We start from the raw sequence: 115,343 nt of genomic DNA, 5'->3' as shown, positions 1-115,343 counted from the left end.
GTCGACGGGGTGATGCCGCTCAGCACCAGGTGGTAGTCGTGGCGCAGCGGGGCCTCCGACACGAGCACGGACAGCAGCCTGCGGGCGGGCACCTCCACCGCCCCCTCCGCGACCCGCGCGTCGGGGAGGCGCTCCCGCAGTGCCCGCAGCGCGCGGGCGGGCAGCGGCCAGCCGGGCGCGCCGTCGACCAGGAGCGTCCCGGTCCGCGCGCCGTGCGAGGCTGGCACCTCCGGGAGGCCGAGGTCGGGGGCCGGTTCGGCGCCCCGCCATCCCCCGGCGAGCTGGAACCTGCGTTCGTCGGGATCGGCGGACAGGCCGGTGAAGACCCGTTCCCAGCCGAGCCGGGCGATCCGGCGGGAAAGGCGGGGGGCGCCGAGTTCGTCGGCCCGCACCTCCTCGACGTCGAGGCCGTCGGCCCCGCACTCCACGACCCTGACCAGGTCCAGGCCGCCGTCGACGAGTTCGGCGAGCATCCGGGTCAGCGGCTCGTCGGCGGTCACGGCCGCGCCCCGCCTGCCGGACAGCGTGCGGCGGGCCTCCTCACGCTCGGCGGCCGACGGGCTGTCGCGGACGAACCTCTCGAAGCGTTCGGGGCGGCCCGTCCCCTCCCCCGCCCTGAGCGCGGGCGCCAGGTCGAAGCGCACCCGCGCGGCGCGCAGGCCGGCCGCGTACTCCTCCCGGTCCCGCTCCCCGAGCCCGCCCAGACGCCACCCGCCGGACAGCTGCCGGCCGCAGCGGGCGCACGACGGATCCTCCCTCGCGGGGGCGCCGCAGACCGGGCAGGCCTGTTGCTCACCTGAACTCATCGGGCACGTCCTCGGGAAGCAGGGTGTCGAGATCGGCGTCCGGCAGGTCGACGACCCGGCCGGCGAGCCGGGTTTTCGTCTGTTCGAGCAGCTTGCGTACGGCCCTGCCGTTGGCGAAGTCGCCGGGCCCGGCCGCGCGCCGGTCCTCCAGGACGGCCACGGCCCGTCGCACCGTCTCCGGTGGCGCGGCGAACCCCTGGGCGCGGGCCATGGCCAGGAAGATCTCCCCGAGCTCGCCGGCGGTGTAGGAGGGGAAGGAGACGTGGTGGGTGAACCGGTCCCGAAGGCCCTGGTTCGCCTCCAGGAAGCGCTCCATGTCCTCGGGGTAGCCGGCGGCGATGACGGTCAGCCGCTCGCGGTACTGCTCCATCTCGCGGGTGAGGGTGTCGACGGCCTCGGCGCCGAAGTCCTGCGGGCCGCCGCGGACCAGGCTGTAGGCCTCGTCGATGAACAGGACGCCGTCCAGCGCCTCGGCGACGCGTTCCTTGGTCATGGGGGCGGTCTGCCCGATGTAGCCCGCGACGAGGTCGGGGCGGGTGACCTCGACGACATGCCCCTTGCGCAGGAGCCCGAGCGCCCGCAGCATCGCTCCGACGAGCCTGGCCACCGTGGTCTTGCCGGTCCCGGGCGGCCCGAGGAACAGCAGGTGGGGCGGGGTGACGGTGCCCCGTCCCCGGCCCCTGCGCTGCTCCAGGCGGAGCCTGCCGACCAGGCCCGCCACGGCCTCCTTCACCGAGGACAGGCCGATCATGCCGTTGAGGTCGGCCATGAGGGACGCCAGGTCGGGGATCTCGTCGTCCAGGTGCGCCCGGCACCGGGGAGGCAGGTCCGCCACCTCCAGCGGCATCCCGACGTCCGCCCGCGTGCGCAGCGCCCAGTTGGTCATGATCTCGTCGGCGAGTTCCCGCATCTCCCTGGCGTTACCGAAGTCCCGTTCACGGACCTCGAACAGCCCCGTGACCGCCCTGGCCAGGTTCTTCTCGAACTCCGGTCCCCAGTGCAGCCCCCGGTCACCGAGACCGGCCAGCGCGATGGCCTGGAGCGTCGCGGGCTCGTAGTCGGGGAAGAGCAGCACGTTCGCCTTGGGGAAACGGCTGCGCAGTCCCTGGTTGGCGTCGAGGAACTCGTTCATCTTCTCCTCGTAGCCCGCGACGATCACGACCAGGCGGTCGCGGTCGTTCTCCATCCTGGCCAGCAGGGTGTCGATGGCCTCCTGGCCGAAGCCGTTGCTCTGGTCGCTGAGCTGGTAGGCCTCGTCCAGGAACAGCACGCCGTCCAGGGCCGCGTCGATCGCGGCGTTCGTCCTGGGCCCCGTCTGGCCGACGTAGCCCGCCACGAGGTCGGCCGCCCCCACCTCGACCACGTGGCCTCTGCGCAGCACCCCGAGGTCGCGGTACATGTCGCCGACGAGCCTGGCGACCGTGGTCTTGCCGGTCCCGGGCTTTCCCGCGAAGACCAGGTGGTGCGCCGGGACCTCGGCCCGGGCCGCGCGTCCCTGCGCCCGCAGCCGCGCCTGCGCGCACACCCGCAGCCGCAGCGCGGCCAGGTGCTCCTTCACGGCCTCCAGGCCGGGCAGCTCGTTCAGCCGTTCCCAGGCGTCGCGTCCGTCGCCGACCGCCGTGGTGACCCACGCGCGGCGCCTCAGCTCCGCGCCCGTCAGGGGGACTCCGTCCCGGAGCAGCGCGCGCATCCGCTCCTGCCAGACGCGCAGACCGGCGGGCTCGGCGGCCATGGCCCGCACGACGGCGGGCAGGACGTTCCAGTCTCCCTGGTCCAGCCCCTCCGTCACCCGGAGCACGTGGATCATCCTGGTCAGCTCGGCCTCGCCGGGGAATCCCAGCCTGCCGGCGGCCCGCGGGGCGATCCGCTCGCGTTCGGGGCTGAGCGTGTTGCGCAGCATCGGCACCGCGCCGAGCTGTTCGGCGAAGGTCCGCACCTCCTGCAGGAGGTAGGCGCCGAACACCAGGACGCACAGGTTGCCCGATCCGTCGCGCGGCTCGGCCCAGCCGCGCAGGACCCGGGCCAGCGCCGGGCTGTCCCGGAAGTGGCGCAGGGTCTCCTCCGCGTGCGGGAACACCACGGCGGTGCGGACGTCCCGCTGCCGCATGAAGTGGTCGAGCAGCACGAGGGCGTGCGTGTCGGCCAGCGCGCGGCGCGGTCCCGCCGTCTCGTCCTGGCGGGGGGCGCCGATCTCGGTGATGACGCGCGTGCCCATCGGCCCCCTCAGGCCGGTGGTCATCGTCCGCCGGGCGCCCTGGGCCGCCGCCTGGCGGGGAGCCGCGGACGGCGGTTTCGAGGCGCGCCACGAGGCCCGGTCGAGGAAGTAGACCGGGTCCCGGGGCTTGCTGAAGACGATGCGCCCGAAGCCCGCCCCGCTCAGGATCTCCCAGAGGGCCTCCTGGACGTTGCGCGTCCTGTGGTCCTCTCCGACGAAGAGGTCGTCCACGCCGGGGCCGTACAGGATGGCGAAGGGGTGGGCACCGTCGAGGTCGACCCCGGCGAACCTGTCGGTGATCCGCGAGACGATCCGCGAGTCGCTCACCCTCTCGCTCACCCGCCCGCCCCCTGTGCCCGCGCGCCCGCGGCGGAGGGGCCGGACGCCTGCCCGGCCGTTCCGGGACCGCTCTGGGCGCGCAGGAGGTCGAAGTCGGCCTGCCGGGGGTCGGGCTCGTCGCGTTCGGCCACCGGGGTCTCCACCTTCAGTCCCCGCGACTTGAGGCTGTCGGCGATCACGTGGGCGCGTTCCGAGCGTTCGTCGTCGCTGGCGGTGTCCGTCTCGTACGACAGCAGCCGCAGCGCGCAGTCGGCGGAGTCGTCGGACTCGGGTGAGACGTCCACCACGATCTCACTGCCGTTGGGGTGCCTGAGCTTGGCGTAGAAGGCGTTGCGCTCGTCGCCGCCGCCGTAGGTGGAGTCCTCCAGGGAGTATCCGCTCTCCTCGTCGAGCGTGCGCACGACCAGGTCGGCGATGTTGACCCGCACCTGGGAGGAGCGCAGCGCCAGGTCCGCCCGCTCGACGATCCCGGTGAGGCGCTCGGCGAACGCGGGGGCGTGCTCACCGGCGATCTTCCTCAGCTCGGCCAGGTCGAGGGGGGTCGCGTCGTCGGCGACCCGGTTCAGCGCGGCGTCGAGCTCGTCTCCGAGCCGGGACAGGCCGCCCTTGGACCAGAAGTCGACGTCGAGCTCGATGTCGTCGAGCGCCGTCCCGTCCTCGGCGAACACCGGCAGCCGCACGCTGGCCCTGATCCGCTCGCGGACCGTGGTGAGGGAGTCGCGGGCGTCCAGGAGCGCCTCGCGCCACTCCCGGTCGCGCAGCTCGATCTCGACGCGCAGTTCGCGGAGCCGGTGGTATGCCTCCTGCGCGCCGGCCAGCGCGGGACCGCCCATTCCGGCGTCCAGGTGAGCCTGCGCGGCGGCCAGCCTGGCCTCGAGATCCGCGAGTCTGCCCGGGGCGAAACGCTCGTGCGGCAGGCGGTCGCGGATGACGTCGTGCATGAGCCGTCCGTCGGCCAGGGTCCGCCGCGCCGCCTCGGACTCCCGCGCCTTGTCGTCGCGGAGCGCGGCGAGCCCCTCGTCCACCCTGCGCAGTTCCGACCGCAGGGCACGCTCCTGCTCGGCGAGGAGTTCCCTGGTCTCCCTGCGGATCTCCTCGCGGGTCGTGCGGAGCGCCTCCCGCATGCGGGCGCTCTGCTCGCGCAGCCGCCGGTTGGTCGCGCGCTCGAACTCGCGCGCGCGGTCGCTCAGTCCTTCGAGCGCCTGCTCGACCTCCCGCTGGCGGCGGTCGACCTCGCCGAAGGCCCGCTCGATCTCCCGCTGGTTCTGCTGCCGGACCCGGGAGATCATCTCGGGCAGGTCGCGCCGGACGTCCCGGAACCTGGCCGCCTCGCGCTGCACCCGGGCCCATTCGCCCTGGTCGACCGAGATCCTCTTCACTCCGCTCACGCTGTGCCCCTTCGCTTCGCAGCTCACTGTGGCCCCTCGTCTGACGAGATCGTGGAAACATGCCGCCCGGGACGGCCGGTGAGCAGTCCGAGCGCCGGTAGCAGGCCCGCGGGGGGAATCCCGACGACCTGCACGGTCGTGCCGCTCAGCAGGACGTCCGCTCCCCTCGGCCCGTGTTCGAAGTCGTAACCGACGTGCTCCAGCCGCCCGGTCAGGTGGTGGACACGCTGGTTGTCGCTGCCGCGCAGGCCGACGCCGCGGTCGCGGGAGTCCACGTAGCGGCCGTCGATGAGCACGTCCACCTGTGCCAGCAGGGCGCCGACGCCCGGCGAGGGCGGGCGCGAGCGGAGCCGCTCGAGGGTGTACCCGGTGAAGCAGATCAGCGAGAGGTCCCTCGTCCGGCGGGCGATCGTCATCGTCTCGGCCAGTGCCGCCGCCTGGATCATGGGCTCGCCTCCGGAGAAGGTGAAGCCCATGACGTCGGGATCGGCCAGCAGTTCCCCGGCGAGGGCCTCGGGGGAAAGGTGCCTGGCCGGTCGCCGGGGGATCCACTCGGGCGCCACACATCCCCGGCAGCGGAAGGGACAGCCCTGGACCCATGCGGCCGACCGCCGTCCCGGGCCCAGCCTCGTGGTGCCGACGGCGGTGGCCGCGAGATTGACCAACGGGCGGGAGCCTGCGTCGATCACATGATCACCCCCTGAAAGAGAGGTATCGAAAACCCCTGAAATCGATCTTCGATATGCGGGGGTCGCGGATCTCTTTCATCCGCCAGAACCACATACTAATGGCACACACCCTATTTTTGAAAGGGCCAGAAAAACCGTCGGAAACGCCACTCCGAACCCCGGACATCGTAATTCCAGGAATTCCAGACTTTCATGGAAGCGGCGAAATCATGGAGCCCGGCCAGACGTTTCACAACAGCAGGAATGATTGACCGGAGAAGGTGTTATTTTGCAGGGGAAAACCATCATGGATGGTTTACCGCCCCCGCGAAAGGGTGTCGATCATGCGCAGATTCCTGATCTGGCTTTCGGGCGCCCGCCCGGAGATCCTGCGTCGCTCCCCGGGCGACCGAGGCATGTACGAGGGCATCGGCGGCGCGGTGCTGACCACCGCCGTCCTGGCCGGGGTGTCCTTCGCCTTCGCCCTGACCATGGCGCTTCACGCGCCGCTGCCGGCGAGCATCGGGCTCGGCCTGCTCTGGGCCCTGGCGATCATGAATCTGGACCGGTGGCTGGTGGCCTCGATCCACCGGTCGAGGGCCTGGTGGAGGAACCTGCTTTTCGCGATTCTGCCGCGCCTGGCGCTCGCGGCCCTGTTCGGAGTGGTGATCTCGACCCCGCTCGTCCTGCAGATCTTCGACAAGGAGATCCAGATCGGGCTGACCACGATGCAGCGGGAGCGGGACCAGGCGTTCCGGACCGCTCAGGACAGAAGCGAGCTGGCCGTCCAGATCAGGGAGCTGACCGGGCAGGAGACGGCCCTGGAGAAGGTCCTGGCCTCCGGCGGGGCGAGCGGTGACCCGGGAGCCGATCCCGAGGTCGTCCGGCTCCGCGCCCTCGTCGACGCCCGGCAGAGGCAGGTCGACGAAATCCGCGACGAGAAGATCTGCGAGATGGACGGGACGTGCGGCAGCAAGGAACGCGGTGAGGGCCCGATCGCCAGGGAGCACGACAGGAAACTGCGCGAGGCCGAAAGACGGCTGGCCATGGCACAGGACGAGCTCACCGCCAGGCAGCGCGAGGTCGGCAAGCTGGACAGGCAGAGCCGCGGCAGCACCCTCAGCGCCACGAAGACCAAGCTCTCGGCGGTCAGGGCGAACCTGAAGGAGCTGAGGGCGCAGCGGGACGGGGAACTGGCCGCCTTCACCGAGAGGAACGGCGAGGCGGGCCTGCTCGCGCGGATCGAGGCCCTGGGCAGGGTCTCGGCCGGCAACGGCGGGCTGGCCGCCACCCGGCTGCTGCTCTTCCTGCTGATCACGGCCCTGGAGTGCATGCCGGTGCTGGTCAAGGTCATGCAGACGCTCGGCGAGCCCAACAACTACGAGAAGATCCTGCGGATGGAGGAGGACAAGGTGCTCCGCGTCCAGCGGGAGAGGATCCGCAACGAACAGGTCGCCGCGCTCATCGAGAACGACCGGATCACGAGCACGGCCGACCAGCTGCGCTCCGAGCGCGACCGGGCCATGCCCTCGGTGGTGCAGGCCCAGGTGAGGGACGAGGTCGAGGTCCGGACCAGGATCCAGGAGATGCGGCGCCGGAGCACCCTGGACGACCTGCGCGCCAATCCCGGGCGCTACGCCGACGCCGACGGCTGGCCGTACCCCCACACCCCGCGGGGGCACTACGACGACCCGCGTGACGGCGCCACCCGTGACGGCGACCCGCGTGACGGCGACGGCGGGGACGACGGCTCCGGGCCGCGGCGCTGACCCGCGCCGGGCGGCGTCGCGGGCGGCGTCGCGGGCGGCGGGCGAGCGTCCGGGCGGGATCGGAATTCCCGGTGCGGGCGGACGGTTCCGACCCCATGAGAAAATCCGGCACGGCGTCCGTCCCTAGCACACGACAACGGCGCCGGTGAAGCGCGGCGCCCGCCAGAACAACGGAGCGGCCGTGAAAGGGATCGGGGCGGCCGCGGACGATCGTCGCGCTTTCATCGCAGGCTCGACCGACCGGAATGGCGGAGGGGTCTCCCGTCGCGACACGAAACGCGACCCGGGCGGTGACGGCCCCGCGGAGACGATCGAACATCGGTTTCCCTTTGACGGAATGGCGCGGAAACCATGGAGCCCTGTTTCAGGGAGAAAAACGCCCCCGACGGCGTGGACGCCGCCGTCGCGACCTGTACGGCGTCCCGCACCGGCTCCGCGCCGCGCTGCCGGACGATCCGCCGGGTGACGCACTCAGCCCCCGGTTCGGTCCTCAAGGGAGTCCAGCCGACATCGCGCCTCGGCCCGATACAGGCTGCCGACCGGGAACCAGCGGTTCCTCTCCCTGACGGCGCGCCCGGCGGCCAGGCGTGCGCCGCCGAGGTCCCCCCGCCCTGCCAGGGCCGCCGCCAGCGCCAGCCACGGGCCCCCGGGGGCGACACCGCCGGACCAGTCGCCGGGCCGTACGGCGGCCAGCGCCACCGCCTTGCGCCCCGCCCGTTCGCCCGCGGGGAACATCCCGGCCAGCAGTAGTGCCTCGGCGCGCAGCAGCCAGACTCCCATGAGGTGCGAGTCGGAGTGGGCACGGCGGCCGGTGACGAAGGAGAGTGTCATCTCGGCCACGTTCATGGCCTGGTCGTGGCGGATGGGCGAGTCGGCCCCGTGGGCGGCGAGGCCCACGAGCGCCGCCCCCCGCATCTCCCTGGCCCGCCAGGTGAACAGGTGGTCGTCGCCGTGCAGCCGGGCCCGCCGGGTGACCTCCTGGTCGGCCAGGCCGTACGCCTGCCCGAGGTCGGCCTCCGGCGGCGGGCCGCCGTCCCCCGCGACCCGCGTGAGGCGCGCGCGCTCGACCAGGGCGGCGGCCAGGTCGAGCCGCGCGACCCCGGTCCAGTGGTCGTCGGACCTCAGCCCGGTCTCCCGGTTTCGCAGTTCGGCGGCCTGCGAGCGCACCGCCTCGTCCGGGTCCCCCGGCTCCGCCCGCCGGCCGAGCCATCGGTTCCTGGCCGAGACGATCTCCATCAGCACCGGGTCGAGCGGCGCGAGGACGTTCCTCGCGCTCGCGAGCAGTTCGGTCCAGGCCTCCAGCGACCAGTGGGCGGGGCGGTGCCCGCTGTGCGCCCGCTCGCACTTGGCCGCGATGAGAAAGCAGGTCTGGTGGCGGTCGCCGAGTCTGGTCACGGCCGTCTCGCGCAGTTCGTCGAGTTCGGTGGGGCCGCCGTCGAGAATCGTGTAGAGCTCCGCCCTCAGCCGGGCGGCCAGGTCGGGAGAGACTTCTTCGGCCACGGTCGGCCTCCTGTGGTCACGGGGCAGGGGAACCCGGTGGTTCGCTCGGATCGCACAGCGCCTCGCCGGCCACCCGGAGAAGGTCGACGGCCGCCAGGAGTTCGTCCCCGTCGAGGTGGGGATCGGCCAGGACGCCGGCGACGGCCTCCGCCAGCGTCGGCAGCGGGCGGGGCGCCTCCTCCAGCGCGGCCACCCGTTCCGACAGCTCCCGCTGAATCTCGCCGAGCACGACCTCGGGCGAGACGTGCAGTCCCCCGGCGGCCGTGGCGACCACCCGGCGCAGGAGGGCGAACGCCTCCGGCGGGGTGATCCGTCCCTCCAGGAGGACGAGCAGGTCCTCGACCGCGCAGATCGGCGGGGTCAGCTCCGCGGCCCGCATCAGGCCGCCGTTCGTCCCGGCGAAGTCGGCGAGCACGAGGATCAGCCGTTCGGCCGCGGCCGTCCGATCACGCCGGGCGCCCTCCAGCCGCCGCAGCCAGGTCTCCCGGTGCGGCCAGAACCTCCACATGACCGTCTCGTGGGCGAGCCTGCTGGTGGCCCAGCTCTGCGGATAGCACCCGGCGAGCTGGGGATGCGACCGCTCGAACCTGGACAGCAGCGAATGCCGGGCACTGGGGCCCGCGACGGTGTAAAGGGTGCTCATCGCGCTGTCCGCCGCCTCGACCACGCTCTCCTTCGTGGTGACGTGGCCGGCCTCGGCCAGGCTGCGAAACGCCCGGTAGTGGTGAACCTTGGTCTGCCAGTGACCTCGCTCCTTGAGGGTGCCGAGCAGCAGCTCCTCACGCCAGCGGCTGGCTGTACTCCCCCGAAGTCTCGCAATCGTGCCCATAACGCCCCGCTCTAGGTTCAAGGGGATCCTCCTCAAAAAATATAGCCAACTTTCCTCAGAGAAACCGCTACAAGTTGATATAACTTCACTCCTCGGGTTCGTGACTGACGCTCCCCCGGGACGGGCATCCTCCGCATGTGACGGAACCGTCCGTGTCCCCCTCCCGGCCCTCCTCCCGGCCCCTCTCCCATGACGACCTCGTCGAGGACCTGCGCGTCCTGCGCGAACGCGGCCTGGTCCGGATCCGGGAGACGCCGCTGGCCGCCCTCACCGAGGCCGCCGGGATCCACTTGGCCACGGACGAGCCGTCCCGCTTCGCGGTCGAACGCCTGCTGGCCGACGCGGTCTCCGGCCTCGGCGGCGGCAGCCTGGAGACCGCGGCCGCCTACACCTTCGGGCTCGTGCAGGGCACCCGGGACTGGCAGGCGGCCGACCGCCGCCGCCAGGCCGCCCGGGTGTACGGCGTGAGCGTCGAGCGGTTCCGCAAACACCAGGAGCGCGTCGTTCTCGCCCAGGTCGCCGAGCAGATCCTCGGTCTCTGCGAGAGGCGGGAGCGGCCCGCGCCCACGCGCGCCAGATACGTCGCCCGCTCCCAGGTGCTGCTCGACGCCGCGGGCGACGTCCGGGTGACGGTCCACGCGCGGCCGATCGAGCAGCTCACCGGAATCGACGTGCTCGTCTCCCCGGAGAACGTCTACATGGAGATGTCGAAGACCTTCAGGTCGTCGGTGTCGGCCGCGCTGCGCAGGGCCGGGGCCAGCAGGGGGGCCGCGGGCGAGATGGTGGAGGACACCGTCCAGCTGGAGCTGCTGCGGTGGATGGGCCGCCACGCCAGGGCCGGCCTGCCGGTCGCCCCCGGCACCGTCGCCGCCACCGGCCCAGGGGGTCTGGCCGCCAACGGCGTGCGGCGGATCTACCACGTCGCGGTGGCGGTCCCCGCCGTCGGGCGCGACGCCTACGCGGTGGAGCCCGGGAGCGTGAGCGAGGCCGTCCACCGCGTCTTCCGGCTGGCCACCGCCGAACGCGAGGACTTCTCCCCTCCCCTGTCCTCGCTGTGCTTCCCGCTGATCGGCACGGGCCGGGGCGGGCTGTCCCTCGAAACCGGTCTCTACTGGCTGTGGACGGCGATCGCCGAGAGCCTCGGCCGCCATCCGCGCTGGGCGATCCACCTGTCGGTGCCGCGCCCGGACGTGACCGAGAGGGTGCTGGAAATCCTCTCCGGCCACGGCGCGCGGCGGTTGTAGTCCCCGGGGTGACGATCCCGGCCTCACGATCCCGGCCTCATGGGTGCGCGACGTCCTGCACCGATGCGATTCTCCTGCCGGTCGAGCAGCCCGGCGAGGTGCGCGCGCTGCTCCGCACGGACGCGCGCCGCGATCTCGGCGGCGCCGACGGCAGCGCCTATCTCAACGGCGTGCTCGCCGGCCGCCGGGCCGTGGCCGGCGCGCTCTCCCGGGCCCGCTCCGTCAGGCGGGCCGCGGCGGGCGAGGCCGCGCACGCCGTCCGCCAGCGTGCCAGCAGCGCCGCGCGCAGCGACGGCGGAAGCGCGGAGTCCGGGGCCGTCCCGGCGAGAAGCCCGAGCGGTCCGGTGACGTAGGCCGCCGCGAGACATGGCAGCACCTCCAGTTCGGGAGAGGAGAAGCCGAGGGCCTCCTCCAGCGCGGGACGGGCCCCGGCGAGGGGGGTGGCGGCGAATCCGGGAAGACGGCCGATCCGTTCCAGCAGTCCCCGCCTGAGCCAGCGCGCCGCGACGTGCTCGCCGTTCCCGGCGCACTCGACGAGCGCGAGGATCTCCACCGCCATCGCGTACGCCTCGGCGTCGAGCAGGCCCGCCCCGAACTCGACGGACGGGCCGTCGCCCACCGCGCCGAGATGGTCGAGGTGGGCTCCGTCGTGGATGCCCCGCCACACGCAGCGCTGCCCCTCCGGCGCCCTGCGCGGGATGTCGGCGAGGACGGCGACCGGCCCGTCCCGGCCCGGCAGCCGCATCCAGGTGCGCCAGGCCGTACCGGCGTGGCGGGAGGAGACGCGCAGCAGCAGATGGCCTTGCCGGGGGGAGGGCCGGTATCTCTCCCCCCAGCGCAGGTGCGCGGCGGCCGAGTCCCGTGTCCGGGAGCCGCCCCCTCCTCCGACGGCGACCGCGTCGCAGAACTCGGCCAGGTGCGCGCACAGCCGCCAGACGTCCGGGGACACGGCGTCCACCGGGCCGCGGGACGACCTGGGGTAGCCGCCGGGAACCGGGCCGTGGGTCGCGCGCAGCGCGCGCAGTCTGGCGGCGGCCGGCCCGCCGTACCGGATGCCCGCCCCCGTCACGATCTCGTCGAGGCCGTCGAAGGCCCGCGGGACACCGAGGATCGCGCATCCCAGGGCGACTTCGGCCCATCCCCGCACGGTCCACGCCTCGGCCTCGGCCCCGTGGGCCGGAACACGTGTGGCGGCGACGGCGGCCGCGAGGGCCCAGGCACGGGCCACGCCGGGGTCACGGGTGAGGAGTTCGCGCGTCACGACGCCCACAGCCTCACGCGCAGCAGCAGCCTGCGCGGGTCGCGGAAGGAGGTGCGGGCGTGCAGGACGTGGTGGTTGTCGACGACCAGCAGGTCACCCGGCCGTTGCGGGAGGAGGACGGCGTCGCGGCTCCCGGCCAGGCACGAGGCGAACAGCGCGGCCGCCCGGCGGCGGGCCCTGCCGACACCGGCGGCGACGTTGTCCGCCCGCCACCGGACGGTGCCGTCTCCCGGCAGCACGGCGACCCCGCCGTCGTCACCGTCGCCGTCACCGTCATCGTCACCGTCGCCGTCGAAGCCGCCGTCCGAACCGTCCGATGAGCCGTCCGATGAGCCGTCCGATGAGCCGTCCGGTGAAGTGTCGGGTGAGGTGTCGGCCCGGGCGCCCGACGGCGGCGGGCCGCCGAAGATCTCCGGGACCGTCCACGACCAGCCGGGCCGGCTCAGCACCTCCAGGGCCCGCCTGCCGCCGTCGTGGCGCAGGAGGGCGCCGACGGCCGAGCCCGCGCTGAGGAGCAGCGTCTCCCCGCCGTCCGCGGCCGGTCTCACCGTGGCCAGGCACACGATGTCCTCGGGCCTGCGGTGATACTGGGCGTCGGTGTGGAAGGACGCCGCCCCCGCCCGCTCGGAGAAGGTGCGCGGCCCCTCGCGCCGGGGCCGGGGCCTGATCTCCCAGACCTCGCGGCCTCCGTCCCTGGCCGAGGGGACGCCGAAACGGCGGGCGACCTCCAGCACGGCGGCACCGGCGTCCGCGCCCAGGTCAAGACCCCGTATCAACGCCCATCCGTGGCTGGTGAGATGCTCCTTCGCGTCGGCTACGACGACCTCGCGCATGTTCGTCTCCTTCGAGCGGTGACCCTCCTCCCAGCCAACCGGGCCGGGCGACCGGCGGCCCGGTCGTCCACCGGTTGCTCTCGGGGCGTTTCCCGGTCATCATGCACAAGAGTCAGATTGATCGTTTACCGGAAACTTATCCATAGTGAGGTACAGTTTCCCGATCAGACCGAAGGGATACCGCGATGTCCGCGCAAGAGCGCAGGCTGGTCGCCGTGGCGGCGGCCTCCGCTTCCGCGTTCAGGAACAGCGACTACCATCTCGTCCGCGCGGAAGACGTCGCCGAACGGGTGCGGCTGCCCCGGGGCGGCAGCGGCGGCGAGGAACAGGGACGCAGCGCCGTCTGGCTCTACAACGAGGTCAAAAGCCGCCGCGTGCTCGTCTCACTCGCGCTGAAGCACACCTTCGACGAGTTCGCGGGCGACGAGTCCCCGCCTTCCGTGCCCGATTCGGTGAGCGGGGCGTCGGCCCTCGTGACGGCCGCGCTGGACCGCATCGCCCGCTTCCACCAGGTGGAGCGCTTCCTCGTGACGCAGGTCAGGCTCGGCATCGGCGACATCTCCACCTCGGAGAAGCGCTCAAGCGCGGCCTCGCCCCTGCCGCTGTGGCCCGACGGCCCCTTCGGCCGCGTGGCCGCCGCCGGATGGGAGGGACGGATCTCCGCCTACACCGCCTTTCTCGCGCCGCGCCTGGCGGCGGCGGCACGGGCGGTCGCCCTCCCCCGGGAGGGGTGGGCCGAGGAGTGCGCCGCGCGCCTGTCCGACCTCGCCTTCAGGGCGCTCGCCGACGATCCGGAGGGGCCGGTCGGCGCCCAGGCGGCCGCGCTGGCCGCCCACTGGTTCAGCCGTGACCTGGTACCGCTGGCCGGCGGCTGGATCGACGCGCTGCGCGCGGCCGAGGGAGGCATCGGGATCGCCGGCCGCAACGGAGACCTCCGCGTCAGGGCGGGCGCCCTGACCCTCGCCACACGCGTGCTGCTGGACAACACGCCGCTGCTGGCCCGGGCCGCGAGCGTGAGCGGCGAGCTCGGCGCGACACTGGAGACGATCACCGAGACCGACCCGTCGACCGGTGACGCCCGCGCCCTGTGCGACGCCACCAGCAGGCACGGCCTGGCGCTGCTGCGGTACGGGGACCTCCGCGCGGCGACCGGCCGGTTCGAGCGCTCCCGGCGCGCCGCGGAGGTCCTCGCCGCGGACGCCGATTCCTACGTCGCGCGGGCCGAGCACAACATGGCCGAGGCCCTCGCCGAGGGCGGGCGGCCGGGCGAGGGACTGCGCCTTCTCGACCGCGTCCTCGAGGTCCGTTCCGCCGGGGCGGCCACCAGCGGCGACACCGCCCCGTGGCGCCGCCTGACCATCACCCAGCAGACCAGGGCGCGGACCGTGACCAGGGCAGGCCAGGTCGTCAGGGGGCTGCTGCTGGCCGAGGAGACCCTGCGGGACAGGCAGGACCGTCTCGGCCACGACAACGTCAACACCACCTCGGCCCAGGTGACGGTCGCCGAGGCGCTCATCGCGGCGGGGCAGCCGATCGAGGCCAGGCGGCACCTGCTCGAGGCCCACATGCGTCACCTCAGGCTGCTGGCGCCGCAGGGATACTGGCTGCAGCACGACATCGTACGGCTCGCGCAGGTCGAGCTGCTGGCGGGCTTCCCCGGCGAGGCCCTGCGGATCCTGTCCCCCGCCGTCGTGATGTCGGAGTGGTTCGCCGAGAACGTCTCCCCCCGGCTGCACGCCGAGGCCGTCGTCCTCCGGGCGGACGCGCTGTCGGCGAGCGGCTCCCCGGACGCCGCGCTCACCGCGCTCACCGCGCTCACCGCGCTCGACGCGCTCGACGGGCCGGTCCGGCCTCCCCTCGTGGACGACTTCGACGCCATACGGCGGGCGGCCGAGCGGGCCAGGGCCGGGGCGCTGCTGCGGGCCGGCGCGGCCGCGGAGGCGGCGGCCACGCTGGAGACGCTCGCGCTCCTGGAGGCGGGGGTCGACGACGACCTTCCCGGCCGGGCGGAGACCCTGCTGCTCTCCGCCCGCGCGGCACGCGCGCTGCACCGCCCCGAGGAGGCCGGGCGGGCGGTCGCCGCGCTGCCGGGGACGGCCGAGGCGGGCCTGGACGACCGCCATCCGGTCGTGCTGGCCGGGCGCATGGAGTCGGCCCTGCTCCTGCTGGAGGCGGGGCGGATCGACGAGGTCCACCGGGAACTGGCCCCCCTGCTCGACCGGGAGCCGCTGGCCCACGGCAGGCCCGCGCTGGGCGACGGCCACCCCCTGCTCGCGGAGGCCAGGGCGCTGGCCGACCGGCTGGGGACGCGACAGGCCCCCGGCGTCTCCGGCGAGCGGCTGTGGGACGACCCGCTCTGAGCGACGGCCCTCTCCGGAGCGGCGTCCGGAAAGGGCCAATACTCAGCTTAAGAAAAATACATCTGAATATATGAAGTCAGGTGGAGTAGCCTGGTACGTGCGACGGCGTCCGCGGGGCGCCGCGAGCACCTGACAACTCGGGAGCCACCGGATGACTCGCCTTCCCTCATCTTCTCCGGCGGACGTCACGGCACCGGCCTGCCCCCCGGACCGCGGATGAACGGCTTACGACGGATGCGGGCGGACATCAGGGCCCGCCGCAACATCGAGGTCTACGCGCTCACCCTGATCACGCTGGTCTTCTCGCTGCTGTCGATCGTGAGCGACGTGCTCCCGGAGAACATGCGGTGGGGTGCGCTGCTGGCCGCCGTCGGGCTGCTCGTCCACCAGATCACCTCGCCGGGCGGCACGGTGGAGATCGCCGACCAGCTGCTCCACGACCGCTCCGCCTTCGACGAGACCCCCCTGTCCCGAAGGCTCAGGACGGCCCGGGAGGTGTGGGTGTTCGCTCCGTCGGCGGCCAACGTCCTGTCCGGCCCGACGGTCCAGGCGCTCCGCGCGCACGTGCTGCGCCACGAGGACGCGATCGTGCGCGTCGTCGTGCTCGACCCCGCCGGCGAGCCCGCCGTCACGCTCGCCGCCAGGCAGCTGGGCGAGCACCTCGACTTCCCCGTCCACGACTTCCGTTCCTCGCTCGCCGACACCGTGGGCAGGCTGAGACTGATGGCGACCTGGCCGGTCAAGGGCGCCTTCGCCTACCGGCTGCTCGGCTACAACCCGGGATTCAGCATGGTCGTCCTGGATCCCGGCGCCAAGGGTGGCACGGCGATCGTGGAGTTCCACGGCTTCCACAACGACACCTCCTCCTCCCGGATGCACCTGGAGCTCACCAGGGAGCGCAGCAAGCGCTGGTACCGCTACTGGATCGACCAGTTCGAGCACATCTGGGAGGCCGGCGCCCCCGACCGGCCCCCCGCCGGGAGCCCGCGCGACCACGGAGCGAGCGACGGCCGGGAAACGGGCGACGGGCAGGGAGCGTGAGGCGCCGCCGGCCGAGCCGATCGAGACCGTACGGCGCCGCCCCGGCGACGACCGTGACCGAACCCACCGAACGAGAGCAGGAGACCACGCCCCCCATGTCACACATGTCCCCCACGTCGCCGACCTCCCCCGCGCGAGCCGCGGCCTCCCTGCGCGGACTCTCCCTGGGCGACGCGCTGGGGGCCCGGCTCTCCGTCCGCCCCTACGACCACTTCCTCGCCGGCCGTACCCCGCCTCCCGGCACCTGGCGGTGGACCGACGACACCGAGATGGCCTGTTCCGTGCACCGCGTCCTGGCCGGCCACGGCTCCATCGACCAGAGCGCCCTGGCCGCGAGCTTCGCCGAGCACCACGACCCGGACCGGGGCTACGGCGCGGCCACCGAACGGATGCTCCATCTCGTCCGCTGCGGCGCCGACTGGGAGCCGCTCGCCGCCTCGGCGTTCGGGGGCAGGGGGTCGTGGGGCAACGGGGCCGCCATGCGGGTCGCCCCGCTCGGCGCCTGGTTCGCCGGTGACCCCGAGCGGGCCGTACGGCAGGCCGCGCTGTCCGCACGGGTCACCCACACGCACCCGGAGGCCGTCGCGGGGGCCGCCGCCGTGGCCGCCGCGGCCGCGATCGCGGCATGCCCCGTTCAGGCCGCGTCCGACCTGCCGCCCGATCGCCGGTCCGACCGGCTGCTCGGCCAGGTGCTGGAACACCTGCCCGCGGGCCTGGTCAGGGACGGTGTCGCCGAGGCCCGCCGGTTGCTGACCGTCGACGACCCAGGCGTCGCTGCCTCCGTCCTCGGCAAGGGCGGCGAGGCGGGCGCGCACGACACGGTCCCGTTCAGTCTGTGGGCCGCCGCCAAGCACCTCGACGACTTCGAACAGGCATTCTGGACGAGCGTCCAGCCGGACGGGGACACCGACACGATCTGCGCGATCGTCTGCGGGATCGTCGCCGCGCGGGTCGGCCCCGGCCGCCTGCCGCGTGCCTGGACGGAGTCCTGCGAGCCGTTACCCTCCTGGGCCCTCCTCTGAGCCGCTCGCACGCGGTCGCTCCGCCTCGGGGTCGTCGTCGTCGACGTCGAGCGGAGCGTACTCCTCGGGCCAGTCGGCGGGGTCGAGGAGCTGTCGCACGGCGGCGTTGTCGAAGAACGCGTTGAAGGCACCGATCACCCCCTCCCCCAGTGGCCGGAAGACCTCGACCACGGCCTGGGTGTGCGTGCCGACCTCCTGTAACAGCTCCTCGACGAGATGCGGCAGGGGCGGTGTCGGCAGTGCGAGCCGCGGCCTGGGCGGAGGCTTCTCCGGTGGTGCCCAGCGCATGGAGTCCTCGCTCATGGCGAGCCATTCGTCGACGACTCCGTCGATGGCGTCGAGCACGTGATCGGGATCGCTCGGCATGGCGTCTCCCCCCGTGTCTCGGGATTCGATAACACGACGGTACCGCGCCCGGCCCCGGGCACGACAGAGCGCATACTCCCATCGAGGCCGCTTCCACCAGCGGATACGCCCTCTCCGGCGGGCCCCGTCCCCGGAATAAGCCTCCTCCAAGGGGGTAGGAGCCTCCCGCTGGGATCGGGTCAGGTCGTCCGCCGTAGTCGTCGTGCGAAGGGAAGCGCCATGGTCAGGCCACGGTCGGGCTCCGGCGTGCTTCGCCGCAAGCCCATCGAGCACATCGAGGAGCCGGAGGGCGGCGGGAGCGAGCAGCTCACCCGCGTGCTGGGGCTGTGGCAGCTGACCGCGATCGGGGTCGGCGGCATCATCGGCGCGGGCATCTTCACCCTCGCGGGCACCGTGGCCAACGGCGTGGCCGGTCCCGCCGTCGTGATCTCCTTCCTGATCGCCGGAGTCGCGAGCGCCGCGGCGGCGTTCTCCTACGCCGAGTTCGCCGGGCTCATCCCGAAGGCCGGATCGGCCTACACCTACGGCTACGCGGTCCTGGGCGAGATCGTGGGCTGGTTCATCGGCTGGGACCTGCTGCTGGAGTACACCGCGATCGTCGCGGTGGTGGCCATCGGCATCTCGGGCTACTTCTCGTTCCTGCTCGGCGACCTGGGCGTCCAGATACCCGCGTGGATGCTGGGGGCGCCGGGGACGGGCGAGGGGCACCGGGTCGACCTGTTCGCCGCGGTGCTGTGCCTGCTGATCGCCTACCTGCTGAACCTCGGCATGAAGAACGCGGCCAGGTTCGAGATGGCGATCGTCGGGCTGAAGGTCGCGGTGGTGCTGCTGGTCATCGTGGTCGGTTTCCTCCACATCAACACCGCCAACTACATCCCCTTCTTCCCCTACGGCATCGGCGGCGCGATCACCGGCGCGGCCACGGTGTTCTTCGCCGTCTTCGGCTACGACGCCATGAGCACCGCGGCCGAGGAGTCCAAGGACGCCCAGCGCCACATGCCCAAGGCGATCGTCTACTCCCTCGCCATCTCGATGGTGCTGTACGTGCTGGCCTGCCTGGTGCTGACGGGCATGCAGAAGTACACCGAGATCGACAAGGAGAGCGGGTTCTCCAGCGCCTTCAAGGCCGTCGGCCTGCAGGGCCTGGCGAACGTGATCGCGGTCGGGGCGATCATCGGCATCCTCACCGTCATGTTCACGTTCATGCTCGGCGTGAGCCGCGTGTGGTTCTCGATGAGCCGCGACGGGCTGCTGCCCCACTGGTTCGCCAAGACCCACCCGACACGGCACGTGCCGACCCGGGTGACGTGGATCGTCGGCATCGCCTCCGCGATCATCGCCGGGTTCCTGCCCATCGTGCAGGCGGCCGAGCTGACCAACATCGGCATCCTGCTCGCCTTCGTCGTCGTGTGCGCGGCGGTGATCGTGCTGCACTACCGGCGTCCCGACCTGCCGCGGACCTTCCGCTGCCCGGGGAAGCCCGTGGTGCCGACGGTCGGCATCGTCTTCTCGCTCTGGCTGATCACCTTCCTGCAGTGGGAGACCTGGGTGCGCTTCGCGGTGTGGTTCCTGATCGGCCTGATCGTGTACTTCGGCTACTCCTACCGCCACTCCGCCCTGGCCGGGGCCGAGCCCGCGGCGCACGGGGGCGGGACGGCCGCCGGCGACGGCTGACGGCCCGGAGGCGGCGGGGACGGCGCGGGTCAGCAGCTGTGGCGGCCGGAAACGGTGTCGCGCAGGCCCTGGACGGCGGAGTTCACCCGCTCCAGCGACTCCTCGCCGGTGAGGTCCGGCTCCCTCGGCGGGTGCCCGGCGCGGACGTCGGCGGCGATGTTCTCCAGGGACGTCACCACGGCCCGGACGGCCTCCCGCGACGGCGGCGGCGCGCCGTGCTCGGTGCGGGCGACGGTGGCGGCGGTCGCGTCCGCGACCCGCTCCAGCGCGGTCATCGCGGGCATCCACGTGGTGATGCGCCTGCTGACCACGGGAGGTTCGGTCACCGCCCGCTGGAAGACCGTCCGCAGGTCGGCCAAGGCGTCGTAGACCCGGTGGCGCAGCCGGGCCCTGCCGGTGTGCTCCCGGTCGAAGGCGTGCCTGAGGTAGTCGGCGGTGGCGGCGACCGCGTCGGCGAACCTCGGCCCGACCGGCGCCTCCCAGCTCGCGGGCCACGGCAGGTATCCCAGCAGCAGGACGATCAGGCACCCGGCCAGGGTGTCGACCAGCCGGATCTCGGCCAGCCTGGGGCCGCCGTGGGTCAGCAGGTCCACCAGCAGCAGGACCAGCGGAGCCTGGAAGGCCGACATGATGCCCCAGTTGCGCTGCATGCCGTACGGCAGCAGCGCCGCGAACACCGCGATCGGGGCGAGGATCGCCGGGCCGTACGGCACGGCGGCGAGGACCACGAGACCGATCAGCGTGCCCGCGAGGGTCCCGAGGGCGCGCTGCACGGCACGGGCGAACACCGATCCGAAGTCGGGTTTGAGCACCAGCGCGACGGTCAGCGTCGTCCAGTAGGACCGCTCCAGCCAGCCGAGTTCGCTCACCGCGCTGGCGGCTCCCATGCAGAGCGCCAGCCTGGCCGTGTAGACGCGGGTCAGGTGGCCCGACCACATGTTCTCCCAGATCTGGGCCGGCTTTCCCCGGCGCCCGATCCGCTCGTAGGGCAGTTGCTCGCCCCTGACGTCCCCGCCGGAGACCAGCTCCACGGCTCCCTCGACGGCGGAGCTCAGCGCCCGCGTCGCGGGCGAGTCGCCCTCGCAGCCCGGGGGCTCCGGCGGCGGCCGCCCCTCGGCGAGCGAGGCGGTGACCTCGGCGACGGTCGCGGCCGTCCCGCCGGGCGGCTCACGCCTCTCCTGGTCCAGCGAGATCAACGCGTTGCGGATCAGCGACGCCTGGTTCAGCAGCGCGACCAGGCGGGTCCGTTCGGGATCGGTTCCCGCCGCCGCGGACCGGGCGCCGAACACGGTGTCGTAGGCGTTCCTGAGCGCGGTGTCGAAGAGCGCCATGGCCTCGGCGCCGCGGTCGTCGAACAGCCGGCGGAGCACCCGGTAGGCGGTGATCACCGCGGCCTCCTCCGGCGCCCGGGGGTGCAGCGGCCAGTCGGCCAGCCCCAGCACGAGCGCCCACACCACGCCGAGCAGGAACATCAGCGTGTTGGTCCCCGGCGGCCCCGGCAGCGGGATGCCGGTGCCGAGCACGGTCATCACGAGGAGCTGGAGCCCGGCCGTGGACCCCGTGGCCCCGGCCGTACTGATCAGCGCCGAGACCACCGAGAGGGCGACCACGACCAGCACCACCCACCAGCCGTGGCCCCGGACGAGGGCTCCGGCGAGGTAGCCGAGCGCCCCGGCGAGCCCGGTGGCGCCCATCCTGATGATCCTGATCCGGTAGGACCCGCCCCGATCGGCCAGGGCGGTGCCCATGGCCCCCATGGACGGCAGTATCCCCAGCGAGATCCGCCCGGCGGCCAGCCCCGCCAGCAGCGGGGTCACCACCGCCAGGGCCATGCGCAGCATCGGCCACCACCGGGGGGCGGCGGGCGCGGGCCGTACGGTCTCCACCAGCCAGCCGGGCGCCGCGTCGGCGAGCCTGCCCGCTGCCCGCCGGAAGAGCCGCGCGGGAGACACGAGGCACGGCCCGCGCGCTCAGCGCACGAGCTTGTCGAGACGGATGGGCAGGTCGCGGACGCGGACGCCGGTGGCGTGGTGAACCGCGTTCGCGACGGCCGCCGCGGTGCCGACGATGCCGATCTCCCCGATGCCCTTGGCGCCCATCGGGTTGAGGTACGGGTCGTCCTCCTCGATCCAGACCGCCTCGACGTCCCGCACGTCGGCGCAGGCGGCGACGTGGTACTGGGCGAAGTCGTGGTTGAGGTAGTCACCGAACTCGCGGTCCATGACGCTCTCCTCCAGCAGGGCCATCGACATGCCCATGGTCATGCCGCCGATGAACTGCGAGCGGGCGGTCTTCGGGTTGACGATCCGGCCGGCGGCGAACACGCCGAGCAGCCGCAGCACCCGCGTCTCCCCCGTGTCGGGGTCCACGCCCACCTCGGCGAACTGCGCGCCGAAGGCGTGCTGCGCGAAGCCCGGCCGGGCGCGGACCTCCTCGGCGGTGTCGGCGGAGCCCTCCAGGCCGTCGGCGGGCGCCTCTCCGCCCGCGCGCTCCAGCTCCTCGGTCAGCGCCTCGCAGGCCCGGACCACGGCGGTGCCCCACGAGGCCGTGCCCATCGAACCGCCCGCCAGCGGCGCGGCGGGCAGCGCGCTGTCACCGATCTCCACCGTGACCCGCTCCGGCGAGACGCGCAGCGCGTCGGCGGCGATCTGGGTCAGGACGGTCCTGGCACCGGTGCCGATGTCGGCGGCGGCGATCCGCACGGTGAAGGTGCCGTCGGGCTCGCGGCGGGCGCTCGCCCGGGAGGGACGGCGGTAAGCCGGGTAGGTGGAGGCCGCGACGCCGGTCCCGACCAGCAGCCCGTCCCTGCGCCTGGTCCCCGGTTCGGGGTCGCGCCCGGCCCAGCCGAACCGCCGTGCCCCCTCGCGCAGGCAGGCGACCAGGTTGCGGGAGCTGAACGGCAGGCCGCTCTCCGGGTCGACGTCCGGCTCGTTGCGGATCCGCAGCTCGATCGGGTCGATCCCGCAGGCGGCGGCCAGCTCGTCCATCGCCGACTCCAGGGCGAACATGCCGGGTGTCTCGCCGGGGGCGCGCATCCAGGCGGGGGTGGGGACGTCGAGCCTGACCAGCCTGTGGGTGGTGCGCCGGTTGGGCGCGGCGTACATCATCCGGGTGGGCGTGGTGGTCTGCTCGGCGAACTCCCGGATCCTGGAGCTCTGCTCGAAGGCGTCGTGGACGATCGCGCTCAGCCGTCCGCCGACGTCGGCGCCGAGCCGTACCCGCTGGATCGTCGGGGTGCGGTAGCCGGTCACCGCGAACATCTGCTGCCGGGTGACCGCGAGCTTGACCGGGCGCCCCGAGTGCTTGGCGGCGAGCGCGGCGAGCACGACCGGCGACAGGGGCATGCCCTTCGACCCGAAGCCGCCGCCCACGTGCGGGGAGACCACCCGGACGTTCCCCGGCGGCAGGCCGAACAGCGGCGCGACGATGTCGCGGACCGAGGAGGCGCCCTGGGTGGAGTCGTAGAGGGTCAGCCCGTCGCCGTCCCACACGGCGACCGTGGCGTGCGGCTCCATCGGGTTGTTGTGCTCGGCGGGCGTGCTGTAGGTCTCGTCGACCACGACCTGGGCGGCGGCGAGCGCGGCATCCGGCTCGCCCTGCTCGGTGTCGGCGGGATAGAACGGGTTGACCCGCTCGGGGCGGTACATCTCCGGGTGGTCGGCGCGCAGCTCGACGTCGTGTTCCTCGGGCTCGTAGTCCACGCGCAGCAGCCGGGCCGCCTCCCTGGCGCTCTCCAGCGTCTCGGCCACCACGACCGCGACGTACTGTCCCCGGTAGGCCACCCTGCGCGACTGGAGCACCGACAGCTCGGCGTTCTCGGCGGGGGCCAGCCTGGGGGCGTTGCCGTACCAGATGGCGGCGATCACGCCGGGATACTTGACCGCGGTGTCGACGTCGACCGCGCGGATCTCCCCCCTGGCGATGGTCGCCTGCACCGGTACGGCGTAGGCCAGATCGTCCGGGGAGTACTCGAAGGCGTATCTGGCCCGTCCCGTCACCTTCTCCAGGCCCTCGACCCGGTCGAGCGCCGAGCCGACGGACGGCCGGGCCGCAGGAGGCGCCGTGGTGGTCGCCGTGCTGGTCACCGTGGTGGTCGCCGTGCTGGTCATGGTGTCTCCACGAGGTCGGTGAGGGTGCGGACCAGCACGTTGCGGGCCAGGGGGACCTTGAACGCGTTGTCGCGTAGCGGGCGCGCCCCGGCCAGCTCCGCGTCGGCCGCCCTGGCGAACTCGGCCTCGACGGCCGCGGAGCCGCGCAGCGCCGCCTCTGCGGCCTCGGCCCGCCACGGCACGTGGGCGACCCCGCCGAGCGCGATCCGGCAGTCGCGCACCACGCCGTCGGCGACGTCGAGCGCCACCGCGACCGAGACGACCGCGAAGGCGAACGACGCCCGGTCCCTGACCTTGCGGTAGCGCGAGCGGGCCGCGAACCGCAGCGCGGGCACCTCGACCGCGGTGATCAGGTCTCCGGGGTCCAGCACGGTGTCGCGCCAGGGCTCCTCGCCCGGCAGCCGGTGCAGGCCGGGCATCGGCACGGTGCGCGGGCCGTCCGCGCCCTCCACGTGGACGACCGCGCCGAGCGCGGCCAGCGCGACCGCCATGTCCGACGGGTGGGTGGCCACGCAGGCGTCGGAGTGGCCCAGGATCGCCAGGTTTCGGTGGTCGCCCTCGCGGGCCGGGCAGCCGGTGCCGGGCAGCCGCTTGTTGCAGGGTTTGGTCACGTCCTGGAAGTAGGGGCAGCGGGTGCGCTGCAGCAGGTTGCCTCCGACGGTGGCCGCGTTGCGGATCTGGCCCGAGGCTCCGGCCAGCACCGCCTGGGCGAGCATCGGGTGGCGGCGCCGTACCAGGGGGTCGGCGGCCAGGTCGCTGTTGCGCGCGCCCGCGCCGATCAGCAGGGCGCCGTCCGGCGTCTCCTCGATCGTGCCGGGCAGGAGTCTGCCGACGTCCACCAGGACGTCCGGGGAGGCCACTCCCAGGCGCATCAGGTCGACCAGGTTCGTGCCGCCCGCGAGGTACACGGTGTTGGGCCGTTCGGCGCAGGCGGCGACCGCGGAGGGCGCGTCGGTGGCCCGCAGGTAGGAGAAAGGCCTCATCGCGCCACCTCCCCGATGGCCGCGACGATGTTGACGTAGGCCCCGCAGCGGCACAGGTTGCCGCTCATCCGCTCGCGGATCTCGTCGTCGTCGAGCGTGACGCCGCCGTCCGGCGGGACCCCGGCGGCCAGGTCGCGGGTGACCGCGCTCGGCCATCCCGCCGCCGCCTCGGCCAGCATGCCGACCGCGGAGCAGAGCTGGCCGGGGGTGCAGTATCCGCACTGGAAGGCGTCGTGTTCGACGAACGCCGTCTGCAGCGGGTGCGGCCCGTCGTCGTCCGCCAGCCCCTCGACCGTGACGATCTCCCGGTCGTCCAGGGTCACGGTCAGCGCCAGGCAGGACTTCACCCTTCGCCCGTCGACCAGCACCGTGCACGCCCCGCACTGGCCGTGGTCGCAGCCCTTCTTCGCCCCGGTCAGGCCGAGCCGCTCGCGCAGCGTGTCCAGGAGCGTCTCCCGGGTGTCCACGGTGATCGGGTGACGGTCCCGGTTGACCGACAGCAGGAGATCCATCGTGATCGGAGCCGGTGCGTCCGATCCTGTGGTGTGCGCTTCACCTTTCACGGGCGCTCTCCTACCCACTCAGCCGCCCCCGTATCTCCGGGTTCACGGACGGGCCCTCTCCCCGTACCGTCATGAAAGTCCCAGGTCAGACGGCTCCCTCCGGCCGATGAGCCCGCCCAGGCCGGTCAGTCCGCCGCCTCGGCGAGCGTCCGCCCGGCCACGGCGAAGGCGGCGTTGGCCGCGGGCACCCCGCAGTAGATCGCGGTCTGGAGCAGCACCTCCTTGATCTCCTCCGGGGAGAGTCCGTTGCGCAGGGCCGCGCGCACGTGCATGGCCAGCTCCTCCAGGTGCCCCCCGGCGACGAGCGCGGTCAGCGTGACGCAGCTGCGGGTGCGGCGGTCCAGGCCGGGACGGTTCCAGATCTCGTCCCAGGCGTACCGGGTGATGAGGTCCTGGAAGTCGTGGGTGAAGGCGGTGGTCGCGGCCACCGCGCGGTCGACGTGCGCGTCGCCGAGCACCTCCCGCCTGGTGCGCGTGCCCGCCGCCCGCCGCTCGCCGCCCAGGTGGCGGACGATCGCGGCGGTGACCGTCTCGGCCCGTTCGACGTTCGCCAGGTGCGCGGCCCGCGGCACCACCGTGAGCAGGGCGCCGGGAATGCCGGTGGCCAGGGCGACGGAGTGGCCGACGGGCGTGGCGGGGTCGTCCGCGCCCGCGACGACCAGGGTCGGCGCCGTGATCGCGCCGAGGGCACCGGTCAGGTCGTAGGCCGCGAGGGCCTCGCAGCAGGCCGCGTACGACCCGGCGTCCGTCCCGTACGGCATCCGCAGCACCCCGGCGACCCTCCCCTGCTCGGCCTCCGGGGTGAACCAGCGCCCCGGCAGGACGGCGGCGAGCGGCTCCATCCCGTCCCGCCTGACGGCCGCGGCGCGCTCCAGCCACGGCCCGGGATCGCCGAACCGGGCCGAGGAGCAGCACAGCACCAGGTGGGTCACCCGTTCCGGGACCCGGGCCGCGACGGTGGCCGCGATCGCGCCCCCGAGGGAGATCCCGCCGATCGCGAACCGCTCCCCGCCCGGCTGCTCGCCGACCAGATCGAGTACGGCGCCGGCCAGCAGGTCGAGGGTCACCTCGGTCGCGGGCTCCGAGCCCCCGTGGCCGGGCAGGTCGTAACGGAGCACCCGCCAGGAGGCCGTCAGCGCCTCCATCTGCGGCTCCCACACCTCCAGGGTGGTGCCCAGCGAGGGCCCGAGCACGAGGAGCGGCGCTCCGGCCGGTCCGTCGAGGCGGTGGTCGAGTTTCAAGACAGCTCCCGGTGGTTCAGGGACCGCTCCCGATAGACGGTGAGAACGCGGTCGACGAGGGCCCGCGCGGCCCCCAGGTAGTCGTCGGGGTCGAACATCTCGGCGGGGACCTCGCCCGCCAGCACCTGCCGCAGCGGCCCCTCCTCGCCCGCGGCCCGGTCGAGCCTGTCCCGGCCGAGCCGGGCGGCCAGGCGCTCGGAGACGATCCGGTCGCCGGTGATGTCCACGTTGGCCCGCATCCGCTCCGGGAAGACCCGCAGCCCGCCGACCAGTTCGGCGGTGGTCTCCGCCGCGCCCGCGGTCAGTCTCAGGCACTCGCGCAGGGGCTGCCACTCCGCCTGCCAGGCGCCCGCGGCCCGCTCGTGCTCGGCCAGCTGCGCCGAGGTCAGCAGCTGGGCGTACACCGGCACCTGGAGGGCGGCCGAGCGCACGAGCACCGCCAGCGCGGGGTTTCGCTTGTGCGGCATCGCCGAGGACCGCCCGCCCGAGGACTCGGCGACCTCGCCGACCTCGGTCTGCGCCAGCAGGATCACGTCGAGGGCCACCTTGCCGAGCGCGCCCGCCGTCTGCGCCAGGGCCGCGCCGAGCTCGGCGACCGCGGACCGCTCGGCGTGCCAGGGCGTCAGGGGGGCGGCCAGGCCCAGTTCCTCGGCGAACAGGTCCGCGAGCCCGGGATCGCCGCCCAGCGCGGCCAGCGTCCCGGCCGCCCCGCCCAGCTGGGCGGGCAGGCGCAGTCCCCGCAGCCGGTCCCGGGCGTGCAGCAGGCCGGCCAGCCACCCGGCGGCCTTCAGCCCGAAGGTGGTCGGCACGGCGTGCTGCCCGAGGGTCCTGGCCGCCATCAGCGTGTCGCGGTGGGTCTCGGCCAGCCCGGCGAGCGTGCCCATGGCCCGGTCCAGCTCGGAAACGACGATCCCGACCGCGGCGCGGGAGACCAGCATGGCGGCGCTGTCGAGGATGTCCTGGCTGGTCGCCCCCCGGTGGACGTACCGCGCCGCCTCGGGGTCGGCGGCGCCGACGGCCCGCCGCAGCCCGGCGACCAGCGGCACCACGGGGGTGGCCGCCCGCCTGGCCTCGCGGGCCAGCTCCGCCGGGTCCACGACGGCCGCGCCCGCCACCCGGCCGATCACCGCGGCGGCGTCCCCGGGGACCGTGCCCGCCCTGGCCTGGGCGCGGGCCAGGGCGGCCTCCGCCTCCAGCATGGCCCGGACCCAGGCGTGGTCGGAGGTGACCGCCTCCGCCCGGGTGCCCGCGCGGACGGGGGCGAGCAGCCCGGTGTCGGCGCCCGCGAGGAGCCCCGCGCCGGGGCCGCCGCCGGAGCCTTCCGGGGTGCCGCCGGGGCCGCCGCCCGGATCGTCGGTGGGATTTCCGTCAGAACTCAAGGAAGACCGTCTCCCTCTCCCCCTGGAGCCTGACGTCGAACCGGTAGCCGTCACCGTCGGGCTCGGCGATCAGGGTGGCCCTGCGGCCGGGTTCCAGGCTGTCGAGCAGCGGGTCGGAGCCGTCCTCGAGGTAGACGCGGGTCGCCACGGACCGCAGCAGCCCGCGGGCGAAGACCAGCAGCGCCAGGTACGGCCCGGCGGGCCTGGCGGTGCGGAACCGGTAGGACCCGTCGGGCCCGGTCGCGCAGCGCCCGAACCCGGAGGCGCCGTGGCCGCGGCGGTCCAGCGCGCCCCGGGTGCCGGTGGCGCCGAGCCACAGTTCGAGCAGGGCGTCGGGCACGGGCTCCCCCGCGCCGTCCAGCACGCGCCCGGTGATCGTGATGGCCCCGGGGTGGCCGTCGGGGACCAGGTCGGGGCCGCCGCCGTACGGCAGGGCGTGGCCGAAGAACGGCCCGACGGTCTGGGAGGGGGTCGGCTCGGCGGGTGCGGGGACGGTCACGGCTCCTCCGTCGGGGTGTGGCCGAGCACCACGTCGAACCGGTAGCCCAGTGCCCACTCCGGTTCCGTGGTCTCCAGGTCGAAGCGGGACACCAGCCGTTCGCGGACCGCGGGGTCGGGGATGGACTGGAGGATGGGGTCGTAGGGGAAGAGCGGGTCCCCCGGGAAGTACATCTGGGTGACGAGCCGCTGGGTGAACGCGGTGCCGAAGACCGAGAAGTGGATGTGGGCCGGCCGCCAGGCGTTGTGGTGGTTGCGCCACGGGTAGGCCCCGGGCTTGATCGTGACGAACCGGTAGCGGCCCTCGTCGTCGGTCAGGCAGCGTCCGGCGCCGGTGAAGTTCGGGTCCAGCGGCGCGGGGTGCCGGTCGCCCTCGTGGGCGTAGCGCCCTGCCGCGTTGGCCTGCCAGATCTCCAGCAGCGTGCCGCGGACCGGACGGCCCGCGGAGTCCAGGATCCTGCCGCTGACGATGATCCGCTCACCGATCGGCTCGCCCGCGTGCCGGCGGGTGAGGTCGGCGTCGAGCTCGCCCAGCTCACCGTGCCCGAAGACCGGGCCGGTCAGCTCGACGGCGTCCGGATCGGCGGTGAACGCGACGGGCGGCCTGGACGGCGCCCGCAGGACGCTGCTGCGGTAGCCGGGGCTGAGGTAGGGAGGGTGGATCATGAGGTTCCTTCGTTGCGGTCGTCCTCCGCGGCCGCCGGGGCGGGGCCGGGGAGATCACGCTCGTACGGCAGGCCGACGTAGTTCTCCGCCAGCGTGGTCGCGGCGGCCGCGGAGGAGGTCACGTAGTCCAGGTGGGAGTGCTGGAGCCGCCGCCCGTAGGCGTCGTCGGAGTCGAAGGTGTGCAGCAGCGTGGTCATCCACCAGGAGAAGTGCTGCGCCCGCCACACCCTTCTCAGGCAGGTGTCGGAGTAGCCGTCGAGCAGGTCGGCCGAACCGGTCGCGTACCAGTGCGCCAGCGCCTCGGTCAGCACCCGGACGTCGGCGACCGCGAGGTTGAGCCCCTTCGCCCCGGTCGGCGGGACGATGTGGGCGGCGTCCCCGGCCAGGAACAGCCTGCCGTACCGCATGGGCTCGGCCACGAAGCTCCGCATGGGCGTGACGCCCTTCTCGACGATCTCCCCGGTGGCCAGTGTGAAGCCCGGCACCGTCTCCAGGCGGGCGCGCAGTTCCGCCCAGATCCGCTCGTCCGGCCAGTCGGCGACGTCCTCCCCTGCGGGCACCTGGAGGTAGAAGCGGCTGATCTCCGGCGAGCGCATGCTGTGCAGGGCGAAGCCGCGCTCGCTCCTGGCGTAGATCAGCTCCTCCGCCGACGGCCTGACCCGGGCCAGCACGCCGAGCCAGGCGAACGGGTAGTCGCGCTCGTAGGCGGTGAGCACGCCCTCGGGGACCGAGGCCCGGGAGACGCCGTGGAAGCCGTCGCAGCCCGCGATCACGTCGCAGTCCAGCCGCTCGCCGCCGAAGGTGAGGTGGGGCCGGTCGGTCCCGGCGTCGTGGACGGCCACGTCGCCGACCTCGAAACGGACGTCCCCGCCCGCGGCGAGACGGGCGGCGACGAGGTCCTTGACGACCTCCTGCTGGCCGTACACCGTGATGGCCCGCCCGGGGACCAGGCGTTCGAAGGCCACCCGGTGGCCCGCGCCGCCGTGGCGCAGCTCGATGCCCCGGTGGACGAGTCCCTCCCGCAGGAGACGCTCCCCCACCCCCGCCGCGACGAGGGTGTCGACCGTGCCCTGTTCCAGCACTCCCGCACGCACCCGCCGCTCCACGTGGGCGCGGCTGCGGCGCTCCAGCACCACCGAACCGATGCCGCGCAGGTGGAGCAGGTGGGAGAGCAGGAGACCGGCGGGCCCGGCTCCGATGATCCCGACCTGAGTTCGCATGGGGAGATCATGCTGGACCCCGGCCGGAAAACCGAGCCCCGCCTTCCACTGGGCGGAAGACGGAGGGCAGGATTCTTCTCCTGGGACACATCGGGGACACATCGGGGAGCCGGGCGGGGAGGTGCGCTGTGGCCGGTGGCTCGCGGGAGCCGGGACGGTCGGTGACGTCGAAGGCGCTGGCCATCCTGGGGGCCTTCGACGCCGGCCATCCCCAGCTCAGCCTCGCCGACATCGCCCGCCGCAGCGGGATCGCCATGACGACCGCGCACCGGCTGGTCGGCGAGCTGGAGGCCTGGCAGGCACTGAGCCGTACGGCCGACGGGCGCCTGCGGATCGGCCTGCGGCTGTGGGAGCTGGGCCAGCTGGCGCCGAGCGGGCTGCAGGACATCGCCCACCCGTGGTTGCAGGAGCTGTTCGGCGACACCGGGGAGAACGTCCACCTGGCCGTACGCGACGGCCTTGAGGTGCTCTACGTCGACAAGGTGCACGGCAGGCGGGCCGTGCCGATCGTCTCCCGGACCGGCGGGCGCCTGCCCATGCACCCCACCGGGGTGGGCAAGGCGCTGCTGGCGCACGAACCGGAGTGGTTCGTGAGCTCCTACCTGGCGCGCGAGCTGGAGCGGCCGACCCCGCACACGATCACCGAGCCGGGACGGCTGACCCGCGAGCTGGCCTCGGTGCGCGCCCAAGGCTACGCGCTCACCTTCGAGGAGATGACGCTGGGCTCCTGCTCGGCGGCCGCGCCGGTCGTCGTCGACGGCAGGGCGGTCGCCGCCGTCGGGGTGGTCATGTCGTCCCGGCGGGCCAGGGAGCTGCGGCGCCTGGTCGAGCCGCTGCTCACGGCGGCCGCCCAGATCGCCCACGCGTACACCGAGTCACGCCCCGCCTAGTCGTGCCGCTTCCGCGGCGCCCGCGGCGTCGCGGGCTCGGGCGCCTCCGGGCCGTCGTCCCCGCCGGCCAGGCGCAGCAGGAGCAGGGCGATGTCGTCGCTGCGGTGGCTGGTCTGCTGGGCGTGCCGGATCAGGCGGTCGGCCACCTCCTCCAGGGGCCGGTCGCCGGTGCGCGCCAGTTCGGCGCCGAGATCGTCCAGGGCGTCGTCGATGTCCACGCCGGGGGTCTCCACCAGGCCGTCGGTGTACAGGGCCAGGACGGCGCCGGGCGGCAGGGCGATCTCCGTGTGCGGGTAGTCGACCGAGTGGTCGATGCCCAGCAGCAGGCCGCCGGGGACCCCGACCACCTGCACGTCGCCGTTCGGAAGGCGCAACAGGGGCTGGGGGTGCCCGGCGCGGGCCAGGCACGCCTGGTTGCTGCGCAGGTCGAGACGGAGGTAGACGCAGCTGGCGAACAGGCCGGGGTCCAGGTCGACGAGGAGGTGGTTGGTGCGGGACAGGACCTCGCCGGGGTCCGCGCCCGCGGTGGCGTAGGCGCGGACCGCGGTGCGCACCTGTCCCATGAGCGCCGCGGCGGTGACGTTGTGCCCCTGCACGTCCCCGACGACGGCGGCGACGGTGTCCTCGTCGAGCCTGATGACGTCGTAGAAGTCGCCCCCGATGTCCATGCCCTCGGTACCGGGCAGGTAGCGGGCGGCGGCGGTCAGGCCGGGCAGGCGGGGCAGGGCGTGCGGCAGCAGGCTCTCCTGCAGGGCGTGCGCGAGCTCCAGCTTCGCGTCGTACAGGCGTGCCCGCTCCAGCGCCTGGGCGATCAGGCCGCCGAGCGAGGTCAGCAGGGCGCGTTCCTCGACGGTGAAGCGGTGCGGCCGGGCGAAGGCGAGCACGCAGGTGCCGACGGAGCGCCCCGAGGCGATCAGCGGCAGGAACGCCCAGGCGGCCATCCCGTCGTCCTGGGCGACGGCCGAGGGGTAGACCTGGTCCAGCTCCTCCTGGGAGCCGAAGAAGCTGGGCACCCCGGTGACCATCGTCCGCACGCTCGGGGTCGGCGAGGACATCGGGAGGCCCTCGTACTGCTCCTTGACGTGGGGCGGGTAACCGCGGGCGCCGACGACCCTCATCCGGTCGTCATCGGCGACCAGCAGGGCCATGCCGTCGCCGCCGAAGGCCGGCATCAGCCGGTCGGCGACCAGGTCGACCACGTCCTGCACGCTCGCGGCCTTGGTCAGCGTGCTGGCCAGGTGAAGGATGTGGTAGAGCGCCCCGACCCTGGTGGGAAGCGCCGGATCGGCCTCGGGGGCGGGAGACGGCAGGTCGGCCACGGAGGCGGGATCGGGCTCCGCGTCCTCGGCCTCCACCATGGCCGGGGTGATGCGTATGGTGATCCCGGTCGGCGCCGGGTACAGATCGAAGGAGAGCCAGCGGTCAGGCGGGCGTAACGCCACGAACGAGGTGGGCTGCTGGCTGATCATCGCCGCGCGGTAACGGTCCTCGTAGACCGGGTCGTTCAGCCAGGCGAAGGAGGTCCAGGGGCAGGAGCCGACCAGCCGGGCGCTGAGGACCCCCAGCAGCTCGGCCGCCCTCGGGGTGGCGAAGGTGATGCGGCCGGCGACGTCCATGCCGCACACGCCCTCCGGCAGGCGCGCCGCCACCGCCTCGATCGCCTCGACCGGCTGCATGCTGGGGGCGGTCACCACGCGCGGCGCCAGGCCTGGGCGTAGCCTCCGGCCCTCCCTGTCGGCCTCCTCCAGCCCCTTGGCCATCTGCGCGGCCGCCGCGGCGAGACGGTCCCGCTCGGTCGAGGACAGCCACGGGGAGTGCGTGCCGGCCCACAGGGCGAACATCGCCCCGTAGACGGTGTCCGCGCCGACCAGCGGCAGCGCGGCCAGCGCGAACTCGTAGGGCATGACGAGCGCCGCGCCCGGATAGATGGACGCCATCTCCTTCTCGTCGCCCACCCACACCAGCCGCTGCTGCTGTATCGCGTCGGTTATCGGGACGGGGGTGGCCAGGCTCATCCGCTCCCAGGGCCGGATGAACTCGCGGGGGGCGCCCTTCATCACCGCCAGCTCCAGCACCTGCGCGTCCGGTGCCAGCAGGTAGACCGCCCCCAGGTGGGCGCCCACATCCTCCAGGACTTCGATGAGGTCCTCCGCCAGCGCGTCCAGGCCCTTCCTCCGGGAACGGCTGCTGAGGAAAGCGGAGGAGTCCGCCACCGTCAGCGCCTCATCCCCGGCGTACGGCCACCGGACGGCCGCACTCCGCCGCCACCGCCCGCCGGCCGCCCCGTCCGGGGCGGGCGGTCCGGGCGGAAGCCCGTCCCGTCCGGGCGCGATCCCACACCACTACTCGGTATGACTTACAGCACATATATGGACAATACCCCCCATGGCCAGGGGGTTTGGGCGACGCGAAGTCCCAGAGCGGCGTCCCGTTCGCGAAACTTTGCGGTCTTATGGGGCCCGTCTGAGGAGGAGATAGTCACAGCAATGACATTTCACGACTTCGCCTGGGAAGACGGCTGACGACGGCAGAAGCCTGGTTTCTACCGCGAGGCCCGTCCGATGAGTAGGGTCGAAGCGGAACCACCGCACGAAAATCAAGATCGCGAATGCCTGCCGGGCATCCCGTCCCCCGGGGCGTTCACGGCGGTCTTGCCGTCGAGCTCAGGGGGTACCTCCGGCCATGGATCATCGCGCCGACGACCACACCGGCCACACGAACTCCGCGGACCTGCCGCGGATGCCCTTCGAGCGGGACAGCCCGATCGACGTCCCGTGGATGTACCGCACGCTGCGCGACAGGGAGCCGGTGACCCGGGTGCGGACCCAGGCCGGCGACGTCGCCTGGCTGGTGACCGGCTACGAGGAGGCCAGGCAGGCCCTCGCCGACCAGCGTCTCGGCCGCTCCTCCCCCGACCCGGAACGGGCCGCCAGGATCTCCGGCTCGGTGCTGCTCGGCGGCCCGACAGGCGACATCGAGACCGAGAAGGTCCAGCACGAGCGGATGCGCCGGATGCTCACCCCGGCCTTCTCCGCCCGCCGGATGAGCGCCCTCGCGCCGCACGTCCAGGAGCTCGTCGACGGCCTGCTCGACGACATGGCCGGTCAGCCCCGCCCGGCCGACCTGCGGGAGCGGCTCTCCCTGCCGCTGCCCGTGCTGGTGATCTGCGAGCTGCTCGGCGTGCCGTACGGCGACCGCGAGCACTTCAGGAAGCTGGCCGACACGATGACCGACCTGAGCGACCCCGCGCGGGCCGGCGCGGCGATGACCGAGCTGGGCAGGTACACCCATGAGATCATCGCCGCCAAGCGGGCGCACCCGGCCGAGGACGTGTTCTCCGACCTGGCGACCATGGACGCGCCCGACAGCGAGATCGCCTCGCTCGCCGCCGCCCTGCTGTTCGCCGGCCACGAGACGACCCTCAACCGGATCGACTACGGCGTGCTCCTGCTGCTGTCCAACCCCGGGCAGCGCGACGCCCTGATCGCCGACCCGTCGCTGGTGAACACGGCGGTCGAGGAGATCCTGCGGATGTCCGCGCCGGGCAACCACGGCATGCCCCGCTACGCCCACGAGGACGTGACCATCGGCGACGTCACGATCAGGCGCGGCGAGGCGGTGCTCATCGCCCTGACGGCGGCCAACCGCGACGAGCGGGTCTTCACCGACCCCGACCGCTTCGACATCGCCCGCGGCCTCGACGACCCGCACCTGGCGTTCGGCTACGCGGCCCGCTACTGCATCGGGGCGAGCCTGGCCAGGGTGGAGCTGCGGGCGGTGTTCGGCAGCCTGTTCCGGCGCTTTCCCACGCTGGCCCTCGCCGTACCCGTCGAGGAGCTGGTCGAGCGCGGCAACTCGCTCACCGGAGGCGTCGAACGCATCCCGATCACCTGGTGACCCGGAACCGGGCCCAGCGCCCCGGGCCCGGTGACCTGGGATCGGCGCCCGGGGCCGGTGATCCCGGGGCCGTCCCCGCCGGAATCACGGGGTCCGGGCCTTCACGACCCGGACCCGGCATCATGGACCTGCCGAACGCACCCTGATTGGACCTGTTCACCGGACCATTGGCCCGGCAGGGTGGACAACCGACAGATTCATTCCGTGTTCATTCCGTGACGGGGGCCCGGCTCATGTACTTCCAGCACTCACGTGCTCTCTGGTCGGACCATCCGGACCTCGCCGCCGGCGTGGTCTTCGCCACGGGGATCACCGGAGACGTCTCCGTCGACTCCCGGATCGCCAGGTTCACCGCCATCGCCGAGGCCCGGCTCACGGAGGGCCCGGAGTCGGAGTTCCCCGAGATCCAGGCGTGGCGGCGGACCTTCTCCAAGATGGGGCTCAAACCCACCCAGTACCGCTGCGCCTCCGAGGCGCTGCTGCGCCGTTTCAAGAAGGAGCGGGCCCTGCCCCGGATCCACCCGCTGATCGACCTCTGCAACGCGATCTCGCTGGCCTTCGCGATCCCGGTGGCGGTGTTCGACCTCGCCAACGTCTCCGAGGGCCTCGAGGTACGGCACGCGGACGGCGACGAGAGCTACCTGACCTTCTCCGGCGAGACCGAGCACCCCGACCCGCACGAAGTGATCTTCGCCGACGCCGCCCGGCGCGCGCACGCCCGCCGCTGGACGAACCGGCAGAGCGGCCTGTCCGCCGTACGGGACTCCACCGCGACCGTCCTGATCGTCGCCGAGGCGATGCACGACTCGGCCGCCGCCGACGTCGCGAAACTCACCGCCACGCTCGCCGACGAACTGACCGCCACCTGGCCCACCAAACCCGAGACCGCCACCCCCACCCCCGCCTCCCCCCGCCTGGAGTTCCCCACCTGACCCCACCCCGTGGGGTACTGGCCACCTAGACCTTACTTGTCCGATTGTTCGGATAGATCCGAACAATCGGATATAGTTGGTTCATGAGTGTCGAGCAGTTTGTTGAGGACGCCGGGCTCTTCTACGAGAGGCTCGGGCTGAGCCGCACGTCCGGGCGGGTCATGGGCTGGCTGATGACCGCCGAGACCGGCAGCGCGGACGCGCCCGAGCTGGCCGAGGCCCTGGCCGTGGCCAAGAGCAGCATGAGCGTCGCGCTGCGGCAGCTGGAACAGGCGGGCCTGGTCGAGCGGTTCCGGGTGCGCGGCGAGCGGCGTGACCGCTACCAGCTGGCCGAAGACGTCTTCGCCCGCGCCTTCCGCGCGAAGATGGCCGAGTTCGAGAGCTTCCGGGCGCTGGCCGAGCAGGGGCTGCGGGCGGTCGGCGACGACCCGGCGCGCCGGCGCCGGCTGGAGTTCATGCGCGACATGTACGCGTTCATGATGGACCGCTTCCCGCGTCTGCTGGACGAGTGGGACGAGCTGAAGGACAAGCGATGAGACCGTTACTGATCACCGTGGGCAGCCGCGGGGACGTCCAGCCGTATCTCGCCCTCGCCCGGGGACTGCTGGCCGCCGGGCACCGGCCGGTGCTGGCCGCGCCCCGCCGCTTCGAACCGCTCGCCGCAGGGCACGGGGTGGAGTTCGTACCGCTCAACGACGAGATGCTGTCGCTGCAGGACTCCGCCAAGGGGCAGGGGGTACGCGCGGCCATCACCGCCGCCCGCTCGGTCAAGCCGATGATGCACCGCCTGCTCGACGACCAGGCGGCGCTCACCGCACGTCAGGCCGACGTGGTCGTCTACCACCCGAAGTCTCTCGGCGGGCCGTACATCGCCGAGAGGCTCGGAGTCCCGGCCCTCGCCGGTCTGCTGCTGCCGCTCTACCTGCCGACGTCCGCCTTCGCCTCCCCCATCCTTCCGGTGAGGGCGCCGCACGCGCTCAACCGGGCGAGCTGGCGGATCGCCTCGGCGATCGAGGCCCCCTACCGGGGCATCGTACGGGCCTGGCGAGCCGGGGCGCTGGGCCTGGAGAGTGGGTTCCGGCCGCTGGCCGACCTGGTCAGGGAAGGCGGCGTACTGCACGCGTGGAGCCCGCACCTGCTGCCCGCCCCCGACGACTGGCCCGCCTCGGCCCACCCCACGGGATTCTGGACGATGCCCGCGGACGACGGATGGACGCCGCCCGAGCGGCTGGCCCGGTTCCTGGAGGAGGGGGAGCCGCCGGTGTACATCGGCTTCGGCAGCTCGGTCAGCGGCGACCCGGAGGCGCTGACAGCCACGGTGCTGGAGGCCGTACGGCTGGCGGGGCGGCGAGCCGTACTGGCCACCGGCTGGGGCGCCCTGCGGCCGGGCACGGAGAGGGACGGTGTCCTGGTGATCGAGGAGGTGCCGCACGACTGGCTGCTGCCGCGCGTCGCGGTGGCCGTGCATCACGGCGGCATCGGCACGGTCGCGGCGGCCCTGCGCGCGGGGGTCCCGCAGGTCGTCCGGCCGTTCATGGGCGACCAGCCGTTCTGGGCCGATCGCCTGCACCGCCTCGGCGTCGCCCCGGCACCCGTCACCGGCCGCCTCACGGCCGAGCGGCTGGCCGCCGCCATCGGGGACGCGGAGAAATCGGCCCCCGCGGCCGCCCGCGCGCTCGCCGGACGTGTCTCCGCCGAAGACGGCGTCGCCGCCGCCGTCGCCCGCATCACGGGGAGCCGGTGAGGGACGCGTCATGAGCTCCGAACGCGCCGTCAACCGTGGCGCGCCGTCGCCACCGCCCTGACGCCTGACCGCCGTGTGGTCACGGCGGCTCCGGCCCGGCGTCACCGCGTCCACCGGTCAAAGCACGCGTTTGGCGCCGGGCAGTGAGCGCACCAGGTAGGCCAGTCCCCAGCACAGCGGCAGCGCGATCACCGTCGCGACGGCGAACTTGACGATCGCGGCGGCGTTCAGCCCGCGCAGCGCGTATCCGACCGCCACCAGCACCAGCGGGTGGATGACGTACACGGTGTAGGCCTGCTCGGACAGGAACCTGCCACGTGGCCCCTGGTGATCGAAACGCTCCCTGAACCACACCACCAGCGCGACGATCAGGCCGACCGCGAACGTGGACTCCCAGGTCGCCGTCAGCGCCTGCGCCACCGGCCCGTCCGTCACGAACGACAGCGGCAGGAGCGTCGCGCTGACCAGGGCCGCCGCCAGGAAGCCGAGGAGCGCGGCCCGTCGCGGCAACGTCTCGAACCAGCCTCGCCGGAAGGCGACCAGCCCGGCGGCGAACATCGCGACGTACTGCGGCAGGAAGAACGGCGACGGCAGCCCGAGCACCGGCACGTAGGTGCCGACGGGCACCGGGAACCGCCACAGGAACGTGGCCGCCGACAGCCCGAGCGTGAACAGCACGATCCAGCGTGCCCGCGGCACCGACACGCGCGTCTCCAGCGGCCCCTTCAGACGCCGCCAGAGCGCGTAGGCCAGGACGAAGACGATCAGCACCTCCACGAACCACATCGGCCCCGGGTCCCACGAGCCGATGTAGAACTTCCAGTACGGCATGCCGGCGTAATCGGCGTAGACACCGAGCGTGACCAGCGGCCGCAGCAGGAGCAGGAAGACCAGCAGCGGGACGCCCAGCCGTACCAGCCGGTCCCGCACGAAACCCCGCCCGCCCTTGCGGTCGTGGGAGCCCGGAGTGAAGAAGCCGGAGATCAGAAAGAAGAATCCCATGAAGAAGGCCTGGTCGACCATGACGAGGAGGTCGAGGAGCCGCCCCGACGGGTCCTTCGCCGGCTCGACGTAGAACCAGAGTGGGATGTCGCCGTAGGTCAGCGCGACATGGTGGATCACCACCAGCACGGTGAGCACGATCCGGAGGTTGTCGATCGCGAGGAGCCTGGTCGCGGCCTTCCGCCCGCCCTCTCCCGTCTGCCCGACCTGCCCGCCTCGCCCCGTCTGCACGGCCTGCCCCGCCTGTTCGGCTTTCACTTCTTGACCGCCCTCTCGAACAGATCGGCCAGCTCGACGGCGTGCGCGTCCAGGTCGTGCTCGGGACGGGCCACCCAGTAGGTGAACATGCTGTCGATGGCCGAGGAGTGGGTGACGGCCATCACGCGGATGTCGAACGGGCGGAACTCCCCCGTGCTCTGGCCCAGCTGGTAGATCCGCTCCAGCGACCGGTAGATCTCCTCGTTGGTGTCGACGCCGTAGCGGGGTTTTCCCTCGGAGTCGCGCAGGTTGTAGAAGATCTCGCCCAGCGCCCGCAACTGGGCACGGTGGCCGCGCATGTGCTCGGCGACCGACAGGATGTGCGTGCGCAGCAGCCCGGTGGCCGTCTCGACGCCCTCCATCCTCGCCGCCACGTGGTCGGCGATCGCGGTGTAGACGCGGTTGACGACCTCCTCCATCAGCTCGTCCTTCCCGGCGAAGTGATAGGAGATGACGCCCTTGCTGATGCCCGCGTGCTTGGCGATGCGCGCCAGCGACGCCTGGACGAACCCGACGTCGGCGATCACCTCCACCGCGGACGCGACGATCTGCGCCCGCCGGGCCTCTTCGATGAACGACCGACTCGTCTGGCCGCCCGACTCATTTTCTGACCGCATGGCCAAATCCTAATACGATCGGCCAGAGAGTGCGGAGCGCGGAAGCCGCGTGTTCCGGGAAGCCCTCGCGGGCGAGGGCTACGACGGCGGCCGGCAGCGGCGGTGGGTGTCGTCCAGGCGTTCGGTCAGCCCCTTGCGGTCGAGGTGCTCCAGCAGCGGTACCGCGACCCTGCGGCTGGTGGCCAGGGCCTGCCTGGCCTGGCTGACCGTGAACGGCTGGGGCAGCCGGGCCAGCAACCGGGCCGCCCTGACGTCCGCACCGGGCTGCAGCACGATCCCCTCGGCGATCCGCAGCAGCGCCCCCGCGCGTACGGCCGCCGCCAGCTCCCTGGGCCCCAGCCCCAGCTCGGCCAGCCGCCCGGCCTCCGGGGCCAGGAAGGGGTGGGCGGACAGTTCGGCGCCGAGCCGCCTGATCGCCCCGGCGACCGGCTCGGGAAGACCCGGCGGCGGCCCGCTCACGATCCGCCCGTCGGCGACGGTCAGCGGCGGCCGCAGCAGCGCGGCGACCAGCCGCCGCTCCGGCAGGCCCAGCTCGTGGCGGGCCGCCTCGACCGGCATGCCCGGCTCCAGCGGATGCCCGGCGGCGTACCGTGCCACCGTCTCGGCCAGCCGTCCGGCCAGCCGCGACCAGTACGCCGGATCGGCGTGCCAGTCCCCGCACACGGGCCCGGTTCCTGGGACGCACCCCATGGCCCGCAGGTCGCCCTCGCGCAGCAGCCGGTGGGTGCCCAGCAGCGAGGCCGCGTCCGGCACGGCCGCCGCCAGCTCGGCGGCCCGTTCCCGCGCCGCGCCCCTGCGCTCCAGCGGGGGCGGCCGTACGTCGAGCACACGGGCCCCGGCGAGCACCCGCACCTCACCCCGTTCCCGGCCCGGGTCGCGCAGCAGCAGCACGTCGCCCACGTGCAGCGGCAGCGGCCTGGCCAGGCGGAGCCGTACGATCGGGCCGCCGAGCGGCCGGACCTCGCACACCACGGCCGCCGATCCGATGTGGGCGGTCAGCCTGCCAGGCAGGGCGACCTCCGGTTCGCCCTCCCGCCCACGTCCCGTTCGCCCTGCCGGGCCCCGCGGGTCCGCCCCGGCCGCGGGCACCGGCGAGACGCGGACGTCGACCAGGCCGGTCGGCGTCCATCCGCCCGGGGTGAGGAGGGCCTGGCCCCGCCCGGGAACCTCGGCCGCGCGGAGGTTGACCGCCACCCGCGCCACCCCGGTCACCGAGGACACCTGCTCCTTCAGGCACTCCAGCGTCCGCACCCGCGCCGGGGCGTCGCCGAGCACGAGCTCGTCCCCCACCGCGATCCGGCCCGCGGGCAGCGTCCCGGTCACGACCGTGCCGCTGCCGCGCACGCTGAACACCCGGTCGATCCACAGCCGCACCGGCGCCCCGGGGTCGGGCGCGGGTAGCCGGGCGACCAGCCGATCCAGCGCGTGTCTCAGCTCCTCGACGCCCCGGCCCGTGCGCCCGCTGACCGCCAGCGCCTCGGCCCCGCCCAGGCCCGCCGCCGCGAGGCGGGACCGCGCCCGCTCGATCGCGGGCCCGGGGTCGGCGAGGTCGGCGCGGGTCACCGCGAGCAGGCCGTGCCGTACGCCGAGGGCCTCCAGCGCGACCAGGTGCTCCTCCGACTGCGGCATCCAGCCCTCGTCGGCGGCGACCACGAACATGACGGCGGGTGCCGGGCCGACACCGGCCAGCATGGTGCCGAGGAACCGCTCGTGCCCCGGGACGTCGACGAAGGCCAGCCTCTCGCCCGAGGGCAGGGTCGTCCAGGCGTAGCCCAGCTCGATCGTCAGCCCCCTGCGCCGTTCCTCGGCCAGCCGGTCGGGCTCCATCCCGGTGAGCGCGCGCACCAGCGTGGACTTGCCGTGGTCGACGTGGCCCGCCGTGGCGACGACGTGCATCAGCCGCCCGCCCTCAGCACGGCGCGCGTCACGTCGCCGTCCCGCTCCGGGGAGACGGCCCGCAGGTCGAGCAGGAGCCGCCCGCACTCGATCCGGCCCACGACGGGCGGGTCACCGGTGCGCAGCGGTACGGCGAGCCGCTCGGGCAGGCTCACCGCGGCGCTCGGCAGCGACACTCCGGGGGCTCCGCCACCGCCCACGGCGGCCTCGCTCGGCACGGCCTCGGCGTCGATCCCGGCCCCGGACAGCTCGGCCGCGATCGACTCCGCGCGGTGGCGCAGTACCGCGGGATCGGCGTGCAACGCCTGGTGGACGGGGGTCTCGGGACCACGCAGCGTCGCCTCCAGCGCGGCCAGCGTCAGCTTGTCCACCCGCAGCGCGCGGGCGAGCGGATGCCTCCGGCAGCGTTCGACCAGGTCGTGGCGGCCCAGCAGCAGTCCCGCCTGGGGGCCGCCGAGCAGTTTGTCCGCGCTGGCGGTCACCAGGCACGCCCCGGCCCTGAGCGTGCCGGCCGCGTCGGGCTCGTCCGGCAGCAGCGGCTCCCCGGTGAGCAGTCCCGAGCCGATGTCCACCACGACGGGCACGCCGAGACCGGTGAGCTCGGCGACCTCGACGGAACCGGTGAAGCCCTCGACCCGGAAGTTCGACGGGTGCACCTTGAGCACGAAGCCGGTCCGCTCCCCCACGGCCCGCGCGTAGTCCTCGAGGTGGGTGCGGTTGGTGGTGCCCACCTCGCGCAGTCTCGCGCCGGTCGAGACGATCAGGTCGGGGATGCGGAAGCCGTCCCCGATCTCCACCAGCTCGCCCCGGCTGATCACGATCTCCCGGTCCGCGGCCAGCGCGGTGGCGGCCAGCACGAGCGCGGCGGCGTTGTTGTTGACCACGTGCGCGTCCTCCGCGGCCGGCACGGCCCGCTCGAGCGCGTCGAGGACTCCCCTGCCCCGGCGGGCCCTGACGCCGGTCGCCAGGTCGAACTCCACGTCGGTGCAGCCCGCGGCGGCGGCCGTCGCCTCGATCGCCGCGCGCGACAGGGGCGCCCGGCCCAGGTTGGTGTGGACGAGCACGCCGGTCATGTTGATCACCGGTCGAAGACCGGCGGCGTACGGCGGCAGCCCCGCGACGGCCGCGCCCGCGACCTCGTCCGGGCCGATCCCGCCCTGCCGCGCCCGCGCCTGGGCACGGATCACCGCGTCCTTGACGACCGAGCGCCCCAGCCGCCCCGCCGCCGCGACCAGCCGCGGGTCGGCGAGCACCACGTCGGTGCGCGGCACACGCCTGCGTGAGTCCACCTTCCGAAAATAGAGGGAGGTGGACGGGAATCGAACCCGCCGGGCCGAGGGCGAGGAAGCGCATTGATCGATCCCCCCGAAGCAATTGGAGCGGACAATGCGCAATGCCGGGTTTTCCGGTGCCGCCCATCTTTCCAGTGAAATCACCCAAAGATCAGCATCCCCTATGAGCAGGCTCAAGGCTCCGCCCGGCAGGAATGGACAGGACCTTTCTTTCCGCACGGCCGACACAGTAAAAAACAACCCCGTCCACAGCCTGAAAAGCGGGACATAAAGCCGAAATGTGAGGAAATGCGAGCTCCCCACCTTCGCCGATCGGTGCTCCTCTGAAGATGCCCTCCTACCCAGCCGTGAGGAGCCATCCGTGAAAATCCGCAGATTATCCGCCGCAGCCCTACTCGCGACGGCGCTGGGCGCCGCCGCCCTGGCCGGCGCCGCACCCGCTTCCGCCACCGCTCGAACCAGCCCCTCCGCTGCTCAGACCGTCGCACAAATAATGTGGGTAGGCCCCTTCAGCACCATGAAAGCGTGCAACGACTACCGGGACTACGTCCTCGCGCACCCCCCCTACAACTTCGTCGACCCTTGCGAGTACAACACCGATCTTCCTCGTTTCGGCTTCTACTTCCTCATGGGCTACTGAGCCGGCACCGGGGAGGATCTCCACGCCGAAGGCGGAGGCTAGAACTCACCCCGGCAGGGAAGCCCCGCCGTCGGCGCAGGAGGCGCCTTCTCAAGGAAGTCCTTGGTCGAGACGGCATAGGCACAACACAAAAGCCGGCCGAAGTACGTCGCCTTGCCGTCACCGAAACGCCGGGTGGGAACGCCCATGACATGCAGGCGCCGCTCCAGGGCCACGCTTGAGACCGCGACCACCGTGTCACCGTACCGATCGACCCGGTGAAACGCGTTTCGGAGCAGGGCGAGGGCAAGGGGACCAAAACCCGCCGCCGCGGTGCGGGACCAGGTCCGGCCGGTGGCCAGACGGCTGAGCTCCCAGATATTCGGATCGCGAGGGGCGAGAACGCCGCGCAACGTTTCGGAGAAGGTGCCGGGGATCATGTACGGGCCGTCGGTGGGCAGGAGCCGGCAGCAGCCCGTGACTTGCCGGCAGACCTCCCCGTAGCCGATCACATAGACCGGATCGCAGTCGTCGTAGGAATCTCGCTCCATTCCGCGGAAGCTGTCGACGTCCCAGCGGAGGCGTTCGTAGAACACCTTGTGACGGAGGCGGAACATGCCGTTGAGTAACCATTCCGGGAGCTCACCCGTTCGGCCGACGACGATCCGCTGTACGCACTCCACTCCTGACGGGCCGGCGGCGGGTCCCCTCGGCGGGGGTAATCCGCACTGGTTCTGCGGCAAGAGTCGGCTCCTCACGTTTCCGTGCGCCGCACTCCGCGTTACCGACGAAAAACCGAAGGTGAACATAATCGAACACCGGCGCATTTGCTGGCTGGTTTCCGGGAAACTTCGACAGGCCGCATGATAACTCTAAATATTCACCGGAGGTCGAGAGTGGATTTTTCAGCATGAGTCAGGTGAGAACGGACGCACAGGCAGCCGAGGCCGACAAGCAGCACACGCGAAAACGCCCCTGCGCATCGAACCGCCGACTTCCTGCCGTAGCCCCTCTGCAGCCCCTCTGCAGCCCCTCTGCAGCCCCCCTGCGTTGACCTCGACACCTCACGGACCCGGCTCCGCCTCGCCTGCGGCACCCGCCCCCACAGGGCGACACCCGCCAGGCCGGCGTCACAAGAAATGGACATGCCCGAAAAGTCAAGGGATGTAGGCGCATTTCAGCTGTAGGGTGCCGCTCGTGGACAACCTTGAAAGCCTCGTCATCACCAGGCGGCTTCGAGTTCCCATCGACGCCGCCGCTGACTCCACGCCTGGCTGGGGAGAGACCGCTGCCCGCCAGCTCGACGCCGCACTGTTGAGCGTCGGCTTCACCTGCTCGCCGGCCCTGCTCGAACGTCTGGCGACGCTGCCCGGTGAGACCGTGGTGGATCTCGGGGTGCGCATCCTGGCTGCCGTGCGCGGCCTGGTGGGCGACCATGTCCAGCACAACGCCTATTTCGTCGACTTCCCCAAGAACGTGCCCGACACCCTGGACTTCTGGGCCGGCCTGCTACGTGAGGCCATGCTTGACCCGGTTGCCGCCGCACATCTTCAGCTTCAGTCGCCGATGCTCAACCTCCTGGCTCTGCCGGGTTACGGCCGCTACCAGCACACCTACGCCGACTTGCTGGCCGCTCACACCGAACTGATCCCGCTGGCCGGGGACCGGGTGACCGTGCTGGAGCTGGGCGGCGATCTGGAAGCAGAGGCCCGCGAGCTGTACTTCTCTCTGGCCGGCTCCGAGGTGCCGCCGGCCGCTGAGGACCTGGTGGCGCTGCGCGCCCTGGCGTCGTTCTGCACCGATCAGCCGGAACGCGTTCCCATGCGGGAAACCCGGGCCGTCATCAACGAAGTGCGGCTGGCCGCCGGTGAGCCGCCGCTCGTCGACACGGTGACCGACGTGCTGCGCCTGGCCTGCGGCCTGTCCGGCGGCGATGTCACGCTGGCCGAACGGACACGCTTTCGCTCGTTCCGCCGCGCCGAGCGCCGCGCCCTGATGCAGGCCCTGGACACCGTCGCCTCCCCGGCCAAGCTCGGTGACGTACCACGCCATCGGGAGCAGTGGAAGCGTCTCGGCGAGCGACTGCACCCCCACGAGTATCCGCACCTCTCGCGTGCCGCCAGTGTCTTCGAAGTGGCCAGGGGGACGCGCAAGGCCACCAGCCTCGACGGTCGCGTTGAGGCCGCCTTGTCGGCAAGCCGTACCGGCGACGCGGTCAAGCTGCTGGAGAATGCGCCCGGCGCGCTGCTGCGTCGTCTCGATCACCTGCTGCGAACCGGCACCGCGCCTTCGGCTGTCCTGGACGCCGCCGAGAACGCCGCGGCGGGCGCCTCTGGCCGGGTCCTGCTGTCCCTGCGCGAGCACCTGCAGAACCGGCTCTCCCCGGCCGCGGGCCGCATCTTCGCCAACCGGCACGGCCGAGCGTGGATGAGGCCTGACACCCGCACGCCGCTGGAGGAGAACGTCCTGTCGCGAGCGACGGCCATCCTGGATGAGGAGATCGCCCGGCGCTTGCCCGACCTTGGGAAGCTGATCGTCGATCCCGGTGTGCTGGACGTCGCCCTGCCGCTCTCGGGCAAGGCCGTCGCCCCCGGGCTGGGCATGTTGCCGCGTGGTTCGCTGTCGGCGGTGGACGGGGAGTTGCTGCGGTTCTTCGTCCACTGGCGTCAGGCCACGCAGCGCACCGATTACGACCTGTCGGCCCTGATGCTGGACGCCTCTTACGGCGACGCCGAGCACATCTCGTGGACGAGCCACGGCAACGGGTTCGCCGAATACTCCGGCGACCTCACCGAGGCTGCGGACGGCGCGACGGAGTTCATCAACATCCGTCTCGCCCAGGCAACCCGGCCGATCATCATCCCGCAGGTGAACATCTACTCCGGGGAGGCGTTCGACGAGGCCGCCGAGGCGTTCTTCGGCTACATGACCAGGGACGCCGCTCAGGAGGGCATGCCGTTCGAGCCGCGTACCGTGCGGATGAAGTCCGACCTGCGCGGATCCGGCCGGGTTGCCCTGCCGCTTGTCTTCCTGCGTGGCGACGACGGCGGATGGCGGGCGAAGTGGCTGCACCTCTACTTGAAGGGGCGTCCCGGGTTCAACCAGGTGGAGGGCAACCGGGTCACCACCTCACTGCTGGTTCGCTCGATAGTGGAGCGCGACCACCTGCGGGTGCGGTACCTGGTTGACCTGCTGCGTGGGAAGGACTCCTCTGTCGACCGAACCACCTACATCGGGCTGGAGACGCCGACCGATCTGCCGCCGGAGTCGCGGGTGTACACGCCCGGGACACTGCATGAGTTGATCCCCGCCTGATACGGTTGGGGTTGCGAGGCCATGGGAGAGCTTCCTTCTCATCCTTTCTCTGGCGAACCTAGTTCTCCCGCTTCCCTTGCACTCCGATCGTGAGGCCATTCGAGGGCTTCCTTCTCACCTGGTTCGATTCCAGGTAGACCTACGGGTCTACTGGCACATTCAGCTCCCGGGCTTCCCTCACGGTCGGCCGCCCGCTCGCCTACCAGGGTTCGGCTTGGCTCCCCGTCAGTCGGTCTGGTCCTCCACAGGGCACACAGAGCGGAATGAATCCACCGCTCAGGCAGGATCCAACCGCTACGCCTCCATTTCAGCGGTGGTCATGGTTGATCAGTGTTCCGCCTTGGAACAGGGCATGTGGCACTAATCGGAAGCCGTGGCCCAGGTGCGCGTGTACGCCTTGATCAGCCATTGGTCGGCGCGGTCTCCGTCGGGGCTCTCGGGCAGAGGTGAGTCGGCGATCAGTTTCTCAAGGCGCGCTTCGAGGTCGGCAGCGATGCCGAGGGCTTCTTCCTTGGTGTGGCCGCCTTTGCGGATATCGATGATCAGGGACCGCCACGGCTCGGGCATGGGGAGAGTGATCGTGCCGTGTTCCAGCAGTTCCACGCCTTGCACTCCGAGACGGATCATGTGGCCTGCGAACTTTGTATCGAATCCGTGCTGGGCGATCAGCTCGGGCCTGTTGGTGCGTTTGCCGTTGGGGTGTTCGACCATGCGGTCGCGCTGGGAGCGGAGGTAGCCGAGGAAGCGGTGACCCGCTTGGCGGGACAGGATGAAGCCGGGGCCTTCGGCGATGAGCTCACGGCCGAGGTCGGTGATGGTGACGATCTCGGAGGCGGGGACGAACAGTGACAGCAGGACAGTGGGGTTGCCGTCCAGGGCCAGACGCATCCATTTGCGGAGGCTGTAGACGGTCAGGTCGAGATCACCGTGGCCGGATCGGACGCCCTCGGGCTGGGTGCGGTACACGTACTGGTCGAACCTGCGGAGTCCTACGACGTAGGCGGCAGGCTCGACGCAGATGCCCATCTCGTCGCGGTCGTCGGTACCGGTGATGGCTGTGCCGTGCAGGCCCGAACCAACCTGGCAGCGAAAGATCGTGTGCTTGTCGGCGATCTCCTGGAAGTCAGGTCCGCCGTGTTTCATCCAGCCGTGGGGGGTCATAGCGTCCAGTCTGCCCAATTACGGATCATTCTTCATCAGAAATTCCCCTCGGCGACCTGGAGCACGGTGAGGCCGAGACCGCGCCACATCCGGACGACACCTACCCGGTCCTCGATGACCCCGGCGATCTCCCGATGCGCAAAGTGCTGCCGATAGACCTCGACTTTCCACACGGTGTCGGGCCGGCGGTCGCCGTTCGGCCGCAGCCACACACCCTCGGTGGCCTCCAGGTGGCCGACGTGGGTTCGGAGCCAGCGTTCGGTCTGGCGGCGGGTGCGTTCGATGCGGCCGGATACGTACGCGACGGGATGGCCGGCCAGGATGAGTGCCCGGACGATCGTCACGACCGGAGGGTTCGGAGCGTCCTCCCCCACCCGGTCCCAGTCGTAGGGGCCGCGGTCGCCTCGGAGTGCGAGGGTGCCGTCGATGTCGACGAGCCACAGGGCTCCGCTCAACGGTCCTCCCCGAGTACGGCCGGTGTTTGCGGCCAGGTGGTGGGGATTTCGATGCCGACGACGCGCCCGTCGGCGTCCAGGTCGAGGTTGACCATGGCGTTCACCGGCATCATGCGGGCCACTCCCCCGTCCGGGTGGGAGAGACGCTCCCGCAGGACGCGTAAAGCGATCATGTGCTTCCTCTCAAAGGTCGGGGTCTCGATCTGCGACAAGCCGAACAGAATGAAGTCGACAACCCCAGCCGTTTTTGGTGCGTCCTCCTTCGCACTGGTCTTCGCGTTGAAGGGTGGTTTCCGATGTCGAATACCGCTGGCCGGGACCCGGGTGCGACGAAGTCGTTTTGGCATAGGTACTCAGCTGCGCTGATCGGAGCCGGTGGTGCGGTACTGGCAGCGGTGGTTGCGTTGGTCGGGGTGTACTTTCCGCGCTCGAATGACGGTGAGACGAAGGTGGACGCACCGAGGGTCTACCGCCACGGCGACCTACGACTGCGGGCGGGAACAGGTTACGACTTGGACTCCTTGGCCACGGACTGGGAACCGACCAATGGGGGCTGGTCGGGTCAGGATGTGGCCTACGCCACGAAGGGTGTTCACGACTGGGTTGCGGGCCGCAACGCGAGGAGCGGAAAGAGCGGCGATTCGGTTGCAGCTCTTGATCTGAAGACTCCGAGGACCTTTGACAGCTGCGTGAAGGCGGACTTCGGGGCGGAGGAAGCCGCTCCACGCGACGAGAAGATCAATCCGAAGTGGGCGTTTTGCGTGTTGACGTCGGAAGGGCGTTACGCACTTTTAGAGATCGTTTCGGCGCGGGAGGGCGTGCTGAACACACAGGTGACGGTGTGGCATGAAAAGTGACTGAGATGTCGCCAGAAGAGATCGTTTTTCGACTGAGCCTTCTCGGTCGCCTCTCCTGGTTTCATGCGTTTCCCCAGGTGGCGGAGGCGGACGGGAATCGAACCCGCCAGGCCGAGAACCTCGGCCTCGTCGGTTTTGAAGTCCACTGAGGGCGCCTCTGGTCGTCGCTGGCCGACTCTGGTTGGCTCTGGACGTTGCGACGACCTGTGATGCCTCGGTTGACTCGGCTCTCAGTGAGGCTGGTCGGATCTCGCTGAATCTGGACCTTGTGTTCTCATCGGGACCACCCTGCGGCGCACGTCACGAAGGCCTCGGCACTCCGCCGGGGCCTTCTCGCTGCCCGGAGCCCTCCGCCACGTCCGCACCGCAGCCCTGGGCTCGGCCTCGGTCACGTCCAGCAACGTGGTGTATGAGTTGATCTCCGCGTGATCCTTTTTCTGCAGGTTAAGCGGTAAGTGTCTGCGGTAGCAGGTTGTGCTGCGGTGTGTCGCCGGAGATGAGACGCATACGGCACTTGGCCAGGACGTCCAACCCCATGTAGCGGCGGGCCTCGGTCCACTCATCGGTCTGCTCGGCCAAAACCGCACCGACGAGCCGGACAATGGCGGCGCGATCGGGGAAGATCCCGACCACGTCGGTGCGGCGGCGGATCTCCTTGTTCAACCGCTCCTGCGGGTTGTTCGACCACACCTGCCGCCAGATCTCCTTGGGGAAGGCCGCGAAGGCCAGCAGTTCCTCCCGGGCGGCGTCCAGATGCTCGCACGCGGCCGGATACTTCACCTCCAACGCCTCGATCACCCAGGCGTGCTGGGTGCGGACGGCCTCGGCGGTGGGCTGGTCGAAGATGGTGCGCACCAAGGTCGCCACCCACGGCTGAGCTGACTTCGGCACGGCCGTCAAAAGGTTGCGCAGGTAGTGGGTGCGGCAGCGCTGCCAGGACGCGCCCGGCAGCGTGGCGCCGATCGCCTCGACCAGACCGGCGTGAGCGTCGGAGACGACCAGCTGCACCCCTGCCAGGCCGCGGGCGAGAAGGCCGCGCAGGAAGGCCGGCCAGCCGGCGCCGTCCTCGGCCGAGGTCACCTCCAGGCCGAGGATCTCCCGGTTGCCGTTGGCGTTGACCGCGGTGGCCACCAGGACGTGCACGTTGATGATCCGGCCGCCCTCGCGGACCTTCTGCGTCAGGGCGTCCAGCCAGACGAAGGCGTATGGCCCGGCATCCAACGCGCGGGTGCGGAAGGCTTCCACCTGCCCGTCCAGCACCTTGGCCATCTGGCTGACCTGGCTCTTGGAGATGTGCTTGATGCCGAGCTGTTCGACCAGCTTGTCGACCCGCCGTGTCGAGACCCCGAGCAGGTAGCTGGTGGCCACCACGCTGATCAGGGCCTGTTCGGCCCGGCGGCGTCGCTCCAGTAGCCAGTCCGGGAAGTAAGAGCCCGAGCGCAGCTTGGGAATGGCGAGCTCGACGGTGCCGGCGCGGGTGTCCCACTCGCGGGTGCGGTAGCCGTTGCGGGAGTTGGTGCGCTCATCGCTGCGTTCGCCGTATCCGGCACCGCACAGGCCGTCGGCCTCGGCCGACATCAACGTCTCGGCCATGGTCTTCACCATGGATCGCAACAGATCCGGATCCTGCTGCTGAATCCGCTCCGCCAGCCAGGCGGCAGGGTTCACACTGTTGGGCACGGCCATCGCTTTCTCTCCTTCGATCTTGATGTCGCAATCACGAAGGATCACGCGATGGCCGTCTTCAGTTCACGACGCCACGCCTGTCACCAGGGGAAACTCTTACACCACATCCGTGGACGCAACCGGGCGTCGCTACGTCAAGGCGACGACACGGGCAAGCTCGGTGCCGGCAACGCAAACAGCACCCACCACGCCCCCGCAGCCAGTGCGACACCCAGCAGAGACGCCACTACGACCAACCTCACCAAGGCACGCAAACGAGGTCGAGAGGCAGGAATGATCGTCACGAGCGCCAGTCAACCAGCCATGCCGACAACACACCAGCCCCGTCCTCCGCGCTGGAGGCGGGGGCGCCGTCATGTCCAGAACCTCAGCAACTGAGCTTGAAAGGCCGGTGTTACGAAGGGGCCCGCTGATGGTGGCCCGCGGCGATCGGCTATCCCGGAGGTATGAGATATGCCGAGGGCGGCGGGCTGACCGCCGCGGAACGCGCCCGGCGGGAGCAGTTGCGCTTTGAGGCCGCGGGGTTGTTCGCGCAAGGGGTGCCCGCGCCGGAGGTGGCGCGGCGGTTTCGGGTGAGCCGGATGTCGGTCAATCGCTGGTACCGCGCCTGGCAGGCCGGTGGACAGGAGGCGCTGGCCTTCAAGGGGCCGGGCGGGGAGAAGTGCCGGCTGGACGAGCGGCGGCTGGAGCGGCTGCGGGCCGAGCTGGAGCGCGGTCCGGCCGCGCACGGATACCTCGAGGACCAGCGCTGGACGCCGGCCCGGGTCGCTGACCTGATCTCGGTCTTGTTCCACATCCGCTACACCTTGCGCAAGGTGTCGTATCTGCTGCACCGCCTCGGCTGGACGCCGCAGATCCCCGTGCAGCGGGCCGTCGAGCGCGGCGAGGGGGTGATCGAGCAGTGGGTCGCCGAGGAATGGCCCGCGATAAAAGGGCGGCGCTCGACCTGGGCGCCTGGCTGTGCTGGGCCGACGAGTGCGGGCAGAACCTGAGACCGCCCAGGGCGGCCACCTGGGCACCGCGCGGCCGCACTCCGGTGGTGACGGTGACCGGCAAGGGGTATGGGCGGGTGGCGGTGGCCGGACTGGTGTGCGCCAAGCCGGGTGAGCGTACCCGGCTGATGTACCGGGTCTTGGTCCGGCGCGGGCAGCCGGGTGAGGTCAAAGGCTTCGGGCCCGCGCAGTTCGCGGCGTTGCTGGATGCCGCTCATGTCCAGCTCGGGGGCGCGCCGCTCGTGCTGGTGTGGGACAACGACCGCCGTCACCTGTCACGGGCGATGCGCACCCCGATCGAGGCACGTCCCTGGCTCACGGCCTTCCAACTGCCCGCCTACGCCCCGGAGCTGAACCCGGCCGAAGGAGTGTGGTCAGTCCTCAAACGCGGCCTGGCCAACCTCGCTCCCCACGACGTCTATCAGCTCACCATGCTGATCAAGACGAAACTCAAACGGATGCAGTACCGTCCTATGCTGCTCGACGGCTTCATCGCCCAGACCGGCCTGATCCTCGAACCACTGTAACCTCAGCCTTTCAAGCTCAGAAGCACTACACCTGGGCGCAGCGAAAACCCATCACGGACGCACTTCCAGCGGCCCACAGCACCGACTCGCAGTTGTAGGTCTTTCCCCAGGAAGAGACCACGATTACACCCGGCCCATTGAACTCATCCGGGCCGGTGCATCCTGTGCCGTCCACCGTAACCACCCGCAACGGGTACCAGTCTGAAAACTTCCCCTGAGCACAGACGTAGGTACGGGTGGCGGCGGTGGCCGGAGCCGCCATCAGCGGGGCAGCGAGCACCGCCGCAGCAGCGGTGACGGCGAGACGTTCGATCAGAGTCATGGGGGTGCCCTTTCACGAGGAGGTGGGCGGGACCGTTCAGGGGAGCGCCTCGAAGGTAACGCGGGAAACCGCTCTCACCCCACCACGACCGGAAGTGGACATTAAGGGGCATTCCACAACGACGATTACGGCACGACGCCCCCGTCCTCCATCCTGCTGTCCGCCTTCCCCGCCCGGCCGCCGAGTCGTACCCTGACCACTATGAGGTTTTCTATCGCCGTGATAGCGATCACCGGCGTAGTCTTTTTTGGCGGCGTGGCCCTCATAATGAACCTCGCAGCAGAACCCTCAACGAGGATTTTCGCCATCCTCGCCGTGCCGCTTCATGTTGCGGCCCTAGCTGGCGTCGCGTACTTCATATCGAACTTCGTGGAGAAATCACCGAGGATGAAAAAAATCAGAGAAGAAGCAGGAATGAACTGGCTAGATCTAGATTAGATCTAGTGCCGCAGCAGGCAACGTTCGCCCTGTTGTGATGTGATGCGCCGCCCGGACTCTGTCGCGCGCGGCGCGCGGCCGTCATGCTGTGCGGGTGGCAGAGCTTATACGGACCGAGGGTGGCATTGGTAGCTTACGCCTCAGCCCAGACGCCCAGTTCGTTCCCGCTCGGGTCAGTGAAGTGGAACCGGCGTCCACCGGGGAACTCGTACGGCCCGTTCACCACCTGGCCGCCCGCATTCTTCACAGCCTCCACAGACCGGTCCAGGTTGGTGGAATAGAGCAGCAGAAACGGGCCGCCTGCCCGCACCTCCTGGCCTGTGCGGAGACCGCCCACTTCGGGTGCGGCTTCCCCCTGCGGGCTCTGGATGCCGGCGTACCCTGGCCCATAGTCGTTGAATCGCCAGCCGAACGCTTCGGTGTAGAAGCGCTTGGCCTGCTCAAGGTCGGTGACCGTGAGCTCCACGTAGTCAATGGCATGGTGTCGGTGCGGAGATAGCTGAGTCATGTGCTGCATTATGTGCTTCGGCTACGACATCGTGCGCTGACAACGCCGGCTCGCGTCGCGGAGCGGCAACATGCGGGTTGGCTGGGCAGGGATGGCCACGAGCCGGGCGGAATAGCTGACCAAATGGGTGGTCTTCTTGAGGTGTCCGTAGAGCTTGTCTTTGTCCAGGTCCAACGCGGCGAACAGATATGGGACCTCGCGCGGGCGGGTGTCACATCACAACAGGGCGAACGTTGCCTGCTGCGGCACTAGGGCGAACAAGCCCGCGTGGACGACAGAGGCGGGGAGCCGCCGCATCGGCGGCGACTGATCGCCTGCGCACGATCACCCGGCCGCGCCACCATGACGGCATGGACCCCGAACTCAGCGCCGCCATCGACGCCACCACCCGCCTCAACCGGACGCCGCCCAGGCCCGGCTCTGCCTCGCCGTCGGCGGAACACAGGCGGAGGCCGACGCCATCCTGCGGGGCGAGGACGATGAGCCCCAGCCCGACCCTGCCGATCTCTCCCGCATGCTCGAAGGCGTTGAGGAGCGGCGAGCTGCACCGGCCGAACCGGACAGCGTTGAAGAGATCCACGCATGGTTGGCGGCCCGCTTGAGCCGGCCGGACTGACGACCGGCAGGCGAACGCGAAGAAGCCCCGCCGCTCCGAAAAGCGGCGGGGCTTCCGTTGTGCACCCGACCCGAGAGCCACCATTTTCGGGACTTCCCGAAAATGGTTCTGAGCTGCGGATTCTCCTTCGCGGTGAAAGCGAGAGCACCGAACCGGGGACCCGCAGGCTCCTCTGGCCTGGTTGCCCAGGTTACCGACCTGCGTAACCTTGGCGACCTGCACAAACGCCTTATCGGCTGCCACGGCAGCGCTCGATGACCTGGTGGACGAGCGGCCATGCCTGGAGCTGGTGCTCGTCGAGGCACTCCACCACGAACCCGAGGCCCTGGCCCGCGGCTGAACCGGCCGGTCCCGACTCCGGCGGGGGGAGCCGGGACCCCGCCGTCACGCCAGTGCGGTCGCGAGTTCCCGCACTCCCGTCACACGCGGATGCTTGACGGTGAGAGCGTCAGCGATCTCCCGAATCCTGGGCCGGTCGCGCACCTCGCTCGGCGCCACCGCGACCGCCGCTCGCAGCGCGGACGCTGTCTCCTCCGGCTGGCCCTGCAGCCACCAGGCCCGCGCCAGGTCGGTGTGCAGGCGCCCTTGCCGCTCCGGCGTCGGATACATGTCCGACCGTAGATCCTGGCCCACGCGCAACGCCGCCCCGACGTCCCCGAGAGAGTAGTTAATGTTCACCCGGTACATCTTCGCGAACGGCCCGGCGTGCGGCTTGCCCGTCAGCGCGGTCAGACGGTCGGCGGCGCGCTCGGCCTGCGCGAGCCGCGCGAACGCTTCCACCCGGTTGCCGGCCTGGCTCTGAGTGTAGGCGGAGGTGCACATCAGCCGCAGGTACATGCCCATCTGGGGTGCGGTGCGCAACCCCATGACCTCCAGGGTGTCGGCGGCCCGCTCGACCACCTTCGTCGCCGCGGCGTGGCGGCCCGCGGTGCGCAGCATCATTCCCAGCGCCCGGGCCGAAGCTGCCATCGCCACCGGTTCCCCGGACCGTTGCGCGTAGGTCACCCCCCGATCGGCGGTGAGGCGTGCGGTCTCTTTCCTGCCGACCTTATTCAGGGTGTCGGTCGCCAGGTTGTAGCAGCTGGCCAGCAGCGCCCACCCGGCCGGGGTGTCGACTCGTTCGGCCGTGTCGAGTGCGACGGCAAGCATGCCCGGGAAGCCGCCCAGCAGGGGTGTCAGCGCGCTGGCGTCGAACTGGTTGCGTGCGGTCCGTAGTCGCTGCTGGACTTCGGCAAGGGTCGCGGGGTGTCCTATTTCGGCAGGGACCGCGAGAGTGTCTTCGAGATTCGACAGCAGGTGCAGTGGGACGGACAGTCCCACCGCCTTGATCAGTGTGCGTCGTCGCATGGGATCTTCCCTTTCATCGTCACTCTCGTCTTCACTCACGGTAACGACGGCAGTCAATGGTGTTGGAGAGGCCACACAGCACCGTTGCGCATGAATCGGCAACCCGAGCTGATCTGGGCGGGCCTCGTAGGCGCGAGCGAGCATCACCGCGTACTCCGGACCCGGCCGGTCCTGACCGTGCTCATACCGGCACAGCATCGCCTCCGACAGAGCGGTCGGCTGCAGCCCGTCGGCGAGGTAGAGGTCACCGACCTTGGTGACGGTTTGGGCGCGGGACCATCCCAGCGCCAGCCGCCACGCCTCCAGCGGCAGCACCTCCGGGCAGGTGGTGCAGATGGCGGTGACGATCCGCTCCAAGGGCAAGCCCGCTCGCTGGCCGCGCATGCGGATGGCGGTCGCCTCGCGTCGAATCTGTGCACGCCTTGACCTGGTGATCTGCCCCATGAGGCCGCCTCCGCGGTTCACGAACGCCGACAGATGAACCGTAACCGAATCACCACTCACCGTGAAGGCATGTGCGGGTCATTGACCCCCCGCCCGCAATGACCGCGCGCCCCGCAGCACCCACTGTGAATGGAGCAAACCAACTGGCATCACCGGCTGGAGGACCCGCCATGACCATCACCGCAGAACACTCCCCCCTCACCCCGAGCCCTTGGGGGCTCACCCGCACGACCGACCCGCTCCCCACAGCAGAGCCGCCGTACGACCGCGTCACCCTCGACCCGGCGACCCAGACCACCACCTTCCGTGACCGCAACGGCGGCATCGTCGACATGGCCAACACCGTCACCGTGACCACGTCGAAGGGCTGCGGCAGCGACGGCTCCAGCGGCAGCTCCAACGTCGCCGACGACTCCAACACCGACAGTTAAGCCGGTGCGGCCCCCACGACAGACCGTGCTGGTCCTCACGTCAGCCGAAGACGTCACGGCCAACCTGGTCATCGAGGCACTGAACGAGCGCCGCGTCCAGGTCGCCCGCGTCGACCCGGCCGACATCGGCACGGGCCTGGCGTTCGGCGCCTCCATCGGCGACGAGCACACGGAGTGGGATGGCCGGCTGCGTACGCCGAGCCGCGACATCGGGCTCGCGGAGGTCGGGGGCGGTGTACTACCGCCGCCCCACCTCCTACGCCTCCCGGTTCGCCCACCTGCCCGCCGAGCAGCAGCAGTTCAGCGCCGCCGAGGCTCAGCATGGGCTCGGTGGCATCCTGCGCACCCTGCACGGCTCGGTGTACGTCAACCACCCCGACGCGATCGGCCGCGCCGACTACAAGCCCGCGCAGCTCCAGACGGCCGCCCAGCTCGGACTGGCCGTTCCTCGCACCCTGATCACGAACGACGTGCAGCAGGCGCTGACGTTCGCCCAGCGGGGATCCGTCGTCTACAAATCCTTCCGCGGTTGCCCGCCGGGCCCAGACGGCAGCCGATCAGCGATCTGGACGCAGCAGGTCACCTCCGAGGACCTGGACGAGTCGGTGGCCGTCACCGCCCACCTGTTCCAGCAGGAGATCCCGAAGGTCGCCGATGCCCGGGTCACCGTGGCCGGCCAGAAGGTCTTCGCACACCGGATCAGCACTCCGGACGGTGCGCTCGACTGGCGCAGCGGCGACTGGGAGAAGCTGATCCACGACCCTATCGACGTCCCCGAACCGATCACCAACGCCCTGCACGCTTACCTCGCCCACTTCGGTCTGGTATTCGGCGCGTTCGACTTCGCACTCGAAGCCGAGACGAAACGATGGGTGTTCATCGAGTGCAACCCGAACGGGCAATGGGCCTGGCTGCCCGGCGCCGACGCGATGGCACAGGCCATCGCTGACCTGCTCTTGGAAGGATGGTGATCGTGAGCGAAACAGCCACGATGCTCCGCCGTACGCTGGCGAACACCGTAGGGTCTGCCGGCTGGCGGGCGGCGCTGGAAGCCGTGCCGCGCGAGGTGTTCGTCGGGGACGCCATCTTCCTGCGTGCGGATGCGGCCCGCGGTGACGTGTGGACGGCCGTCCGCCGCGCCGGGATGGACGAACGCGACTGGCTGGCCATGGTCTACACCGACGAGACGTGGGTGACGCAGGTCGAAGGCACGCTGGCCGGAGAGTCCGCGGACGCGGTGACGGGATCGCCCAGCTCGTCGTCAACGACTCCGAGCCTGGTCGTGATGATGCTGGAGGCCGCAGGGATCAGCGAGGGTGACCGGGTGCTGGAGATCGGCACGGGCACCGGCTACTCGACCGCGCTGATGTGTCACCGGATCGGTGACGACGCGGTCACGTCCGTCGAGTACGACCCGGCCGTGGCCGAGCGCGCCCGCAGAGCCATCTCGGAGGTGGGGTACGCGCCGACACTGGTGGTGGGCGACGGCCTACACGGCTGGCCGGAGCGGGCCCCCTACGACCGGCTGATCGGCACCTGCTCGGTACGGACCATCCCCCCGGCGTGGATGGGGCAGGTCCGCGCTGGCGGGAGCATCACCACGCCCATGTGGGGGTGGATGGGCGGAGTCGCCTTCGCCCACCTCACCCGTGAGGGTGAAGGGACGGCGAGCGGCCGGTTCCTCAAGGAAGACCTCTACTTCATGCGCGCCCGCTCTCACATGCCGCCACCCCGGCCGCCGATCGCGACCGGCATCGGACCGGCCCGGGAGTCCAGGATCGACCCGGCGATCCTGGACGACGAGGCCGCCCTGTTCGTCGCCCAGCTCGCCGCCCCGGCCGCCCAGCGGGCATCAGGGGGCGACATGACGATCCTGTTGGACGTCGGTACCGGGTCGCGAGCCGACGTCAGATCGGATCCTGCCAGCGGGTGGATCGTGCATCAGCATGGCCCGGCGCGGCTGTGGGACGCGGTTGAGGACGCCGTCCTGCTCTGGCAGGGTGCCGGGTCTCCGCACCAGTCGGCGTTCGGCCTCACCGTCACCGCGGACCGGCAGTACGTGTGGCTGGGCGAGCCGGACGGACCGGCCTGGGACCTGCCCGCCTGATCTCAAACCGTACGCAGAAGAGCGGCCCGTCGCCCTCCGAAGAGGGCGACGGGGCATCCCGTTGCTCAGGCCCGGCGAAACAGCCGTGAAACGCAGGCCATGCGGCCGAAATATGGAGAATCGGGAGCTCCCCGGCCTCGCCGATCGGTGCTCATCTGAAGGTGTCCTCCTACCCAGCCGTAAGGAGTCACCGTGAAGATCCGTCGATTATCAGCCGCAGCCCTACTCGCGGCAGCACTAGGAGCCGCCGCCCTGACCGGCGCGGCTCCCGCCTCCGCCCTCGCCACCCCTCCGGGCGAGCCGCCCCCCGGATTCGCGCACGGCCCCTTCGCCACCTTGGAGCAGTGCCAAGTGGACCGGGATCTCACCGCTAAACGCTTGGAGGCATACGCCTGGGTCGGCCAGTGCGAACTCCGCAGCAATGGCTGGTACTTCAAGGGCTTCTACTTCGTCTGAGCCACCGCGCGAGTAGCCACTCGCTGGAGAGCCCTCACCCCGCGGTGAGGGCTCCTTTCAGGTCCGGCAAAACAGTCTGCGAGTGGCACGCCATGCAGCCGAAATATGGGGAACCGGTAGCTCCTCACGCCTGGTAGATCAAGGCACTGTAAGGAGGTTGTGTTCCCGCCCCCACCCTATGGAGCCACCGTGAAACCGCGCCGCGCAGCACCTACCATCGCGCTCCTCTCCACAGCCGTACTGAGCATCACCCTCTACAGCACCTCACCCGCCGCCGCTCTTGCCCACTACGACCATGGGTCGCTGTCCACCCCTATCCCCACCATCACCTTCACCAAGGTCCTCCATAAGCCTTGGGAGCAGTATCACCACTACAAATTCGAGGACTTGGCCAGCTACGACGGCGTCAACTACAAGTGCATCCAAGCTCACCCGTCGTTCCCCGGCTGGGAGCCGCCGAACGTGCCCACACTGTGGCAGCGGCTGTAATGGCGCCGGTGCGACGAGTCGTGATGTGACAGGGTCACATTAGTTCTCAGCTGCCTTCCGCAGCGCCTTCTGCGCGGCGTACCGGTCCCCCGCCGTCGCCCACCACGGGTGCCGGTTCAGCGCCTCCAGAGCCTGCAGCCGGGCCTCCCGCACCTCCACCAGCTCGGCCCGCTGCTCGTCGGTCATGGCGCCGTTCAAGACCTCCTGCGACGACGGCAGCGCGCGGTGACCTCCTGCACGCGGGCGTCCGCCGCCCAGTAGGCGCGCTGCGCGTCGAGCAGGTCGGGCGGGAACTCGTCGTCGGCCATGGTCTCCCCCGGGTGGTGCGTGGTACTCGGGCGATCCTAGTGAACGGCCTCTGAACAACTGAAAACGCCCCGCCGTCCCGAAGGACGACGGGGCGCCAGCCACCGGTTACTTCACCGTATTGATGAGCTCCTGCGGATCAGACGCGGAGAAGCTCCAGGGATCCTTCAACTCCTTGTAGTCGACGACCTCGTCAGCTGGCGGCGGCACAACCACAAGCGGCATCCCCCAGTCCGTGTAGCGGGTGTCGACCCTCTCAGTCATCATTTTGCTGGCCCTGCTGGTCATCAGACGGGTGGGAAGGCCCACGGCGTCGGTCCACAACCGCCAACTCCCCTTCGGCCGGGCAAACTTGCCCTGGTAGAAGAACCCGCCGGAGACCGGCTTGGCCGTCACCCCCTTCAGCAGGGTCTTCAAAGCCGCCGGGTCGAACACGTTGACCGTCTTCTGCTGGCTGGCGACTTCCCCGACGTACTTGGCCACCGGCCCATCTGATTTCGGCACCTCCACACTCACCCAGGTTTTGCCCCTGGGCAGCGCGTAGACACCAGACATGTAGACACGCCCGCCGACTACGGTCACAGCGATCGGCCCCTCCAGCGCCCTTCCCAGCTCAGGGAACTCCTCCTCCACCGTCTCTTTGACCTCCGGGCCAAGCACTATCTGCATGGAGGTGTCGACGGCGACAGGGCTGGCGGGGCCGAGCTGCAGTCGGCTGTTGTAGCGGAACCCAATCGAACTCGACTTCTTGTCCTTGCTGTTGAAGACGGTGCGAGAGACTTCAGTGATCTGCACGCCGTGGTCGGCCCGTAGCTGCCGTTTGACCGCCTGCGCCGGGTCGGGAGCAGAGGACTGCGCGGCCGCGGGGAGTGCGGTGAGGGCGGATGCGGCCAGGATGGCGGCCGCCAGAGCGAGCAATCGCCTCATAGCAGGTGTCCTTCACGAGGGGAATGTGGAGAGATCATCCTGCCAGAAAGAGCACAAGCGCCCCGTCGTCCTTCGGGACGGCGGGGCGCCGCAGTGTCAGGGGTGGGGCCCCAACGTGAGTCCGCACGTCAAAGGCCCCACAGATCCGAGGCTACACGTGCATGCCTGGCGGATACTCCGACGACGACTATCACCCGGGGTCTCTACCAGCACGTTCGTCAAGCGGTACTGGACGACGCAGCGGAGAAAGTGGTGGCGCTCATCCCCGGCCGGAAGACCGCGAAAGCAAACTGACGAGATGTTCTCATTTTGTTCTCATCGGGCCCCCAGGAGAGATCATTTAGGCTGAGCCTTCTCGGTCGCCTCTCCTGGTTTCATGCGTTTCCCCAGGTGGCGGAGGCGGACGGGAATCGAACCCGCCAGGCCGAGGACCTCGGCCTCGTCGGTTTTGAAGACCGCGGGGGCCACCAGGCGCCCAGACGCCTCCAAGAGAGAACTTACTCGGGGAGGGGGCGCGCGGCGGGACGAGGACCGCGGCACGCCGTACCCGGTGCCTGGTGTCCGGTGTCCGGTGTCGGGTGTCCGACGATCGGTGGCCGGTGAAGCGACGATCGGTGATCGGTGGCCGATGAGGGCTCGGCGGAGGGAAGCAGCGAGGCGGCGGGTGTGCCGGGAACCGTGATCACGTCGGGGTCGGTGCCGCCTCCGTCTCCCGTCTCGCGTCGAGACGGCGACGCTGGGGTACCACGGTGTACTTCGGGTCGGCGGCCGAGGCCCGGCCCGCCTCCAGGACACCGAAGCGGGTGCACAGCGCGCCGGCGGTGAGGGCGACACCGGACAGGCCGGTGAGGACGCGGCTGCGCCCGGCCACGGCTGCGAGCAGCCCGCCGCCCACCGTCAGAGCACGGGCCACACGCATCCGGCGGCCCGCCTTCCCCTGCCGATACGGCTCGCCGACCAGGCCGAGCCGCCGCTCCATCACGGCGCCGGCGACCGTCTCCACGACGGCTCCCAGTACGGCGGCGGCCCGGGCCGGGGCCGCCTGCCCACGAGGGGTCGCCAGCATGCCCGCGGCCCCCGCGCTGGCCAGCGCGCTCCCGGCGAACAGGAACGGCAGCTCCCGATGCCCCTCGTGCCAGGCGGGCACGGCGGTGTCGGCGAGGAGGACGGCGGTGTAGGTGGACATCAGCGGGCCGGTGATCGCGGTGACCGCGACGGCGGCATTACCGGCGACGGGCAGTACGGCCGCGACGGCGGGGGCGCGCAGGACGGCGGTGGCCGCCGAGGCGGGCAGGACGGGGCCGAGTGCCGAGGCGGCGGCGAGCGTGGCCAGCCCGCTGTGGACGGCCAGGAGCCACGATCCCATGCTCATCGGAGAGGTCGGTTTGAACACGCGCAGCATGTTGAGGAACCGCTCCGGCCTGCCGAGCTCGGCGACCAGGAACCCGGTTCCCGCGGTGGCCCCGAGCGCCGCGGTCACCCGGGCGGTCAGGGCGAGGCGGTCGTGCCCGGTGATCCCGGCGGCGGCCGCCATCAGGGACGCGGCCCCGGACAACCCACCGAGGTAGAGGTAGCTCGGCATGTGGGGCTCGTGCCAGACGGGGGGCTTGATGATCGGTTGCCCGTAGTAGGACCGGAACTCCGCCTCCGGGACCATCGCCTCCTCTCCGCGCCTCACCGCCGCCCCCCCTCGCGGAGGCGCCGGCCCGCCCTGGGCCACGACACCACCGGCCTCTTCTCACGCCTCGCCGCCCCCACCCCGCGGAGGCGTCCCGTCCCGGACCACGGTGTCACCGGCTCCTCCTCGTGCTCAGGAACGACAGTGCGACGGCTCCGGCCAGGGAGAGCGCCGCTCCCCCTGCCCACCGCCACATCGCGGGCAGGTCCCGGGTCGTGACCACCGGGTCGGGCGGCAGGCCGTACACCTCCGGCTCGTCGAGCAGCAGGAAGAACGCCCCGTCCCCGCCCACGCCGTCGTCGGGGCTCTCGCCGTAGAGGCGGGCCTCCGTCCTGCCCTCGCCGTGCAGCCGCTCGACGCGTTCCTCGGCCCTGGCCCGCAGCTCGTCCAGCGGCCCGAACTGGATGGAGTCGGTCGGGCACGCCTTGGCGCAGGCGGGTTCGAGGCCGCCGAGCTGGCGGTCGTAGCACATCGTGCACTTGAACGCCCGGCCGTCGCGTTCCCTGCGGTCGATCACGCCGTAGGGACAGGCGGGCACGCAGTACCCGCAGCCGTTGCATATGTCCGCCTGCACGACCACCGTGCCGAACTCGGTGCGGAACAGCGCCCCGGTCGGGCAGACGTCCAGGCAGGCGGCGTGCGTGCAGTGCTTGCACACGTCCGACGACATCAGCCAGCCCTCGATGCCCCCCTGCCCGTCCTGCCCGTCCGTGCCGCCCGGAACCTCCAGGGGGGTCGCCCGGCCGTCCGGAGCCGTCTCCTCGGCCCCGCGCCGTACCAGGCGGGACTGCTCGATGAAGGCCACGTGACGCCAGGTGTCGGCGCCCAGGCCACCGGTGTTGTCGTAGGAGGTCGCGCGGAAGACGAACCCGTCGTCGGGCACGCCGTTCCACTCCTTGCAGGCGACCTCGCATGCCTTGCACCCGATGCAGACACTCGTGTCGGTGAAGAAGCCCATCCGCTCAGCCATCGCGGTACTCCTCGATCAGTTCGAGCAGCGCCCTGCCGGTGGGACGCCTGCCGGGCCGCAGGTCGCAGGTGACGGCCTTGCCCTCCTGGATGTAGACGTTCGGGTCGAGCACGATGGGCAGCAGGTCGTTGGTGACGTCACCGGTGACCAGACCCCTCCAGCCCCAGTGGTACGGCAGGCCGACCTGGTGCACCGTACGGCCCTGCAGCCGCAGCGGCCGGACACGCTCGGTGACCAGGACGCGGGCCTCGATCGCGGTGCGGGTCGTCACGATGGTCGCCCAGCCCCCGTTGACCAGCCCGAGCAGCTCGGCCAGCTGCGGCGAGACCTCGCAGAACAGCTCGGGCTGTAGTTCGGCCAGATAGGACAGCGGCCTGCTCATGGCGCCCGCCGTATGGTGCTCGGTGAGCCGGTACGTCGTGAGCACGTACGGGAAGCGCGGCGACTCCGGCGGGTTGTAGGGGGTCTCCGGGCGGTCGTAGATCCGGCGCGCGGGGTTGGCCTGCCGGCCGTACAGCGGATTGCTCAGCGGTGACTCGTGCGGCTCGTAGTGGGTCGGCAGCGGCCCGTCGGCCAGGCCCGCGGGGGCGAACAGCCAGCCCTTGCCGTCGGCCTGCATGATGAACGGGTCGCCGCCGGCCAGCGCCTCCTCGGCCTGGGCGCCGACGGGCGGCAGGTAGCCGGGCGGCTTGTTCCTCTCGAAGTCGGGCACGTCGTGCCCGGTCCACTCGCCCTTCTCCGCGTCCCACCAGACGTAGGCCTTGCGTTCGCTCCACGGGCGCCCCTCGGGGTCGGCCGAGGCCCGGTTGTAGAGGGTGCGCCGGTTGGCCGGCCAGGCCCAGCCCCATTCGGGGGCGACCCAGCTCTGCTCGCGTCCGGGCTTGCGCCTGGCCGCCTGGTTGACCTCGTCGGCGTAGACACCGCAGTAGATCCAGCAGCCGCACCGGGTCGAGCCGTCCGGCTTGAGCTCGGTGTAGGCCGACAGCGCCCGCCCGTCGGGGCCCGTACCGTTGATCTCGCGCAGCACCGCCGCCGCCGACGGCTCGGCGTGCTCGCCCTCCTCCGGATAGTCCCAGGTCAGCTCGCGCAGCGGGCGGTCGATCTCGTCGGCGGACAGGCGCGCCCTGATCCGCTTGCCGAGGTGGTAGTAGAACGACAGGTCGCTGCGGCAGTCGCCGGGCGGGTCGAGCGCCTTCTGCCGCCACTGCAGCAGCCGCTGGGTGTTGGTGAAACTGCCCTCCTTCTCCACGTGACTGGCCGCGGGCATGAAGAACACCTCGGTGGCGATGTCCTCGGTGCGCATCTCCCCGGTCGCCAGCTCGGGGCCGTCCTTCCAGAACGTGGCCGTCTCGAGCAGGGTCAGGTCGCGCACGACCAGCCAGTCGAGGTTGGCCAGCCCGAGACGCTGCGCCTTGCCGCCGGAGGAGCCGACCGCGGGGTTCTCCCCCACCACGAAGTACCCCTTCACGGTGCCGTCGATCTGCCCCATCACGGTCGTGTAGTGGCCGTGGTCGCCGGTGAGCCGGGGCAGGTGGCCGAAGCAGAAGTCGTTGTCCTCGGTGGCGGCCTCGCCCCACCAGGCCTTGAGCAGGCTCACCATGTAGGAGCCCTTCCTGCCCCAGAAGCCGGTGTCGGCGCCCGCGTGGGCCAGGTAGTCGTCCAGGTTCTCGTGCCGGTGGGCGTGCGGCATCGGCAGGTAACCGGGCAGGATGTTGAACAGCGTCGGGATGTCGGTCGAGCCCTGGATGCTGGCGTGGCCGCGCAGCGCCAGGATGCCGCCGCCGGGGCGTCCGATGTTGCCCAGCAGCAGCTGCAGGATCGCGGCGGTGCGGATGTACTGCACGCCGACGGTGTGCTGGGTCCAGCCGACCGCGTACACCCAGGCGGTGGTGTGCTCCCGTCCCGAGTTCGCCGTGATCGCCTCGGCCAGCTCGGCGAAGTCCGTCCGGGAGATGCCGCACGCCTCCTCGACCAGCTCCGGGGTGTAGCGCGCGAAGTGGCGTCTGAGGATCTGGTAGACGCAGCGCGGGTGGCGCAGCGTCGGGTCCGTCGGCGGCCTGGCCTGCGACTGCGCGCCGCCCGCGCCGTACTGGTCGGCGCCCGCGGCCTCGGCGTGGCGGGGACCGCCCTCCAGCATCTCGCCGCCCTCCGGCTTCGCGCCGCCCTCGAACCGCTCGTCGCCCTCCAGCTGCTCGCTGCGCTGCCCGGCGGCCGCCTCCTCGCTCACTCCCTCGTACGCCCAGGTGGACGGGTCGTACTTACGTGTCTCCGGGTCGAAGCCGGAGAACAGCCCGTCAAGGTCCTCGGTGTCCCTGAACCCCTCGGAGATGATCGACGAGGCGTTGGTGTAGGCCAGCACGTACTCGCGGAAGTCCAGCTCGTTGACCAGCACGTGGTTGATCAGCGCGCCGAGCAGGACGATGTCACTGCCCGCGCGGATCGGCAGGTGCCGGTCGGCGATCGCGCTGGTGCGGGTGAAGCGCGGGTCGATGTGGAACACCTTCGCGCCCCTGGCCCTGGCCTCGACCACCCACTGGAACCCGACCGGATGGCATTCGGCCATGTTCGAGCCCTGGATGACGATGCAGTCGGAGTTCACGAGATCCTGCTGGAAGTCCGTCGCGCCGCCACGCCCGAAGCTGGCCCCCAGACCGGGGACGGTCGAGGAGTGTCAAATACGGGCCTGGTTCTCGACCTGGATCGCACCGAGGGCGGTGTAGAGCTTCTTCATCAGGTAGTTCTCTTCGTTGTCCAGCGTCGCCCCGCCCAGGCTGGCGATGCCCATGGTGCGCCGGACCGTCTTGCCGTCCTCCTCCTGCTGCCAGGTCTCCCGCCGGGTGCGGAGCACCCGGTCGGCGATCATGTCCATCGCGGTCTCGACGTCGAGCGCCTCCCACTCGGTGCCGTGGGGCCGCCGGTAGAGCACGCGCGTCTGCCTGCCGGAATGGGTGACCAGTTGCTTGCTCGCCGAACCCTTCGGGCAGAGCCTGCCGCGGGAGATGGGCGAGTCCGGATCACCCTCGATCTGGGTGACACGGCCGTCCTTGACGTAGACGAGCTGGCCACAGCCGACCGCACAGTAAGGGCAGACCGACCTCGCGACGCTGTCGGCCTCCTCGGTCCGCGGTCTCAGCGCGTCGGTGCGCGCCGAGCGGGCGGCCGTTCCCCTCGGATCCTCTCCCCTGAGCTGCCGGAACACCGGCCAGCGAGAGATCCATCCCCCCTGTGCCATGCTGCGGGTCCTACCCGGGCTCTCCCCCGCTAACCACCCGCGACACCCCGGACGGTTTTTACCCCGGCGCGCTCTCCACCCCTCGTTCTCGGCGGCGGTGCCGTACGGCCTCCGCCCGCGGAGTCACCGAACCGCAACGATCGTCAGCCCCCGGCCCACGCCGGCCGGACACCGGGCGAGGATGTCCCCGTGGCACGCCGCCCCGTCTTCTCCCTGGCCGCGCTGCGGTCGTTCCCCCACTCCACGGTGAGGGTCCTGTGCATCCTCGCCTACCAGAGGAATCCCGATCCCCGTCTGCTGGACGAGATCATCGAGGCGGACCGGCGGGTCGTGCACGCCTCCCGGTCGGATCCGCAGGCTCAGGCCAAAGAGCTGTGGGCGCTGAGCGGGTCGCTCAACAGACGGTATCTGATCACCCACTCGGCCGCGGACGCCGAAGAGGCCGTCACCGTGATGCGCGAGGCCATACGGCTGGCGGGAGGACAGACGAACTATCTCACCAGGCTCGCCGTCGCCCTCACCAACCATGCCGCCTGCACCGGCGGGACCGACGATCTCGACGAGGCGGTGACGGCGATGCGCGAGGCGCTGTCCGTCACGGATCCGGCCGATCCCAACAGGGCCCAACGGCTCATCCTCCTCGGGAAGATGCTCGTGACCCGCTATCGGCGGCAGGAGGCGCCCGGCGACCTACACGAGGCCGTGGACGCGCTGAACGACGCGGTGGAGCTGAGCGAGCCGGGAGGTGACGTCCATTCCCACGCCCTGGGAAGCCTCGGATCCGCCCTGAGCGCCGGCCATTTTCACAAGGGCGACCTCACGGGCCAGGTCAGGGCCATCGAGCTGTTCAGATCGGCACTGGATTCGGAGTCCCTGAAGGACGTGGCACGCGTCATGCCGCTGAACGGCCTCGCGAACGCCCTGAGCATGAGGTACCGGAGTCTCGGCGACCCCGGCGACCTCGACGAGGCGCTGGCGTCGCTCGGCGAGGCGATGCGGCTGGTTCCCGACGGCCACCTCCAGCACGCCTTCACCCTGACCTCACTGGGAGCGACGCTGGCGACGCGGGCCGCGCGCTCGGGCAACGCCGAGGAGGCCGGCCACGCGGTGGCGGCGACCCTGGCCGCCGCGAGCATGACCCCCGCCGACGACTTCGAATACGGTCCCCGGCTGTTGACCTACGCGGACGCTCTGAGTGTGCGTCACGACATCACCGCCGATCCCGCGGACCTCACCGCCGCCATCGAGACACTCCGTACGATGTACGGCGTCCTGTCTCCGGGCGGCGTACAGACGGCGGTCGCCTCTCACATCCTGGGCCAGATGCTGCACAGGCGCTTCCAGCATGCGGGCACCAGGGTGGATCTGGACGAGGCGATCGACCGGCTGCGCGAGGCGGTGTCCGTCCCTCCGGGCAATCCGGCCAGACCGCGTTATCTCGCCATGCTCGGCCGCGCGCTCGCCGAACGGTACGTCCACACCGTGGAACCCGCGGACATCGAGGAGTCCATGGCGGTGCTGAGCCAGGCCTGCGCGGACGACGTGAGCGATGTGATGCGCCCGATCTACCTCGGCCTCCTCGGGGTCGCGCACCATCTTCGCCACGAGGCCGCCGAGGACTTGGACGACGACAGTCGCCACGACGACCTCGTCACGGCGCGGCGACTGCTGGCGGAGAGCCTCGCGGCACTGCCCGGGGAACACTGGCTCCACCAGAACCTGGTCGAACACTTCGCCAGGACGGAGTTCGCCATGCTGGAGGCGGCCCCCGCCCCGGACGCGCTCGACCGTCTGATAGCCCTGATGGAGGAGACGATCCCGCCTCGCGGCGCCGTACGACGCCCCTACCATCTCGCCACGCTCGCCGATCTGATGGCGACCCGGGCCAAGGACAACGGATACGTCGAAGACGCCAAGATCGCGATCCGGCTGTGGCAGGAGCCCACCCTCGACGCGGGCGCGCCCGTGGACCTGCGGCTGCACACGGCGGTCGAGTGGGGCAGGTTCGCCACCCGCATGGGGTGGATCGGCTCCGGGCTGCGCGCCTACCGGACCGCGATCGACCTGCTGCCCCTCACCGCGGGGCAGGCGCAGGACCGCTCCGACCAGGAGCGCATGCTGGCCGAGCGGCTGACCCTCGCCTCGGAGGCGGCGGCCTGCGCGATCGAGGCGGGCGAGCTGTCCATTGCCGTCGAGCTGCTCGAACAGGGCCGTTCGGTGCTCTGGAACCGGGCGGTGCGGACCGGTGACGAGCTGACCCGGCTGGAGCTCAAGCATCCCGATCTCGCCGCTCGGCTCAGGGAGATCCGTTCGGTCCTCGACTCCGATCCGGCCGGGCTGGGCCTCGCCGACCCCTTCGCGGCCTCCGGCGGGCACGACCGGATCGCCCACCGCATCAAGCTCACGCGGGAGTGGGAGGAAATCGTCGCCCAGGTACGGCGATCACCGGGGTTCGAGCATTTCCTGCGGTTGCCGCGGCTGCGTCTTGAGGAGACGTCGCTGCCCGGCCCGATCGTGATCGTCAACGTGAGCGTGCTGCGCTGTGACGCGCTCCTCGTCGCCGAAGGCGCCGTCCGGCTCGTTCCGCTGCCGGACCTGACGATCGAGGACACCCTGGCGAAGGCGCAGTCCCTGGGGGCGGCGCTGGGCCTGCTGACCGGGGGGACGGCCACGCCCGACGAGTCCCTGTGGGCCGTGGAGCACTTGGACGAGGTGCTCGCCTGGCTCTGGCACGTCGTGGCCGCTCCCGTGCTGGACGCCCTGGGGATGGACTCTCCTCCCGCGGACGACCGCCGGCCGAGGATCTGGTGGTGCCTGACCGGGCCGCTCGCGCTGGTGCCGATCCACGCCGCGGGGCTCACCGGCGAGGCGGGATCGTGCGTGCTCGACCGCGCCGTCTCCTCCTACGTCACGACGCTTCGCTCGGTGGCCGGGGCCGACGCGCCGCGGGAGGCCGCCACCGGCACGCTGGTGGTCTCCGTGCCCGAGGTGCCAGGAATGCCGAAATTGCCACCCCTGCCCGGCGCGTCGGAGGAGGCCAGGACGGCCGCCTCGCTCGCGGGGCCGCCGATCACGTTGCTGGAGGGGCCGGACGCGACCCGCGACCGGGTCGTCGCCGCCCTCGCCACGTGCGGCTGGGCGCACTTCGCCTGCCATGCGGAGTCAAAGGACGACCACCCCAGCAGGAGCGCGCTGCACCTGCGCGACGGTCCTCTCACCGTGGCGGAGATAGGCCGGATCCGCGGCGGCAGGGGAGACCTCGCCTACCTCTCGGCCTGCGCGACCGCCGTGACGCGTGTCGGCCTGGCCGACGAGGCGATCCATCTGGCGGGCGCGCTGCAGGTGACGGGCTTCCGCCGGGTGGTCGCCACGCTGTGGCCGGTGGCGGACGAGGTCGCGGCCGCCTTCGCCGGGACCGTCTACGAACACGTCGCGACGGCGGACGGCCCGGACCCGTCGCGAGCCGCGCGGGCCGTTCACGAGGCGGCGCGCAGGGTCCGGGAGGACGAGGACGAGCCCTTCCGCTGGGCGCCGTTCGTGCACATAGGTCCTTGAAGGCGACCGGAACCCGGAAGACGGCGTGCACGCCCGTCTCCCGCACGCTTGGTCCTCGTTTTCCACGGCCCGACGGTGACTTCGGTGAACTCCGCCGACCGGCCATTCCCGGCGTCGTCCGGCCGGCGCCCGGCACATCGCACAATCCGATTTCGCCGGTGAATGCCCGAGGATATAGCGAGGTTCACCTCCCGGGCGGGGCTGCGCGCGCGATCCCGGCCCGGCCGCACGGCGGGTTTCAGGGCGGATACGCGCTCGTCATCCCGATTGTCCGGGAACAACGACTCCGGGCAGGCCGGCCGGAGCGGCCGCCGAGGACGCCGTGTGGCGCGGGTGCGGAACCCCGGCGCGACTAATGCTGGATAAATGAAAAGTTCCATCAAATATCTGTCCTGGCTACATTAAGCTGGCGCTGCCACGGGGTCGGGAGCCTGATCCCGCGACGGCGAGGAGCCTTCGTCCCGCTGGATGTTCTCGCGCATCACGGAAAACACCTGTCACCGAAGACGGGAGAGACCGAGTGCCCGGAAGAGACCTCGCGGCCTTTCTGACGAGCCGCCTCGGCGAGATCCGCCGGGCGCTCGACGAGGAGGCGTGGACGCGCACGCGTGACCTGCTCCGGCGGATCGCGACGGAGACCGGCGACGAGGCGACGGCGGCCTGGTTCGAGCTACTCAGCCTGCTGCGGCTCTCACTGCCGCGCGGCCACGAGATCCGTCGCGTGATCCTGCTGGAGACGGCCGGTTACCGGGGCGCGTCCGTGGCCGACGACCTGTCGGTGACACTGGAGCGGCTCCGGGAGATGCTCCCCGACCTGGCGGAACTCGACCTCGACGAGGGCATGCCACCGGAACGGCGGGCGGAGGCCGATCTCGGCGAGGAGACGTCGCAGGAGCCGCGGGCGGAGACCGGCCTCGACGAGGAGATCCTGCGGGTCCGGGAGGCGCTGCTCGCCACGCCCTGCCTCACCCCCGGGGAGCTGCTCGCCGCGGGGGGCGCCCCCGACCGGCCCGGACTACTGCGGCTGCGCCGGGCGGACGGCGGCGTCCGGTTGCCGTCCTTCCAGTTCGGCCCCGGCGGCGTGCCGCTGCCCGCCGTACTCACCGTCAACCGGATCCTCGGCGCCGCGACCGACCCCTGGGGCGCGGCCGACTGGTGGCTCAGGGGGAACGCGCTGCTCGACGAGATTCCCGCCCGGCTCGTGGCCGACCAGGGCGACCTCGTCGCCGAAGCGGCCCTGGCCCTGCGAGAGGAGTACTGAGATGCCCCGGCAGATCCCTCCGAACAAGCACGACGGCCACCCGCACCGGCTGCTGCTGCCCAAGGGGACACCTCTGTGGAGGGTGCACGACCGGAAGCGGCCGTGCGAGGCCTTCACCCCGGCGCGGATCCACTCCGGCCTCGGCGGGGGACGCTTCGACGGGACCGTCGAGGAGGAGTACGGCCACTGCTATCTGGCCTACGAGCAGAGCACCGCGCTCGCCGAGTGCCTGCTGCGCTCGGTCCTGTTCGACGACGCGGGACCGAGGCTGCTGCCGTACGAGACGGTGCGGGGCAGGCGGCTGTCCCTGGTCGAGACGCGCCGGGAGCTCACCCTGACCTCGCTGGCCAGCACTCCGGCGCTGGCGGCGGTCGCGCAGGACGAGTGGCTGATCCAGGCGCAGCCGCCGGACTACCCGCTGACCCGGCAGTGGGCGCACTGGCTGCGCCGCAACGACCCCTCCACCGCGGGGCTGGACTGGATCTCCCGCAGGGACCTGCCCAACCGCAGCATCGTCCTCTTCGAGGACCGGTGCGGGCCGCTGCCGCTGGCGCCGACCCCGCTGTACGTCGATCTCGACACCGGCGAGGGCCTGAACCACCTCAACGTGATGCTGCGCCCCTACCGCGCGCACGTCACCTCCGTGTCGTAGGGCCTGTTTCGTGGATCTTCGCCGTGGCGACCGCAGCAGGCGAAAAGATCCGCAGAACAGGCCCCAGGCGAGATCTCGTCCCCTCGAGGTGTGACATGGCTTGGCGGATACGCTCGCTCCCCCATCGCCTCGGCATGGCGATGCTGATCGGCACGTACCGGCGGACGGGGAATCCGCTGGTGTTCGACCAGATCATCGAGGCCCAGCGGCACGCGGTACGCGCCTCGGGGGGCGATCCGCGTTCCCACGCGCTGGAGCTCCAGCGCCTGGGCGCGCTGCTCAACCGGCGCCACCAGGGCTCCCCCTCCGCCGACGACCTGTCGGAGGCCGTCTCGTGCCTGCGCCGGGCCGTACTCGCCGCGCGGGACGACGCCCGGGACGACTGCCGGAACACGCTGGCCATGGTGCTGATCAACCAGGCCGCGCACACCGGCGAGCCCGCCCCGCTCGCCGAGGCCGAGGCCGCGCTGCGGAGCGCGCTGGAGAGAGCCGGGGCCGGGGATCCGCGCAGGGCGACATGGTTGCGGTCACTCGCGACGGTCTTCAACGCCCGTTACGAGATGCGGGGGGCGGCCGCGGACCTGCGCGAGGCGGTGGCCACGCTGGAGGAGGCGCTGCCGCTGGCGGAAGCGGGGACCTGGGACCACGCGGACGTGCGGGCGAGCCTCGGAGCGGCTCTGGGAACCCGCTACCGCGCCGACGGTGACCCCGGCGACCTGCGACGGGCCGTCGGCCTGCTGAGGGAGGCGCTGGAGGAGACCCCGGCGGAACTGCCCTGGCGGGGAGTACGGCTGGGCAACCTCGGCGTGCTGCTCCAGCAGAGCTACGAGCGCCACGGCGACCGCCGTGACCTCGCCGAGGCGGCGGCCGTCATCGGCGAGGCCCTGGAGCTCCTGCCGGAGACGCACTACCAGCGCGGGTTCCTGGAGAGCACACTGAGCGCGGTGCTGACCACCGAGGTGCTCGCCGGCGGCGACCCCGCCGAGGCCGATCTGGCGGTGGCCAGGGCCAGATCGTCGGTCGCCGACACCGGCCCGGCCCGGATGGGTCATGCCTCCCGGCTGTCGAACCTCGGCCAGGCCCTCCTCACCCGGCACCGGCTCACCGGCCGCCGGACGGACCTCACCGAGGGGATCGAGACGCTGCGCACCGCCGCCGGCCTCGCCCCCGCCGAGGGCCCGTTCGCGGCCGTGATCGCCAACAACCTCGGCCTCGCGCTGCTGAACCGTTTCCGTCTCGCGGGGACGGCCGCCGACCTGGAGGAGGCCGTGCACCGGCTCCGGCAGGCGACGCTCGCGGTCCCCGCCCGCCATCCCGCGCGCCCTCGCTACCTGGCCAACCTCGGCGCCGCGCTCGCGGGCGGTCCCGCCCCCGGCCCGGCCACGATCGAGCGGTGCGTCGCGGCCCTGGCTGAGGCGGTCGAGACCGGATCCGGCGACGTGTTCCGTCCGGTCTACACCGGCGGCCTCGGCGCCGCCCATCTGATGCGGTACCTGCTCACGGGGGCGGCCGCCGATCTCGACGCCGCGGACAGGCTGCTCCGGGAGAGCATCGCCGCGCTGCCCGTCACCGGCCCGGAACGGCCCGCGATGGTCGAGCACCTCGTCCGGGCGTACCTCACCCGTTCCGAGGCGTCCGGGGAGAACCCCTCTGGACGGTTCGCGGGCGTCCCTTCCGAACGATTCGAAGAGTCCTCTTCCGCACCGCACGAGGAAAACCTCTCCGGACCGCGGGAAGGAGGCCTTTCCGGAGCGTCGGGGGGAGATCCGTCCGGCGGCCGGGACCGCCCGCCGACGGCGGAGACCGCGCTCGGCGAACTCGACGGAATCGGCGAACTCGACGAGCTCGTCGCGCTGCTCGACGAGTCGCTGGCGGGCCTTCTCACCGGAGCCCCCCGGCGGCCGTTCCACCTCACCGCTCGGGCCGATCTGCTCGCGGCGCGGTTCCGCGCCACCGGGAAGGCCGACGACGCCGTCCAGGCCGTCGAGGCATGGAGCTCGACCGTCTCCGACCCTCTGGCGTCCCCGGTCCTGCGGCTGCACGCGGCGACCCGGTGGGGCAGGCTCGCGACGTCGATCGGCTGGATCGACTCGGGTATGGAGGCCTACCGGAACGCCCTGGACGTCCTGCCCCTCACCGCCTGGCAGGCGCAGGACAGGACCGACCAGGAACGTCATCTGTCCCAGCAGCCGTTGGTCGCCGCCGAGGCGGCGGCCTGCGCGATCGAGGCGGGCGCGCCGCGCCTGGCGGTCGAGCTGCTCGAACAGGGACGGTCCATCCTGTGGAGCCGCGCCATCAGGACCGACGACGAACTCGTCCGGCTGCGCGCCGAATGGCCGGAGCTCGCCGCCCGGCTGGGGGAGATCAGGGCCGCCCTCGACGCGGAGGACGGCGCCGCGGACGGGCCGCTCCTCCCCGCGGCCCTCGGCGAACCGGATCGGATCTCGGTACGGATCAGGCTGGCCGAGGAGTGGGAGGAACTGGTCGCGCACATCTCGGCGCTGCCCGGCTTCGCCGACTTCCTGCGTGTCCCCCGGTTCGATCTCGCGACGGTGGACCTCCCGGGCCCGATCGTGATCGTCAACGTCAGCCCGCTGCGCTGCGACGCGCTGATCGTGGAGGAGGGCGCGGTCAGGCCGGTACCGTTGCCCGAGCTGACCGTCGAGGACGTCATCGGCCACACGCTGACGTTCGTCAGGGTGTTGGAGACCGTCCGGCCACCGGACACGACGGACACGGAACCGGACGACACGGAACCGGACGCGAACACCGGACCGGACAGCACGGAACCGGACGCGAACACGGGGCCGGACGACACGGGGCCGGACCTGGACGCGGCCCACAGGGCGTTCGACGACATGCTGGGCCGGTTGTGGAGCACGGTGGCCGAACCCGTCCTCGTGGCGCTGGGTGCCACCGGCGCGCCGGAGGCGGACCGCTGGCCCCATGTCCGGTGGTGTCCCGTCGGCCCGCTGGCCCTGCTCCCGCTGCACGCCGCCGGACCTCCCGGCCGGGACCTGCGGGTGATCGACCGGGTGGTCTCCTCCTATGTGACGACCCTCCGCTCCGTCGCCTCCGCCGCGCCCCCCACGCCACCCTCCGCCGTGCCCTCCGCCGTGCCCTCCGGCACGGTCCTCACGGCCGCCTCACATCCGGCGCCCTCCCCGCCGGAGGCCGCCGGGTCCGGCTCTCCGGAGGCACTGATCGTGTCGGTCGCCGACGCGCCCGGGCTGCCCCCGCTGCGCGAGGCGACCGCGGAGGCGGACGAGGCCGCCCGCTCCGTCGGCATGCCCGTCACCCGGCTGGACGGACCGGAGGCCCGGCGCGACCGCGTGAGGGCGGCCCTCGCCACCTGCGCCTGGGCGCACTTCGCCTGTCATGCCGGGCAGGACCGGCTGCGGCCGGGCCGCAGCCGCCTGCACCTGCACGACGGCCCGCTGACCGTGGCGGAGATCGGGGCGTCTCGGGGCGAACGGCGCGGCGTCCTCGCCTACCTGTCGGCCTGCGAGACCGCGGCGACCGACGCCGGGCTGGCGGACGAGGCGATCCACCTCGCCGGTGCCGTACAGGCGATCGGCTTCCGTCACGTCATCGCCACCCTGTGGCCGGCCGCCGACCACGTCGCCGCCGAGCTGGCGAGGGTCGTCTACCCGGCGCTGGCCACCCCGCGAGGCGCCGACGCCGACCGGGCGGCGTGGGCCGTGCACCAGGCGACCCGGCACATCCGCGACGTCTATCTCGGTGAGGATCTGCCGTGGCTCTGGGCCCCGTTCGTGCACGTCGGCCCGTGAGCCCCCGCCCGGTCAGCGCCTGCGGACGCCGTACACGACCCGGCCCGCGTCGCCGGTGCCGTTGAACTCCCACGGCAGCCGCAGGGTCCACAGCACCCGGTCGACGTCGCTCTCCTCCACGGGCAGGATCATCTGGGTGCCGCTGAGCTTCCCGCGCAGCGCCCGGTCGTAGATCCGGCCGTCCAGGATGTCGACCTTTCCCCCCGCGGCCTTGACCGCCTCCAGCACCAGCCCCCGGGAACGCCGGTACCGCTCGGCCCACCAGCTGTCCGGGGCGGGCAGCGGCAGCGGGAAGAACGAGGAGACGGCCTCGTCGACCCAGGCGAGGTAGCGGATCTCCAGGTCGTCGCCCGGCGGGAGGCCGTCCAGCTGCCGCAGCCGGCTCAGGGCCCGCTCGCGGTACTGACGGCGGGTGTCACGGTCCAGCCTGATCGGGGTCTGCGTGTCACGCGCCAGCTCGTCCAGACCGTGGTAGATCCCCGGGTCGAGATCCGCGACCGCGAACATCGTGATGAGGAGCTCGTACATCTGCGTCGCCCTCGGCGAGCGCCACCGGCCCTCGTCGGGCCCCTGAACACCCCCGAGCCCGGGAAACCCGACGGCGGGCAGCGGCGGGACGATCCCCTCTCCCGGTCCGCCGGCGAACGTCTGCGCGAAGTACTCGCGCTGGGAGGCGGCGATCGCGTCCGGCAGCCGCAGGCACGCCACGTGCAGCCCGATCCACAGCCTCTCCGCCGTCGTGGGGGCCTCGTCCGGCTCGCCCAGGTAGACGACGGTGTCCTGGTAGAGGCGGTCGTACTCGTCCCGCAGCCGCACGGTGAGCTCGTCCGCCTCCTCCCGATCCCCGTCCCCCTGCCTCCGCGTCGGATCCGGAGCCGAAGCCCGGACCGAGGCCCGATCCCGGCCGGTCGTTCCGTCCAGGAGCCCGGCGAAGGCCTCGCCCCTGTCTTCCCGTGCCTCGCCGGGGGGCCGCTCCCGCGTCTCCTCCCACCTCCGGTGGGCACGCGTGACCTGGTCCTCGGGGCGGGCGCGGGTCTGCGGATGGGTCAGCCCGAGCAGCAGGGTGACGAGTCCCAGCACGAGACGGCTCTCCTCTTCCCTCGACTCCTGTGGGCCGTCGCCGTGGAGCAGGGTGAGCAGCCGCCCCGCGAGCTCGCCCAGTGCGATCCACAGCGGCACGCGCAGCGGGCTCGCCGGATCGGCGAGCTCGGCGACCACCGCCTGGTGAAGCCGCTGGCCGGGCACCCGGCGGATCAGGCGGAACCGGCTGAGCAGGTCCTGACCTCGCTCGTAGAGACCGGTCGGCGTCTGCGCGGCCAGCTGCTCCAGGTGGGCGTCCAGCCGGGGGGCGACGGCGGTCAGCCAGTCGCGCAGCGGCCCGGCGAACGGCGCGGGCCGCCCGTCCAGGCCGAGCAGGGGTTCGAGCAGATCGTCGAGCGTTTCCATGGCGTCGTCCTGTCGGAGGTCAGTGGTCACCGGTGAACGGCTCCCACTCGGGCTTGCCGAACGAGTCACCCGGCTCCATCGGAGTGGAGAACACCGAACCCGGGTAGTCGGCCAGGTCGGTGAGCCTGCGGGCGGCCAGGTAGCGGGGGTAGCCGACGTGGATCCGCAGCCGTCCCAGGTAGTCGAGGGTGACGTGGTAGCGCACGTGCGCGTCCCTGCGGGGAGCGGATCTCTTGAACAGCGGGGAGACGTTGCCGTAGCCGTCGACCCAGAGGAACTCCCAGGTCGCCGCGCCGTGCTCCTGCGCGGGCTGCGGCAGCCAGCCGGGGGCGATCGCGCCGGTGAACACCCTGCCGTCCCCCCCGCTCTCCAGGAGATAGGAGCGCAGGTAACGCCTGGTCTCCTCGCCCGGCGGCAGGATCGGGAAGAGTTCGACGGTCGTCCGGTCGTCCAGCGCGTCGGGCGTCCTCCTGACGTGGATGGCGGCGGGCAGCCCGGTGGCCTCCAGGTGGTTTCCCCCGTGTCCGCCGTTCAGCGCCGCCCCGACGTCGCCGAACTCGCTGTCGGTGAGGTAGATCGGGTTGCCGCCGTGACACAGGTGGATGACCGGTTCGAGCTCCTGGTTGATCTCGATCTGGAAGCGGATCTTCCCCCAGTCCACGTTGGCGCGGGTGAGCCTGTCCTGCCTGCTGTCGAAGGTGAAGCGGCCCCACTCGATGGACTCTCCGCGGTCGCCGCCCAGCTCCCGGTGGATGTGGATGTCCTCCTTCATCGGCCGCCAGGCCGTACGGACGGACAGCCGGCCCGTGCGGTCGGCGATGTCGAGATGGTCGCCCGCGTTGAGCAGCATCCCGACCCGTGTGTCGGCGTTCTGCAGGGAGAAGTCGCACGGAAGGCTCTGGAACAGGTTGTCAACGGAGATCCCGACGACGTTCTGGCCCGCCCTGAGCCGTTCGCGGCCGTCGACGTGGCGCTCGGCCTCTCCCTGCCAGCCGGAGGTCTCGGCGCTCTCGATGTCGGCGTACCGGCTGAAGCTGTGGGCCCAGCAGGCCCCGATGGAGGTGGCCTGCTTGGCGTAGCGGCGCTCGACCACCAGGCGGGGGGTGAGGACGGCGTCCGCCTCCCCCGCGTCACCTGTGCCACCCGTACCGCCCGCGGTCAGCTCCCGCAGCCGTCTGGTCACGATGCGCTCGACCAGGGGCATCGTGCTGGTCTTGCCCGACAGCGCGACGATGTCGATGGGTTCGTCCGGTTCCCTGCGGCGCTGCGCGCTGAAGGTGGTGAGCGCGATGTCGACCGCCGCGGTGATGACGGGGGTCGCCAGGTGCTCGAACTGCTCGGGCGCCAGGGTGACCACGGTGTGCCCGAGCCGGTCGACCAGCGCGGCGGGCGGGCGTGACCGGCCGTCGATGTTGTTGAGCACCTCCTGCAGCTTGGTCTTGGGCAGGGTGTACTCCTTGCCCGCGCCGAGGAGTTTCTTGGCCTGTTCCGCCTCCTGCCACAGCCGGTAGAACGCCCGCCCCGGTACGGCCCGGCCCTCCGAGGGTCCCAGCGACGGGCTGTGCGTGGGCAGCAGGTCGCGCAGCCCCTCCCAGACGTGCTCCGGCCGGGGCCCGGGGTCGGGGTTGGCGATGAAGGCCGGGGCGATCGGGCGTGGCGTGCCGTCCGCGTCGACGTGCGACGGCGGCCAGTGCCGCAGCCAGGTCTCCCTTTCCCCGGTGTTCCCGTTCGGCGTTCCCCTGTCGCCGGTGGCCTGGGCCCTCAGCGCGTCCACGATCTCCGCCTTCAGCCAGTGGAAGACCCGCAGGGTCAGCAGGTCGCCGCCGAGCTGCGGATGGCCGGTCGAACCGCGGACCTCGGGCCTGATCACGTAGTGGCGGCCGAAGAACTCCTCGGGGACGCCGTCCGCGGAAACCTGCCGGTCCAGCAGGTGCAGCGCGAACAGGGCGACGTCCGTGGTCCCGCCGCCGATGTCGATGACCAGCATGTTCTGCCGCCAGGCCGGGCGGCCGGGCCGTACCCTCCGGGAGCGGGCGCGGAACGGCTCGATGCCGGTGTCGGACTCGCCGCCGAAGTCCCGCATGACGAAGAAGAGCGCCGCCGCGACGGCCTCGTCGAACGTCGTGGTCACCTTGCTCATCCGCAGGCTCGACTGCGCCATCTTCTCCAGCGCGCGGCGCCCCGACGGCGGCAGCGTGGTCGGGTAGGTCAGCACGAGGTGGTTCAGCCCGCGGATGCCCCACTCGGCGGACCGTTTCTCGTTGCCGTACTCGATCGTCTTGTCCACCAGGTCGTTGTAGGCCCGCATCAGCAGCATGTCGGTGGTCACCGGCCCCCCGGCCTCGGCGGGCAGGTCCGGCAGTTCCCGCGGCCGGGAGAAGGCCCGTTTGAGGCCGGGGTAGCCGCGCAGCACCCGATCGGCCCCGTCGCCGAGCACCGCCCGCAGCGGGGAGCCCTCCAGCACCTTGATCTCACTGGAGATCTCGGGCGAGTCGCCCCCGAAGACGACCTGGTGCAGGTAGAGCGAGCCCAGCGCGGGGGTGGCGAAGGCGTCGGCGTAGCAGCCGGAGAGGCTCATGGCGTACGCGGTGCCCAGCCGCTCGTCCATCCGGGAGATCGCCACGTCGAGCTCCTTGCAGAGCACGTCCCGGTAGCGGACGGACGGAACGGGCAGGTAGTGGAGTCCGGGCTGGAGGACCTCGATGCCCTCCTCGGTGACGGTGACCCGGACGGAGTCGGCGGTGCCCGAGAAGCCGAGCAGCAGGTTGAGCCGGGCGGTGAACCCCTGCACGATGTCGCGGCGGGCCTGCGGCCAGTCGGCGTCGCGCGCTCCCGCGGGGCCGTCCAGCAGCAGTCGGTGGAAGCCCTCCAGCAGTACCTGGAACTGCTGCTCGTCCATCTCGACGCGTCTTCCGCCCGTTCTGTCGTACAGGGTGACGGTCGAGGAGGAGGTGCCGAAGTCGATCGCCGCGTGCCCGAAGAAGCTCTCGTGCCGCCGCGGCTCGCCGATGGGGGCGACCTGCCGCGCGCCGTCCCGGTTGGTGTTCCCGCCCTGGACGGGACGCGCGCCGGGGGGCATGAACCGCAGTTCGAGCGGGAACTCCCGCACGGGCGATCCGTCCGCGCCGAGCCACCAGGCGATCCTGACGACCCGCTCGCCGCCGAGCCCGAGGTCGCCGGCCGGGATCGAGGGCCCCTGGACGAGCAGGTAGCGGCCCGGTACGGGCCTGGGCCGCCAGCCGGGCAGGACGTACAGCTTGGCGATCCCCGCCGCCATCTCGTCGTCGGGCGGCTGCGCCGCCGGTCCCTGGACGTCCACGGCGTGCGCGACGCCCTCCGGCTCGACGAAGACGTCGGGCAGGCGGTACTCCCCGTTCACGGCGAAGATCACAAAAACGCCGGAGGCGGTCTCGTCGTTGCCCTCACCGTCGTGGGGCCCCGCGAACAGCAGGCGAACGGTCATCGAGTCTTCCTCCCGGGCTCGTCGCCCCATTCGTCGAGCAGATCGCGGATCGGGCCTCCCGAGGGGCCGGACCGTCTGGCCTCCGCCGGGCCGGAGCGTGTCATGCTGCGGACGCTCTCCTCCGCCGGGACCGCGTTGCGGAGCTCCTGCAGCTCCTCGCGGAGCACCCGGCCCAGCCTGGCCGCGTCCGCCAGCAGGTGCCGCCGCAGATAGTGGTTGACCGCGGCGACGATGTCACCGCGCACCCGGAAGATGTTCATCTGGTGGCTGACGATCCTGGCCCCCGCGTCACCGGCGATGTTCAGGCGATCGCCGTGCCAGGGCAGCGCGTGCGCGGTCCGCAGCGGGAACCGCTCGGCGATCCGGGCCGTCTCGGCCGCCGGCAGCGGGACGGGCACGGGCAGCAGGCCCGCCGCCGCACCGGGCAGCCAGTCCATCGCGGCCAGGCTGAGCAGGTTGTGCCAGCGCGCCTCGCCGCCGTCGCCGGGGTCCAGCGCCGTGAGCAGCCGCTCTGCGGCGGCCCGCGCCGCGGGGTCCCGCAGCCGTTCGCGCGCCGGGGCCAGCTCCCGGTGACGCCGCTCCGCCCAGGACGCCACGGCGGTCAGGTAGATCTCCCTGGCCGTGCCGACGGCGCGGACGCAGGTGGGCTCGAACCGGCCGAAGAGCCGTTCCGTGGTGTCGGGGGCAGTCGCGTCGGCCTCGGCCGGCATGGCGCGGGCGATCCCGAACCCCGATCCCCGCCCGGTGCCCCCCGTCTGGCTCCTGCCCAGCGGCGGCCCGATCCGGCCGTCGTCTTTGACCCTTTCCCGGTACTCCTGCCATTCCCGCCAGGTGAACACGTCGTAGGTGGCGCCCGCCCGGGCGAGGTCGAGCACGGCCGACCCCACTCCCGGCGCGACCCACGTCCCCTCGACCGAGAGGCGCTCGGGGTCGGTCAGCAGCCCCAGGGACCTCATCGTGCGGGAGGTCTCCTCCTCGATCATTCTGAACAGCGCGGTCAGGGAGCCCGTGCCCCGCGCGTCGCCGGAGACGCCCTGCACCGCGGGGCGCAGCATCCGGTCGAGCGTGCGCAGCGCCGCCAGCAGATCGGCGGCGATCGGCACGACCGCCTCGTGCTTGAGGAACACGCCGTAGGTCCGCACGTGCCGGTCCAGCATCGCGCGCAGCCCGGAGATGCCGCCGTCCCGCCCGAACTCCCTGAGCGCCGCGGTGTAGGCGTGGTCCGGGTCGGTCAGGGACAGGTCACCGGCGATCCGCTTCCACCGCTCGGCCTGCGCCCCCGCCGCCCCCAGCATTTTCGTGATCTTGTCGCCCTCCTCGCCGCCGCGATCGTACGGCAGGCCCCGGGTGGCGATCGCGACGAGCGAGGAGGTGAAGGCGATCCTGTCCTCCCTGCGCCCGTTGAGCGTCGTGGCCATCCGGTGCAGGGAGGCCAGGTCCCGGGAGGAGGCGATCAGGTCGGCCGCGCCCGTGTGCAGGGTGTCCGGCGGCTGGAGCAGGTCGAAGCAGTTGGCGGCCACCAGGATCGACTCGCTGAGCGCGCCCTTACCCCTGCGGTTGCGCTCCAGCAACGAGTAGAACTGCCGGGCGTCGTCGCGCTCGGCCCGGTGCGAGGGCAGCACGATCACGATGGCGTCGATCTCGTCCAGTTCCCTGACGCTGAGGTACTCGTCGCGGACCGCGGTCGCGCCGAGGCCCGGCAGGTCGCACAGCTCGGCCGCGGAGCCGTCGCCGGGCAGCGGTCCGGCCCAGTCCCCCTCGGCGACCGAGACCTGGCAGACCACCCTGCGGATCAGGGTGAAGCCGACCCGCAGGGTCCGTGCCGTCACCGGGTCGCGGGGGGAGACGGGGAACCCCTGGGCGGTGCGGGGGAAGCTCCGCGGCAGTTCCCGGATGTCCTCGATGTCCAGCGCCTGCCGGAGGATGTCCACCTCGACCGGCAGGACCAGTCCGGAGTGGCCGTTCAGCACGAACTCCCCGGCGAGCCTGAGCGCGTCGCGGATGCGGGTCAGCTCCAGGGTGATCCCGAGGAGCCGGGAGTTCTCCATCGCCGCCCAGTCCAGGGTGGTCTCCGCCCACCGGTTCAGGATCTCCCAGCCGTCCCTGACGGGGTTGTAGCCGGCCAGCGCCGACACGTCCCGGCCGCCCCCGGCCCGCTGTACGGTCCTGACCAGCTCGTTCATGATGTAATCGACGGTGTCGGCCAGCTCGTCCCGGGTGAGATACTCGATCCTGGCGCCGCGCACCCGGGTGTCCTCCCCGGGCGCGGCGGGCTGCAGGCGCAGCACCGTCACGTTGCCGGTGGTCGGCGAGCCGGAGGTCGGCAGCAGCCCGGGCCGGCCGAGCAGCGTGCCGAGCAGCATGGACTTGCCCGCGCTGTACTCCCCGACGATCCCGACCGAGACGGGCCTGGCGCAGCGTTCTCTCAGCTTCGCGGCGAGCCCGGCGGCCCGGTCGTAGGCCTGCCGTACGGCCGCCGCGTCCGGAACCTCCTCCTGTCCGAGCGCGGTCATCGCCCGGTCGGCGAGCTTCAGGTAACGGCCGATCGCCGCCCTGTGGTCGACGGCTGGAGAGGAGGCCGATCCGCCCTGCCCGGCGTGGAAATCGGTCAACGAGACTCCTCAGAGATATTGGTTGCGATATATGCGAGTCCCCCGGTTACCGCGGTCGGGACCGTCGCCGGGTCCCTTGCGGATGTCGTCGCGCCCTCGGTCGTAGCTGTCCCGCGTGTTCAGCCGGTCGAGGTCGTACCTCATGTCGATCTTGGCGACGTGGGCGTCGCGCAGCCGCTGCGTCTCGTAGGCCTGGCTGTAGGCCTGCTCCCGCAGCCGCCGCTCGTAGACGGTCGGCCCGCCCAGGAGCTTCACGCTGAGCGGCAGCAGGTCGAGCAGCAGGATCGTGATCCGCAGCACCCACGGCAGAGCGACGACGATGGGGCTGCCGCTGTTGGCGATGAAGTCGTGGAGCGCCTGCTCCTGGGCGACCCAGCCGGTGTTCCTGCGCACGTCGCGGCGTTCGGCCTCCCGCCTGTCGCGCTCGTCGTCCTGGAACTGCTTGAAGTCCTCGCTCACCGCGGCGCGGGCGTCGTCGCACTCACGCTGGGCGGAGACGTACTCCCGCTGGGCCTTGTTGTAGTCGGCCTCCAGCTTGGTGGCGATCGGGCCGAAGCCGACGGTGCCGCTGAGCCCCTGCCCCTTCTTGCCCAGCGACTCGTCCTGCTTCTTCTTCAGCGCCGCGTCCCGCGTGCGTTCCTTGCTCTTGGCCGTCGCGCAGAGCTCGACCCGGTCGTACTTGGCGTCGAGCTGCTTGCGCATGTCCTCGTCGGCGGACTTGTGCTTGGCGTCGACCTGCTCGGTGCGCGCGGTCTGGGTGAAGACGAGCTGGTCGCGAACCTCGGACTGGAAGATGAGCAGCGTCACCGCCTCGGCGATGATGAAGGACACGCCGAGGGCGAGGACCGCCCGCATCACGTAGGTCAGCCAGCCGGGCTTCCGGCTCGTGACGACCGGGTCGAGCAGACCGGTCTTGTCCGTTCCCGACAGCACCTTGCCGTAGCTGGGCTCGGCGACGATCGACCGGTCGATCCAGAAGATGAGGATGCCCCAGACGATCGCGAAGGGGACGATCCCCGGGGAGAAGCCGCCGTTGATGACCGAGGCGAAGACCGTGAACATCGTCGTGGCGACGAGCGAGACCAGACAGACGAAGATGCCGATCGTGGAGTAGCGGTACAGCTCGCTCCGGTTCGGGATGAGGGCCGGGTCCGCGCCCGCGCACCACAGGAAGGGCCGCGAGAGGAACGGCACCGGATAGCGGGTGACGCCGGTGAACTCGGTGTCGATCCGGGAACGGGGGTACACCCTGTCGGCGCCGGGGGCGACGCCGAGGTCGATCCCGGGCGGGGGGTACTCCTCCGCGGGGACCGTCGTGGGCCGACGCCTGAACCTGAGCCTCTCCCGCAGCCCGGACAGCATGTCGGAGAACGCCTCGTAGCGCTCGCCCGCCCCGCGGGGGCGTGCCCTCCCGGAGTTCCACCGGCCGTCCGGCCCGTCGTCGGGCTCGTCGGGCTCGGCTGCCTCGTAGGCCTCGTAGGTGCCGCCCTGCCCGTCGGGTTCGTCACGGACGGCGTGGTACCTGGCCGTCGGATCGTTCGCGCTCCAGTCGTTGTAGTAGGCGCCGGGGCCTCCGCCCTCCGGCTGCCAGGCGGAGCCGTCGCCCGTTTCCCCGTCGTCTTCCCTGTCGTCACCGGGACCGCCGCCTCGCGCTCCGTTCCGGTCCCGGTCGTCCCAGAGTCCCTCACGCGGGAAGGCACGGGTGCCGCCGTCCGGCGTCTCAGGCGTGGTGAAGCCACCCGGCGCACCCGCACCCGCCCCGGCGCCGCCTTCCGTCCCTGCCCCGGCTCCGGCTCCGGCTCCGGCTCCGGCTCCGGCTCCGGCTCCGGCTCCGGCAGGACGGTCGCCTGAGGCGCCGTTCCCGTCCGGGCCGCGCGTGTACGGCGCGGCGCCACCGGCGAAAGGGCTCCGGTAGAGCCGTGTGCCGTCGGGGCCGCCGGGAAGCGGCGGAAGCACACCGCGCTCCCCCTCGGTGGCCGGAGTGGCGTTCCACCCGATCTGCCCGATCTGCTCATCGGCTGCGTCCGGAGTCTCCGGGCCGCCCGGATCACCGTGGCCGTTGCGACCGTTGCGACCGTTGCGCGGCGGCGGAGACCAGGTGAAGTCGCTCCCCGGCGCGGCGTAGTCACGGAACTGGTTGTCTTCCGTCATCGACTCGGCCACACCTCGGGTCCAACGCCACCGATCTCGTCCAATGTCGTGATTTCCGGCATCCCTCTCCCGATCGACTTCACCGAACACGGCCTCCGCAGCCGGCCTCCGTCTTCGTTCCCCACAACACCCGACCGGACCGTCACGCCAGGCCTTTCCCACCAGCCACGCCGCCCCCGGCGGTCACCGGTGCTGGAACGATGCAATACGCCCACCGATCGAATGCATATATATGAGGGTTTGTCTTTCGATACGCGCTTATTCTAAGCGAGGGATCTCCGCGACGGGCTCCAGGACACGCCCCGCGAAAACTTTTCAATAAAAGCCACAAATCATCCCTTTCCCGACATAAGACCACCTAGCGGACAAGAGGCCGCCGCGAGTGCCCCGGAGGGCATGGGACGACCTTCCCGCAGGCCGTACGGCGTCGCGAACCCCGGCGCCTTCCCGGCGGACCACCGCCGTCCGTACCCCCGCGAACACGCCGGGACGCCCTCGCCCACACGGGACGCACCCTTCGGTCATACCGGCATCATCGCCCTTAACGACCTCTCGTACGTTTCGCGAATTTTGCTATTACATGGAAAGAATGCACGATGTCGTGATTGCCGAAAAAGGCATTCCAGAGTACCCGACGAAGGCCCCGCGAGACGGGTCTCATCTGAAAACCGAAGGCCTGCCCCTGACCCCCGCGGTCGGCCGGTGGGTTAGGGACGAGCCGTCGGGGGGAGGCCCGGAAGAGATCCGGACAGGAGCGGGCGAAACCCCACTCCACCTGGAACGACAGCTCACCTTTCCACAGGAGACTGCGATGACCGAACGCGTGACGGCTCCCGGCGATCTCGGCCGCCGGGTGGCCAGGCGGCGCGAGGAGCTGGGCATGAGCCGCGAACGGCTGGCGAACCTGGCCGGGATCGACCCCGGATACCTCGAATACCTGGAGCAGGCTCCCGCCTCCCCGACCGAGGAGACCGTCAGCCGCCTGGCGAACGCGCTGGAGACCGGGATCGAGGACCTGCTCGGCGGGACGGTCGACCTGCCGCCGGGGCGCGGTTTCCCCGGCCGCCACGCCCGCCTGGAGAAACTGGACACCGGCGAGTGCCTGCGGCTCATCTCCCCGGGAGGCGTCGGCCGGGTGGCCTTCGACGCGCCCGGCGGACCGGCGATCCTGCCGGTCAACTACGTGCTCCACGACGGCGCGGTGGTCTTCCGCACCTCCTTCGGAGGCCCGCTGGACGAGAACCTGCGCACGGGCGTCAAGGGGGTCGAGTTCAAGATCGCGTTCGAGGTCGACCGGATCGACGACGCCAACCGCGAGGGCTGGAGCGTGCTGGTACGCGGCGGGGCCCACCACGTCACACCCGACGAGCGGGCCGCGGCCGTCGCCTCCGGGGTGCTGCCGTGGGCGGGCGGCGACCGCGACCTGTACATCAAGATCGTCCCCGTGGAGATCACCGGACGGCGGATCAGGAACACCCCGTGACCGCCGGGGAGATGGACGCCTGGGTGGTCGCCCGCCCCGGACCGATGGCCTCGCGTCCCCTGGAGCGCGTCCGGCTGCCGGTCCCGGAGCCGGGTCCCGGCGAGGTGCTGGTCGAGGTCGAGGCGTGCGCCGTCTGCCGCACCGACCTTCACCTCGCCGAGGGCGATCTGCCCCCGCGGCGCCCGAGGACCGTGCCCGGCCACGAGGTGGTCGGCCGGGTCGTGGCGCACGGTGCCGGCGCCGTACGGCTCGCCCCCGGCACCCGGGTCGGCGTGGCCTGGCTCCGCTCCACCTGCGGGCACTGCCGCTACTGCCTCCGGGGCGCGGAGAACCTCTGCCCCGTCTCCACCTACACCGGCTGGGACGCCGACGGCGGCTACGCGGACCACCTCACCGCCCCCGAGGACTACGTCTACCCGCTGCCGGAGGAGACGCCCGCGGAGAAACTGGCCCCGCTGCTGTGCGCGGGGATCATCGGGTACCGGGCGCTGCTCCGCTGCGACCTGCCTCCCGGCGGCCGTCTCGGGATCTACGGCTTCGGCGCCTCGGCGCACCTGACCGCCCAGATCGCCATGGCGCAGGGCGCGACCGTGCACGTCATGACCAGGTCGGCCAGGGCGCGCGAGCTGGCCCTGGGGCTGGGGGCGGCCTCCGCGGGGGACGCGGCGGACACGCCGCCGGAACCGCTGGACGCCGCGATCCTGTTCGCGCCGGTCGGCGAGCTGGTGCCGACGGCGCTGGAGGCCCTGGACCGGGGCGGCACCCTCGCCGTCGCGGGCATCCACCTCAGCGACATCCCGGTCCTGAACTACCAGCGCGACCTGTTCCAGGAACGGACGCTGCGCAGCGTCACCGCCAACACCCGTGCCGACGGGCGGGCGTACCTGGACCTCGCCTCGGCCCATCCCCCGAAGGTCACGACGGTCGCCTACCCCTTCGACGCGGCGGACCGGGCGCTGAGCGACCTGGCCGCCGACCGCGTCGAGGGCGCCGCCGTGCTCCTCCGGCAGGCCGCACCCACCGGATAGCCCCGGCCACGCCGGACGGGCCGCGCCCCGGGAGGCGGCCGCTACGGCCCCGGCGGGGTGGCGGAGGGCAGGGCGGAGGACGGGACGGGCAGGGCGGACAGGAGGCCGAGCAGGGGGTCGCGCCGTCCCGCCGCACGCCTCAGCATGTGCCAGCACAGCCCGCAGATACCGGAGAACTCGCGTTCGGCCAGGTCGCGCTGGCCCGGCAGCGCCGTCAGCGCCCCCGCGCCCAGGGAGCCCAGCACGGTGAGGAAGGGATCGGCCGCGAGGCCGTCCAGCGCCAGGCGCACCCCGTCGCGGTCCCGGGCCAGCCGGTGCAGGTCCGGCGGCCCTGCCCCCATGATGACGTTCTCGTTGCAGCACGCCGAGATCCGCCCGTCGTAGCGGACTGTCGGCGAGTTCACGATCCCGCACCGCCCCAGCCGCGCCCCGGGCACCCGGGGCCCCCGGGGGAACAGCCCGGAGGCCCTGCCGTACGGCAGGGGCCGGACCCGATGGATCTCGGCGAGGTCCCGCCAGTGCTCTCCCAGCGCCTCCGCGAGAACGCCCTCGGCCGTCTCGACCTGGGCGGGGTCGTCCAGCACCTGCGCCACGAGCCACGTGCCCTCCGCGGCGACGGCGCGGACGGCCGCCGCGACGGTCTCGCGCGGGAGCGCGTGGTGGGCGTCGGTGCCGAGGACGACGCAGGCCGACAGCCGCAGGACGGCGCGGATCCATCCGGGGGGCTCCCCCGCGCTCCCCCAGTATCCGCTGGTGTAGGGGACGAGCGCCTTGCCCGACTCGTGGACGCGCCGGGCGGCGTAGCCGAGCCCGCGCCGCTCCACGAACGGCTCGCCGCCGGAGACGCCGACCACCCGCAGCCTCTCGTCGGCGCAGAGGCCCTCGACCATCTCCTCCAGGAGGGCGTGGTCGGTGATGCGGGGACCGTCCGCCCGTGAGTCGACCGAGCAGTGGGCGCATCCGACCGGGCAGCGGTCGGTGACGAGGAGCAGGGCCGACCTTCCGCGTTCGCGCCGCAGGGCCTCGAGCTCGGCGAACCTGAGCATGGCCCCGACCCTACGCCGCCGGATGCCGGCCGTACACCGCCGCGCGCCGGAGAGTCCGTCCTGCACACGTGAACAGGCCGGCCCGCGGACCGTCTAGGCCATTCCGCGAGGCGTCTAGGCCATCTCGCACCCCGAGTAGGCCGTCGGGAGTGCGGCGCTCGGCCGCCGCGCGGTCCCGCCTCCGTCCCGGGACGGTCCTGGAATACGCGGGTGAGGCGGTGGTTCCGCCTTCACCCGCTTCATACCTTGATCGCGTGGCACCCCGACGGGTGCCGCACCATCCATCCCATGGGAGGGACTATGAGCGAGTCGTCTCCACGTGTCCGTGACCTCGTGCAGCGCGCGGCATCGGACCCGTCGTTCGCCGAGCAGCTGCTCAGCGACCCCGAGTCGGTCGCGACCGAGTACCAGCTCGGCTCCGACCACATCAACCAGATCAGGGAGCTGGCGGGCGCCGGGCTGCTGAGGCCCGCCGTCGAAGCCCACGCCCAGGTCATCAAGCAGCCTGGCGACGGCGGCGGCAGCTACTACTAAACCGATCCAGGGGGTGTCGTGAAATACAACTCAATCCTGGTCAGCGTCACTGAGATCTGCACCGTCGGCTGCAGCCACTGCGGCTTCACCGGTTCGACGCGTGATCGTCAGCCGACGGCTGAGGAGATCGGGCGCTGGGTGGCACAGGCGTGTGACAGCGGCATCCCGGAGATCATCTTTACCGGCGGCGAGCCCTTCCAGCGGTTCCGGATGCTCAAGTCCGGAGTGAGGGCCGCCGCCGGCCACCCCGGCAAGCCTCGGATATGCGTGTTCACCAGCAGTTTCTGGGGGCGTTCCCCGGCCGCGGTCGACAAGATCCTCGGCCAGCTGCCCGGCCTCACCCGGCTCTACCTGAGCACCGACGTCTACCACCAGGAACGCGTCCCCACCCAGTACGTGATGAACGTCATCGAGGGGGCACTGGCCAGGGAGATCCCGGAGATCAGCCTCTGCATCACCATCGCCGAGGACCACGAGGAGGAGCAGATCCGCGGGCTGTACCGGCGCTACGAGGACCGGGTCAGGGTGCACGTCGACCGGGTCATCCCCACGCCGTTCATCAAGACGGCCCACCAGGTGGGCCTGCCCCCGGACCCGGAGCACTTCTCCTCCTCCTGCTACCTGGAGACCCCGCTGATCAACCCGAACGGGGACCTGTCGGCCTGCCACATCGGCAAGGCCGGGGCCTACGTCCGCCTCTCCGACCTGGCCTACTTCCTGGGCAACCTGCACGAGAAGTCGTTCCAGGAGATCCTCGACGACGCCGACGCCAACTACGAGTACCAGTTCCTGCGCGTGTACGGCCCGCAGGGCGTGGCCCGCATGGTCGCCTCCTCCCCGGCGGTGCGCAAGCTCTTCGGCGGGACGACCTTCACCAACGGCTGCGACCTCTGTTACAAGATGCTGCGCTCCCTCGACGGACGGGCGCGGCTGCGTGAGATCGCGGCCGATCCGTTCCAGCGCGAGCTGATCGACGCCGTCCGCGCCATCCGGTTCGGCGAGCGTCCCGGCGCCTCCCGCACCGCCTCCCCGCCGGTCGCCGCCCAGCCGGTCGGCCCCGGCCCGATCAGCCCCCGGCCGGCCACTCCCCCTCCGGCCGGCCCCCAGCCGGCCGGTCCCCAGCCAGTCCCCCAACCAGTGAGGAGCGGCCTGTGACGGACAGGGACTTCGTCGGCCTCGTGCCCGCCGCGGGGCGTGGCACCCGGCTGGCTCCGCTGCGCTATCCCAAGGAACTCCTGCCCATCGTCTACGAGCCCGCGGACGGCGGCGCCCGGCTCCGTCCCGTCGCCGAGTACGCGCTCGAGTCACTGGCCCGCGCCGGCGTCGGGCACGCGATCCTGGTGGTCGCGCCCTGGAAGCTGGAGGTGGTCAGCTACCTCGGAGACGGCCGCCATCTCGGCGTCGACGTCGCCTACCTCTTCCAGGAGGAGGCCAGGGGGCTGGCCCACGCGCTCGACCTCGCCCACGGGTGGACCCGGTCGCGTGACGTCGTGTTCGTGATGCCCGACACGATCTTCACTCCGTCCGACGCGCTCAGCAGGCTGCGCGCGGTCTACGAGGAGACGGACGCCGACCTCGCGCTCGCGGTCTTCCCCACTCAGGACGCACACCGGCTCGGCCCCGTCGTACTGCGCGGCGACCGGGTGCACCGCGTGTTCGACAAACCGGCCGACCCGCCGGTCATGAACACCTGGGGGGCGGCGATCTGGGGAGACGCCTTCGCCGAACTCCTGCACGAGGGGCTGCGCCAGGACACCTCGGGCGAACCGGTGCTCGGCAACTACTTCGACCTCGCGGTCCGCGGCGGCCTGCGGGTCGTCGCCGTCGAGTTCCCGGACGGCTCGTTCCAGGACGTCGGCACCCCCCTCGGCGTCCGCAGATCCTTCGAAGGTCCCTCCCTGCTGGCGGTGCGCCCGTGAGACTCCTCTTCTTCGCGATGAGCAGCGCCGGATACGGCGAGACACTGATCGGCATGTCGCTGGCGCGCCAGCTCAAGCCCGCGGGCATCGAGTGCTTCTTCATCATCGAGCCGATGTCGGAGAAGCTGCTGCGCGGCAGCGGGTTCCCGTACACGGTGCTCGACCGCTCGATGGGCGGCTTCGCCACGCTGATGGTGGACGACGCGGTCATCTCCTTCCGGCCCGACGCGATCGTACTGTCGGACTACTTCACCTTCTGCGGGATCTTCCCCAAGCGGTACGGCCTCGACCCGTGGTTCATCGACAGGTACAACCTGCCGATCATCCCGATCGACATCTGGGAGTGGGCCAACACCGCCTTCTCGGTCGACGTCTTCCACGGCAAGGCGATGTCGGTCAACCGCCGGATCCTGGAGATGCCCGCGCACCTGCGCCCGGTGCCCATCTGCCACCTGGACCAGGATCAGCAGACCTTCCCCTTCCGGCTCTGGGAGGGCAACGAACGGGTCAGCAGACGCACCCGCGAGCACCTGCGCGAGACGTTCGGCATGGAGAAGGAGGACAGGATGGTGCTGCTGGCCGTGGCCGGCTGGCAGCAGGACAAGTACTCCGACGAAAACGGCGACCAGATGGCCGCGCACGTCCCCGAGTTGCTGGTGCACTACCTGCGGCAGCTGCCGCCCAGTGCCCGCTTCGTCATGGTCGGCAGCGTGCCGCCGGTGCTCGAGGCGCTGACCGACCGCACCCACGTCATCCCCGCGTGCTCGCCGAGCCGGTTCAACGTGCTGCTGGGCTCGGTCGACCTGGTGCTGACGCTCAACCTGGGGGCCACGACCCTGGCCAGGGCGGTACTGTCCGACATACCGGGGGTGGTGCTCACCAACCGGTTCGACGTTCCGGAGAAACCGGACATCGACCAGGTCGAGGCCGAGCTGGGCGGCCTCTCCGAGGACGTGCGGTCGTGGCTGTCGAGGACGCTGCCCATGTATCCGTTCCGGATGTGGCCGCTGGGCTTCCACAGCTTCCTCGACCCGATCGTCGTGGACAATCCCTACCTGTCGACGTTCGCCCACGCCGAACTGCTCGACGAGCCCGCCGTGCTGTCGGCGCTGCACGGAGTGCTCTACGACCGGGGAGTCCAGGACGACCTGGCACGCAACCGGGCCGCGTATCTGGAGACGCTGACCGCCCACCCCGACACCCCCGAGGTCTTCGCCTCGGCGGCGCGTCGCGTGGGCCTGGTGTGAGGTGACGATGAAACAGCTGAGCATGCACATCACCGACCTGTGCAACGAGAAGTGCGGTTTCTGCGTCGTCGGCTCGCCGCTGGCGAAGACCGACAGCGTCGAATACGGCGACCTGATCCGCTTCCTCGTGGAGAACTCGGGACAGGGCTACACCTCGGTCAACCTGCACGGCGGGGAGCCGACGATCCACCCCCGCCTGTTCGAGCTGCTGCGCACCATCCGGTTGCTGGAGTATCCGGGGGTGGAGATCCAGACCAACGCGCGCAGGCTGAGGGACCCGGACTTCACCAACCGTCTCGCCGAGCACGGGGTCCAGCTCTTCGTGGTCTCGCTGCACGGCTCGACCGCGGTCGTCCAGGACTGCCTGACCCAGACCCCCGGCGGCTTCGACGAGACCATCGAGGGGATCCGCAACGCCAAGCGGGCGGGCGTCGCCGTACGGACGAACACCGTCATCACCCGGATGAACATGGGTCGTCTGATGGACATCTGCCGCCTCTGCGTCGACCTGGGGGTCGACCACGTCAACATCTCCAACCTGCATCCGGTCGGCAGCGGTTTCTTCGCCCTCGACATGCAGGCGCCCACGGTCGCCGAGACGCGGCAGCACCTGCTCCCCGTCATCGAGATGATGCTCGAGTCGCCGGCGCGGCTGACCCTGGAGGGTTTCCCGCTGTGCGTGGTCGCCCCGCACGAGAGCCTCGCCATCGAGGACGGGACGCGCTCGATCCGGATGATGTACCAGGGAGAGGTCCTCGACGACTACGACGCGTTCATGGACACGCAGATGCGCTCGTACGGGCCGCCCTGCGACGGCTGCCCGCTCCGGTCGAACTGCGGCGGTGTCTACAACGAGTACGCCGAGCGACGCGGCTGGCAGGAGTTCGGTCTCCAGCAGCCGTCCCCCATCGGAGGATGAGCCGGGTGTCTCAGCGGATCGCGATCTGGGCGGGGAGCAGCCTGCCGAACGTGGGCGACCGGCTGCTCGCCGCGGTGACCGAGGCCGAGCTGTCGCGCCGCCTGCCGGGCGCGTCGTTCACGCACTTCTGCCCATGGAGTACGGCGGGCACGGAGGCGGCCGGCGCGGAGAGCGCGGCGGCCGGCCCCGTGCCGCTCTGGGTCGACCGCGCCGGGCGCTGGCCCGGGGCGGGCTCGTTCGACGCGGTCGTGATGGCGGGCGGCCTGTGGAGCGGCCCGCCGTTCCGGCACTCGATCATGCAGGTGTTCTGCCTCGGCCCCGCCCCCTGGGCGTTCGACCCGGACGTGTGGGTCGCCTGGCACGGGGTCGGGCTGCAGGACGGCACCCCGGCCGCGGGGCTGGACCACTGGCGCGGTTATCTGGGATCGGTCAGGGAGCGGCTCGACCACCTGACGGTGCGCAGCGCCGGGGCCGCCCGCCGGATGGACGAGGCGACCGGGGGCACCGGGGACGCCGGGGGCACGGCGACGCCCGTCGTCCCCGATCCGTCCTTCGCGCTCCCGCCGCTGCCCGCGGAGCGGCCGCGCCGCCGCAGGCCGCTGATCGGGGTCGCCGTCGGCGCTCCCGGGCCGACCGCCCAGCTGGTCACCCACCTGGTCGGCCGCGACCTCGCCGGACGGTGCCCGCACGATCCCGCGCTGTGCGTGCCGCCCGAGCAGGTGCTCGCCGAGGCCTCCGATCCCGCCGAGGGCGCCAACAGGATCGGGTTCGTCACCGAGCTGGGCCTGACGCTCATCGAGCTGGCGGCCTTCGCCGACCTCGAGTTCATCACGGTGCCCAACATCTACGGCGACGAGGAGGCGGGGGCCAGGTTCGCCCGTTCCGTGCCGAGCGCCCGGAACCGGACCCTCGGCTCGACCGGCTCCGACGAGCTCACCGAGGCGCTGGCCCGCTGCGACCTGGTGCTGGTCTCCCGCTACCACAGCGCGATCCTCGCGCTGCGCAGCGGTACACCGTTCGTGGCGGTCGACCCGTTCTGGAGCCGCCGCAACGGCACCAGCAAGCTGCACGAGCTCGCCGTCGAGCTCGGCATGGCGCACCGGCACTGGGCCTACCGGGGCGCGGACACGACCGAGGACCTGATGCGGATCGTGGAACGGGCCCTCGACGAGGAGCCGGTCGAGGAGCAGGTCTACCGGGACATGCATCTGCGGGCGACGGCAGCCTTCGACCGGCTCGCCGAGGAGCTGAGCGCGGCCGGCCCGGCGCGCGCGAACCGGGCCACGGTGACCCTGGGGAGGTCCATATGACGATGAAGGCCGTCCTCGTCTACTCCAACGACGATGGATTCTCCCTGGGGGTCGAGCTGATCAGGGCGGTGGTGGACGAGCGGGTCTCCCCCTCCGAGGTCGAGCACCGCGTCTGGCTCCACGAGGACGTCGGCAGCCTCACCGAGGACTATCTCGGGCACTACAACGCCTTCATGGCCCGGCTCTTCGACTACCGGCCGGACGTGATCGCCTTCTCCGCGTTCGTGTGGAACCACGATGAGTTCGTGCGGATGGGGCGGATGGTCAGGCGGCACCTGCCGCACTGCCGCATCGTGTGGGGCGGCGCGCAGACCAACTCCCGGCGGATGGCCGCCCACCTGCTGCGCGAGTATCCCTGGATGGACCTGGTGCTCCGCGGCGAGGCCGAGGACACCTACGCCGAGCTGCTGGAGCACCTGGCCAGGGACGCCGACCTCGGCGCCGTCAAGGGCCTGACCCGGCGGGTCGACGGGGAGCCGGTGCACAACGACGACCCGCCGGATGTGAACCTGGCCACGCTCCCGCTGGTCTTCACCGAGGAGAGGCTGCCCATCGAGCCGATCCTGCGGCGCAGGCAGGGCGCGGTGCTGGCCTACGAGACGGGCCGCGGCTGCCGTCAGAAGTGCCGCTTCTGCCTGTACAGCGCGCCCAAGCTCCGCGCGTTCCCCATGGACCGGATCGAGCGGGAGCTGGCCTACCTGCTGGACGCCCGCATCCCCTACCTGCGGGTGTGCGACGCGCATCTGGGCATCTCCCGGCACCGGGCGATGGAGATCTTCGAGATCATCGCCGAGCACAACCGGGGAACGGTGGTGGACGTCTATCCGGACGTCAAGCACGTCGACCTCGACTACGTGCGCGCGATGAACCGCGCCGGGTGCCGGGTGATCACCCTGGGCATCCAGTCGTCGGACTCGGACACGCTCCAGCTGGCCGCGCGCCGCTTCGACCTCGGACGGTTCGCGCAGGCCGCCTCGCTCATCCGCCGCCACCACAACCACGCCCTGGCCGCCGACATCATCATCGGCATGCCGGGCGACAACCTGGAGAAAGTCCGCCAGAGCGTGCGCTTCGCCTACGCGAGCGGCGTGGAGAAGGTGCACTTCGCACCGTTGATGGCCTTCCCCGGAACCGACTTCTTCGAGTACGCCGAGGAGTACGGGATCGAGTTCTACGACTTCCAGCCGCCGCTCGTCGTACGCTCACGGGGATTCGACACCGACGACTACCAGCGGGCGATGGTGTTCGCCGGACGCATCGAGGCGCTGCAGGAGGCGGCGCCGACGCTGCTGCGCTGTCTCATCGCCCTCCCGGACTGCGACGTCGCGGCCTGGGCCGAACGCCTCGACCTCGGCGCGGGGACCGATCCCGCGCCGGTGATCGAGGCGGGTTTTCCTCCCGAGGCGGGTCGCCTGCTGCTCGACGGGCTCGCCTGGGACAGGGCCGTCGTGGCCCAGCTGAACGCGACCGTCCAGGACCCACCGAACCTGGCGGACGACGTGCTCGTCGAGCACGTCACCCCGGAGGCGATCCACTGGTTCGACCACCCGATCCACCTCCTGCTGCGCGACTTCACGCTGGGCTACGACGCGCTCACCCCTGACCGTCACGGTTACCTGTTCCCCGGGGGCGGTGCCGTGAGCTACCGGCTGGACGGGCTGATCGCGGCCGCCTTCGAGGCGGCGGCCCCCGGGATCACCGTGGCCGAGTGGCGGGACAAGACGCGGGCCGGCTCAGCCACCGAGCCGGCCCGTCAGGAATGCGATGCCGCCTTCAGGATCCTGTACTCCTCCGGTGTCGTCGCGCTGCGCGGAGAGAGGTGACTCATGACTGCGCAGGGACCTGGCCCGCGAGTCGAACTCGCGGGCCAGGTCCTTACGCGAGGACAGGCTGAGCTTGGCGAACACGCTGGACAGGTGGGCCTGCACGGTACGCGGGGAGACGAAGAGCTTGGCGCCGATCTCCCGGTTGGTCAGCCCGTCGGAGGCGAGCAACGCCACCTGGCGCTCGGCCCTGGTCAGCGCGGCCCAGCCGACGCCCTGGCCGCGCGGTCCCCTGCCCCGGCCCGCGTAGACGACGGCCTGGTCCACCTCCAGTCCCGCTCCCTCGGCCCACGCGGCGGAGAAACCCGCCGCGCCGAGCGCGGCACGCGCCTCGGACAGGTCGGCCTCGTACTGCGGCGCCGCGGCGGGCGGCCGGGACAGGCCCAGCAGGTCGCGCAGCGCCTGGGCGGCGCCGAACAGCCGTGCCGCGTGCTCGTGACGGCGATGCCCGGCCGCGAGCCCGGCGACCGCTTCGAGGGAGTCGGCGATCTGGGCGCGCAGCCCCATGTCCGCGCTCGCCTTGAGCGCCGAGTGGTGCGCCTCCGCGGCGCGGGCCGGATCGCCGCGCCGGGTGACCCTGCCCAGCGTGAACAGGCAGCGCAGGGTGAGCGGCCTGTCCCCGCTCTCGCGTGCGCGTGCCACCGCCTCCTCGGCGAAGGCGAGGGCGGCGCGGGCACCGCCGGAGCCGAGGATCGCGCCGCCGAGTCCGGCGAGCCCCATCGCCGTCAGCCGGGGGGCGGTGCGCTCCCCCAGCCCGACGACCTCGGCGAAGACCTCCCTGGCCGCCTCGTGGTCCCCGATGTCGAGCAGTGCCCTGCCCAGGGTGTCGAGACAGTCGCCCAGCAGCAGCGGCGACCCCACGGCGCGGGCGACCTCGACCGCCTCGGCGAGCCGCTGCCTGGCCTGGCCGTACCGGCCGCGGCAGGCGGCCACCTCCCCCAGGCCCCTGAACGCCGTGGCCCTTCCCCACACGTCGCCCATCCGCTGCGAGACGGCCAGGCCCTGGCTCAGCGCGCTCTCCGCCTCGTCGTAGGCGCCCTGGTGGACGGCCACCCGCGCCATCGTCAGCAGGCCCATCTCCAGGCTCAGCTCGGAGCCGTGCCTGCGGCCGATCGCCACGCACTGTTCCAGGGCCGCACGGGCTCCCGCGAGGTCCCCGGCCGCGACGCGCGCCTGGCCGAGCAGTGTGAGGGGGACGCCGATCCACGCGTGGCCGATCGCCCTCGGGCCGCGGGCCGCGAGTTCGGTGAGGTCGCGGCGGGCCGAGGCGGGCTCGCTCATCGTCTTCAGGCTCGCCAGCACGGCCAGGGCCCGTGTCCGCCCGGCCTCGTCGCGCAGTTCCCCGAACATCTCCAGGGCCCGCTCGCAGGCGGCCGCCGCGTCGGCGAACTCGCCCAGCGCGCAGGACAGGACGGCCGCGCTCAGCGTCGCCCCGGCCAGCGCCTGCCCCGGGGCCACGCCGCCAGCGGCGGCCGTGAGCGAGGTGAGCCAGCCGCGCCCCTCGCGCAGCCGTCCCCGCACGATCCAGTACGTCTCGAGCGCACCGGCCAGGCGTGCCCCGATCGTGGGCGGGCCGCCTCCCGAGGTGCACCAGCGCAGCACCGCGCGCATGTTGGCGTAACCGGCCTCGACCCGCTCGAAGTGCTGCGCCGCGGTACCCGTGGTGACGGCCCGCGCCGCGCACTCGGCCAGCGCCGTGTAGTGCTCGGCGTGGCGCAGCCGTACCGCCGCGGCGTCGTCCTCCGTGCCGTCCGCGGGGGTGCCGTTCGCGGGGGTTCCGTCGGCGCGCTGCCCGCAGCGGACGTAACCCCGGACGATCCGCAGCAGCCGGTATCGGGTGACGGCGCCGGTGGTCTCGCACTCGACGAGCGACCTGATCACCAGCCGCGACAGCAGGTCGAGAACGGCGTCCGGCGGGATCGCGCCGCCCGCGCAGACCTCCTCGACGTCGTCGATGACGAACCCGTCCTCGAACACGGCGAGCCTGCGCAGCAGCAGCCGCTCGTCGTCCGGCAGCTGCTCGTGACTCCAGGCGATGGCCGCCTCCAGTGACCTGTGCCTGGCGGGGGCCGTCCGGCTGCCGCCGGACAGCAGCCGGAACGGGTCGGCGAGCCGCTCGGCTATCTGCCAGGGCGACAGCATGACCGCGCGGGCCGCGGCCAGCTCGACGGCCAGCGGGAGACCGTCGAGACGGCGGCAGATCTCCTCGATCGCGGCCCCGGTCTCCGGGGTCTCCGGGGTCGCCGGCCGGCCGCGCGCGGCGGCGCGCTCGGTGAACAGGCGGGCGGCCTGCGGCAGCGCCAGGGGCGCGAGGCGGCAGGTCACCTCGCCGGGAACGCCGATGGGCTCCCTGCTGGTGGCGAGCACGCCGAGCGCGGGGTGGGTGCCGAGCAGTTCGGGCACGACCAGGGCGCACTCCTCGGCGAAGCGTTCGCACGTGTCGAGGACGAGCAGCGCCGGGCCCGTGCCGGGGGCGACGTGCCGCAGGCCCTCGCCGCCCGCGGCCAGGTCGCGCAGCCACATCCCGCCCGGGTAGGCCGCGGCCCACGCGCGGGCGTAGGCGTGCGCGAGGCGGGTCTTGCCGACCCCCGGCGCGCCGGTCAGCGTGACGAGCCTGCCGGAGCCGAGGAGGTCGCGCAGTCCCGCGAGTTCGGTGTCGCGTCCGACGAGGTCGCCGGTCCAGCCGGTCCAGTTCCCGGGCGATCCGTCGCCCATGCCTAACCCACCAGGCGGCGCAGGAAGGACCACATCGCGAGCGCGCCCACCGCCAGCGTCGCCCCGCCCAGTACGGCGAGCACCACCACCTCGGACATGTGAGGCACCGCCGGGCTCAGCGCACCCCGGAGTCCCTCGCTCACGTAGACGAGCGGGTTGGCCAGGACGGCCGTCTGCAGCCAGGGCAGCGGCGCGAGCGCGGCCCACGGGTAGTAGACGCAGCCGAGCATCATGAGCGGGACGATGAAGATCGCGAACATGGTGCTGAGCTGGTGGGGCGGCAGCACGGTCCCGACGAACAGGCCGAGGGCCGCGGTCAGCAGGGCCGACAGCACGAGCACGGCGACCAGCAGCGGCCAGCGTTCGAAGCCGATCTCCGGGGCCTCGCCGGGACCGTGCACGAACAGCACGGCGAGGAAGACGACCAGGGCGGCGACCAGCGACTGGATCGCACCGGAGACGATCTTCTCGACGCCGACGATCCAGACGGGGACGGGGGCGAGCACCCTGTCGTCGATCTCCCTGGTGTAGGACAGCTCCATCACCAGCGGGGTCGTCACGGCGAAGATGCCCTGCATCACCATGCCCGAGGCGACCAGGCCGGGGACCAGGATCGTGCTGAACGTCTGCGCCCGCGCTCCGGCGTCGAACGACTGGCCCCCGCCGAACCCGATCTTCGGCAGCACGACGGCGAAGACGAAGATGAACAGGACCGGCTGGAGCACGGTGCGGGCCATGAAGGAGAACAGCTCCCGCCGCATCACCCGCATGTCCCGGGCCAGCATCGCGGTGAAGGTGTGCGTGTACCCGCGGAACGCGCCGGGTGCCGCGATGGTCGGTGCCGTCATTCTCGGTACTCCCGCCCGGTCAGGTTGAGGAAAACGGTTTCGAGGCTGGGACGGACGATCCGGACGTCGGCCAGTGCGAGCCCGGCGTCCTGCCCCACCCGCACCAGCGCGGCGAGCACCCCGTCGGGCGTCAGGGTGAAGACGCGCAGGTTCTCCCCCGACGCCTCCGCGTTCGTGACGCCGGCCAGCTCCTTGACCTGCGCGATGATCTTTTCGGCGTCGGCGTCGGTCTCGTAGGTGAGGGTCAGCACCGTCTCCAGGTCGGTGGAGGCCTTCAGCGCGTCGAGCGTGTCGCAGGCCAGGAGCGTGCCGTGGTCGACGATCGCGATCCTGTCGCAGAGCGACTCGGCCTCCTCCATGTAATGGGTCGACAGCACGATCGTCTGCCCGTCGGCGCGCATCCGCCGCAGGATGTCCCAGAGGTTCACCCGGGTCTGCGGGTCCAGGCCCGAGGTGGGCTCGTCGAGGAAGAGGATGTCCGGGCGGCGCATCAGCGCCCGGGCGAGCATCACGCGCTGCGCCTGGCCGCCCGACATCTCGTTGATCTTCGCTCCGGCGCGGGACTCCATGCTGAACAGCTCCAGCAGTTCGAGGGCCCTCCGCCGGGCGGCCTTGGCGGTCAGCCCCGCGTAGCGCCCGCTGAACTCCAGGTTCTCCAGCGCGGTCAGCTGCCGGTCCAGGTTGTTGTACTGCGGTACGACGCCTATCGAGCGTCTGACCGCTATGGGATCGCCGACCACGTCCGCCCCCGCGACCGCGGCGGTCCCCGAGGTCGGGGCGATCCTGGTGGTGAGCATTCCCATGGTCGTCGTCTTGCCCGCGCCGTTCGGCCCGAGGAGGCCGAACAGCTCGCCCCTCCCGACCCGCAGCGTGAGCCCGGCGACCGCTTCGGTCACCCCGGACGACGTCACGTAAGTCTTGCGTAGTTCGCTGGTATCCACCGCGACATCCGTCATGTTCCGGACCCCTTTCGGCGCGTGGGGCTCATTGTGTGAGCGCCCGGTTAAGCCGCGCTTTGATCACGGTTGGAATCCGGTTAGAGACGGCGTCCGATAGGTGACACCAACTGCTTACATACCGGGATTCAACCGATATCCAACCGGTCACCCGGACACTTTCGTTGAGACGACAAGGAGCCAGATGACACCCCCCAGCACCGTCCTGCGGGCGAAGATCGGCCTGGCAGGCCACGCTCTGCGGAACGCGGGCGGTCTGCTGTGGCGTGCCCCCGATCCGCGCCCGCGCTACCGCGATTACCTGTGCGCGGTCCACATGGTCGTCAGGGCGTCGGTGCCGTTGCTGCGGACCGCCTCCGCCAGGTGCGCGGAGCTGGGCGAGTTCCGGCTGGCCGGTTACCTGGACCGGCACGCCGAGGAGGAGGCGGGCCACGACGACTGGCTGCGGGAGGATCTGGCGCTGATCGACCCGGCCGCCGAGCGGTTGCTCGGCCGTACGCCGCCCCCGTCGGTGGCCGAGCTCGTCGGGGCGCAGTACTACTGGATCCTGCACCACCATCCCGTCGCCCTGCTCGGATACATCGCGGTACTGGAAGGCGACGCCCCCTCTCCGGGGCTGCTGGAGCACATCGAGCGGAACACCGGCTATCCCAGGGCGGCGTTCCGCACGCTGTGGCGGCACGCCGAGCTGGATCCCGGGCACCGCGAGGACCTGGACCGGGTGTTCGACGGGCTACGGCCGACGAGGGAGCAGCAGGCCGCGGCCGGGGTCAGCGCCCTGCACACCGTGCGCGCCGCCGCCGGGCTCTTCCGCGAGCTGGCCGGGCATCCGGTCGAGGCGGCGCCGTGCACCTGATGGACATCCTGGCGCTGCGCCCCGTGCCCGCCGCCGCGGTGCTCATGGCGATCACCCGGCGCTGCCCGCTGCGCTGCCGCCACTGCTCGACCGACTCCCTGCCGACCGGCCCGGAGCATCCCGGGGAGGTCTTCCTGCGCTTCGCCGGGACCTTCACCCCGCACGACCGGCCCGACCTGGTCATGCTCACCGGGGGCGAGCCGCTGCTGCGGCCCAGACTGGTCCGCGCCCTGGCCGAGACGGCCGCCCGGAACGGCAGCCGCACCATGATCCTTTCCGGCATGTTCTTCGCGCCGAGGATCCCGCCCGCCATCGAGGAGGCGATCGAGGCGGCCGACCACTTCTCCGCGAGCCTGGACGCCTTCCACGAGGAGGAGGTGCCCAGGGAGAACGTCTTCGCGGTCATGCGGACGCTGCTGGCGCGGGGCAAGGACCTCAGCTTCCACATCACGGGCACCGGCCCCGACGACCCCTACCTGCGCGACGTCACCGCGGCGGTCAGGCGGGAGTTCGGCGACCGGGTGCCGATGCTGGTGAGCCGGGTGCAGCCCGTCGGGCGCGCCCTCGCCATGACGCCCGCCACACCCACCGCCGCGCCCCCGGGCGCGGAGACGCGGGCGCTGCCGTGCGCGATGGCCGCCTGGCCGGTCGTCGGTTTCGACGGCACGATCACCGCGTGCTGCAACCAGGACGTCATCGACCATCGCCCGATCCCCGCCCACCTGCGCCTGGGACACGCCGGCCACGACGGCTGGGACGTGATCCGCGAGCGCTGCCTGGGCTCCGGCGCGCTGCGCGCCATCAGAACGTACGGCCCGCTGCGGCTGGCCGGCGCCACGGGCAGGGGGGCGGGCAAGGGGTACTGCGAAACCTGCCGCGAGCTGGACGCCCCCTCTCTCCCCCCGTCCCCCGTCTCCGTCTTCCTGGAGCGGCAGGTCCGCGACATGCAGCTGGCCGGGGGCGGCACCGGATTCGCCAGACGGTACGGCTGCCCGCCGTACAGCGAGCTCGTATCACTCGGCCACCCCAGGAGGAACGATGGCCTTTGACCCTCTTCACGAGCTGACCACGGCGGGGATCGACCTGACCTTCGTCGGCGCCGAGCAGCGGGAGATCATCGGCTCGCTGAGCGAGGAGGAGGTCACCCTCCTCATCTCCATACAGCGGCAACTCCAGGAGAACGATCCGGAGGTCGAGGCCCACATAGTCGGCGGTCTGCTGTTCTGATCGGGGAACACCTTCATGCGATGCCCCTCCTGCCTGGCCGCGTCACCGGGACGCCCCAGGTTCTGCCCGTCGTGCGGTACCCGGCTGGCCGCCGAGGCGCCCGCGGAGGCGCGCAAGATCGTCACGGTGGTCTTCTGCGACCTGGCCGAGTCGACCGCGCTGAGCGAGCGCCTGGACCCCGAGTCGCTGCGCGCCGTCCTGATCCGCTACTTCGCGCTGATGCGCGACCAGCTGGCCTGGCACGGCGGAACCGTGGAGAAGTTCATCGGCGACGCCGTCATGGCCGTCTTCGGTGTGCCCGAGCTCCACGAGGACGACGCGCTGCGCGCCGCGCGCGCGGCGGTGGACATGCGCTCGGCGCTCGACGGCCTGAACGACGACCTCGAGCGGACCCTCGGCATCCGCCTCAAGGTCCGCATCGGGGTCAACACCGGCGAGGTCGTCGCGTCGGGGCACGCCTACGGCGACCAGGCCCTGGTGGCGGGCGAGGTGGTGAACACCGCCGCCAGGCTGCAGCAGTTCGCGGGGCCGGGAGAGATCCTGCTCGGCCCGGAGACCTGGCGGCTGGTCGGCCCCTCCGCGCTGGGCATGGAGGTCGGGCCGCTTGAGCTGCGGGGCAAGCGGCTCCCCGTCACCGCGTGGCGGCTGGTCTCGATGCGCTCCGACGACCCCGCGGTCGCCCGGCGCTTCGACGTCCCGTTCGTCGACAGGCTGGAGCCACTGCGCGACCTCGACCTCGCCCTGGACGAGGTCGTCCGGCTGCGCCGCTGCCGGATCGTCACCCTGCACGGGGAGGCCGGGATCGGCAAGACCCGGCTGGCCCGGCTGTGGGCCGGGCGGGCGAGCGAGCGCGGCGTCCTCGTCGGCTCGGGACGCTGCAGGCCGTACGGCGCGGGCGGCACCCTGCTCGGGGTCGCCGACGCGATACGGGAGCTGGTGACGGTCGGCACGCCGGATCCGGAGGTGCTGGCGGTGCTCCGCGCCGGGCTGCTGCGGGACGGCACGCCGAACCCCTCGCTCCAGGAGACCTCCTGGGCGCTGCGCGGCCTGCTGCGCGAGCTGGGGCGGTCGGCGGGTGTGCTGGTCGTGCTCGACGACGTGCACTGGGCGGGCCGCGCCGTCTTCGAACTGCTCGACGACCTGGCGGAGGAACTGCGCGACTCGCCGGTGATGGTGCTGTGCGTGACCCGGCCGGAGCTCTTCGACCGGCTGCCCGACTGGCTGCCCGGCTCCCGGCTCGCCCTTCCCCGGCTGGGTCCCGCCGATTCCAGGCTCCTCATCTCCGAGTTGGTCGAGGTGATGCCGCACGACACCGCGCTCGTCGAGCGGATCGCCGAGCGGGCCGAGGGCAACCCCCTGTACCTGGAGCAGCTGGTGGCCATGCTGCGTGACGGCGGGGAGCCGCACAGCCTGCCGCTGACCGTGCACTCCCTCATCGCGGCCCGGGTCGACGGTCTCGGCCCGGGCGCCAGGTCGGTGCTGGAGTGCGCCGCGGTGGTCGGCAGGGACTTCACCGTGGACCAGCTCTGCGCCATCTGCGAGTACGGCGAGCTGGGCACGCTGCTGGAGGAACTCGGGCGCAAATGCTTCGTCGAGCGCCGCGCCGAGGCGACGTTCCGCTTCTCCGGCGCCCTCATCCAGGAGGTGGTGTACGGGAGCATGGCCAAGCGGCGGCGTGCCGAGCTCCACGAGCGGTTCGCCGACTGGCTGGCCGCGACCGGCGGCGGCGACGAGACCGTCGGGACGCACCTGGAGCAGGCCTACCGGCACCGCGCCGATCTGGGACCTCCCGACGAGCACACCGTACGGCTCCGCGACGGGGCGGTCGCCCGCATCGTGGGCGCCGGCACCGTGGCGCTGCGCAGGAGCGACCTGTCCCGGGCGGAGAACCTGCTCAGCCGGGGCGCGGACCTGCTCGCTCCCGGCTCCCCCGGGTGGCTGGAGGTGAGCGAGCGCGTCGCCGAGGCGCAGATCACCCTGGGCGAGGTCGAGCGGGGACGACGGCTGCTGACCGAGGTGCTGGAGCGGGCCAGGGACGGCGCGGACCGGCTGGTCGCCGCGCACGCCTCGCTCTATCTCACCCACTTCGACCCCTCCCGGTCGTTCGAGGTCGCACGGCGGGCCGTCCCGGTCTTCGAGGAGGCGGGAGACGATCTGGGGCTGGCCAGGGCCTGGACGATGGTGGCCCAGGAGGCGCAGGGACGCGGCAGGTTCGCCGAGACCGGGAGGATGCTGCGGCGGGCGCTGGGATACGCCGTCCGCTCGGACGCCGAGCTGGAGCGGGCCGCCATCCTGGGCAACCTCGCCGTCTCTCTCTGGCTGGGCCCGGAACCGGCCCCGGCCGCCATCTCCGAGTGCCGGACGCTGATGACGGCGCACGGCAGGGACCGGGGGACGGTACGCGCCGTCGTCGGCTGCCCGCTGGCCGAACTGCTGGCCATGCGGGGCAGGTTCGACGAGGCCAGGGCGATCCTGAAGGCGGCGGAACAGGTCTTCGCCGACCTGCGCCACGCCTACGCGGGCGCGTTCACGCCCATCTTCTCCGCCTCGGTCGAATCGCTCGCGGGCCGCTGGGACGCGGCGGAGGAACTGCTGCGCCGGGCCCACGCCAGGGCAGGCGAGCTGGGCGACGGCCAGCTGCTGGTGACCGCCTCACGCGACCTGGCACGGACGCTGCTGCACCGGGGGGACGTCGCCGGGGCCTCCCGGCTGGCGGACGCGGCACTGGAGGGGGCGGAGATCGCCCCCATGAACACCGCCGAGCTCCACGCCATCCAGGCGCGGGTGCTGGCCCTTCGAGGAGCGGAGGAAACCTCACGTGAGCTCATGGACCAGGCGCTGCGCGAGGCGGGTGAGACCGACTCCCCCATCTGCCTCGCCACGGTGCTGCTCGGCAACGCCCAGGGGCTCATCGCCCTGGGCGCGCACGACGAGGGCAGGTCGGCCGCGCGCGACGCCGCGGCGGAGTTCGCCGCCAAGGGGCATCTCATCGGCCGGAGCCGGGCCATGACCCTGGCGGGCCGCCGATGACCGCCCAGCAGCCGCTCACCTGGCGGCTCGGCCGGGAGGACGACATCGCCGTCTCCGCCACGGGCCACTCCGGCGTCACCGCGGAGTGGGCGTGGCGGGGGGCGACCGGGCGCGGTGTCCGTGTCTGCGTCGTGGACAGCGGGGTCGAGGCCGACCATCCGATGGTCGGCCGGATCGACGGGTCCTACGCCGTGACGGCGGACGCGGACGGCAGGAGCGTCGTCGTGGAGAGCGAGCCCGGCGACAGCTGCGGGCACGGGACCGCCTGCGCGGGCATCATCCGCTCGATCGCCCCCGAGTGCGAGCTGCACAGCGTCCAGGTTCTGGGGGCGGGGTTCTCCGGGACGGGCGACGCGTTCGTCACCGGTCTCCGGTGGGCGATCGAGCAGGGGTTCGACGTGGTGAACCTGAGCCTGTCGACCCGCAGGAAGCATCTGGCCGAGCCGCTGCGCGAGCTCGGCGACCTCGCCTACTTCCGGGGAACCGTGCTGGTGGCCTCGGCCCACAACCTGCCGGTCGAGAGCTTCCCGTGGCGGTTCTCCTCGGTGATCTCCGTCGGCAGCCACGCCGAGGAGGACCCCGGCCTGATCCTCTACAACCCCAGGCCCCCCGTCGAGTTCTTCGCCCACGGTTCCGACGTGGAGGTGGCCTGGCCCGGCGGCGGCCGTACCCGGTGCACGGGGAACAGTTTCGCCACACCGCACGTGGCGGGGTACTGCGCGCTGATCCTGAGCAAACATCCGGGGCTGACTCCCTTCCAGGTGAAGAACGTCCTGTATCTGACGTCAGGCAACGTGAAAGAAGAGTGATGAACGCCAACAGTGAGATCGTCGCGGCCGTCTCGACCGCGGTCGTGGGGGCCGACCACGACCACCGTGTTCTCCTGCAGTCGATCGTCGACACCGCACGCGTGATCTTCGGGGCGAGCGCCAGCTCCATCTTCCTGGTGAACGAGGAGCACGGGGATCTCGTCTTCGAGGCGGTCTCCGGGGAGGGGGAGTCCTTCCTGGTGGGGCGGCGGTTCCCGGCGACCCGGGGAATCGCCGGGTGGGTGCTGAACGCCAGGGACGCGCTCATCGTGGACGACCTGTCGACGAGCACCGTGTTCGCCCGCGACATCGCCGAGTCGACCGCGTACGTCCCGAGGGCGCTGATGGCCGTGCCGCTCATCCACGAGGACGAGGCGCTGGGGGTGCTGGAGGTGCTGGACCCCGAGCCGTGGGCGCGAAGCGCCATCGACGAACTGACGGTGCTGACCCTCTTCGCCTCGCAGGCCTCGGTCGCGCTGCGGATCGTGCAGCGCAACCGTCACGCGCGGCGGGTCCTCGACGACGCCGGCGCCGAGTTCGGCGACCTGGTCTCCATCGTCTCCGCCCTGGCCGACGGCGATAACGGACGACGTCAAGCGGGATTACGGCTCATCCGTTCCCTGCACGAGCTTCTAGTAGACAATAAGAGCTGACCATTTCAGGCAGACATCACCCATTTACTACGAGATATGGTTCGATATCATGACAATTCAATGATTTACCGGTGGCCCTGGTTGGTCTTCCGCAGCCGTCTGAGTAACCGATGGAGAATCCCCCGTGGGCGTAACCGCGTTGCCCGAGGAGGTAGAGGCGGAAGAGACCACTTTCGCCATGCTCGGCCCGCTTGAGGCCTACCGTAACGGTGACCTCGTCCCACTGGGACCGTTCAAACAACGCGTGCTGTTGTCCCTGTTGCTCTGTCACGCCAACAGGATCGTCCCGGTCGACCAGCTGAGCACGGCGGCGTGGAGCGAGGAACCGCCCCGCACCGCGCTCAAGAACGTGCAGGTCTACGTCTCCGCGCTGCGCAAGAACGTGCTCGGGGCCGCGCACCGCCACCGGCTCACCTACCGGCCTCCCGGCTACCAGCTGCAGCTCGGCCCCCACCAGCTGGACATCCTGTGCTACGAGACCCTGGCCCGCAGGGGACGGCAGTACCTCCGCGACCGTGAGATCGCCAAGGCCGTCGGCCCCCTCCACGACGCACTGAAGCTCTGGCGGGGCGACCCGCTGCCCGACATGGCACACGTGCCGCTCATCAGCGACGAGCTCTCCAGGCTGCACAGCGAGCGCATGTCCGTCTACGAGGACTGGGCGGAGGCCAAGCTGGCCCTCGGCCAGCACACCGACCTCATCGGGTCGCTCGAGGAGAACGTCCGGCGGCACCCGCTGCGCGAACGGCTGCGCAGCGCGCAGATGATCGCGCTGTTCCGCTGCGGCCGTCAGGCGGAGGCCCTCGCCGAGTACGAGAACATGCGCCAGACGCTCGCCCGGGAGCTCGGCCTGCAGCCCAGCCCGGTCCTCGAACGGCTCTACCGGGCGATCCTGGCCGGCGACCCGTCCCTGGACGGGCCCTTCGGCAGCGGGGTGCCGCTGGTCCAGCCGGCCAGGAGCAGGGTGTCGCTGGTCCAGGCTCCGGGATCCGGCGCCCTGCTGGGCGGGCCGTCCCTGGGCGGCGCCTATCCGGCTCCGCAGAGCGGCCACGACGTGATCGCCCACCTCAGCCAGCTCCCCCGCGACCTGGCGGACTTCACCGGCAGGAAGGAGGCGGCCCAGGACGTCCTGGACATGTTCCGGAGCGGCCGGAACGGTCCGCCGGTGGCGATCTCGGGGCCCGCCGGAACGGGGAAGACGGCGTTCGCCGTACACGTCGCCCACCTGCTCCGCGAGCGCTTCAGGGACGGGCAGCTGTTCGTACGGCTGCGCACGCCCGCCGGCCGGGAGCGTTCCGTACCCGACGTCCTGGGCGAGATGCTCCGCACCTGCGGTTTCGACGGCGACCCACCGCGCAGGGCCGGTGAGCGCGTCGCCCTCTACCGGGCCTGGCTGGCCGAGCGCCGCATCCTGCTCATCTTCGACGAGGCGTCGACGGAGGCGCAGATCCGGCCGCTGCTGCCCGGCGCCGGGGACAACGGCGTCCTGATCACGAGCAGGCGGCGGCTGAGCGCGCTGGAGTCGGCACACCACGTGGACCTGGAGGGTTTCACCCCCGACGAGGGGGTGGAGCTGCTCAGGCGCATCGCCGGCACCGAGCGCGTCGACGCCGACCCGAAGGCGGCCCGGCGCATGGTCGACGCGTGCGGCAACCTGCCGCTCGCCGTCCGCATCGCGGGGGCGCGGCTGGCGGCCCAGCGGCACACCGGGCTGTCCGCGTTCGCCGACCGGCTCGCCGACGAGCAGTCGCTGCTGGACGAGCTGTCCGTCGGCGACCTGTCCCTGCGCGTGTGCGCGGCCACCTACCGGCGCGAGCTCGGCCCCGGGCTGTGGGCGACGCTGCGGCGCCTGGGCGTGCTGCCCGGCGGCGAGTTCACCGCCGACGACCTGGCGGCGCTGCTCGACGTGGACGCGCGGTTCGCCGGCTGCGTCGCCGACAAGCTCGTCGAGGCCCACGTCGTCACCGCCGAACCCTGGCCCTCGCAGACCTACCTGATCGCCGACTGGCTGCGCCTGTACGCGCGCGAGCGGCTCCTGGTCGAGGAGCCCGCGGCGGAGATCACCGCCGCCAGGAACAGGCTCATGCGAGGCAGATCCCTCATCTAAGAAAACCCCATATGAAAAAAGCGGAAATCTTCCCTTTCCGAAAAACAAGTCCGGCGGTCCCGTCTTCTGACGGGACCGCCGGACTTGTTTACGAGGTGTTTCAGCCGGGTGACGCGAAAAAGGTACGGCGGGCGGCCATGCCCGCCCGCCGTACCTGGTCGTTGGGGTTCAGAGAACCCGGTCAGACCTTTTGTTCGTTGTTAGAGCCGCTGCCAGAGCGCCGGGACGTTCGGCGGCTCCCAGCCGGGCAGGGAGGTGTGGCCCTGGAGGCAGCGGTAGTTGACGCCGTTGTAGGAGACGGTGTCACCGGCGCTGTACTGCTTCCACTCCTGCCAGGTGGTGGTGCCCTGGCCGCCGCTCACGGTCAGCGTGAAGCTGGTGCCGTGGGTGGCGGAGGTGCCCGCACCGGTGAGGGTGATGGTGTAGGTACCGGCGGGGGTGCTGGAGGAGGTGGCGATGGACACCGTGGACGACTGACCGGCGGTGACGCTGGCCGGGCTGAAGCTCACGGTGGCGCCCGCCGGGGCGCCGGAGGCGCTCAGCGAGACGCTCTGCGCGTTACCGGAGGTGACCGCGGTGGCCAGGGTCGCGTTGGTCGACCCACCCGGGGCGACCGTGGCGGAGGACGGGTTCACCGAGACGGAGAAGTCGTCCTGGCCCTGCCCGCCGCCGGTGACGGTCAGCTTGTAGGCGGTGGAGCGGCTGCCGGAGGCGGCCGAGCCGTTGATGTTGATGGTGTAGGTGCCCGACGGCGTGTTCGCCGTGGTGTTGATGGTCACCGTGGACGACTGGCCGGTGTTGATGCTGGCCGGGCTGAAGCTCACGGTGGCGCCGGAGGGGGCGCCGGTGGCGGTCAGCGAGACGCTCTGCGCGTTACCGCTGACGAGCGAGGCGTTGACGGTCGCCGTGACGGACGAGCCCGCCTGGACGGTGCCCGCGGTCGGGTTCACCGCGATCGAGTAGTCGTTCGGGTTCGAGATGGTGCAGGTGGCCTCGTTGGAACCGGCCGGGACGTTCACCGCGGTCCAGGCGGCCTTGACCGCGTTGAACTCGGTGCAGCTGTTGGGGAACTGCTGCTTGGCGGCGGTCAGCGTCTGGGAGCGGGCCTGGGCGTGGGTCCGGTTGCCCGCACCGCGCAGCTGCAGCGAGGCCAGGTAGATCTGGCCGGCCTTCTGGATGCCGATGCCGGTCAGGCTCGACGGGCCGGAGCAGACCGGGCTGGTCGGCTTGCCGCCACCGGGGTTGGTGCCCTCGGCGACCAGGTAGAACCAGTGGTTCTGCGGGCCGGCCGCGGCGTGCACCTCGGTGTTGGGGATCGAGGAGCTGTAGCAGTTCGGGTCGCCGCTGTGCTGCGAGGGGTTGTACATGTACCGGATCGGGCCCTGCCCGACCAGGTTGACCTCCTCGCCGACCTGGTAGTCCGGCGGGTCGTTCGGGTTGTTGGCGTAGTGCTCGAGCAGCGCGCCGAAGATGTCACCGGTGGACTCGTTGAGACCGCCGTCCTCGTTGCTGCTGCCACCGCCGCCGGAACCGGCGAACTGGTAGATGGCGTGGCCGTACTCGTGGCCCACGACGTCCATCGGGGTGGCCTGCTGGTTGTTGGCCTGGTTGTGCCCGAAGTTGGTGTACGAGCCGTTCCAGAACGCGTTGACGTCGTTCAGGCCGACCCGCGCCGGGTAACCGGTACCACGGCCGTTGAAGCCGTTGTAGTTGAACCAGTCCTTGAGCATGTCCCATTCCTTCTGTGCCGCGTAGTACGCGTCGACACAGGCGGTCTCAAGGTTGGTTCCCTGGCCGTTGCCCCAGGAGTCGGTGCTCTTGGTGTAGGCCGAGCCGTTCTGGCCACCACACGCCAGGCCGCTGCGGGTGCCGTCCCGCATCGTGTAGCCGGAGCTGGTGGTGATGGTGACGTTGCCGTTGTAGAAGCCCTGGCCGGTGCCCATCCGGACCGCGTCCCAGTTGCTCAGGATCGAGCCGTTCAGCGCGTCGACGTAGACGTGCTGGACGCTCGGGGCGGTCTTGGAGCTGCCGCTGACGACGACTTCCCAGGCCAGACGGGGCGCGCCCGACTCGGCCAGGGCGTGCACGACCAGCTTGGGCGTGCTGACGCTGTCGACCTTGGCCACCAGGGTGCGAGCCTTGCTCGCGGCCTTGCTCGCCGACACCGAGGGCTTGGTGTCCAGGCTCAGCTCGGCCTTCTGCGTGGTCTCCAGGCTCGCGACCTTCAGGCCCGCGCCGTCGGTGGCGACGATGACGTCACCGCCGTAGACCGGTACACCACGGTAGGTGCGGTTGTAGGTGAGGTACTGCGCACCACCGACCGCGGTCGCCTTGTCCAGGGCGAAGACGTCGTCCTCGCTCTTGGCGATGTTGCCGTCCTGAGCGGCGATGGCCTTGTCGGCGAGCGCGACGGCACGCTTCTGGCCCTCGGGGCTCGGACGGGTGAAGCCGAGTGCGTCCGCGGTTATAGTGCGGCCCCCGGTCTTCGCCGGTGCCGCTGTGGCGCTCGTGGCGCTCACGATCGACGTAGTGGTCATGGCTGCGACCGCCAGCATGGCAACCGCGCCCAGTTTGACCTTGGGATTCACGCGGGGTGACTCCTCTCGGTGTCCCTTGGGGGGTTAGAGGGATGCAAGGAGCCCTGACTGTTGGGCTGGACCAAAGCTGACACCGAGGCGGCGTGGGGAGTACCCCACGAAATTCCATAACTTCGCCATATAGCGGGCTGTGGGTGCGGAAACGTGACCTAGGCCACCCAACGGATGCGGAGAACCACCCGGCGAGTACGTCGACGCGAACCCCCCGGACGTTACGCGGCACAGTTTGCCATCAAGTCGATAGGAAATATCAACCGCATCCCATGATGCGGGACCCGGCCCCGCGGAAAGAAGGCCGATCATTTGGAAGTATTCCTACCTGAAAACACGAGATTCCTATAAAGTGGGAAAATGGACAACGACCGCACACCGGCCGGCGCGCAGGCCGTACAGCGGGCCATGAACGTGCTGGCCTCCTTCCAGGACGGAGGCCCCACGCTGAGCGCCTCCGACCTCTCCCGCAGGACCGGGCTGTCCACCTCGACCGCGCACCGGCTGGCCCGCGCCCTGGTCTCCGGCGGCTTCCTGGAGCAGGACGCCCGGACGGCGCGATACCGTCTCGGGCCGTCGATGACGGAGCTGGGCCGGCTCTCCTTCCACCAGCGGGGCCTGCACCGGGTGGCGCCCGAGCTCGGCCAGCTCGCCCGTGTCACCTCCGCGACCGTGGACCTGGCGATCCGCAACGGCCGGCACGCGGTGATCCTGATCGGCGGCTCGGTCGACCCCGAGAGCGGGACCGGGCTGCGCAGGCCGCTGCACTCGACCGCGCTCGGAAAGGTCCTGCTCGCCTGGGCCCCTCCCGGCGAGGAGGACCCCGCCGCGCTCGCGCCCCTGCGCCCGCAGACCGAGCGCACCATCGTCGATCTCGACGACCTGCGGGCCGAGACGGAACGGGTCCGCAGGACGGGCTACGCCCTCAACGACGGCGAGTCCTTCCACGGGGTCAGGACCCTCGCGGTGCCGGTCCTGGACCGGGCGGAGCGGGTCCGCTACGCGCTGGCCGTACGGTCCACACCGGCGGTCATCACCGACGCGCGGATCGGCTGGTTCGCCATGCACGCCCGGGCCTGCGCCAGGGCGCTCGAGGTGCTGCTGCTGTCGCCCGAGGAGCGCGGGCTCGCCGCCTTCGGCTGACCGCCCCCCTCCCCCTATCCCTCCCCCTGCCCCTCCCCGCGTCCCTTCGCCCGCGACGAAGCGGTGCGGCCCCGGACCGGGCTCGTCGGCGCGCCACGCGCCGAGGGTCACGAGGCGTCTCCCTGAGGCTCTCCCCCTCCGGAACCGCAGGCCCCCGCGCGTTCCCCTGATACCGCGGTCCGCCGGGCGGTCCGCAGGGTGGAGAGTCCGGCGGGCTCGGCTGCGACTCCCGGTGTAGATCGTTCTCGGCCGCTCGGATGAGCATGTTCGCCCCTGCGACCGATGAAGATCCACAGCGGAGCGAAGACCCTTGAACGGGGCGACTCCGCGGAGTCCCCTCCCCCGGCGCACACCGGAGCCGGCGGGACGGACGCTCGAACATCAAGGGGCAGTGATGCAACACGCGGTCAGGGCGGCGCGACGTCTGGGCGGGGCGGCCATCGCACTCGCCGCCGCCCTTCTCGTCACCTCGTGCGCCGCCGGGGATCGCCCGGCCGCCTCGCACCACGAGGGCACGAGCACGCTCTCGCCGGGCCCGGGTTCGAACGCGAGCCAGAGCCCGAGCGCGACGACCGCCGGAACGCAGGGGGGCCACGGGAACCACGGCCTCCACGGGGAGGTGGCCTCGCCGCCGCCCCCGGCTCCGCTGCGCGCCTCGGAACGATTCGTGAGCCTGACGCTGCCCCAGCCGTACGCGCCGGCCGCTCCCGAGGGGGCGACCGACGAGTATCGCTGCTTCCTGGTCGATCCGGGGCTGACCGAGCCCGCCTTCCTGACCGGCAGCCAGTTCCTGCCCCAGAACACCGACCTCGTCCACCACGCGATCCTCTTCCGGATCGGCCCGGAGGAGGTGAAGGCGGCCCGGGAGCTCGACGAACGCACGCCGAGCGAAGGATGGACCTGCTTCGGCGACGCGGGCATCGAGGGCGGCGCCTGGGTCGGCCACTGGGCCCCGGGCGCCAACGAGACGCTGCTCACCCAGAAGGTCGGCTACCCGATGCCCGCGGGCAGCCGGCTGATCATGCAGGTGCACTACAACCTGCTCGCCACCGGCGGTAAGCCGGGCGGTACCGACCGGTCGGGCATCCGGCTGCGCCTGGCCGACGGCGGAACCCACCTCACGCCGCTGCAGACCGGAGAGCTGGCCGCGCCCGTCGAGCTGCCCTGCACGGCCGAGGAGTCCGGGCCGCTGTGCGACCGCGCGGCCGCGATCGACGACGTCGCCAAGCGGTTCGGCGAGCAGGCCAGGCAGAGCGTGACCGAACTCGGCCAGTACTGCGGCGCGTCCAGGCCGCCGTCCGCCGGCCCCACCCAGCACTGCGACCAGCGGACCGGGCAGGGCGGCACGATATACGCCACCGCAGGGCACATGCACCTGCTCGGACGCTCGATCAAAATCGAACTCAACCCCGGCAAGCCGGGCGCCAAGACTCTGCTCGACATCCCGTCCTACAACTTCGACGATCAGGCCATCCGCCCGCTCGCCAAGCCCGTCGCCGTCAAGGCGGGCGACACCTTCCGGGTGACCTGCACGCACGACGCGGGCCTGCGCAGGCTGCTGCCCGCGCTGCGCGACCTGCCGCCGCGGTACGTCGTCTGGGGCGAGGGCACCAGCGACGAGATGTGCCTGGGCCTGCTCGTCTGGTCGCCCGGCACGGGCCCGGCCGCCGTCTGGAACGACTAGCGGACGGAACCAGCAGCGCCGGAGTGGCGGTGACGTTCTTGACGGTCGACACGCCCGGCGCCGGGATCTCCGTGCTGCCGTGGATGATGCCCGGCTGGACGT

General features: G+C 71.7%; 91 protein-coding genes and 1 tRNA gene (1 of these 92 running past the window's edge). 45 read left to right on the top strand and 47 right to left on the bottom strand.

The window, feature by feature from the left end:
• The 4 genes in view from AB0N02_RS18780 to AB0N02_RS18765 are tightly spaced (at most 23 nt apart) and all read right to left on the bottom strand, a layout consistent with a single transcriptional unit that may run on beyond the window.
• A protein-coding gene (locus tag AB0N02_RS18780; protein WP_363947792.1) for a hypothetical protein crosses the window boundary here: on the bottom strand, positions 1-806 show its beginning. The gene continues 976 nt to the left of window position 1, outside the view; the window shows 806 of its 1,782 coding nt (coding positions 1-806); the start codon lies at positions 804-806; the stop codon falls past the left edge of the window.
• Positions 793-3,360, bottom strand: a complete 2,568-nt coding sequence (locus tag AB0N02_RS18775) for an AAA family ATPase (RefSeq protein WP_363947790.1) — start codon at positions 3,358-3,360, stop codon at positions 793-795. The genes AB0N02_RS18780 and AB0N02_RS18775 overlap by 14 nt, the downstream gene beginning before the upstream one ends.
• Positions 3,357-4,748 carry a hypothetical protein gene (locus AB0N02_RS18770; protein ID WP_363947787.1) on the bottom strand — a complete coding sequence of 464 codons (1,392 nt, stop codon included), beginning with the start codon at positions 4,746-4,748 and terminating at the stop codon, positions 3,357-3,359. The genes AB0N02_RS18775 and AB0N02_RS18770 overlap by 4 nt, the downstream gene beginning before the upstream one ends.
• Positions 4,749-4,771: 23 nt before the next feature.
• Positions 4,772-5,437: a 4Fe-4S single cluster domain-containing protein gene (locus tag AB0N02_RS18765; protein WP_363947784.1), complete on the bottom strand. Its 666-nt coding sequence runs from the start codon at positions 5,435-5,437 to the stop codon at positions 4,772-4,774.
• Positions 5,438-5,760: 323 nt separating this feature from the next.
• Here AB0N02_RS18765 and AB0N02_RS18760 point away from each other — a divergent pair, with 323 nt between their 5' ends.
• A complete protein-coding gene (locus AB0N02_RS18760; protein ID WP_363947781.1) occupies positions 5,761-7,185 on the top strand; it encodes a DUF4407 domain-containing protein in 1,425 nt (474 codons plus the stop codon).
• A gap of 471 nt (positions 7,186-7,656) precedes the next feature.
• On the opposite strand, the gene AB0N02_RS18755 is transcribed toward AB0N02_RS18760, so the two are convergent.
• Positions 7,657-8,685, bottom strand: a complete 1,029-nt coding sequence (locus AB0N02_RS18755; protein WP_363947779.1) for a hypothetical protein — start codon at positions 8,683-8,685, stop codon at positions 7,657-7,659.
• A 16-nt stretch (positions 8,686-8,701) separates the two neighbouring features.
• Positions 8,702-9,535: a hypothetical protein gene (locus AB0N02_RS18750; RefSeq protein ID WP_363947776.1), complete on the bottom strand. Its 834-nt coding sequence runs from the start codon at positions 9,533-9,535 to the stop codon at positions 8,702-8,704.
• Between the two features lie 116 nt (positions 9,536-9,651).
• Between AB0N02_RS18750 and AB0N02_RS18745 the strand changes: the two genes are divergently transcribed.
• Positions 9,652-10,758 carry a hypothetical protein gene (locus tag AB0N02_RS18745; RefSeq protein ID WP_363947773.1) on the top strand — a complete coding sequence of 369 codons (1,107 nt, stop codon included), beginning with the start codon at positions 9,652-9,654 and terminating at the stop codon, positions 10,756-10,758.
• Between the two features lie 157 nt (positions 10,759-10,915).
• Here AB0N02_RS18745 and AB0N02_RS18740 read toward each other — a convergent pair whose 3' ends face one another.
• Positions 10,916-12,019, bottom strand: a complete 1,104-nt coding sequence (locus tag AB0N02_RS18740; RefSeq protein WP_363947771.1) for a hypothetical protein — start codon at positions 12,017-12,019, stop codon at positions 10,916-10,918.
• Positions 12,016-12,852: a TauD/TfdA family dioxygenase gene (locus AB0N02_RS18735; RefSeq protein WP_363947769.1), complete on the bottom strand. Its 837-nt coding sequence runs from the start codon at positions 12,850-12,852 to the stop codon at positions 12,016-12,018. The genes AB0N02_RS18740 and AB0N02_RS18735 overlap by 4 nt, the downstream gene beginning before the upstream one ends.
• A gap of 185 nt (positions 12,853-13,037) precedes the next feature.
• Here AB0N02_RS18735 and AB0N02_RS18730 point away from each other — a divergent pair, with 185 nt between their 5' ends.
• The 3 genes from AB0N02_RS18730 (at position 13,038) to AB0N02_RS18720 (ending at position 17,275) form a co-directional block, all read left to right on the top strand.
• Positions 13,038-15,212: a hypothetical protein gene (locus AB0N02_RS18730; RefSeq protein WP_363947766.1), complete on the top strand. Its 2,175-nt coding sequence runs from the start codon at positions 13,038-13,040 to the stop codon at positions 15,210-15,212.
• A gap of 216 nt (positions 15,213-15,428) precedes the next feature.
• Positions 15,429-16,253 (top strand): hypothetical protein, encoded by an 825-nt coding sequence (locus AB0N02_RS18725; protein WP_363947763.1) that lies wholly within the window; start codon positions 15,429-15,431, stop codon positions 16,251-16,253.
• Between the two features lie 104 nt (positions 16,254-16,357).
• The gene (locus tag AB0N02_RS18720) at positions 16,358-17,275 is read left to right on the top strand and encodes an ADP-ribosylglycohydrolase family protein (RefSeq protein WP_363947761.1); all 918 of its coding nucleotides are present in this window, start codon (positions 16,358-16,360) and stop codon (positions 17,273-17,275) included.
• Here AB0N02_RS18720 and AB0N02_RS18715 read toward each other — a convergent pair.
• Positions 17,252-17,641 carry a hypothetical protein gene (locus tag AB0N02_RS18715; RefSeq protein ID WP_363947759.1) on the bottom strand — a complete coding sequence of 130 codons (390 nt, stop codon included), beginning with the start codon at positions 17,639-17,641 and terminating at the stop codon, positions 17,252-17,254. The two genes, AB0N02_RS18720 and AB0N02_RS18715, sit on opposite strands and share 24 nt — an antisense overlap.
• A 219-nt stretch (positions 17,642-17,860) precedes the next feature.
• Here AB0N02_RS18715 and AB0N02_RS18710 point away from each other — a divergent pair, with 219 nt between their 5' ends.
• Positions 17,861-19,315: an amino acid permease gene (locus AB0N02_RS18710; protein ID WP_363947756.1), complete on the top strand. Its 1,455-nt coding sequence runs from the start codon at positions 17,861-17,863 to the stop codon at positions 19,313-19,315.
• A gap of 29 nt (positions 19,316-19,344) precedes the next feature.
• On the opposite strand, the gene AB0N02_RS18705 is transcribed toward AB0N02_RS18710, so the two are convergent.
• The 9 genes from AB0N02_RS18705 to pobA form a co-directional block, all read right to left on the bottom strand.
• Positions 19,345-21,267 carry an FUSC family protein gene (locus AB0N02_RS18705; RefSeq protein WP_363947754.1) on the bottom strand — a complete coding sequence of 641 codons (1,923 nt, stop codon included), beginning with the start codon at positions 21,265-21,267 and terminating at the stop codon, positions 19,345-19,347.
• Between the two features lie 18 nt (positions 21,268-21,285).
• Positions 21,286-23,424, bottom strand: a complete 2,139-nt coding sequence (locus tag AB0N02_RS18700) for a xanthine dehydrogenase family protein molybdopterin-binding subunit (RefSeq protein ID WP_363947751.1) — start codon at positions 23,422-23,424, stop codon at positions 21,286-21,288.
• Complete coding sequence (locus AB0N02_RS18695) at positions 23,421-24,407, bottom strand: xanthine dehydrogenase family protein subunit M (RefSeq protein WP_363947749.1); 987 nt, start codon at positions 24,405-24,407, stop codon at positions 23,421-23,423. Before AB0N02_RS18695 ends, AB0N02_RS18700 begins: the two co-directional genes overlap by 4 nt.
• Positions 24,404-24,919, bottom strand: coding sequence for a 2Fe-2S iron-sulfur cluster-binding protein (locus tag AB0N02_RS18690; RefSeq protein ID WP_363948018.1), 516 nt, complete (start codon positions 24,917-24,919; stop codon positions 24,404-24,406). Before AB0N02_RS18690 ends, AB0N02_RS18695 begins: the two co-directional genes overlap by 4 nt.
• 176 nt (positions 24,920-25,095) lie before the next feature.
• The gene (gene pcaC / locus AB0N02_RS18685) at positions 25,096-26,211 is read right to left on the bottom strand and encodes a 4-carboxymuconolactone decarboxylase (protein WP_363947746.1); all 1,116 of its coding nucleotides are present in this window, start codon (positions 26,209-26,211) and stop codon (positions 25,096-25,098) included.
• On the bottom strand, positions 26,208-27,590 hold the full coding sequence (gene pcaB, locus AB0N02_RS18680; protein ID WP_363947743.1) for a 3-carboxy-cis,cis-muconate cycloisomerase: 1,383 nt from the start codon (positions 27,588-27,590) through the stop codon (positions 26,208-26,210). Before pcaB ends, pcaC begins: the two co-directional genes overlap by 4 nt.
• Complete coding sequence (locus tag AB0N02_RS18675; RefSeq protein WP_363947740.1) at positions 27,580-28,089, bottom strand: protocatechuate 3,4-dioxygenase subunit alpha; 510 nt, start codon at positions 28,087-28,089, stop codon at positions 27,580-27,582. The genes pcaB and AB0N02_RS18675 overlap by 11 nt, the downstream gene beginning before the upstream one ends.
• Positions 28,086-28,754, bottom strand: a complete 669-nt coding sequence (gene pcaH / locus AB0N02_RS18670) for a protocatechuate 3,4-dioxygenase subunit beta (RefSeq protein ID WP_363947738.1) — start codon at positions 28,752-28,754, stop codon at positions 28,086-28,088. The genes AB0N02_RS18675 and pcaH overlap by 4 nt, the downstream gene beginning before the upstream one ends.
• A complete protein-coding gene (gene pobA / locus AB0N02_RS18665) occupies positions 28,751-29,974 on the bottom strand; it encodes a 4-hydroxybenzoate 3-monooxygenase (protein ID WP_363947735.1) in 1,224 nt (407 codons plus the stop codon). The genes pcaH and pobA overlap by 4 nt, the downstream gene beginning before the upstream one ends.
• A 128-nt stretch (positions 29,975-30,102) precedes the next feature.
• On the opposite strand from pobA, the gene AB0N02_RS18660 reads away from it, so the two are divergent.
• Complete coding sequence (locus AB0N02_RS18660) at positions 30,103-30,864, top strand: IclR family transcriptional regulator (RefSeq protein ID WP_363947733.1); 762 nt, start codon at positions 30,103-30,105, stop codon at positions 30,862-30,864.
• On the opposite strand, the gene AB0N02_RS18655 is transcribed toward AB0N02_RS18660, so the two are convergent.
• A complete protein-coding gene (locus tag AB0N02_RS18655; protein WP_363947730.1) occupies positions 30,861-33,077 on the bottom strand; it encodes a GAF domain-containing SpoIIE family protein phosphatase in 2,217 nt (738 codons plus the stop codon). The genes AB0N02_RS18660 and AB0N02_RS18655 overlap by 4 nt on opposite strands.
• 469 nt (positions 33,078-33,546) lie before the next feature.
• Here AB0N02_RS18655 and AB0N02_RS18650 point away from each other — a divergent pair, with 469 nt between their 5' ends.
• The 4 genes from AB0N02_RS18650 (at position 33,547) to AB0N02_RS18635 (ending at position 37,437) form a co-directional block, all read left to right on the top strand.
• Entirely contained in the window at positions 33,547-34,761 is a 1,215-nt protein-coding gene (locus AB0N02_RS18650) for a cytochrome P450 (protein WP_363947727.1), read from the top strand.
• Positions 34,762-34,976: 215 nt separating this feature from the next.
• Positions 34,977-35,693: a phenylalanine--tRNA ligase beta subunit-related protein gene (locus tag AB0N02_RS18645; RefSeq protein ID WP_363947725.1), complete on the top strand. Its 717-nt coding sequence runs from the start codon at positions 34,977-34,979 to the stop codon at positions 35,691-35,693.
• Between the two features lie 83 nt (positions 35,694-35,776).
• Entirely contained in the window at positions 35,777-36,229 is a 453-nt protein-coding gene (locus AB0N02_RS18640; RefSeq protein ID WP_363947723.1) for a MarR family transcriptional regulator, read from the top strand.
• The gene (locus AB0N02_RS18635; protein ID WP_363947720.1) at positions 36,226-37,437 is read left to right on the top strand and encodes a glycosyltransferase; all 1,212 of its coding nucleotides are present in this window, start codon (positions 36,226-36,228) and stop codon (positions 37,435-37,437) included. Before AB0N02_RS18640 ends, AB0N02_RS18635 begins: the two co-directional genes overlap by 4 nt.
• 117 nt (positions 37,438-37,554) lie before the next feature.
• On the opposite strand, the gene AB0N02_RS18630 is transcribed toward AB0N02_RS18635, so the two are convergent.
• The 4 genes from AB0N02_RS18630 to selA form a co-directional block, all read right to left on the bottom strand.
• Positions 37,555-38,697, bottom strand: a complete 1,143-nt coding sequence (locus AB0N02_RS18630; protein ID WP_363947717.1) for an acyltransferase — start codon at positions 38,695-38,697, stop codon at positions 37,555-37,557.
• Positions 38,694-39,314 carry a TetR/AcrR family transcriptional regulator gene (locus AB0N02_RS18625; protein ID WP_363947714.1) on the bottom strand — a complete coding sequence of 207 codons (621 nt, stop codon included), beginning with the start codon at positions 39,312-39,314 and terminating at the stop codon, positions 38,694-38,696. The genes AB0N02_RS18630 and AB0N02_RS18625 overlap by 4 nt, the downstream gene beginning before the upstream one ends.
• A 78-nt stretch (positions 39,315-39,392) precedes the next feature.
• Entirely contained in the window at positions 39,393-41,210 is a 1,818-nt protein-coding gene (locus AB0N02_RS18620; RefSeq protein ID WP_363947712.1) for a SelB C-terminal domain-containing protein, read from the bottom strand.
• A complete protein-coding gene (gene selA, locus AB0N02_RS18615) occupies positions 41,210-42,499 on the bottom strand; it encodes an L-seryl-tRNA(Sec) selenium transferase (RefSeq protein WP_363947709.1) in 1,290 nt (429 codons plus the stop codon). The genes AB0N02_RS18620 and selA overlap by 1 nt, the downstream gene beginning before the upstream one ends.
• Before the next feature lie 520 nt (positions 42,500-43,019).
• On the opposite strand from selA, the gene AB0N02_RS18610 reads away from it, so the two are divergent.
• Positions 43,020-43,142, top strand: coding sequence for a hypothetical protein (locus AB0N02_RS18610; RefSeq protein ID WP_363947706.1), 123 nt, complete (start codon positions 43,020-43,022; stop codon positions 43,140-43,142).
• A 38-nt stretch (positions 43,143-43,180) separates the two neighbouring features.
• Here the strand turns inward: AB0N02_RS18610 and AB0N02_RS18605 are convergent, their stop codons facing one another.
• Positions 43,181-43,738: an acyl-homoserine-lactone synthase gene (locus tag AB0N02_RS18605; RefSeq protein WP_363947703.1), complete on the bottom strand. Its 558-nt coding sequence runs from the start codon at positions 43,736-43,738 to the stop codon at positions 43,181-43,183.
• A gap of 580 nt (positions 43,739-44,318) precedes the next feature.
• Between AB0N02_RS18605 and AB0N02_RS18600 the strand changes: the two genes are divergently transcribed.
• Positions 44,319-46,436, top strand: coding sequence for a TerD family protein (locus AB0N02_RS18600; RefSeq protein WP_363947700.1), 2,118 nt, complete (start codon positions 44,319-44,321; stop codon positions 46,434-46,436).
• Between the two features lie 360 nt (positions 46,437-46,796).
• On the opposite strand, the gene AB0N02_RS18595 is transcribed toward AB0N02_RS18600, so the two are convergent.
• Genes AB0N02_RS18595 through AB0N02_RS18585 form a run of 3 tightly spaced genes read right to left on the bottom strand, consistent with a single transcriptional unit; the run spans position 46,797 to position 48,225 of the window.
• Complete coding sequence (locus tag AB0N02_RS18595) at positions 46,797-47,579, bottom strand: nucleotidyltransferase domain-containing protein (RefSeq protein WP_363948015.1); 783 nt, start codon at positions 47,577-47,579, stop codon at positions 46,797-46,799.
• Between the two features lie 53 nt (positions 47,580-47,632).
• Positions 47,633-48,052: a hypothetical protein gene (locus AB0N02_RS18590; RefSeq protein WP_363947697.1), complete on the bottom strand. Its 420-nt coding sequence runs from the start codon at positions 48,050-48,052 to the stop codon at positions 47,633-47,635.
• Positions 48,049-48,225 carry a DUF2283 domain-containing protein gene (locus AB0N02_RS18585; RefSeq protein ID WP_363947695.1) on the bottom strand — a complete coding sequence of 59 codons (177 nt, stop codon included), beginning with the start codon at positions 48,223-48,225 and terminating at the stop codon, positions 48,049-48,051. Before AB0N02_RS18585 ends, AB0N02_RS18590 begins: the two co-directional genes overlap by 4 nt.
• A 123-nt stretch (positions 48,226-48,348) precedes the next feature.
• Here AB0N02_RS18585 and AB0N02_RS18580 point away from each other — a divergent pair, with 123 nt between their 5' ends.
• The gene (locus AB0N02_RS18580) at positions 48,349-48,909 is read left to right on the top strand and encodes a hypothetical protein (protein ID WP_363947692.1); all 561 of its coding nucleotides are present in this window, start codon (positions 48,349-48,351) and stop codon (positions 48,907-48,909) included.
• A 444-nt stretch (positions 48,910-49,353) separates the two neighbouring features.
• On the opposite strand, the gene AB0N02_RS18575 is transcribed toward AB0N02_RS18580, so the two are convergent.
• Positions 49,354-50,595 carry an IS256 family transposase gene (locus AB0N02_RS18575; RefSeq protein ID WP_363947690.1) on the bottom strand — a complete coding sequence of 414 codons (1,242 nt, stop codon included), beginning with the start codon at positions 50,593-50,595 and terminating at the stop codon, positions 49,354-49,356.
• A 446-nt stretch (positions 50,596-51,041) separates the two neighbouring features.
• On the opposite strand from AB0N02_RS18575, the gene AB0N02_RS18570 reads away from it, so the two are divergent.
• Positions 51,042-51,587, top strand: a complete 546-nt coding sequence (locus AB0N02_RS18570; protein ID WP_363947687.1) for a winged helix-turn-helix domain-containing protein — start codon at positions 51,042-51,044, stop codon at positions 51,585-51,587.
• Positions 51,512-52,114, top strand: a complete 603-nt coding sequence (locus AB0N02_RS18565; protein WP_363947684.1) for a transposase — start codon at positions 51,512-51,514, stop codon at positions 52,112-52,114. Before AB0N02_RS18570 ends, AB0N02_RS18565 begins: the two co-directional genes overlap by 76 nt.
• A gap of 25 nt (positions 52,115-52,139) precedes the next feature.
• On the opposite strand, the gene AB0N02_RS18560 is transcribed toward AB0N02_RS18565, so the two are convergent.
• Positions 52,140-52,436: a hypothetical protein gene (locus AB0N02_RS18560; protein WP_363947682.1), complete on the bottom strand. Its 297-nt coding sequence runs from the start codon at positions 52,434-52,436 to the stop codon at positions 52,140-52,142.
• 201 nt (positions 52,437-52,637) lie between these two features.
• Between AB0N02_RS18560 and AB0N02_RS18555 the strand changes: the two genes are divergently transcribed.
• Positions 52,638-52,874 (top strand): hypothetical protein, encoded by a 237-nt coding sequence (locus tag AB0N02_RS18555; RefSeq protein ID WP_363947679.1) that lies wholly within the window; start codon positions 52,638-52,640, stop codon positions 52,872-52,874.
• Between the two features lie 133 nt (positions 52,875-53,007).
• Here AB0N02_RS18555 and AB0N02_RS18550 read toward each other — a convergent pair whose 3' ends face one another.
• Positions 53,008-53,382 (bottom strand): VOC family protein, encoded by a 375-nt coding sequence (locus AB0N02_RS18550; protein ID WP_363947676.1) that lies wholly within the window; start codon positions 53,380-53,382, stop codon positions 53,008-53,010.
• 824 nt (positions 53,383-54,206) lie between these two features.
• Between AB0N02_RS18550 and AB0N02_RS18545 the strand changes: the two genes are divergently transcribed.
• A complete protein-coding gene (locus AB0N02_RS18545) occupies positions 54,207-54,338 on the top strand; it encodes a hypothetical protein (protein ID WP_363947674.1) in 132 nt (43 codons plus the stop codon).
• A 44-nt stretch (positions 54,339-54,382) separates the two neighbouring features.
• On the opposite strand, the gene AB0N02_RS18540 is transcribed toward AB0N02_RS18545, so the two are convergent.
• Entirely contained in the window at positions 54,383-55,789 is a 1,407-nt protein-coding gene (locus tag AB0N02_RS18540; protein ID WP_363947672.1) for a helix-turn-helix transcriptional regulator, read from the bottom strand.
• A 170-nt stretch (positions 55,790-55,959) separates the two neighbouring features.
• Between AB0N02_RS18540 and tgmA the strand changes: the two genes are divergently transcribed.
• A complete protein-coding gene (tgmA, locus tag AB0N02_RS18535; protein ID WP_363947670.1) occupies positions 55,960-56,220 on the top strand; it encodes a putative ATP-grasp-modified RiPP in 261 nt (86 codons plus the stop codon).
• Between the two features lie 40 nt (positions 56,221-56,260).
• Here tgmA and AB0N02_RS18530 read toward each other — a convergent pair whose 3' ends face one another.
• Positions 56,261-56,389, bottom strand: coding sequence for a hypothetical protein (locus tag AB0N02_RS18530; protein WP_363947667.1), 129 nt, complete (start codon positions 56,387-56,389; stop codon positions 56,261-56,263).
• A 64-nt stretch (positions 56,390-56,453) separates the two neighbouring features.
• Here AB0N02_RS18530 and AB0N02_RS18525 point away from each other — a divergent pair, with 64 nt between their 5' ends.
• From AB0N02_RS18525 to AB0N02_RS18510, 4 genes are all read left to right on the top strand, one after another.
• Positions 56,454-57,191, top strand: coding sequence for a hypothetical protein (locus tag AB0N02_RS18525; RefSeq protein WP_363947664.1), 738 nt, complete (start codon positions 56,454-56,456; stop codon positions 57,189-57,191).
• A gap of 2 nt (positions 57,192-57,193) precedes the next feature.
• The gene (tgmC, locus tag AB0N02_RS18520; RefSeq protein ID WP_363947661.1) at positions 57,194-58,327 is read left to right on the top strand and encodes an ATP-grasp peptide maturase system methyltransferase; all 1,134 of its coding nucleotides are present in this window, start codon (positions 57,194-57,196) and stop codon (positions 58,325-58,327) included.
• Positions 58,328-58,519: 192 nt separating this feature from the next.
• Positions 58,520-58,783, top strand: a complete 264-nt coding sequence (locus tag AB0N02_RS18515) for a hypothetical protein (RefSeq protein WP_363947659.1) — start codon at positions 58,520-58,522, stop codon at positions 58,781-58,783.
• A gap of 189 nt (positions 58,784-58,972) precedes the next feature.
• Entirely contained in the window at positions 58,973-59,272 is a 300-nt protein-coding gene (locus AB0N02_RS18510; protein ID WP_363947656.1) for a carbohydrate-binding protein, read from the top strand.
• A gap of 39 nt (positions 59,273-59,311) precedes the next feature.
• Here the strand turns inward: AB0N02_RS18510 and AB0N02_RS18505 are convergent, their stop codons facing one another.
• The 6 genes from AB0N02_RS18505 to fdh form a co-directional block, all read right to left on the bottom strand.
• Complete coding sequence (locus AB0N02_RS18505) at positions 59,312-59,470, bottom strand: hypothetical protein (protein WP_363947653.1); 159 nt, start codon at positions 59,468-59,470, stop codon at positions 59,312-59,314.
• Positions 59,471-59,686: 216 nt separating this feature from the next.
• Positions 59,687-60,505, bottom strand: coding sequence for a hypothetical protein (locus tag AB0N02_RS18500; RefSeq protein ID WP_363947650.1), 819 nt, complete (start codon positions 60,503-60,505; stop codon positions 59,687-59,689).
• Positions 60,506-60,896: 391 nt separating this feature from the next.
• A tRNA-Sec gene (locus AB0N02_RS18495) sits at positions 60,897-60,992 on the bottom strand.
• A gap of 195 nt (positions 60,993-61,187) precedes the next feature.
• Entirely contained in the window at positions 61,188-62,183 is a 996-nt protein-coding gene (nrfD, locus tag AB0N02_RS18490) for an NrfD/PsrC family molybdoenzyme membrane anchor subunit (RefSeq protein WP_363947647.1), read from the bottom strand.
• 112 nt (positions 62,184-62,295) lie between these two features.
• Positions 62,296-63,153: a 4Fe-4S dicluster domain-containing protein gene (locus AB0N02_RS18485; protein WP_363947644.1), complete on the bottom strand. Its 858-nt coding sequence runs from the start codon at positions 63,151-63,153 to the stop codon at positions 62,296-62,298.
• Positions 63,146-66,385 (bottom strand): formate dehydrogenase, encoded by a 3,240-nt coding sequence (fdh, locus tag AB0N02_RS18480; protein WP_363947641.1) that lies wholly within the window; start codon positions 66,383-66,385, stop codon positions 63,146-63,148. The genes AB0N02_RS18485 and fdh overlap by 8 nt, the downstream gene beginning before the upstream one ends.
• Before the next feature lie 189 nt (positions 66,386-66,574).
• Here fdh and AB0N02_RS18475 point away from each other — a divergent pair, with 189 nt between their 5' ends.
• The 4 genes from AB0N02_RS18475 to AB0N02_RS18460 all read left to right on the top strand — a co-directional run bounded on the left by AB0N02_RS18475 (position 66,575) and on the right by AB0N02_RS18460 (position 75,644).
• The gene (locus tag AB0N02_RS18475) at positions 66,575-69,940 is read left to right on the top strand and encodes a CHAT domain-containing protein (RefSeq protein ID WP_363947639.1); all 3,366 of its coding nucleotides are present in this window, start codon (positions 66,575-66,577) and stop codon (positions 69,938-69,940) included.
• A gap of 520 nt (positions 69,941-70,460) precedes the next feature.
• Positions 70,461-71,201 (top strand): hypothetical protein, encoded by a 741-nt coding sequence (locus AB0N02_RS18470; RefSeq protein WP_363947637.1) that lies wholly within the window; start codon positions 70,461-70,463, stop codon positions 71,199-71,201.
• Position 71,202: 1 nt separating this feature from the next.
• A complete protein-coding gene (locus tag AB0N02_RS18465; RefSeq protein WP_363947635.1) occupies positions 71,203-71,853 on the top strand; it encodes an RES family NAD+ phosphorylase in 651 nt (216 codons plus the stop codon).
• Between the two features lie 134 nt (positions 71,854-71,987).
• Positions 71,988-75,644, top strand: coding sequence for a CHAT domain-containing protein (locus tag AB0N02_RS18460; protein WP_363947632.1), 3,657 nt, complete (start codon positions 71,988-71,990; stop codon positions 75,642-75,644).
• A gap of 12 nt (positions 75,645-75,656) precedes the next feature.
• On the opposite strand, the gene AB0N02_RS18455 is transcribed toward AB0N02_RS18460, so the two are convergent.
• From AB0N02_RS18455 to AB0N02_RS18440, 4 genes are read right to left on the bottom strand one after another with little or no spacing between them, the layout of a single operon-like run.
• Positions 75,657-77,120, bottom strand: coding sequence for a hypothetical protein (locus AB0N02_RS18455; protein WP_363947629.1), 1,464 nt, complete (start codon positions 77,118-77,120; stop codon positions 75,657-75,659).
• Positions 77,110-80,553 (bottom strand): hypothetical protein, encoded by a 3,444-nt coding sequence (locus AB0N02_RS18450; RefSeq protein WP_363947626.1) that lies wholly within the window; start codon positions 80,551-80,553, stop codon positions 77,110-77,112. Before AB0N02_RS18450 ends, AB0N02_RS18455 begins: the two co-directional genes overlap by 11 nt.
• Positions 80,550-83,165, bottom strand: coding sequence for a dynamin family protein (locus AB0N02_RS18445; protein ID WP_363947623.1), 2,616 nt, complete (start codon positions 83,163-83,165; stop codon positions 80,550-80,552). The genes AB0N02_RS18450 and AB0N02_RS18445 overlap by 4 nt, the downstream gene beginning before the upstream one ends.
• 9 nt (positions 83,166-83,174) lie before the next feature.
• Positions 83,175-85,316 (bottom strand): DUF4407 domain-containing protein, encoded by a 2,142-nt coding sequence (locus AB0N02_RS18440; RefSeq protein ID WP_363947621.1) that lies wholly within the window; start codon positions 85,314-85,316, stop codon positions 83,175-83,177.
• An 811-nt stretch (positions 85,317-86,127) separates the two neighbouring features.
• Between AB0N02_RS18440 and AB0N02_RS18435 the strand changes: the two genes are divergently transcribed.
• Positions 86,128-86,799, top strand: coding sequence for a pyridoxamine 5'-phosphate oxidase family protein (locus tag AB0N02_RS18435; protein WP_363947620.1), 672 nt, complete (start codon positions 86,128-86,130; stop codon positions 86,797-86,799).
• Positions 86,800-86,810: 11 nt separating this feature from the next.
• A complete protein-coding gene (locus tag AB0N02_RS18430) occupies positions 86,811-87,827 on the top strand; it encodes a zinc-dependent alcohol dehydrogenase family protein (protein WP_363948012.1) in 1,017 nt (338 codons plus the stop codon).
• 41 nt (positions 87,828-87,868) lie between these two features.
• Here AB0N02_RS18430 and AB0N02_RS18425 read toward each other — a convergent pair whose 3' ends face one another.
• The gene (locus tag AB0N02_RS18425) at positions 87,869-88,873 is read right to left on the bottom strand and encodes a radical SAM protein (protein WP_363947617.1); all 1,005 of its coding nucleotides are present in this window, start codon (positions 88,871-88,873) and stop codon (positions 87,869-87,871) included.
• 300 nt (positions 88,874-89,173) lie between these two features.
• On the opposite strand from AB0N02_RS18425, the gene AB0N02_RS18420 reads away from it, so the two are divergent.
• From AB0N02_RS18420 to AB0N02_RS18390, 7 genes are read left to right on the top strand one after another with little or no spacing between them, the layout of a single operon-like run.
• Entirely contained in the window at positions 89,174-89,407 is a 234-nt protein-coding gene (locus tag AB0N02_RS18420) for a hypothetical protein (RefSeq protein WP_363947615.1), read from the top strand.
• 18 nt (positions 89,408-89,425) lie between these two features.
• A complete protein-coding gene (locus AB0N02_RS18415) occupies positions 89,426-90,562 on the top strand; it encodes a radical SAM protein (protein ID WP_363947612.1) in 1,137 nt (378 codons plus the stop codon).
• The gene (locus AB0N02_RS18410; protein ID WP_363947609.1) at positions 90,559-91,326 is read left to right on the top strand and encodes a sugar phosphate nucleotidyltransferase; all 768 of its coding nucleotides are present in this window, start codon (positions 90,559-90,561) and stop codon (positions 91,324-91,326) included. The genes AB0N02_RS18415 and AB0N02_RS18410 overlap by 4 nt, the downstream gene beginning before the upstream one ends.
• Positions 91,323-92,573, top strand: a complete 1,251-nt coding sequence (locus AB0N02_RS18405) for a DUF6365 family protein (RefSeq protein ID WP_363947606.1) — start codon at positions 91,323-91,325, stop codon at positions 92,571-92,573. Before AB0N02_RS18410 ends, AB0N02_RS18405 begins: the two co-directional genes overlap by 4 nt.
• Positions 92,574-92,580: 7 nt before the next feature.
• Entirely contained in the window at positions 92,581-93,492 is a 912-nt protein-coding gene (locus tag AB0N02_RS18400) for a radical SAM protein (RefSeq protein WP_363947604.1), read from the top strand.
• A 5-nt stretch (positions 93,493-93,497) separates the two neighbouring features.
• Positions 93,498-94,802, top strand: coding sequence for a polysaccharide pyruvyl transferase family protein (locus AB0N02_RS18395; protein WP_363947601.1), 1,305 nt, complete (start codon positions 93,498-93,500; stop codon positions 94,800-94,802).
• Positions 94,799-96,625, top strand: coding sequence for a radical SAM protein (locus AB0N02_RS18390; RefSeq protein WP_363947598.1), 1,827 nt, complete (start codon positions 94,799-94,801; stop codon positions 96,623-96,625). Before AB0N02_RS18395 ends, AB0N02_RS18390 begins: the two co-directional genes overlap by 4 nt.
• On the opposite strand, the gene AB0N02_RS18385 is transcribed toward AB0N02_RS18390, so the two are convergent.
• The 3 genes from AB0N02_RS18385 to AB0N02_RS18375 are packed head-to-tail and all read right to left on the bottom strand — an operon-like array spanning position 96,536 to position 101,144.
• On the bottom strand, positions 96,536-99,340 hold the full coding sequence (locus AB0N02_RS18385) for a tetratricopeptide repeat protein (RefSeq protein ID WP_363947595.1): 2,805 nt from the start codon (positions 99,338-99,340) through the stop codon (positions 96,536-96,538). The two genes, AB0N02_RS18390 and AB0N02_RS18385, sit on opposite strands and share 90 nt — an antisense overlap.
• 2 nt (positions 99,341-99,342) lie before the next feature.
• Positions 99,343-100,188 carry an ABC transporter permease gene (locus tag AB0N02_RS18380; protein ID WP_363947593.1) on the bottom strand — a complete coding sequence of 282 codons (846 nt, stop codon included), beginning with the start codon at positions 100,186-100,188 and terminating at the stop codon, positions 99,343-99,345.
• Positions 100,185-101,144: an ABC transporter ATP-binding protein gene (locus AB0N02_RS18375; RefSeq protein ID WP_363947591.1), complete on the bottom strand. Its 960-nt coding sequence runs from the start codon at positions 101,142-101,144 to the stop codon at positions 100,185-100,187. Before AB0N02_RS18375 ends, AB0N02_RS18380 begins: the two co-directional genes overlap by 4 nt.
• Before the next feature lie 184 nt (positions 101,145-101,328).
• On the opposite strand from AB0N02_RS18375, the gene AB0N02_RS18370 reads away from it, so the two are divergent.
• The 7 genes from AB0N02_RS18370 (at position 101,329) to AB0N02_RS18340 (ending at position 109,826) form a co-directional block, all read left to right on the top strand.
• Positions 101,329-102,000, top strand: coding sequence for an iron-containing redox enzyme family protein (locus tag AB0N02_RS18370; RefSeq protein ID WP_363947589.1), 672 nt, complete (start codon positions 101,329-101,331; stop codon positions 101,998-102,000).
• Positions 102,000-103,049: a radical SAM protein gene (locus AB0N02_RS18365; RefSeq protein ID WP_363948009.1), complete on the top strand. Its 1,050-nt coding sequence runs from the start codon at positions 102,000-102,002 to the stop codon at positions 103,047-103,049. Before AB0N02_RS18370 ends, AB0N02_RS18365 begins: the two co-directional genes overlap by 1 nt.
• A complete protein-coding gene (locus AB0N02_RS18360) occupies positions 103,039-103,227 on the top strand; it encodes an aroma-sacti cluster domain-containing protein (RefSeq protein ID WP_363947587.1) in 189 nt (62 codons plus the stop codon). Before AB0N02_RS18365 ends, AB0N02_RS18360 begins: the two co-directional genes overlap by 11 nt.
• Positions 103,228-103,242: 15 nt before the next feature.
• On the top strand, positions 103,243-106,257 hold the full coding sequence (locus AB0N02_RS18355) for an adenylate/guanylate cyclase domain-containing protein (RefSeq protein ID WP_363947585.1): 3,015 nt from the start codon (positions 103,243-103,245) through the stop codon (positions 106,255-106,257).
• On the top strand, positions 106,254-107,066 hold the full coding sequence (locus AB0N02_RS18350; RefSeq protein ID WP_363947583.1) for a S8 family serine peptidase: 813 nt from the start codon (positions 106,254-106,256) through the stop codon (positions 107,064-107,066). Before AB0N02_RS18355 ends, AB0N02_RS18350 begins: the two co-directional genes overlap by 4 nt.
• On the top strand, positions 107,066-107,719 hold the full coding sequence (locus tag AB0N02_RS18345; protein WP_363947581.1) for a GAF domain-containing protein: 654 nt from the start codon (positions 107,066-107,068) through the stop codon (positions 107,717-107,719). The genes AB0N02_RS18350 and AB0N02_RS18345 overlap by 1 nt, the downstream gene beginning before the upstream one ends.
• A 124-nt stretch (positions 107,720-107,843) precedes the next feature.
• A complete protein-coding gene (locus AB0N02_RS18340) occupies positions 107,844-109,826 on the top strand; it encodes a BTAD domain-containing putative transcriptional regulator (protein ID WP_363947578.1) in 1,983 nt (660 codons plus the stop codon).
• A gap of 200 nt (positions 109,827-110,026) precedes the next feature.
• On the opposite strand, the gene AB0N02_RS18335 is transcribed toward AB0N02_RS18340, so the two are convergent.
• The gene (locus tag AB0N02_RS18335; RefSeq protein WP_363947575.1) at positions 110,027-112,414 is read right to left on the bottom strand and encodes a M4 family metallopeptidase; all 2,388 of its coding nucleotides are present in this window, start codon (positions 112,412-112,414) and stop codon (positions 110,027-110,029) included.
• Positions 112,415-112,774: 360 nt separating this feature from the next.
• Between AB0N02_RS18335 and AB0N02_RS18330 the strand changes: the two genes are divergently transcribed.
• Together AB0N02_RS18330 and AB0N02_RS18325 are read left to right on the top strand one after the other, a co-directional pair.
• Positions 112,775-113,557 carry an IclR family transcriptional regulator gene (locus tag AB0N02_RS18330; protein ID WP_363947572.1) on the top strand — a complete coding sequence of 261 codons (783 nt, stop codon included), beginning with the start codon at positions 112,775-112,777 and terminating at the stop codon, positions 113,555-113,557.
• Between the two features lie 394 nt (positions 113,558-113,951).
• Positions 113,952-115,241 (top strand): monooxygenase, encoded by a 1,290-nt coding sequence (locus tag AB0N02_RS18325; RefSeq protein ID WP_363947570.1) that lies wholly within the window; start codon positions 113,952-113,954, stop codon positions 115,239-115,241.
• Positions 115,242-115,343: the final 102 nt, after the last annotated feature.

The organism is Streptosporangium sp. NPDC051022, from assembly GCF_040683035.1.
In the GTDB taxonomy this organism is placed as follows: Bacteria; Actinomycetota; Actinomycetes; order Streptosporangiales; family Streptosporangiaceae; genus Streptosporangium.
The sequence above is the reverse complement of the archived record's forward strand: the minus strand, read 5'-3'. Positions and strand labels throughout refer to the sequence as shown.

Bases quoted from the DNA above. Each gene is read 5' to 3' on its own strand.
- AB0N02_RS18760 (WP_363947781.1), top strand. From the start codon at position 5,761: ATGCGCAGATTCCTGATCTGGCTTTCGGGCGCCCGCCCGGAGATCCTG.
- AB0N02_RS18735 (WP_363947769.1), bottom strand. From the start codon at position 12,852: ATGCGCGAGGTCGTCGTAGCCGACGCGAAGGAGCATCTCACCAGCCAC.
- AB0N02_RS18730 (WP_363947766.1), top strand. From the start codon at position 13,038: ATGTCCGCGCAAGAGCGCAGGCTGGTCGCCGTGGCGGCGGCCTCCGCT.
- AB0N02_RS18725 (WP_363947763.1), top strand. From the start codon at position 15,429: ATGAACGGCTTACGACGGATGCGGGCGGACATCAGGGCCCGCCGCAAC.
- AB0N02_RS18720 (WP_363947761.1), top strand. From the start codon at position 16,358: ATGTCCCCCACGTCGCCGACCTCCCCCGCGCGAGCCGCGGCCTCCCTG.
- AB0N02_RS18715 (WP_363947759.1), bottom strand. From the start codon at position 17,641: ATGCCGAGCGATCCCGATCACGTGCTCGACGCCATCGACGGAGTCGTC.
- AB0N02_RS18710 (WP_363947756.1), top strand. From the start codon at position 17,861: ATGGTCAGGCCACGGTCGGGCTCCGGCGTGCTTCGCCGCAAGCCCATC.
- AB0N02_RS18700 (WP_363947751.1), bottom strand. From the start codon at position 23,424: ATGACCAGCACGGCGACCACCACGGTGACCAGCACGGCGACCACCACG.
- AB0N02_RS18695 (WP_363947749.1), bottom strand. From the start codon at position 24,407: ATGAGGCCTTTCTCCTACCTGCGGGCCACCGACGCGCCCTCCGCGGTC.
- AB0N02_RS18690 (WP_363948018.1), bottom strand. From the start codon at position 24,919: ATGGATCTCCTGCTGTCGGTCAACCGGGACCGTCACCCGATCACCGTG.
- pcaH (WP_363947738.1), bottom strand. From the start codon at position 28,754: ATGATCCACCCTCCCTACCTCAGCCCCGGCTACCGCAGCAGCGTCCTG.
- pobA (WP_363947735.1), bottom strand. From the start codon at position 29,974: ATGCGAACTCAGGTCGGGATCATCGGAGCCGGGCCCGCCGGTCTCCTG.
- AB0N02_RS18650 (WP_363947727.1), top strand. From the start codon at position 33,547: ATGGATCATCGCGCCGACGACCACACCGGCCACACGAACTCCGCGGAC.
- AB0N02_RS18640 (WP_363947723.1), top strand. From the start codon at position 35,777: ATGAGTGTCGAGCAGTTTGTTGAGGACGCCGGGCTCTTCTACGAGAGG.
- AB0N02_RS18635 (WP_363947720.1), top strand. From the start codon at position 36,226: ATGAGACCGTTACTGATCACCGTGGGCAGCCGCGGGGACGTCCAGCCG.
- AB0N02_RS18625 (WP_363947714.1), bottom strand. From the start codon at position 39,314: ATGCGGTCAGAAAATGAGTCGGGCGGCCAGACGAGTCGGTCGTTCATC.
- AB0N02_RS18620 (WP_363947712.1), bottom strand. From the start codon at position 41,210: ATGCACGTCGTCGCCACGGCGGGCCACGTCGACCACGGCAAGTCCACG.
- AB0N02_RS18610 (WP_363947706.1), top strand. From the start codon at position 43,020: ATGAAAGCGTGCAACGACTACCGGGACTACGTCCTCGCGCACCCCCCC.
- AB0N02_RS18605 (WP_363947703.1), bottom strand. From the start codon at position 43,738: ATGTTCCGCCTCCGTCACAAGGTGTTCTACGAACGCCTCCGCTGGGAC.
- AB0N02_RS18595 (WP_363948015.1), bottom strand. From the start codon at position 47,579: ATGAAACACGGCGGACCTGACTTCCAGGAGATCGCCGACAAGCACACG.
- AB0N02_RS18585 (WP_363947695.1), bottom strand. From the start codon at position 48,225: ATGATCGCTTTACGCGTCCTGCGGGAGCGTCTCTCCCACCCGGACGGG.
- AB0N02_RS18580 (WP_363947692.1), top strand. From the start codon at position 48,349: ATGTCGAATACCGCTGGCCGGGACCCGGGTGCGACGAAGTCGTTTTGG.
- AB0N02_RS18575 (WP_363947690.1), bottom strand. From the start codon at position 50,595: ATGGCCGTGCCCAACAGTGTGAACCCTGCCGCCTGGCTGGCGGAGCGG.
- AB0N02_RS18570 (WP_363947687.1), top strand. From the start codon at position 51,042: ATGAGATATGCCGAGGGCGGCGGGCTGACCGCCGCGGAACGCGCCCGG.
- AB0N02_RS18565 (WP_363947684.1), top strand. From the start codon at position 51,512: ATGGCCCGCGATAAAAGGGCGGCGCTCGACCTGGGCGCCTGGCTGTGC.
- AB0N02_RS18560 (WP_363947682.1), bottom strand. From the start codon at position 52,436: ATGACTCTGATCGAACGTCTCGCCGTCACCGCTGCTGCGGCGGTGCTC.
- AB0N02_RS18555 (WP_363947679.1), top strand. From the start codon at position 52,638: ATGAGGTTTTCTATCGCCGTGATAGCGATCACCGGCGTAGTCTTTTTT.
- AB0N02_RS18550 (WP_363947676.1), bottom strand. From the start codon at position 53,382: ATGACTCAGCTATCTCCGCACCGACACCATGCCATTGACTACGTGGAG.
- AB0N02_RS18540 (WP_363947672.1), bottom strand. From the start codon at position 55,789: ATGGGGCAGATCACCAGGTCAAGGCGTGCACAGATTCGACGCGAGGCG.
- tgmA (WP_363947670.1), top strand. From the start codon at position 55,960: ATGACCATCACCGCAGAACACTCCCCCCTCACCCCGAGCCCTTGGGGG.
- AB0N02_RS18500 (WP_363947650.1), bottom strand. From the start codon at position 60,505: ATGAGGCGATTGCTCGCTCTGGCGGCCGCCATCCTGGCCGCATCCGCC.
- AB0N02_RS18485 (WP_363947644.1), bottom strand. From the start codon at position 63,153: ATGGCTGAGCGGATGGGCTTCTTCACCGACACGAGTGTCTGCATCGGG.
- AB0N02_RS18465 (WP_363947635.1), top strand. From the start codon at position 71,203: ATGCCCCGGCAGATCCCTCCGAACAAGCACGACGGCCACCCGCACCGG.
- AB0N02_RS18460 (WP_363947632.1), top strand. From the start codon at position 71,988: ATGGCGATGCTGATCGGCACGTACCGGCGGACGGGGAATCCGCTGGTG.
- AB0N02_RS18450 (WP_363947626.1), bottom strand. From the start codon at position 80,553: ATGACCGTTCGCCTGCTGTTCGCGGGGCCCCACGACGGTGAGGGCAAC.
- AB0N02_RS18440 (WP_363947621.1), bottom strand. From the start codon at position 85,316: ATGACGGAAGACAACCAGTTCCGTGACTACGCCGCGCCGGGGAGCGAC.
- AB0N02_RS18435 (WP_363947620.1), top strand. From the start codon at position 86,128: ATGACCGAACGCGTGACGGCTCCCGGCGATCTCGGCCGCCGGGTGGCC.
- AB0N02_RS18430 (WP_363948012.1), top strand. From the start codon at position 86,811: ATGGACGCCTGGGTGGTCGCCCGCCCCGGACCGATGGCCTCGCGTCCC.
- AB0N02_RS18425 (WP_363947617.1), bottom strand. From the start codon at position 88,873: ATGCTCAGGTTCGCCGAGCTCGAGGCCCTGCGGCGCGAACGCGGAAGG.
- AB0N02_RS18420 (WP_363947615.1), top strand. From the start codon at position 89,174: ATGAGCGAGTCGTCTCCACGTGTCCGTGACCTCGTGCAGCGCGCGGCA.
- AB0N02_RS18400 (WP_363947604.1), top strand. From the start codon at position 92,581: ATGAAACAGCTGAGCATGCACATCACCGACCTGTGCAACGAGAAGTGC.
- AB0N02_RS18390 (WP_363947598.1), top strand. From the start codon at position 94,799: ATGACGATGAAGGCCGTCCTCGTCTACTCCAACGACGATGGATTCTCC.
- AB0N02_RS18385 (WP_363947595.1), bottom strand. From the start codon at position 99,340: ATGGGCGACGGATCGCCCGGGAACTGGACCGGCTGGACCGGCGACCTC.
- AB0N02_RS18380 (WP_363947593.1), bottom strand. From the start codon at position 100,188: ATGACGGCACCGACCATCGCGGCACCCGGCGCGTTCCGCGGGTACACG.
- AB0N02_RS18375 (WP_363947591.1), bottom strand. From the start codon at position 101,144: ATGACGGATGTCGCGGTGGATACCAGCGAACTACGCAAGACTTACGTG.
- AB0N02_RS18370 (WP_363947589.1), top strand. From the start codon at position 101,329: ATGACACCCCCCAGCACCGTCCTGCGGGCGAAGATCGGCCTGGCAGGC.
- AB0N02_RS18365 (WP_363948009.1), top strand. From the start codon at position 102,000: ATGGACATCCTGGCGCTGCGCCCCGTGCCCGCCGCCGCGGTGCTCATG.
- AB0N02_RS18360 (WP_363947587.1), top strand. From the start codon at position 103,039: ATGGCCTTTGACCCTCTTCACGAGCTGACCACGGCGGGGATCGACCTG.
- AB0N02_RS18355 (WP_363947585.1), top strand. From the start codon at position 103,243: ATGCGATGCCCCTCCTGCCTGGCCGCGTCACCGGGACGCCCCAGGTTC.
- AB0N02_RS18350 (WP_363947583.1), top strand. From the start codon at position 106,254: ATGACCGCCCAGCAGCCGCTCACCTGGCGGCTCGGCCGGGAGGACGAC.
- AB0N02_RS18345 (WP_363947581.1), top strand. From the start codon at position 107,066: ATGAACGCCAACAGTGAGATCGTCGCGGCCGTCTCGACCGCGGTCGTG.
- AB0N02_RS18330 (WP_363947572.1), top strand. From the start codon at position 112,775: ATGGACAACGACCGCACACCGGCCGGCGCGCAGGCCGTACAGCGGGCC.
- AB0N02_RS18325 (WP_363947570.1), top strand. From the start codon at position 113,952: ATGCAACACGCGGTCAGGGCGGCGCGACGTCTGGGCGGGGCGGCCATC.